General features: G+C 54.2%; 107 protein-coding genes, 6 tRNA genes and 1 other annotated feature (1 of these 114 only partly in view). Of the genes, 27 read left to right on the top strand and 86 right to left on the bottom strand.

Features of this window, described 5'->3' with window-relative positions; translation table 11 throughout:
- The 5 genes from raiA to KUE00_RS20045 form a co-directional block, all read left to right on the top strand.
- A protein-coding gene (gene raiA / locus KUE00_RS20065; protein WP_246761904.1) for a ribosome-associated translation inhibitor RaiA crosses the window boundary here: on the top strand, window positions 1-96 show its 3' end. Its footprint begins 237 nt before the window's first position; 96 of the gene's 333 nt are visible here — the last part of the coding sequence; the start codon falls outside the window, past its left edge; it ends in the stop codon at window positions 94-96.
- A 157-nt stretch (window positions 97-253) separates the two neighbouring features.
- Window positions 254-378: a sequence feature (Phe leader region), on the top strand.
- Window positions 255-302, top strand: a complete 48-nt coding sequence (locus KUE00_RS20060) for a hypothetical protein (RefSeq protein ID WP_200871605.1) — start codon at window positions 255-257, stop codon at window positions 300-302. It overlaps the preceding feature by 48 nt.
- A gap of 21 nt (window positions 379-399) precedes the next feature.
- The gene (gene pheA, locus KUE00_RS20055; protein WP_246761903.1) at window positions 400-1,560 is read left to right on the top strand and encodes a bifunctional chorismate mutase/prephenate dehydratase; all 1,161 of its coding nucleotides are present in this window, start codon (window positions 400-402) and stop codon (window positions 1,558-1,560) included.
- Window positions 1,561-1,667: 107 nt separating this feature from the next.
- On the top strand, window positions 1,668-2,714 hold the full coding sequence (locus KUE00_RS20050; RefSeq protein ID WP_246761900.1) for an ABC transporter substrate-binding protein: 1,047 nt from the start codon (window positions 1,668-1,670) through the stop codon (window positions 2,712-2,714).
- A complete protein-coding gene (locus KUE00_RS20045) occupies window positions 2,603-3,454 on the top strand; it encodes a substrate-binding domain-containing protein (protein ID WP_343215897.1) in 852 nt (283 codons plus the stop codon). The genes KUE00_RS20050 and KUE00_RS20045 overlap by 112 nt, the downstream gene beginning before the upstream one ends.
- 344 nt (window positions 3,455-3,798) lie before the next feature.
- Here KUE00_RS20045 and tyrA read toward each other — a convergent pair whose 3' ends face one another.
- The 3 genes from tyrA to KUE00_RS20030 form a co-directional block, all read right to left on the bottom strand.
- Window positions 3,799-4,917 carry a bifunctional chorismate mutase/prephenate dehydrogenase gene (gene tyrA, locus KUE00_RS20040; protein ID WP_246761897.1) on the bottom strand — a complete coding sequence of 373 codons (1,119 nt, stop codon included), beginning with the start codon at window positions 4,915-4,917 and terminating at the stop codon, window positions 3,799-3,801.
- A gap of 2 nt (window positions 4,918-4,919) precedes the next feature.
- Entirely contained in the window at window positions 4,920-5,999 is a 1,080-nt protein-coding gene (locus KUE00_RS20035) for a 3-deoxy-7-phosphoheptulonate synthase (RefSeq protein ID WP_246761895.1), read from the bottom strand.
- Between the two features lie 486 nt (window positions 6,000-6,485).
- Window positions 6,486-8,075: an OFA family MFS transporter gene (locus KUE00_RS20030; RefSeq protein ID WP_246761894.1), complete on the bottom strand. Its 1,590-nt coding sequence runs from the start codon at window positions 8,073-8,075 to the stop codon at window positions 6,486-6,488.
- Between the two features lie 275 nt (window positions 8,076-8,350).
- Here KUE00_RS20030 and KUE00_RS20025 point away from each other — a divergent pair, with 275 nt between their 5' ends.
- Window positions 8,351-8,875 carry a GNAT family N-acetyltransferase gene (locus tag KUE00_RS20025; RefSeq protein ID WP_246761892.1) on the top strand — a complete coding sequence of 175 codons (525 nt, stop codon included), beginning with the start codon at window positions 8,351-8,353 and terminating at the stop codon, window positions 8,873-8,875.
- Window positions 8,875-9,570, top strand: coding sequence for a CTP synthase C-terminal region-related (seleno)protein (locus KUE00_RS20020; RefSeq protein ID WP_246761890.1), 696 nt, complete (start codon window positions 8,875-8,877; stop codon window positions 9,568-9,570). Before KUE00_RS20025 ends, KUE00_RS20020 begins: the two co-directional genes overlap by 1 nt.
- Window positions 9,571-9,748: 178 nt before the next feature.
- Here KUE00_RS20020 and KUE00_RS20015 read toward each other — a convergent pair whose 3' ends face one another.
- The 6 genes from KUE00_RS20015 to ffh all read right to left on the bottom strand — a co-directional run bounded on the left by KUE00_RS20015 (window position 9,749) and on the right by ffh (window position 14,729).
- Window positions 9,749-11,047, bottom strand: a complete 1,299-nt coding sequence (locus KUE00_RS20015) for a methyl-accepting chemotaxis protein (RefSeq protein WP_246761888.1) — start codon at window positions 11,045-11,047, stop codon at window positions 9,749-9,751.
- 154 nt (window positions 11,048-11,201) lie between these two features.
- The gene (rplS, locus tag KUE00_RS20010) at window positions 11,202-11,564 is read right to left on the bottom strand and encodes a 50S ribosomal protein L19 (protein WP_024965502.1); all 363 of its coding nucleotides are present in this window, start codon (window positions 11,562-11,564) and stop codon (window positions 11,202-11,204) included.
- A gap of 45 nt (window positions 11,565-11,609) precedes the next feature.
- Window positions 11,610-12,380: a tRNA (guanosine(37)-N1)-methyltransferase TrmD gene (gene trmD, locus KUE00_RS20005; protein WP_246761870.1), complete on the bottom strand. Its 771-nt coding sequence runs from the start codon at window positions 12,378-12,380 to the stop codon at window positions 11,610-11,612.
- A gap of 35 nt (window positions 12,381-12,415) precedes the next feature.
- Window positions 12,416-12,964 carry a ribosome maturation factor RimM gene (rimM, locus tag KUE00_RS20000; protein ID WP_246761868.1) on the bottom strand — a complete coding sequence of 183 codons (549 nt, stop codon included), beginning with the start codon at window positions 12,962-12,964 and terminating at the stop codon, window positions 12,416-12,418.
- Between the two features lie 18 nt (window positions 12,965-12,982).
- On the bottom strand, window positions 12,983-13,231 hold the full coding sequence (gene rpsP / locus KUE00_RS19995; RefSeq protein WP_105593983.1) for a 30S ribosomal protein S16: 249 nt from the start codon (window positions 13,229-13,231) through the stop codon (window positions 12,983-12,985).
- Between the two features lie 136 nt (window positions 13,232-13,367).
- Window positions 13,368-14,729 carry a signal recognition particle protein gene (gene ffh, locus KUE00_RS19990; RefSeq protein ID WP_246761867.1) on the bottom strand — a complete coding sequence of 454 codons (1,362 nt, stop codon included), beginning with the start codon at window positions 14,727-14,729 and terminating at the stop codon, window positions 13,368-13,370.
- A 158-nt stretch (window positions 14,730-14,887) separates the two neighbouring features.
- On the opposite strand from ffh, the gene KUE00_RS19985 reads away from it, so the two are divergent.
- Both KUE00_RS19985 and KUE00_RS19980 read left to right on the top strand, forming a co-directional pair.
- Window positions 14,888-15,679: a cytochrome C assembly family protein gene (locus KUE00_RS19985; protein ID WP_246761865.1), complete on the top strand. Its 792-nt coding sequence runs from the start codon at window positions 14,888-14,890 to the stop codon at window positions 15,677-15,679.
- 25 nt (window positions 15,680-15,704) lie between these two features.
- Window positions 15,705-16,991 carry an HlyC/CorC family transporter gene (locus KUE00_RS19980; RefSeq protein WP_246761864.1) on the top strand — a complete coding sequence of 429 codons (1,287 nt, stop codon included), beginning with the start codon at window positions 15,705-15,707 and terminating at the stop codon, window positions 16,989-16,991.
- A 34-nt stretch (window positions 16,992-17,025) separates the two neighbouring features.
- On the opposite strand, the gene luxS is transcribed toward KUE00_RS19980, so the two are convergent.
- From luxS to KUE00_RS19875, 21 genes are all read right to left on the bottom strand, one after another.
- Window positions 17,026-17,541: an S-ribosylhomocysteine lyase gene (luxS, locus tag KUE00_RS19975; RefSeq protein WP_246761862.1), complete on the bottom strand. Its 516-nt coding sequence runs from the start codon at window positions 17,539-17,541 to the stop codon at window positions 17,026-17,028.
- A 152-nt stretch (window positions 17,542-17,693) separates the two neighbouring features.
- Window positions 17,694-19,295 carry a glutamate--cysteine ligase gene (gene gshA, locus KUE00_RS19970; RefSeq protein WP_246761921.1) on the bottom strand — a complete coding sequence of 534 codons (1,602 nt, stop codon included), beginning with the start codon at window positions 19,293-19,295 and terminating at the stop codon, window positions 17,694-17,696.
- A gap of 31 nt (window positions 19,296-19,326) precedes the next feature.
- Window positions 19,327-19,752: a YqaA family protein gene (locus KUE00_RS19965; protein ID WP_246761861.1), complete on the bottom strand. Its 426-nt coding sequence runs from the start codon at window positions 19,750-19,752 to the stop codon at window positions 19,327-19,329.
- A complete protein-coding gene (gene yqaB, locus KUE00_RS19960) occupies window positions 19,749-20,315 on the bottom strand; it encodes a fructose-1-phosphate/6-phosphogluconate phosphatase (protein ID WP_246761859.1) in 567 nt (188 codons plus the stop codon). The genes KUE00_RS19965 and yqaB overlap by 4 nt, the downstream gene beginning before the upstream one ends.
- 319 nt (window positions 20,316-20,634) lie before the next feature.
- Window positions 20,635-20,711: transfer RNA gene (locus KUE00_RS19955), tRNA-Arg, on the bottom strand.
- 298 nt (window positions 20,712-21,009) lie between these two features.
- Window positions 21,010-21,086: transfer RNA gene (locus KUE00_RS19950), tRNA-Arg, on the bottom strand.
- A gap of 227 nt (window positions 21,087-21,313) precedes the next feature.
- A tRNA-Arg gene (locus KUE00_RS19945) sits at window positions 21,314-21,390 on the bottom strand.
- A gap of 241 nt (window positions 21,391-21,631) precedes the next feature.
- Window positions 21,632-21,708, bottom strand: a tRNA-Arg gene (locus KUE00_RS19940).
- A gap of 3 nt (window positions 21,709-21,711) precedes the next feature.
- Window positions 21,712-21,804, bottom strand: a tRNA-Ser gene (locus tag KUE00_RS19935).
- A gap of 306 nt (window positions 21,805-22,110) precedes the next feature.
- Entirely contained in the window at window positions 22,111-22,296 is a 186-nt protein-coding gene (csrA, locus tag KUE00_RS19930; RefSeq protein ID WP_004155916.1) for a carbon storage regulator CsrA, read from the bottom strand.
- Window positions 22,297-22,543: 247 nt separating this feature from the next.
- Window positions 22,544-25,171: an alanine--tRNA ligase gene (alaS, locus tag KUE00_RS19925; RefSeq protein ID WP_246761857.1), complete on the bottom strand. Its 2,628-nt coding sequence runs from the start codon at window positions 25,169-25,171 to the stop codon at window positions 22,544-22,546.
- Between the two features lie 128 nt (window positions 25,172-25,299).
- Window positions 25,300-25,815, bottom strand: coding sequence for a regulatory protein RecX (locus KUE00_RS19920; RefSeq protein WP_246761855.1), 516 nt, complete (start codon window positions 25,813-25,815; stop codon window positions 25,300-25,302).
- A 315-nt stretch (window positions 25,816-26,130) separates the two neighbouring features.
- Window positions 26,131-27,198 carry a recombinase RecA gene (gene recA, locus KUE00_RS19915; protein WP_246761853.1) on the bottom strand — a complete coding sequence of 356 codons (1,068 nt, stop codon included), beginning with the start codon at window positions 27,196-27,198 and terminating at the stop codon, window positions 26,131-26,133.
- 98 nt (window positions 27,199-27,296) lie between these two features.
- Window positions 27,297-27,791, bottom strand: a complete 495-nt coding sequence (pncC, locus tag KUE00_RS19910; RefSeq protein WP_246761852.1) for a nicotinamide-nucleotide amidase — start codon at window positions 27,789-27,791, stop codon at window positions 27,297-27,299.
- A gap of 168 nt (window positions 27,792-27,959) precedes the next feature.
- Window positions 27,960-29,033, bottom strand: coding sequence for a lytic murein transglycosylase B (mltB, locus tag KUE00_RS19905; protein ID WP_246761850.1), 1,074 nt, complete (start codon window positions 29,031-29,033; stop codon window positions 27,960-27,962).
- 227 nt (window positions 29,034-29,260) lie between these two features.
- Window positions 29,261-30,397: an FMN-dependent L-lactate dehydrogenase LldD gene (lldD, locus tag KUE00_RS19900; RefSeq protein WP_246761848.1), complete on the bottom strand. Its 1,137-nt coding sequence runs from the start codon at window positions 30,395-30,397 to the stop codon at window positions 29,261-29,263.
- 164 nt (window positions 30,398-30,561) lie between these two features.
- The gene (narI, locus tag KUE00_RS19895) at window positions 30,562-31,239 is read right to left on the bottom strand and encodes a respiratory nitrate reductase subunit gamma (RefSeq protein ID WP_246761846.1); all 678 of its coding nucleotides are present in this window, start codon (window positions 31,237-31,239) and stop codon (window positions 30,562-30,564) included.
- A complete protein-coding gene (narJ, locus tag KUE00_RS19890; protein WP_246761844.1) occupies window positions 31,236-31,961 on the bottom strand; it encodes a nitrate reductase molybdenum cofactor assembly chaperone in 726 nt (241 codons plus the stop codon). The genes narI and narJ overlap by 4 nt, the downstream gene beginning before the upstream one ends.
- Complete coding sequence (gene narH / locus KUE00_RS19885) at window positions 31,958-33,493, bottom strand: nitrate reductase subunit beta (RefSeq protein ID WP_246761842.1); 1,536 nt, start codon at window positions 33,491-33,493, stop codon at window positions 31,958-31,960. Before narH ends, narJ begins: the two co-directional genes overlap by 4 nt.
- The gene (locus tag KUE00_RS19880) at window positions 33,490-37,251 is read right to left on the bottom strand and encodes a nitrate reductase subunit alpha (protein WP_246761840.1); all 3,762 of its coding nucleotides are present in this window, start codon (window positions 37,249-37,251) and stop codon (window positions 33,490-33,492) included. The genes narH and KUE00_RS19880 overlap by 4 nt, the downstream gene beginning before the upstream one ends.
- 70 nt (window positions 37,252-37,321) lie before the next feature.
- On the bottom strand, window positions 37,322-38,716 hold the full coding sequence (locus tag KUE00_RS19875; RefSeq protein WP_246761839.1) for a NarK family nitrate/nitrite MFS transporter: 1,395 nt from the start codon (window positions 38,714-38,716) through the stop codon (window positions 37,322-37,324).
- Window positions 38,717-38,974: 258 nt separating this feature from the next.
- Here KUE00_RS19875 and narL point away from each other — a divergent pair, with 258 nt between their 5' ends.
- Together narL and gspS are read left to right on the top strand one after the other, a co-directional pair.
- Window positions 38,975-39,670 carry a two-component system response regulator NarL gene (gene narL, locus KUE00_RS19870; protein WP_281434693.1) on the top strand — a complete coding sequence of 232 codons (696 nt, stop codon included), beginning with the start codon at window positions 38,975-38,977 and terminating at the stop codon, window positions 39,668-39,670.
- A gap of 268 nt (window positions 39,671-39,938) precedes the next feature.
- Window positions 39,939-40,313, top strand: coding sequence for a type II secretion system pilot lipoprotein GspS (gene gspS, locus KUE00_RS19865; RefSeq protein WP_246761837.1), 375 nt, complete (start codon window positions 39,939-39,941; stop codon window positions 40,311-40,313).
- A 42-nt stretch (window positions 40,314-40,355) separates the two neighbouring features.
- Here gspS and KUE00_RS19860 read toward each other — a convergent pair whose 3' ends face one another.
- The 12 genes from KUE00_RS19860 to KUE00_RS19805 all read right to left on the bottom strand — a co-directional run bounded on the left by KUE00_RS19860 (window position 40,356) and on the right by KUE00_RS19805 (window position 50,809).
- Window positions 40,356-41,147, bottom strand: a complete 792-nt coding sequence (locus tag KUE00_RS19860; protein WP_246761835.1) for a prepilin peptidase — start codon at window positions 41,145-41,147, stop codon at window positions 40,356-40,358.
- Window positions 41,144-41,542 carry a type II secretion system protein GspM gene (gspM, locus tag KUE00_RS19855; protein WP_246761917.1) on the bottom strand — a complete coding sequence of 133 codons (399 nt, stop codon included), beginning with the start codon at window positions 41,540-41,542 and terminating at the stop codon, window positions 41,144-41,146. The genes KUE00_RS19860 and gspM overlap by 4 nt, the downstream gene beginning before the upstream one ends.
- A gap of 64 nt (window positions 41,543-41,606) precedes the next feature.
- Window positions 41,607-42,758: a type II secretion system protein GspL gene (gspL, locus tag KUE00_RS19850; RefSeq protein ID WP_246761833.1), complete on the bottom strand. Its 1,152-nt coding sequence runs from the start codon at window positions 42,756-42,758 to the stop codon at window positions 41,607-41,609.
- 14 nt (window positions 42,759-42,772) lie between these two features.
- Entirely contained in the window at window positions 42,773-43,756 is a 984-nt protein-coding gene (gene gspK / locus KUE00_RS19845; RefSeq protein ID WP_246761832.1) for a type II secretion system minor pseudopilin GspK, read from the bottom strand.
- Window positions 43,753-44,343 carry a type II secretion system minor pseudopilin GspJ gene (gspJ, locus tag KUE00_RS19840; RefSeq protein ID WP_246761830.1) on the bottom strand — a complete coding sequence of 197 codons (591 nt, stop codon included), beginning with the start codon at window positions 44,341-44,343 and terminating at the stop codon, window positions 43,753-43,755. The genes gspK and gspJ overlap by 4 nt, the downstream gene beginning before the upstream one ends.
- On the bottom strand, window positions 44,340-44,702 hold the full coding sequence (gspI, locus tag KUE00_RS19835; protein WP_246761828.1) for a type II secretion system minor pseudopilin GspI: 363 nt from the start codon (window positions 44,700-44,702) through the stop codon (window positions 44,340-44,342). The genes gspJ and gspI overlap by 4 nt, the downstream gene beginning before the upstream one ends.
- Entirely contained in the window at window positions 44,699-45,244 is a 546-nt protein-coding gene (locus tag KUE00_RS19830) for a prepilin-type N-terminal cleavage/methylation domain-containing protein (RefSeq protein ID WP_246761826.1), read from the bottom strand. The genes gspI and KUE00_RS19830 overlap by 4 nt, the downstream gene beginning before the upstream one ends.
- Entirely contained in the window at window positions 45,237-45,683 is a 447-nt protein-coding gene (gene gspG / locus KUE00_RS19825; RefSeq protein WP_414148196.1) for a type II secretion system major pseudopilin GspG, read from the bottom strand. The genes KUE00_RS19830 and gspG overlap by 8 nt, the downstream gene beginning before the upstream one ends.
- A gap of 2 nt (window positions 45,684-45,685) precedes the next feature.
- Window positions 45,686-46,891 carry a type II secretion system inner membrane protein GspF gene (gspF, locus tag KUE00_RS19820; protein WP_246761825.1) on the bottom strand — a complete coding sequence of 402 codons (1,206 nt, stop codon included), beginning with the start codon at window positions 46,889-46,891 and terminating at the stop codon, window positions 45,686-45,688.
- 2 nt (window positions 46,892-46,893) lie between these two features.
- Complete coding sequence (gene gspE, locus KUE00_RS19815) at window positions 46,894-48,348, bottom strand: type II secretion system ATPase GspE (RefSeq protein WP_246761823.1); 1,455 nt, start codon at window positions 48,346-48,348, stop codon at window positions 46,894-46,896.
- Entirely contained in the window at window positions 48,345-50,300 is a 1,956-nt protein-coding gene (gene gspD / locus KUE00_RS19810) for a type II secretion system secretin GspD (protein ID WP_246761821.1), read from the bottom strand. Before gspD ends, gspE begins: the two co-directional genes overlap by 4 nt.
- Before the next feature lie 32 nt (window positions 50,301-50,332).
- Window positions 50,333-50,809: a type II secretion system protein N gene (locus KUE00_RS19805; protein ID WP_246761819.1), complete on the bottom strand. Its 477-nt coding sequence runs from the start codon at window positions 50,807-50,809 to the stop codon at window positions 50,333-50,335.
- 946 nt (window positions 50,810-51,755) lie between these two features.
- On the opposite strand from KUE00_RS19805, the gene mutS reads away from it, so the two are divergent.
- Window positions 51,756-54,311, top strand: coding sequence for a DNA mismatch repair protein MutS (gene mutS / locus KUE00_RS19800; RefSeq protein WP_246761817.1), 2,556 nt, complete (start codon window positions 51,756-51,758; stop codon window positions 54,309-54,311).
- A gap of 238 nt (window positions 54,312-54,549) precedes the next feature.
- On the top strand, window positions 54,550-55,899 hold the full coding sequence (locus KUE00_RS19795; RefSeq protein ID WP_246761816.1) for a hypothetical protein: 1,350 nt from the start codon (window positions 54,550-54,552) through the stop codon (window positions 55,897-55,899).
- Window positions 55,900-55,966: 67 nt separating this feature from the next.
- Here the strand turns inward: KUE00_RS19795 and rpoS are convergent, their stop codons facing one another.
- From rpoS to cysG, 13 genes are all read right to left on the bottom strand, one after another.
- Window positions 55,967-56,959 (bottom strand): RNA polymerase sigma factor RpoS, encoded by a 993-nt coding sequence (gene rpoS, locus KUE00_RS19790; RefSeq protein WP_125287448.1) that lies wholly within the window; start codon window positions 56,957-56,959, stop codon window positions 55,967-55,969.
- Between the two features lie 52 nt (window positions 56,960-57,011).
- Window positions 57,012-58,076, bottom strand: a complete 1,065-nt coding sequence (nlpD, locus tag KUE00_RS19785; RefSeq protein WP_246761814.1) for a murein hydrolase activator NlpD — start codon at window positions 58,074-58,076, stop codon at window positions 57,012-57,014.
- 151 nt (window positions 58,077-58,227) lie between these two features.
- Window positions 58,228-58,854, bottom strand: a complete 627-nt coding sequence (locus KUE00_RS19780; RefSeq protein ID WP_246761813.1) for a protein-L-isoaspartate(D-aspartate) O-methyltransferase — start codon at window positions 58,852-58,854, stop codon at window positions 58,228-58,230.
- The gene (gene surE / locus KUE00_RS19775) at window positions 58,848-59,609 is read right to left on the bottom strand and encodes a 5'/3'-nucleotidase SurE (RefSeq protein ID WP_246761811.1); all 762 of its coding nucleotides are present in this window, start codon (window positions 59,607-59,609) and stop codon (window positions 58,848-58,850) included. Before surE ends, KUE00_RS19780 begins: the two co-directional genes overlap by 7 nt.
- A gap of 86 nt (window positions 59,610-59,695) precedes the next feature.
- On the bottom strand, window positions 59,696-60,733 hold the full coding sequence (truD, locus tag KUE00_RS19770) for a tRNA pseudouridine(13) synthase TruD (protein WP_246761809.1): 1,038 nt from the start codon (window positions 60,731-60,733) through the stop codon (window positions 59,696-59,698).
- On the bottom strand, window positions 60,730-61,209 hold the full coding sequence (gene ispF, locus KUE00_RS19765) for a 2-C-methyl-D-erythritol 2,4-cyclodiphosphate synthase (protein WP_246761913.1): 480 nt from the start codon (window positions 61,207-61,209) through the stop codon (window positions 60,730-60,732). The genes truD and ispF overlap by 4 nt, the downstream gene beginning before the upstream one ends.
- Window positions 61,209-61,919, bottom strand: coding sequence for a 2-C-methyl-D-erythritol 4-phosphate cytidylyltransferase (gene ispD / locus KUE00_RS19760; RefSeq protein ID WP_246761807.1), 711 nt, complete (start codon window positions 61,917-61,919; stop codon window positions 61,209-61,211). The genes ispF and ispD overlap by 1 nt, the downstream gene beginning before the upstream one ends.
- Window positions 61,920-61,922: 3 nt before the next feature.
- Window positions 61,923-62,228, bottom strand: coding sequence for a cell division protein FtsB (gene ftsB, locus KUE00_RS19755; protein WP_246761806.1), 306 nt, complete (start codon window positions 62,226-62,228; stop codon window positions 61,923-61,925).
- A gap of 203 nt (window positions 62,229-62,431) precedes the next feature.
- A complete protein-coding gene (locus KUE00_RS19750; RefSeq protein ID WP_246761804.1) occupies window positions 62,432-62,749 on the bottom strand; it encodes a DUF3561 family protein in 318 nt (105 codons plus the stop codon).
- Window positions 62,750-62,804: 55 nt separating this feature from the next.
- On the bottom strand, window positions 62,805-63,410 hold the full coding sequence (gene cysC, locus KUE00_RS19745) for an adenylyl-sulfate kinase (protein WP_246761802.1): 606 nt from the start codon (window positions 63,408-63,410) through the stop codon (window positions 62,805-62,807).
- A complete protein-coding gene (cysN, locus tag KUE00_RS19740) occupies window positions 63,410-64,837 on the bottom strand; it encodes a sulfate adenylyltransferase subunit CysN (RefSeq protein WP_246761800.1) in 1,428 nt (475 codons plus the stop codon). Before cysN ends, cysC begins: the two co-directional genes overlap by 1 nt.
- 9 nt (window positions 64,838-64,846) lie before the next feature.
- On the bottom strand, window positions 64,847-65,755 hold the full coding sequence (gene cysD / locus KUE00_RS19735; RefSeq protein ID WP_246761798.1) for a sulfate adenylyltransferase subunit CysD: 909 nt from the start codon (window positions 65,753-65,755) through the stop codon (window positions 64,847-64,849).
- Window positions 65,756-65,764: 9 nt separating this feature from the next.
- Entirely contained in the window at window positions 65,765-67,180 is a 1,416-nt protein-coding gene (gene cysG, locus KUE00_RS19730) for a siroheme synthase CysG (protein WP_246761797.1), read from the bottom strand.
- Between the two features lie 252 nt (window positions 67,181-67,432).
- Here cysG and KUE00_RS19725 point away from each other — a divergent pair, with 252 nt between their 5' ends.
- On the top strand, window positions 67,433-68,440 hold the full coding sequence (locus KUE00_RS19725) for an aminopeptidase (protein ID WP_246761795.1): 1,008 nt from the start codon (window positions 67,433-67,435) through the stop codon (window positions 68,438-68,440).
- A gap of 9 nt (window positions 68,441-68,449) precedes the next feature.
- Entirely contained in the window at window positions 68,450-68,734 is a 285-nt protein-coding gene (locus KUE00_RS19720) for a YciI family protein (RefSeq protein WP_246761793.1), read from the top strand.
- Between the two features lie 86 nt (window positions 68,735-68,820).
- Here KUE00_RS19720 and KUE00_RS19715 read toward each other — a convergent pair whose 3' ends face one another.
- The 4 genes from KUE00_RS19715 to KUE00_RS19700 all read right to left on the bottom strand — a co-directional run bounded on the left by KUE00_RS19715 (window position 68,821) and on the right by KUE00_RS19700 (window position 70,568).
- On the bottom strand, window positions 68,821-69,162 hold the full coding sequence (locus KUE00_RS19715) for a hypothetical protein (RefSeq protein WP_246761792.1): 342 nt from the start codon (window positions 69,160-69,162) through the stop codon (window positions 68,821-68,823).
- Window positions 69,163-69,317: 155 nt separating this feature from the next.
- Window positions 69,318-69,680 (bottom strand): hypothetical protein, encoded by a 363-nt coding sequence (locus KUE00_RS19710; RefSeq protein ID WP_246761790.1) that lies wholly within the window; start codon window positions 69,678-69,680, stop codon window positions 69,318-69,320.
- A gap of 156 nt (window positions 69,681-69,836) precedes the next feature.
- Window positions 69,837-70,112: a hypothetical protein gene (locus KUE00_RS19705; RefSeq protein WP_246761788.1), complete on the bottom strand. Its 276-nt coding sequence runs from the start codon at window positions 70,110-70,112 to the stop codon at window positions 69,837-69,839.
- A 156-nt stretch (window positions 70,113-70,268) separates the two neighbouring features.
- The gene (locus tag KUE00_RS19700) at window positions 70,269-70,568 is read right to left on the bottom strand and encodes a hypothetical protein (protein ID WP_246761786.1); all 300 of its coding nucleotides are present in this window, start codon (window positions 70,566-70,568) and stop codon (window positions 70,269-70,271) included.
- A 619-nt stretch (window positions 70,569-71,187) separates the two neighbouring features.
- Here KUE00_RS19700 and KUE00_RS19695 point away from each other — a divergent pair.
- Entirely contained in the window at window positions 71,188-71,649 is a 462-nt protein-coding gene (locus KUE00_RS19695; protein WP_246761784.1) for a hypothetical protein, read from the top strand.
- A 335-nt stretch (window positions 71,650-71,984) separates the two neighbouring features.
- Here the strand turns inward: KUE00_RS19695 and cysH are convergent, their stop codons facing one another.
- From cysH to cysJ, 3 genes are all read right to left on the bottom strand, one after another.
- Window positions 71,985-72,716 carry a phosphoadenosine phosphosulfate reductase gene (gene cysH, locus KUE00_RS19690; protein WP_246761782.1) on the bottom strand — a complete coding sequence of 244 codons (732 nt, stop codon included), beginning with the start codon at window positions 72,714-72,716 and terminating at the stop codon, window positions 71,985-71,987.
- Window positions 72,717-72,729: 13 nt separating this feature from the next.
- A complete protein-coding gene (gene cysI / locus KUE00_RS19685; RefSeq protein ID WP_246761781.1) occupies window positions 72,730-74,445 on the bottom strand; it encodes an assimilatory sulfite reductase (NADPH) hemoprotein subunit in 1,716 nt (571 codons plus the stop codon).
- 82 nt (window positions 74,446-74,527) lie between these two features.
- Window positions 74,528-76,333, bottom strand: coding sequence for an NADPH-dependent assimilatory sulfite reductase flavoprotein subunit (cysJ, locus tag KUE00_RS19680; protein ID WP_246761779.1), 1,806 nt, complete (start codon window positions 76,331-76,333; stop codon window positions 74,528-74,530).
- 305 nt (window positions 76,334-76,638) lie between these two features.
- Here cysJ and queD point away from each other — a divergent pair, with 305 nt between their 5' ends.
- Window positions 76,639-76,998: a 6-carboxytetrahydropterin synthase QueD gene (gene queD, locus KUE00_RS19675; protein ID WP_246761777.1), complete on the top strand. Its 360-nt coding sequence runs from the start codon at window positions 76,639-76,641 to the stop codon at window positions 76,996-76,998.
- Between the two features lie 83 nt (window positions 76,999-77,081).
- Here the strand turns inward: queD and queE are convergent, their stop codons facing one another.
- Entirely contained in the window at window positions 77,082-77,753 is a 672-nt protein-coding gene (gene queE / locus KUE00_RS19670; protein ID WP_246761775.1) for a 7-carboxy-7-deazaguanine synthase QueE, read from the bottom strand.
- Window positions 77,754-77,760: 7 nt separating this feature from the next.
- Window positions 77,761-77,937 carry a hypothetical protein gene (locus KUE00_RS19665; protein WP_246761773.1) on the bottom strand — a complete coding sequence of 59 codons (177 nt, stop codon included), beginning with the start codon at window positions 77,935-77,937 and terminating at the stop codon, window positions 77,761-77,763.
- A 187-nt stretch (window positions 77,938-78,124) separates the two neighbouring features.
- On the opposite strand from KUE00_RS19665, the gene KUE00_RS19660 reads away from it, so the two are divergent.
- Window positions 78,125-79,834, top strand: coding sequence for a metallophosphoesterase (locus KUE00_RS19660; protein WP_246761771.1), 1,710 nt, complete (start codon window positions 78,125-78,127; stop codon window positions 79,832-79,834).
- A gap of 117 nt (window positions 79,835-79,951) precedes the next feature.
- Here KUE00_RS19660 and eno read toward each other — a convergent pair whose 3' ends face one another.
- From eno to KUE00_RS19645, 3 genes are all read right to left on the bottom strand, one after another.
- Window positions 79,952-81,247: a phosphopyruvate hydratase gene (gene eno / locus KUE00_RS19655; protein WP_246761770.1), complete on the bottom strand. Its 1,296-nt coding sequence runs from the start codon at window positions 81,245-81,247 to the stop codon at window positions 79,952-79,954.
- Window positions 81,248-81,451: 204 nt separating this feature from the next.
- The gene (gene pyrG / locus KUE00_RS19650) at window positions 81,452-83,089 is read right to left on the bottom strand and encodes a glutamine hydrolyzing CTP synthase (RefSeq protein WP_246761769.1); all 1,638 of its coding nucleotides are present in this window, start codon (window positions 83,087-83,089) and stop codon (window positions 81,452-81,454) included.
- 195 nt (window positions 83,090-83,284) lie between these two features.
- The gene (locus KUE00_RS19645) at window positions 83,285-83,941 is read right to left on the bottom strand and encodes a TetR/AcrR family transcriptional regulator (RefSeq protein WP_246761767.1); all 657 of its coding nucleotides are present in this window, start codon (window positions 83,939-83,941) and stop codon (window positions 83,285-83,287) included.
- Window positions 83,942-84,067: 126 nt separating this feature from the next.
- Between KUE00_RS19645 and KUE00_RS19640 the strand changes: the two genes are divergently transcribed.
- Window positions 84,068-84,727: an O-methyltransferase gene (locus KUE00_RS19640; protein ID WP_246761765.1), complete on the top strand. Its 660-nt coding sequence runs from the start codon at window positions 84,068-84,070 to the stop codon at window positions 84,725-84,727.
- 53 nt (window positions 84,728-84,780) lie between these two features.
- Here KUE00_RS19640 and mazG read toward each other — a convergent pair whose 3' ends face one another.
- The 3 genes from mazG to rlmD all read right to left on the bottom strand — a co-directional run bounded on the left by mazG (window position 84,781) and on the right by rlmD (window position 89,326).
- Window positions 84,781-85,563 carry a nucleoside triphosphate pyrophosphohydrolase gene (gene mazG / locus KUE00_RS19635; protein ID WP_246761763.1) on the bottom strand — a complete coding sequence of 261 codons (783 nt, stop codon included), beginning with the start codon at window positions 85,561-85,563 and terminating at the stop codon, window positions 84,781-84,783.
- A 183-nt stretch (window positions 85,564-85,746) separates the two neighbouring features.
- A complete protein-coding gene (gene relA / locus KUE00_RS19630) occupies window positions 85,747-87,975 on the bottom strand; it encodes a GTP diphosphokinase (RefSeq protein ID WP_246761761.1) in 2,229 nt (742 codons plus the stop codon).
- Window positions 87,976-88,009: 34 nt separating this feature from the next.
- The gene (gene rlmD, locus KUE00_RS19625) at window positions 88,010-89,326 is read right to left on the bottom strand and encodes a 23S rRNA (uracil(1939)-C(5))-methyltransferase RlmD (RefSeq protein WP_246761760.1); all 1,317 of its coding nucleotides are present in this window, start codon (window positions 89,324-89,326) and stop codon (window positions 88,010-88,012) included.
- A gap of 90 nt (window positions 89,327-89,416) precedes the next feature.
- On the opposite strand from rlmD, the gene barA reads away from it, so the two are divergent.
- The gene (gene barA, locus KUE00_RS19620; protein ID WP_246761758.1) at window positions 89,417-92,149 is read left to right on the top strand and encodes a two-component sensor histidine kinase BarA; all 2,733 of its coding nucleotides are present in this window, start codon (window positions 89,417-89,419) and stop codon (window positions 92,147-92,149) included.
- A 54-nt stretch (window positions 92,150-92,203) separates the two neighbouring features.
- Here the strand turns inward: barA and KUE00_RS19615 are convergent, their stop codons facing one another.
- The 6 genes from KUE00_RS19615 to KUE00_RS19590 form a co-directional block, all read right to left on the bottom strand.
- The gene (locus KUE00_RS19615) at window positions 92,204-93,349 is read right to left on the bottom strand and encodes a glycerate kinase (protein WP_246761756.1); all 1,146 of its coding nucleotides are present in this window, start codon (window positions 93,347-93,349) and stop codon (window positions 92,204-92,206) included.
- A 65-nt stretch (window positions 93,350-93,414) separates the two neighbouring features.
- Entirely contained in the window at window positions 93,415-94,296 is an 882-nt protein-coding gene (gene garR / locus KUE00_RS19610) for a 2-hydroxy-3-oxopropionate reductase (RefSeq protein WP_246761754.1), read from the bottom strand.
- Between the two features lie 21 nt (window positions 94,297-94,317).
- Window positions 94,318-95,088 carry a 2-dehydro-3-deoxyglucarate aldolase gene (gene garL, locus KUE00_RS19605; protein WP_246761752.1) on the bottom strand — a complete coding sequence of 257 codons (771 nt, stop codon included), beginning with the start codon at window positions 95,086-95,088 and terminating at the stop codon, window positions 94,318-94,320.
- A 19-nt stretch (window positions 95,089-95,107) separates the two neighbouring features.
- Window positions 95,108-96,442 (bottom strand): glucarate dehydratase, encoded by a 1,335-nt coding sequence (gudD, locus tag KUE00_RS19600; protein ID WP_246761750.1) that lies wholly within the window; start codon window positions 96,440-96,442, stop codon window positions 95,108-95,110.
- Window positions 96,443-96,466: 24 nt separating this feature from the next.
- Window positions 96,467-97,804, bottom strand: a complete 1,338-nt coding sequence (locus tag KUE00_RS19595) for an enolase C-terminal domain-like protein (RefSeq protein WP_246761749.1) — start codon at window positions 97,802-97,804, stop codon at window positions 96,467-96,469.
- A 9-nt stretch (window positions 97,805-97,813) separates the two neighbouring features.
- Window positions 97,814-99,157 carry an MFS transporter gene (locus KUE00_RS19590; RefSeq protein ID WP_246761748.1) on the bottom strand — a complete coding sequence of 448 codons (1,344 nt, stop codon included), beginning with the start codon at window positions 99,155-99,157 and terminating at the stop codon, window positions 97,814-97,816.
- A gap of 488 nt (window positions 99,158-99,645) precedes the next feature.
- Between KUE00_RS19590 and garD the strand changes: the two genes are divergently transcribed.
- The gene (gene garD, locus KUE00_RS19585) at window positions 99,646-101,205 is read left to right on the top strand and encodes a galactarate dehydratase (protein ID WP_246761746.1); all 1,560 of its coding nucleotides are present in this window, start codon (window positions 99,646-99,648) and stop codon (window positions 101,203-101,205) included.
- 40 nt (window positions 101,206-101,245) lie between these two features.
- Here the strand turns inward: garD and KUE00_RS19580 are convergent, their stop codons facing one another.
- The 4 genes from KUE00_RS19580 to syd form a co-directional block, all read right to left on the bottom strand.
- Entirely contained in the window at window positions 101,246-101,695 is a 450-nt protein-coding gene (locus tag KUE00_RS19580; protein WP_246761744.1) for a flavodoxin, read from the bottom strand.
- Between the two features lie 17 nt (window positions 101,696-101,712).
- Complete coding sequence (gene truC, locus KUE00_RS19575; protein WP_246761743.1) at window positions 101,713-102,492, bottom strand: tRNA pseudouridine(65) synthase TruC; 780 nt, start codon at window positions 102,490-102,492, stop codon at window positions 101,713-101,715.
- Entirely contained in the window at window positions 102,492-102,818 is a 327-nt protein-coding gene (locus KUE00_RS19570) for a YqcC family protein (protein ID WP_246761741.1), read from the bottom strand. The genes truC and KUE00_RS19570 overlap by 1 nt, the downstream gene beginning before the upstream one ends.
- A 559-nt stretch (window positions 102,819-103,377) precedes the next feature.
- A complete protein-coding gene (gene syd / locus KUE00_RS19565) occupies window positions 103,378-103,932 on the bottom strand; it encodes a SecY-interacting protein (protein ID WP_246761739.1) in 555 nt (184 codons plus the stop codon).
- A gap of 120 nt (window positions 103,933-104,052) precedes the next feature.
- Between syd and queF the strand changes: the two genes are divergently transcribed.
- The 3 genes from queF to xni all read left to right on the top strand — a co-directional run bounded on the left by queF (window position 104,053) and on the right by xni (window position 107,234).
- Window positions 104,053-104,895, top strand: a complete 843-nt coding sequence (queF, locus tag KUE00_RS19560) for an NADPH-dependent 7-cyano-7-deazaguanine reductase QueF (RefSeq protein ID WP_246761738.1) — start codon at window positions 104,053-104,055, stop codon at window positions 104,893-104,895.
- Between the two features lie 180 nt (window positions 104,896-105,075).
- Window positions 105,076-106,440 carry a nucleotide 5'-monophosphate nucleosidase PpnN gene (ppnN, locus tag KUE00_RS19555; RefSeq protein ID WP_246761736.1) on the top strand — a complete coding sequence of 455 codons (1,365 nt, stop codon included), beginning with the start codon at window positions 105,076-105,078 and terminating at the stop codon, window positions 106,438-106,440.
- 41 nt (window positions 106,441-106,481) lie between these two features.
- Window positions 106,482-107,234: a flap endonuclease Xni gene (xni, locus tag KUE00_RS19550; RefSeq protein WP_246761734.1), complete on the top strand. Its 753-nt coding sequence runs from the start codon at window positions 106,482-106,484 to the stop codon at window positions 107,232-107,234.
- A 71-nt stretch (window positions 107,235-107,305) separates the two neighbouring features.
- Here xni and rlmM read toward each other — a convergent pair whose 3' ends face one another.
- The 4 genes from rlmM to KUE00_RS19530 all read right to left on the bottom strand — a co-directional run bounded on the left by rlmM (window position 107,306) and on the right by KUE00_RS19530 (window position 110,327).
- The gene (gene rlmM / locus KUE00_RS19545; protein WP_246761732.1) at window positions 107,306-108,406 is read right to left on the bottom strand and encodes a 23S rRNA (cytidine(2498)-2'-O)-methyltransferase RlmM; all 1,101 of its coding nucleotides are present in this window, start codon (window positions 108,404-108,406) and stop codon (window positions 107,306-107,308) included.
- Window positions 108,399-108,794, bottom strand: coding sequence for a DUF423 domain-containing protein (locus tag KUE00_RS19540; RefSeq protein ID WP_246761730.1), 396 nt, complete (start codon window positions 108,792-108,794; stop codon window positions 108,399-108,401). Before KUE00_RS19540 ends, rlmM begins: the two co-directional genes overlap by 8 nt.
- Before the next feature lie 58 nt (window positions 108,795-108,852).
- Window positions 108,853-109,767 carry a transcriptional regulator GcvA gene (locus KUE00_RS19535; RefSeq protein ID WP_246761729.1) on the bottom strand — a complete coding sequence of 305 codons (915 nt, stop codon included), beginning with the start codon at window positions 109,765-109,767 and terminating at the stop codon, window positions 108,853-108,855.
- A gap of 335 nt (window positions 109,768-110,102) precedes the next feature.
- Window positions 110,103-110,327: a YgdI/YgdR family lipoprotein gene (locus tag KUE00_RS19530; protein WP_246761727.1), complete on the bottom strand. Its 225-nt coding sequence runs from the start codon at window positions 110,325-110,327 to the stop codon at window positions 110,103-110,105.
- Between the two features lie 226 nt (window positions 110,328-110,553).
- Between KUE00_RS19530 and csdA the strand changes: the two genes are divergently transcribed.
- Together csdA and csdE are read left to right on the top strand one after the other, a co-directional pair.
- Complete coding sequence (gene csdA / locus KUE00_RS19525; protein WP_246761726.1) at window positions 110,554-111,759, top strand: cysteine desulfurase CsdA; 1,206 nt, start codon at window positions 110,554-110,556, stop codon at window positions 111,757-111,759.
- A gap of 2 nt (window positions 111,760-111,761) precedes the next feature.
- Window positions 111,762-112,214, top strand: coding sequence for a cysteine desulfurase sulfur acceptor subunit CsdE (csdE, locus tag KUE00_RS19520; RefSeq protein ID WP_281434690.1), 453 nt, complete (start codon window positions 111,762-111,764; stop codon window positions 112,212-112,214).
- Window positions 112,215-112,288: 74 nt separating this feature from the next.
- Here csdE and tcdA read toward each other — a convergent pair whose 3' ends face one another.
- Entirely contained in the window at window positions 112,289-113,089 is an 801-nt protein-coding gene (gene tcdA / locus KUE00_RS19515) for a tRNA cyclic N6-threonylcarbamoyladenosine(37) synthase TcdA (protein WP_246761724.1), read from the bottom strand.
- Window positions 113,090-113,141: 52 nt separating this feature from the next.
- Window positions 113,142-114,284 carry a murein transglycosylase A gene (gene mltA / locus KUE00_RS19510; protein ID WP_246761722.1) on the bottom strand — a complete coding sequence of 381 codons (1,143 nt, stop codon included), beginning with the start codon at window positions 114,282-114,284 and terminating at the stop codon, window positions 113,142-113,144.
- Between the two features lie 204 nt (window positions 114,285-114,488).
- On the opposite strand from mltA, the gene KUE00_RS19505 reads away from it, so the two are divergent.
- Window positions 114,489-114,561 (top strand) — tRNA-Met (locus KUE00_RS19505).

Here is a 114,561-nt window from a genome sequence, read left to right as displayed (position 1 = left end):
AAGCTGGAGCGCCAGCTGAACAAGGTTCAGCACAAGGGTGAAGCGAAGCGCGCCCACGCCAGCGTTAAGGATCTTAGCGTCATCGATGAGGAATAGTTAAAAAGATGAGAACGCGCCTCAGGGCGCGTTTTTTTGTTCTGCCTTCTTCGCCTCTACCAACGGAAAACCCCCTTCTTTAGCCAGAGCTGCATTTCTTATTGACAGTGATAAATTGCTGCGGTTACTTTAACCCTCTGACAATCGTGGATACTCCGATGAAAAAACAGCTGTTCTTCTTCGCCTTCTTTTTTACCTTCCCCTGAACGGGAGGCGATTCGTCGTGTAAGAAAGAACGCGAAGACGAACAACAAGGCCTCCCAAGCGGGAGGCTTTTTTTTTGACCATCTGACAGGTAGCCTTATGAACAACGAAAATCCCCTGCTTAACCTGCGCGAGAAGATCAGCGCCCTGGATGAAGAATTACTGAGCCTGCTTGCCAAACGCCGGGCGCTGGCGGTTGAGGTTGCTACGGCAAAAATGGCCACCCATCGGCCTGTCCGCGACATCGACCGCGAGCGCGATTTACTGGAACACCTGGTTACGCTTGGCAAAGCGCACAAGCTGGATGCGCATTACATTACCCGCCTGTTTCAACTGATTATTGAAGATTCTGTCCTGACGCAGCAGGCGCTACTGCAAAAGCATCTGAACCAGACCAATGCGCAGTCGGCACGCATCGCCTTCCTGGGTCCAAAAGGCTCTTATTCTCATCTTGCTTCCCGTAACTATGCCGCTCGCCACTTCGATAACGTGATTGAATGCGGCTGTCTGAGCTTCCGGGAAATTTTTAATCAGGTGGAAACAGGTCAGGCAGACTACGCCGTGTTGCCGATTGAGAACACCAGCTCCGGTTCAATCAATGAGGTTTACGATCTGCTACAGCAGACCAGTCTTTCACTGGTTGGCGAAATGACGATCCCTATTGACCACTGCGTACTGGTTACCGGCAGTACCGATCTCCAGCAAATCGAGACGGTTTACAGTCATCCGCAGCCTTTCCAGCAGTGCAGTGAGTTTATTCACCGTTATCCGCACTGGAAAATTGAGTATACCGAAAGCACGGCCGCCGCAATGGAACAGGTTGCCGCAATGAAATCGCCGAAAGTGGCAGCGCTGGGCAGTCAGGCCGGTGGAGAGCTGTATGGCTTGCAGGTTTTGGAGCGCAATCTGGCTAATCAACAGCAAAATATCACTCGTTTCGTGATCCTGGCGCGCAAGCCGGTTGACGTCACGCTTCAGGTTCCGGCCAAAACTACGCTGGTGATGGCAACGGGCCAGCAGGCGGGCGCGCTGGTCGAAGCGCTGCTGGTGCTGCGCCGCCATAATCTGGTGATGAGCAAGCTGGAATCTCGTCCGATTAACGGCAATCCATGGGAAGAGATGTTTTATATCGATTTTCAGGGCAATTTGCGTTCGGAAGAAGTTCAGCAGGCGCTGCGAGAGCTGGCTCCGATCACCCGCTCGTTAAAAGTGCTGGGCTGCTATCCTGGCGAAAACGTTCTGCCGGTAGAGCCAAAGTAACGATTAAACCCGCCGCTCTCTGGAGCGGCAAATACCTCGACAGACTTATTTACCTGATACACCTACCGCTATATCATCAAATACATAACGGAATTCAGGTAACTATGATGCGTAAAATTTTTTGCTCCCTCTTGCTGGCGGCGGCAGCTTTGTCGCCCTTCTCTTCTTATGCCGATCGTCAGGTTGTCGATCAGCTGGGCCGCCTGGTCACTATTCCCGATCGGGTCGATCGCGTGGTCGTGCTTCAGCATCAAACGCTGAATCTTCTGGTACAGCTGGATGCCACCGGCACGATGGTAGGTATTCTCAGCAACTGGAAGCAGCAGCTGGGCGACAGCTACCAGCGTCTGGTGCCTGAGCTAACCCGGATACCAACACTGGGCGATTTGACGCACGTTGATATAGAAAAACTGGTTGCGCTACATCCGCAGGTCGTATTTGTTACTAACTACGCACCGCAGGAAATGATCGAGCAGATACAAAGGCTGGGAATAGCCGTTATCGCTATTTCATTGCGTCGCGATGATAAGCAACAGAACCGCCTTAACCCCGAGCTTACTGATGAGGAGCAGGCCTACAATCAGGGCTTAAAAGAAGGCATTCGTCTAATCGGTGAGGTCGTCAACCACCAGCAGCAGGCAGAAGAGCTGGTCAAGGCAACCTTTAGCCAGCGTCAGCAAACTGCCGACCGGTTAAAAACAGTCTCTGCTTCACAGCGTATTCGCGTTTATATGGCTAATCCCGATCTCACCACGTACGGTTCGGGTAAATACACCGGACTGATGATGGCTCACGCGGGCGCGCTGAACGTGGCTGCCGCTACGGTAAAAGGCTATAAACAAGTTTCGATGGAGCAGATCATCGCCTGGGATCCACAGGTGATCTTTGTGCAGGATCGTTATCCGCAGGTGATCGACGAGATCAACCAGCAGCCAGCGTGGCAGGCTATTGATGCGGTTAAGCATCATCGCGTTTATCTGATGCCGGAGTATGCCAAAGCCTGGGGCTATCCGATGCCGGAAGCGCTGGCGCTGGGCGAGCTATGGATGGCGAAAAAGCTTTATCCGCAGAAATTCCGCGATATAGATATGCAGCAAAAGGCGGATGCCTGGTATCAACGCTTTTATCGTACCCACTATGTGGGCAGTCATTGATGACTCTGCGGGTTCTGGCTGCCGGGAGCCTGCGAGCGGTCTGGCCTGATTTAGCCGCAGCTTATCGCGCATCGACGGGAAACACGGTTACCAGCACCTTTGGTCCGGCAGGGCTTTTGCGACAGCGAATTATGCATGGCGAGCACTGCGATCTTTTTCTGTCGGCAAATATAATGCACCCACAGGCTTTGCTGGCGTCAGGCAGGGCAATGGATATCAGCGTCTTTTGCCACAATCAGCTTTGCCTTAGCGTCAGGGAAGAGCTGGCGGCTGCAGACCGCAACTGGCTCGAGCTGCTTTGCGATCCGGCTTTGCGCATAGCGACTTCCACGCCGATAAGCGATCCGTCCGGTGATTATACCTGGCAGCTGTTTGACCTTATTGAGCAATATCGGCCGACTATGGGCGCGGCGCTGAAGCAACGAGCGCTTCAGCTGGTTGGCGGCCCGCAAAGTCTGCCTGTTCCCGCTGGCGAAGTTGCGGCAGGCTGGCTGTTGAACAATAACCGGGCCGATATTTTTATCGGTTATCAGAGCTATGCAGCGCGCATTAATCCGCTGCCAGGCATCACCGTTATGGCTATTCCCGCCCCTTTTAAAATTCGCGCCAGCTACGGCCTGGCAATTTGCCAGCCCGCAGCCAGACCGCTGGCGGAATTTTTATTAAGCGCTCAGGCGCAGGAGATTTTGCAAAAGAAAGGATTTTTACCGCTGGCCGGGAAAGAGGATTGCAGCCCGTAAGGCTGACATGAAGGATGGGTACGAATTTAGCAGATATTGTTTTTAATGGTTCGGGTTACGCCATCCATGGCGTAGATTGCTTTACCGTAACCGGCTTTCGCTTACTGCCAGCTATGCCTGGCGAAGCCTCCCGCTTACTGACAGCCTTTGGTCTGGCCAGGCATTCTGTTTACTGACAGCTTTTCGCCTGACCAGGCATCCTGTTTACCGACAGCTTTTCGCCTGGCCTGGCATCCCGTTTACCGACAGCTTTTCGCCTGGCGAAGCATCCCGCTTACCGATAGCTTTTCGCCTGGCGAAGCATCCCGCTTACCGATAGCTTTTCGCCTGGCGAAGCATCCCGCTTACTGACGGTCGTTGGCCTGACGAAGCAGCGAGCGGCTCTCCAGCATAAAGCGCTGGGCGTAATCACCAAACCAGTGTTCCACGCGACGGAAGCTGTTAATGAACTCCTGCTTGTCGCCCTTTTCCAGCAGCTGGATAGCCTCACCAAAACGCTGGTAATAACGTTTGATCAGCGCCAGGTTGTTTTCTGACGACATAATAATATCCGCATACAGCTGCGGATCCTGCGCAAACAGTCGTCCTACCATTGCCAGTTCCAGCCGGTAAATAGGCGAAGAGAGCGCCAGCAGCTGTTCCAGATCGACGTTTTCTTCTGCCAGATGCAGACCATAGGCAAAAGTGGCAAAGTGACGCAGCGCCTGAATAAAGGTCATATTCTGATCGTGTTCTACCGCGCTGATGCGGTGCAGCCGTGCGCCCCACACCTGAATCTGTTCCAGCAGCCACTGATAGGCTTCCGGCTGGCGACCGTCGCACCAGACCACAACCTGTTTTGCCAGGCTACCGCTGTCCGGGCCAAACATCGGATGCAGTCCTAAAACCGGGCCGCTATGCGCGGCCAGCATCGCCTGTAGCGGGCCATTTTTTATGGAGGCCAAATCCACCAGGATGCAGTCTTCCGGCAAGGGCGGCAGTTCCGCGATGACCTTTTCGGTCAAATGGATTGGCACGCTGATAATCACCATGCCCGCATCCGCCAGCATGTCAGGCGCCTGCGCCCAGTCATCTTTATCCAGCGTTTTGACCTGATAGCCGGAAAGCGTCAGCATTTTTTCAAACAGACGCCCCATTTTACCTTTGCCGCCAACGATAACCACCGGGCGCAGTTCAGGGTTAAGCGTTTTAAAGCCTTTATCATTTTCACTGGCATAAGATTCGCGCATTACGCGACGCAGTACGTCTTCGATTAAATCCGGCGGCACGCCCAGCAGCTCGGCCTCTTTACGGCGTGAGGCCAGCATTGTTGCCTCACGTTCCGGCACGTAAATCGGTAATCCGTAGCGGCTTTTTACCTCACCAACTTCTGCCACCAGGCTAAGCCTTTTCGCCAGTAAATCGAGCAGTGCTTTATCAACTTCATCAATTTGATCGCGTAACGCGGTCAGTTCAGCCACCATAATTAATCCTTTTGCGACAGTCGCGCCGCCAGCACTCCGTCCAGTTCCTGGTGAATCGTTCGCAGCAGGGTTTCCGTTGTTTCCCAGTTAATGCAGGCATCGGTAACGGAAACGCCGTAGCGCATATCGCTTTTAGGCTGCTCGGAAGACTGGTTACCCTCATGCAGATGACTTTCCAGCATCAGGCCAATAACGGAGCGGTTGCCGTCTCTGATCTGCGCTATGGCAGATTCAGCCACGCCGGTCTGGCGACGGAAATCTTTGTTAGAGTTGCCATGGCTGCAATCTATCATCAGTGACGGACGGAGTCCCGCCTGCAGCATCTCTTTTTCACACTGCGCTACATCTTCCGGGCCGTAATTTGGCTTCTTACCGCCGCGCAAAATGACATGACCGTCCGGGTTTCCCTGGGTTTGCAGCAGGCAGACCTGACCGCTTTGGTTGATGCCGACAAAACGATGCGGCATGGCGGCAGCGCGCATAGCGTTAATAGCGGTGCCCAGACTGCCATCCGTGCCGTTTTTAAACCCAACCGGCATGGAAAGACCAGAAGCCATTTCGCGGTGGGTCTGGGATTCGGTAGTGCGTGCGCCGATTGCCGACCAGCTAAACAGATCGCCCAGGTATTGCGGACTGTTCGGATCTAACGCTTCCGTTGCCAGCGGTAATCCCATATCGACCAGTTCCACCAGCAGACGACGGGCAATATGCAGTCCGGCTTCCATATCGAAAGAGTTATCCATGTAAGGGTCGTTGATCAACCCTTTCCAGCCCACGGTGGTACGAGGCTTTTCAAAATAGACGCGCATGACGATATAAAGCCGATCTTGTAAATCTGAAGAGAGCGTTTTCAGAAGATGGGCATACTCCAGCGCGGCTTTTGTGTCGTGAATGGAACACGGCCCACAAACTACCAGCAGACGATGATCTTTCCCGCTGATAATGTCAGAAATCGTCTGTCGGGAAGCGGCAATCTGCGCCTCCTGAGCGGCGGTCAACGGGAATTTGTTTTTCAGCTCCTGCGGCGTAATCAGGATCTGTTCGTCAGCGATATGAACGTTGTTCAGCGCGTCTTTTTGCATGGTCTTCAGCTCTCTTGTAAGTTTTTTCAGCCTGTCGTCGAGGTGCTGATTACTGTATCAGAATCCGTACGAACATCAATCGCACCTTGTACAGATTTATTACCATCATTGTAAAAACACGACACCATTATGGATTAATTTATTTAAAATCATATAATTAAATTAATTAAAAAATGCACCTACATCAATTTAAGTGTAATTATATCTTTACACAATAGATTGCTCTGGCGACGCTTGTGAAAAGCTTTTATAAACAATCTCCTCGGGCAAACGATAGCAGGCCGATTACCTGCTCTTCTTTTCAACCTGGCGTTTTATCAGCCAGTAGCTGAAGCAGCTGATAAGTACGGAAAGCCCCAGCTTTATCTCTTTGTCCCGTGGGCAAGGCTCAAAGAGATTCAGGAACAGCAGGCAAAAAAAGATCAGGACGCTGCTAAGAACAACGGTGAAGATAAATCGTCTGAACACAGATCTGCCCCCCTGCTATCAGGTAAACAGCGCGAGGGTTCGTTTAAGGGTAATGCTAATTCCCCACAGCAGTGGGATCAGCACTACTACCCAGCTAACGACCGTTAGCGGCCAGCTTGAACGGGCCGGATGCCAGCTTAGACAGCTTCCATGAGACGTTTGATAGAGCGAGCCGGCACTTTGCTCTTCTTGTTCACTCATGGCATATTTTTTATCGGCGGGACGAAGTAGCAAATTGCAAAGCAGTCCCAGCAGCAGTAGCCCTGCAAGGATATTGAGCGTTAACTGGTAAAGCTCTGCGCCGTGCAGGCCGGAAGCAAGCTGATGTTCGCGTAAATAGTTAATCAGCACCGGCCCTACAATACCTGCCGCAGACCAGGCGGTCAGCAGCCTGCCGTGGATAGCACCGACCATCCGCGCACCAAAAATATCGGCCAGATAAGCTGGAATGGTGGCAAAGCCTCCGCCATACATGGAAATTACCATGCAAAAGCACATCAGAAAAAGCGGGATGCTGCCGGTACGGGTAATAAAAGGGATCAGCAGATAGAAAATCGCTCCCAGCACGAAAAACAGCGAAAAGGTTAACTTCCTGCCCAGCCGATCGGAAAGCGACGCCCAAAAAAAACGGCCAAGAATATTAAACAGGCTCAGTAAACCGGTAAACCCGGCGGCGAGCATAGCAATATCGACTGCTTTATCTCCGCTAGTCGTGCTTAAGCGTCCGGCCATCACTTCCTGAAAAAGCGGGGATGCCATGCCCAACACGCCGATTCCGGCGGAAACGTTCAGGCAAAGCACCAGCCACAGCAGCCAGAACTGCGGGGTTCTTATTGCCATGTTAACGTGTACCTGCACCCTGTTCTGTTGCTCTGTCGAAGCAGGCTGCCAGTTTTCGGGTTGCCAGCCAATGGGGGGAATACGATAACTAAGCGTGCCAGCGAGCATAAACACAAAATAGATGCCCGCCAGCGCCAGCAGGCTTTGCCAGATACCCGCCTGGCCGTCCGTGCTAAAAAAATGCATCAGCGTGGTGGCAAGTGGCGCACCGATCATCGCTCCGCCGCCGAATCCCATAATCGCCAGGCCAGCGGCCATGCCTTTGCGGTCGGGAAACCAGCGTAGCAATGTGGAAACGGGTGAAATATAGCCCAGCCCCAGACCGATGCCGCCAATGGCACCTGCGCCCAGCCATAATAGCCAGAGCTGATGAGACCATACGCCGAAGCTGGCAATGGTGAGCCCGCCACACCAGCACAGCGTGGCAATAAAGCCGACCTTGCGCGGCCCGGCTTTCTCCAGCCAGGTTCCCCAGATAGCCGCCGAACAGCCAAGAAAAACGAAAAATAACGTATAAATCCAGCCCAGCGAGGAGATCCGCCAGCGACAGCCGCTGGTAAACAGCTGTTGCCACAGGCTACTTTCAGCGCTGCATGATAAAGAAGCAGAAGCGGCTGAAAGCTGCGACATTGGCAACCAGTACACGGAAAAACCGTATGCCATGCCAATGCAAAGATGGATGGCCAGCGCGGCTGGTGGAACGAGCCAGCGGTTAAATCCCGGCGCGGCAACAATGCGGCGCTTTGCAAAAAAATCCATTTTGTCCATTTAATCACTCCTTGTTTTGGTTAAAGTCTTACTCCGTAATAGTGATGAATATGATTTAGTTTCGGATTTTATTGAGCAAATTTCATTCCATCGCCGGTACAGGTTAATGATATTGTGAGTTAACTCGCGAGATTTTTGCGTTTTTCCCGCTCCTGTACGGATAACCGAGCGGCTGAAAAAAGTAGCATCTCATTTTGAAAGTGGGTTTATCAAAGTGAGGGATCTTGCGGACCCTGAGCCTGATGGCGCGCTAATTACCTGACAGGAAGAACGGCATGAAAGTCCTTTTACGCCCTTACCATAACGACGATGCGCCAGCCTTTGCCGAAGCCGTCAACGCGTCTCTGGATACTCTGCACCCCTGGCTGCTCTGGCCGCATAAAGGTTTTACGGTGGAGGAGGCTTGCCGCTGGTTCGCGGCTACCTGTACGCTGCGTGAAACCGGCGAAGCCAACGAGCTGGGTCTTTTTGCCGGGGATGACGGGCGATTATTAGGGGGCGCAGGTCTGCGCTACTCTGACCAGCAGAAAAACCTTTGCTCAATCGGCTACTGGGTTCGCAGCAGCGAACAGCGCAAGGGCGTCGCCAGCCAGGCCGTGCACCATCTGCTTGAGCTAGCCTGGCAAAGTCAGGAAAGAGAGACGGTAGAGATTCTGGCCGTCGCAGAAAATATTGCCAGCCGTCGGGTGGCGGAAAAATGTGGTGGGGAGTTTGTGGGTATCAGGCATGGTCTGATTGTGCTGGCAAGCGGACCGGTTGATACGGCTATTTATCATTTTCATCGTACAGGAAATATTTAATGACTCGTTCTGTTCGTCTGGCCCTTGTTGGCGACTATCGTCCACAGGCCGTTGCGCATCAGGCTATTCCCGGTGCCGTTCGGCTGGCTGCCGACTCCCTTGCCCTTGCCGTTACGGCTGAATGGGTGCCAACTGCATCGATAACCACGCCGGAAATATTTCAGAATTTTGATGCTGTTTGGGTGGTGCCCGGCAGCCCTTATAAAAATGATGCCGGCGCTTTTATGGCTATCACTTACGCACGCGAAAACAACGTGCCTTTCCTGGGTTCCTGTGGTGGTTTTCAGTATGCGGTGATTGAGTATGCCCGTAACGTAATGGGCTGGCATGATGCTGCGCATGCGGAGACAGATAGCGAAGGCCGTGCGGTAATTACGCCATTAAGCTGTTCGTTAGTGGAACAAACGGGCGATATCGTGATTGCAGCAGACTCTGTTATTGCTACCACTTATGGAAAGCTTACGACCCATGAAGGCTATCACTGTAATTTTGGCGTTAATGGTGACTTTGCAAAAGAGCTACGGGACTATCCATTACGCATCAGCGCCCGCGATAGTGAAGGCGACGTGCGCGGCGTAGAGCTTTCGGGGCACAGGTTTTTTGTTGCCACGCTGTTTCAGTCAGAGCGGGCTTCACTACGTAATGAGCTTTCGCCACTGGTAGTGGCTTTACTTACTGCGGCATCCGGCCAGTGAAAGTTTATACTTTTCCCAAAAGCCGCTCTTTAAGAGTGCTCTGGACGCTGGAAGAACTGCGGCTTGATTACATAACATCTTACTAAAAATGTCAGAACTGAATAACAATGCGACCTGAACAGGGTCGCATTCCCAATCCTCAAGCAGGTACCGTACAGCAAAACGGATCGCCGCGCGGCTACTCTTTTAGCGCGGCGTTAACATGGTCAATAGCTTCAACAACCTGAGCGGCGTTGTGCTGAATATCCGTAATTACCTGCCCCGCCTGCTGGATCAGGGTGACGCCCTCTTCCGCCTTCCGCCTGCTGTCGCCAATGTTTTTTAGCGCCTGGTTTGCCAGAGTATGGTTATGCCGTACCACAGTTTCAATTTTCTGCGTCGCATTATTGATATTGGTAGCCAGCATGCGTACCTCATTGGCGACCACGGCAAAGCTACGTCCGTGAGAGCCCGCCCGCGCCGCCTCAATGGCCGCATTCAGCGCTAACAGGTTAGTCTGGTTAGCGATATTGCGGATGGTTTCGACCATTTCGCTAATGTGGTGAGACTGTTTGTTCAGGTCGGTAATACCGCCGGTAACCAGCTCCAGCTCGGTAGCAATGGCGTTCATGACGTCAACGCTGCCTTCAATCACCGTAGCCCCGGTACGCGTATTTTCCTGAGTACCTGTAGCAGCATGCCAGGCGTGCTGGGCGGCCTCACGCTCCTGCTGATTTTTGTTGACCTGCGCCGTTACGTCGCTGGCAAACTTAACAACCTTATAAGGCCGATTATTTTCATCAAAAACCGGGTTGTAGGTTGCCCGCAGCCAGACCGTTTCGCCACGCTTGTTGACACGTTCAAACTGGCCGGAGATAAAGTTCCCCTGCTTAAGGCTGCTCCAGAAAGCGTTGTATTCAGCGCTGTTACGAATTTCAGCAGTACAGAACATACTGTGATGACGACCAACAATTTCAGCAGGGGTATAACCCATAACGCTAAAAAAGTTATCGTTAGCTTTAATTATTTTCCCTTCCGGCGTAAAGGTAATGACCGCCATGGATCTTCCTATGGCCGTCGTTATCGCCCGCTGTTCCAGCGCGTCTTCGACCCGTTCAGTGATATCGGAAGCCAGCTTAACAATTTTCATTACGCGCCCGCGCCGATCCGTTACCGGTATATAGTGCGACTCCAGCCAGACAGGCGTGCCGTCTTTGGTGATGCGCATAAATTTGTCACTAAAGCTTTCACCTCCGCGTAAACGCTGCCAGAAATGAGCATAGGCCGGGGAAGCGAGTAGCTCCGGCGCGCAAAAGATACGGTGATGCTGCCCGACGATCTCGTCCAGACCATATCCCATCACGCTCAGAAAAAGGGGATTGGCGGTCAGGATGGTGCCATCAGGCCTGAATTCGATACAGGCAACGGTCTTTTTTAGCGAACGCAGCGTGTCAGCAGCATGGTCGCCAAACGAGAAAAAATTAAAGCGCGTTTGCATAGCGTAATATCCGATTTTTATTAGAGTTATCTGTTGTATCGGCGCTATTTGTTCAGGCTTTAATCAATTGGTTTTATTAATTCAATCGGTAATAACTTTGTTGCAGGCATAAAAAAGGGCCGGCCTTGCGGCCAGCCCCTTATCAGGTATTAACTTAGGATGCTGCTTTAGCGCCCAGACGTTCTTTGATACGTGCAGACTTACCGGTACGCTCACGCAGGTAGTACAGTTTGGCCTTACGTACGGCACCACGGCGTTTAACAGCAATGCTGTCAATGACAGGTGAGTGAGTCTGGAATACACGCTCAACACCTTCGCCGTTAGAAATTTTACGAACGGTGAATGCAGAATGCAGACCGCGGTTACGAATAGCGATAACCACGCCCTCGAATGCCTGCAGACGCTTCTTGGAGCCTTCAACAACCCATACTTTCACTTCCACGGAATCACCCGGACGGAATGAAGGTACGTCCTGTTTCATCTGCTCTTGTTCGATTTGCTTGATAATGTTGCTCATAATTAAATCTCTTATCCTGGGTAAACTGATATTCAGGCACCGCGGCTACTGCCCGGACTGCCCATCATCGTTATGCTGCTGTCTGAATTCCTTTTGGAACTCCTTCAGCAACTTTGCTTGCTCTTCAGTCAGAGCCAGGTTTTCCAGAAGTTCAGGTCTTCTTAGCCAGGTACGGCCCAGCGACTGTTTCAGACGCCAGCGGCGAATTTCAGCATGGTTGCCCGACAGCAGAACTGGCGGAACCTCCATCCCTTCTAACACTTCAGGTCGGGTATAGTGCGGACAGTCCAGCAAACCATCGGAAAACGAATCTTCCTCGGCCGACGCCTGCTTGCCCAGTACGCCAGGAATAAACCGGGCGACCGAATCAATCAGCGTCATTGCCGGCAGTTCCCCACCGCTGAGAACGTAATCTCCAATCGACCATTCTTCGTCGATCTCGGTTTTGATTACGCGCTCATCAATCCCTTCATAGCGACCACACACGAGAATTAACTTCTCGCTGGTCGCCAGCTCGCAAACCCCATCCTGATCGAGTTTGCGACCCTGAGGTGAAAGATAAATCACCTTAGCGCCTTCTCCTGCCGCCGCTTTTGCTGCGTGGATGGCATCCCGTAAGGGTTGTACCATCATTAGCATTCCCGGTCCGCCGCCGTAAGGACGATCGTCCACGGTACGGTGCCGGTCATGAGTGAAGTCACGAGGACTCCAGCTCTGAATGCTGAGCAGGCCATTTTTTACTGCCCGGCCAGTTACTCCGTATTCGGTAATTGCGCTGAACATCTCAGGGAACAGGCTGATTATGCCAATCCACATCGACCGCGCCGGAGTGTTACCGTTTTGTCCGGAGCTCAAAAACCAGGATCCCAATCTACTTCGATGGTGCCGGTAGTGAGATCGACATTCTTGATAACCTGTCCATCAAGGAACGGAATCAGCCGCTCCTTCGCACCAAATGCATCCTTCAGGTTTGCCTTAACGACGAGTACGTCGTTCGAACCGGTTTCCATCATATCGATGACTTTTCCCAGTTCGTATCCTTCAGTGGTGACCACCTGGCAACCCATAAGGTCTTTCCAGTAATAGTCGCCGCTTTCCAGAGCCGGCAGCTGCTCCGCGTCTACCACAATTTCGCAATTGGTAAGTAGCGTGGCCGCATCACGATCTTCAATGCCTTTGACCTTGATGATCATGTCCTGATTGTGGCGCTTCCAGCCTTCCAGCTCGATAAGCCGCCATTGACCTGCCTGCTTAATAAACCAGGGCTGATAGTCAAAAATGCTTTCAGCATCTTCGGTGGAGGAAAACACTTTGAGCCAACCACGAATACCATAGGCCGATCCCATTTTCCCTAAGACTAACGGGTTAGCGGGGGGCTGGGCGGTGAGTTGCTTGCTCATGTTGACCACCGTGACAGATTAAGCTGCTTTCTTAGCTTCTTTGACCAGCGCACCAACGCGATCAGAGAGAGTAGCGCCCTGGCCAACCCAGTGCTCAATGCGGTCCAGATCCAGACGCAGTGCTTCAGCCTGACCAGAAGCGATCGGGTTGAAGAAACCAACGCGCTCGATGAAGCGACCGTTGCGAGCATTACGGCTGTCGGTGACGACTACCTGATAGAACGGACGCTTTTTAGCGCCGTGACGTGCCAAACGAATTGTTACCATAACATCCTCTTTAGTTAATAAAACAACCGGGCCCCATTGAGGGAACGGGGCCCGGGTGCAATATAAAAAGCCCGAAAATTTTACTCATTTTGGCGCAAAAAGCAATCTAATTCGCCTGAGCGTTTTTCCGGCTGGCTTAACGGCCCGGGAAGCCCGGCGGCATCATACCTTTCATGCCGCGCATCATCTTCGCCATACCGCCCTTCTTCATCTTTTTCATCATACGCTGCATATCGTCAAACTGCTTTAACAAACGGTTGACGTCCTGCACCTGCATGCCGGAACCCTGCGCAATACGGCGCTTGCGGGAACCTTTAATAATCTCTGGCTTTTCGCGCTCTTTGCGCGTCATGGAGTTGATCATCGCCTCCATGCGCACCAGCACTTTATCGTCCATCTGCGACTTAACGTTATCCGGCAGCTGGCCCATGCCCGGCAGCTTGCCCATCAGGCTGGCCATGCCGCCCATGTTGCGCATCTGCTTGAGCTGTTCCAGGAAGTCGTTGAGATCGAAACCGTCGCCTTTTTTCAGCTTGCTGGCGAGTTTTTCCGCCTGCGCGCGATCGACTTTGCTTTCGATATCTTCGATCAGCGACAGCACGTCGCCCATGCCCAGAATACGGGAAGCGATACGGTCCGGATAGAACGGTTCCAGCGCCTCGGTTTTTTCGCCGACGCCCATAAACTTGATAGGTTTGCCGGTAATATGGCGGATGGAAAGTGCAGCACCGCCGCGAGCATCACCGTCCACTTTAGTCAGGATCACACCGGTCAGCGGCAGCGCTTCGTTGAAAGCTTTTGCCGTGTTCGCCGCATCCTGGCCGGTCATGGCATCAACCACAAACAGCGTTTCTACCGGGTTGATGGCGGCATGGACAAGTTTGATTTCGTCCATCATCGCTTCGTCAACGTGCAGACGGCCTGCGGTATCCACCAGCAGCACGTCATAGAACTTCAGCTTTGCCTGCTGCAGCGCGTTTTTAACGATATCGACCGGCTTCTGGCTGAGGTCGGACGGGCAGAAATCAACGCCAACCTGTTCCGCCAGCGTTTCCAGCTGTTTGATTGCCGCAGGACGATAGACGTCGGCAGAGACGACCAGCACTTTCTTTTTGTGCTTTTCGCGCAGGAATTTACCCAGCTTGCCCACGCTGGTAGTTTTACCCGCACCCTGCAGGCCCGCCATCAGCACGACGGCCGGTGGCTGAGCAGCCAGATTGAGCGTGTTGTTTTCGGCGCCCATGGCGGCGACCAGCTCATTCTGAACAATTTTCACAAACTCCTGACCAGGCGTCAGGCTTTTGTTAACGTCGTGCCCTACGGCGCGCTCTTTTACGCGGCTAATGAAGTCGCGCACTACCGGCAGCGCAACGTCCGCCTCAAGCAGCGCCATGCGCACTTCGCGCAGAGTGTCCTTAATGTTGTCTTCTGTCAGCCGTCCACGGCCGCTGATATTGCGCAGGGTCTGCGACAATCTGTCGGTTAAATTATCAAACATCGTCTCTCGCTCAACGTAATGAGAGGTCGCCAGGCGACACAATGGCGCGGATTATAACATGAAGCCGCTGCGATCTCAGCCATCTGAGTTGAGATCGTTTGGAGCCAGCGCCCGCTAACGCTATACTGCTTTTTTTCATAGCCTTGCCGGTACCATCTATGTCCGTTTTTGCGATTCTGGCGCTGCTCGCCTACTCTTTCAGCCTTGCACTGATTATTCCCAGCCTGCTGCGTAAACAGAGCGCCTGGCGACGCATGGCCGTTATCTCAGCCACTGGCGCCCTGATCTGTCACGGCGTGGCGCTGGAGCAGCGCATTTTTGCGGCAGGCAGCGGTCAGAATCTTAGCCTGCTGAACGTCGGCTCGCTGGTCAGCCTGTTGATTTGCGCCATTATGACCATCGTGGCTTCGCGCAATCGCGGCTGGATACTGCTGCCCATCGTTTACAGTTTTGCGCTGATTAACCTGGCTTTTGCTACCTTTGTACCAAACGCCTTTATTACGCATCTGGAAACAACGCCCGGCATGATGGTGCATATTGGCCTGGCGCTTTTTGCCTATGCAACCTTGATGATTGCAGCGCTCTACGCCTTGCAGCTGGCGTGGATTGACTGGTTGTTGAAAAACAAAAAGCTGGCTTTCAGCAATGATATTCCGCCGCTGATGACCATTGAGCGCAAGATGTTTCACATCACCCAGGTTGGCGTGGTGCTGCTCACGCTGGTGCTCTGCACCGGACTATTTTATATGCACGATCTGTTTAGTCGCGAAAATGTGGACAAAGCCGTATTGTCGATTCTCGCCTGGTTTGTTTATATCGTTTTGCTCTGGGGTCACTACCATGAAGGCTGGCGCGGACGTCGCGTTGCCTGGTTCAACTTTGGCGGCGCGTTTCTGCTGACGATGGCCTATTTCGGCAGCCGTATGCTGCAACATTTTTTGACCTCCTGATCGTCCACTACAAGGAACTCCCTCGTTGGAACAAGTTTCAACCACCACGCTGATTATTATTCTGTTTGTCATGGTGCTGGTGTCGGCATGGTTTGCCGGCTCCGAAACCGGCATGATGACGCTCAACCGCTACAAGCTTCGCCACCAGGCTAAAAACGGCAATCGCGCCGCTCGCCGCGTGGAGAAGCTGCTGCGCCGCCCGGACCGCCTGCTGAGCCTGGTTCTGATTGGCAATAACCTGGTTAATATCCTGGCTTCCGCGCTGGCAACCATCGTCGGCATGCGTTTACATGGTGATGAAGGCGTCGCTATCGCCACCGGTATCCTGACCTTCGTCGTGCTGGTATTTGCAGAAGTCCTGCCAAAAACCGTGGCGGCGCTCTATCCCGAAAAAGTGGCTTTTCCCAGCAGCCTGCTACTGGGCCCGCTGCAAATTGTGATGTTGCCGCTGGTATGGTTGCTGAATACCATTACCCGCATTTTAATGCGTATGTTTGGGATGAAAACCGATAGCTCCATCAATTCCGCGCTGAGCAAGGAAGAGCTGCGAACTATCGTTTATGAATCCCGTACGCTGATGTCGCATCGCAACCAGGATATGCTGCTGTCGGTGCTGGATCTGGAGAAGGTCAACGTTGACGACATCATGGTGCCGCGTAATGAAGTGGTCGGCATCAATATCAATGACGACTGGAAATCTATTGTCCGCCAGCTGACCCACTCACCGCACGGCCGCATTGTGCTTTATCGTGATTCGCTGGATGACACCATCAGCATGCTGCGCGTGCGTGAAGCTTACCGGCTGATGACCGAGAAAAAAGAGTTCACCAAAGAAGTGATGCTGCGCGCGGCTGACGAGATCTATTACGTGCCACAGGGTACGCCGCTTAACGTCCAGCTAGTCAAATTTCAGCGCAACAAGAAGAAAGTTGGCCTGGTAGTGGATGAGTATGGCGATATCAAAGGGCTGATTACTATCGAAGACATTCTGGAAGAGATTGTGGGCGACTTTACGACCTCAATGTCCCCTACGCTGGCTGAAGAAGTTATGCCGCAGAATGACGGCTCGGTATTGATTGAAGGCAGCGCTAACGTACGTGAGCTAAATAAGGCTTTCAACTGGCATTTGCCAGAAGAAGAAGCGCGCACGGTTAACGGGATGATTCTGGAAGTGCTGGAAGATATACCGCTGCCAAACACGACGGTGCATATCGGCCACTATGCGATAGACATTCTGGACGTGCAGGAAAATATGATTAAGCAGGTTCGTGTTACGCCGCAGAAAACGCTGAAGGAATCGGTAGGATCGTAAAATTTATCCCCTGCCAGGCAGGGGATAACAGCAACTAGATATGCAGTTCTTTTAACTTCTCTTTTGGCAGCGCCAGCTCGTCGTTATGGTTAACGCCGATATCGTGCTCAACGATGTGCCGCGCGATGTCCTGCGCTTCATCTAACGAGTGCATTTCATAGGTGCCGCACTGGTACTCGTTAAGCTCAGGAATGGTGCGTTGATCGCTTACCTTCAACACGTCCTGCATCGCTTCCTTCCAGGCTTTCGCTACGCGTTGCTCATCCGGCGTGCCGATCAGGCTCATATAAAAACCGGTACGGCAGCCCATTGGCGAGATGTCGATAATTTCCACACCTTCACCGTTCAGGTGGTTACGCATAAAGCCAGCAAAGAGATGTTCCAGCGTGTGGATCCCACGTTCAGGCATCACTTCTTTGTTTGGGCGGCAAAAACGCAGATCGAAAACGGTGATGGTATCGCCATGAGGCGTTTTCATGGTTTTTGCAACGCGAACCGCAGGAGCCGCCATGATGGTGTGGTCGACGGTAAAGCTATCCAGCAATGGCATATTGTTACCTCTGATAAATTTATTTTTGCAGTGATGAAACTTTCTCTGTCGTCCCGTGGTCTGAATCTATGAAAGACGCGCATTTTGTTATCATCATCCCTGACAACAGAGATGTTAATTTGGCCACATTGATGTGGCCTTTTTCTTTTGCGCTAGCTTCTGCTTTGCAGAAAGTCTTCGAAGCTAAGCGTATCACTTTCTTCAATTTCCTGCTGGCTAACGTTTGAACGGATAGCTTCCTGCTCAAACTGCGTCTCGGTCAGTACCTCCAGCTGTTCGTTCGCCAGCTGTGCGTGATACTGTTCCGCCAGCGCCAGTCCGGTACCGGTCAGGCCGTTTTCTTTTAACGCGGTCAGGAAGCGTGCCGAGAAGGTCAGGTTCGGATCGTCAAACGAAGCGGCCAGCCTGTCGCATACTTCCTGATAGTGATGATTGCCCTGCTGGCGATCCAGCGTCTGCGCCACACGCTGCAAATCTTTAAACAGCGTTTTGCCCACTTCCGCCAGCGGATACTCCGCCTCACCGCAGCCCATTCCCAGCATCAGCCCCGGCTTGCGGCCTTCCAGGATCACCCGGTTCCAGTTGCCGCGCGTACACAGCAGTTCGTCGCTGCTCATTTCTGGCGCGTCAGCGAGCGTACACCAGATCAGGAACAAATCGAGGAAACGCACCTGGTTTTCATCTACGCCAACTGGCGAAAACGGATTGATATCCAGCGAGCGAACTTCAATATATTCAATGCCGCCACGCAGCAGCGCATCGGAAGGATTTTCGCCAGAACGCGTTACGCGTTTAGGACGAATCGGCGCGTAGAGCTCATTTTCAATTTGCAGCACGTTGGTATTAAGCTGCAGCCAGTCGCCCTGCTCGTCCTTGATGCCCATACGAGCATACTCTTCCGAAGGCGTTTTAATCGCCGCCTTCAGCGCTTTGACGTAGTCAGGAAGGTTGTTGAAAGTAATGCCCAGACCACTTTGCGACTTATTAGTATAGCCAAGATCGCTCAGACGCAGAGACGTGGCGTAAGGCAGATAAAGCAGGCCGTTCTCCGTCTTTTCAAACGGCAGCTTTGTCTCTTTTCCCTGCAGGAAAGAGCTGCAAACCGCCGGAGAAGCGCCAAACAGGTAGGGAATAACCCAGCCAAAACGGTAATAGTTGCGGATCAGGCGCAGATAGCCTTCCGAAATCGCCTCTTTGCCGCTTTTTTCATCTTTAACGTCTGCCCAGGCCTGCCAGAAAGAGAGCGGCAGCGAAAAATTATAGTGGACGCCGGAAATAACCTGCATCAGCGCGCCGTAGCGATTTTTCAGGCCCTGGCGATAAAGCGTTTTCATTTTGCCGATATTTGAGCTGCCGTACTGCGCCAGTTCAATATTATTACTGTCGTCAATCAGACACGGCATGCTCATTGGCCACATCCGCTCTTCGCCGAGATCGCGCGAGGTGTGGCGGTGAATATCGCGTAAAAAAGCCAGCAGATGATCGATATCTTTATCGACTGGCGTGATAAATTCGAGCAGCGTTTCGGCAAAGTCGGTAGTGATCCACTTGTGGGTCAGCGCTGAGCCAAGCGATTTGGGATGCCCGCTGGTCGCCAGATGACCATCAGGTTTTACGCGCAGCGTTTCGCGTTCAATACCGCGACCAATACCTTTCATTGCCTCAGGGTGAGCTTCCAGCCAGGAAAGCGCCTGTGATACGTCCGGGATCAAATTGACCTCCCGCTTGGGGAAAAATTTATTATTGTTCAGCATAATGTTAATCATGGCAGCGACCCTTTGCGAATCACTGCCACCATTCCATGCCCTGTAATGTTGCGAAAGCCAGCACGCCATAGCGTAGCGTCTTGCCCACGGCGAGCCAGAGCGCAACCGGGAGCCAGGCGAAGCGCAGCCAACCTGCGAGAACGCAAAGCAGATCGCCGATAACCGGCAACCAGCTAAGAAGTAGCGCAGCTGGACCCCATCGGTGCAGCCACGCCGTTGCTGTGTTATGCCATCGGCCCTGTTTTTTTAGCGGCAGACAACGTCCGATAATAACATTGGTTAATCCGCCCAGCGTGTTACCAAGAGCGGCGATACTCGTTACGCCAGCAGCGGAGACTTTCCCCGACAACAGCAGCGTAACCAGCAGTACTTCTGAATTCCCCGGCAGTAGCGTGGCGCTCAAAAAGCTGCTGGCAAACATTGAACCGTAGAGCCAGTCGCTCACAGCAGCCTGACGTCGACAAAAGCCATACCCGCCGCCGTTGCCGCCTGAATGCCGAAATCGGCATCTTCAAACACCACGCAGCGTTCAGGCGCAACGCCGATCAATTCGGCACAGCGGAGAAAAGTTTCCGGCTCCGGCTTGTGCCGCGTTACGTCATCGGCACCCACCACTGCAGTAAAGTAGTGGCGGATGCCCAGATGCTGTAGCAGCGCTTCGGCCATGTCGTGCTCGCTGCCGGTGCCAACCGCCATAGGGCGGCGACCATGATAAAACTTTACGACATCTATCAGCGGTAGAGGCTGTACGGTATCAAAGAGTATCTCTTTCAGCGCTGCGGTTTTTTCTGCGGCCAGCTTATGGGGATCAAGGCTGCTCTGATGACGATGGATAATCGCCTCCGCTATGCGCCACGTTGGCGATCCGTTCAGACCGACCAGCGCCTGTTCGTCAAAGCTCATGTCATAACGTGACAGCACGTTACGCCAGGCTTGTCGGTGCGTCGGCTCCGTGTCCAGCAGCGTGCCGTCCATATCGAATATCAAGCCGTCATAACTATCGTACACGCGAGCCTCCGTCCCTGAATTAACGAACGTTTACTTTAGCGTAAAGCACCGTACTTGTCGCTGTCGGCATGGATCCGCAAATGCCTTGAAACATATAGGGTTTTTTATTATCAGATTATATCCTTGTCAAAGAATGAGCGGAAATGGGGTAAAAAAGCACAAAAAATCAGCGAAATAACGCGATGGCTGTGGAGTGAGTACCGGCATGTTTAACGAGGAATTAAGAAGGCTGGAGTAATAAAGACGGCGGAAAAAACAGGGTTAATTCGATTTTAATGCTTCAGGGGGCGAGAACAGCTACGGGGATATCTTCAGAAGATGGTGCATCCGGGAGGATTCGAACCTCCGACCGCTCGGTTCGTAGCCGAGTACTCTATCCAGCTGAGCTACGGATGCATTGGGATATGCTTTAAAACTACTTCAAATGCTGCATTCGGAAGGATTATCCGGCTTGCGCCTTACCCTTGCGGGCCGTTGCTAAAGCAACGTTATCATCCCTGGTGCTGGCGGTTACTGCTAACGACATGCCAGTACAGGATTGCTGCAACATTATCTTGAAATGGTGCATCCGGGAGGATTATTCGGCTTGCGCCTCACCCTTCGGGCCATCGCTAAAGCGATGTTATCTTCCCTCTACATGCTGCAAGCTTCTGCAATATGTCAGTTCAGACATAGCTACCATATCTACAAATAATGGTGCATCCGGGAGGATTCGAACCTCCGACCGCTCGGTTCGTAGCCGAGTACTCTATCCAGCTGAGCTACGGATGCATCGGAAAAACATTGGGGGAGATAACGCGACAAACCTGAGGAGATACGGAAGAAACTGACAGATGCTTTACGGCTCTTTCATTTCTCAGATAATGGTGCATCCGGGAGGATTATTCGGCTTGCGCCTCACCCTTCGGGCCATCGCTAAAGCGATGTTATCTTCCCTCTACATGCTGCAAACTTCTGCAATATGTCAGTTCAGACGTAGCTACCATATCTACAGATAATGGTGCATCCGGGAGGATTCGAACCTCCGACCGCTCGGTTCGTAGCCGAGTACTCTATCCAGCTGAGCTACGGATGCATATCAAAATCTGGTATAACGCAGGGGTGCTAACGACTCACCTTGATACAGGCTGCTAACGCTGTATCGGTACTACCCAAACAAACTGGAAACCAGCCTGTTAAATAATGCTGCATCCGGGACGATTATTCGGCTTGCGCCTTACCCTTGCGGGTCGTTGCTAAAGCAACGTTATCATCCCTTGCGCTGGCGATTACTGCTAACGACATGCCAGTACAGGGTTTGCAACATCATCTTAAAGTGGTGCATCCGGGAGGATTCGAACCTCCGACCGCTCGGTTCGTAGCCGAGTACTCTATCCAGCTGAGCTACGGATGCAAATGGCGGTGAGGCGGGGATTCGAACCCCGGATGCAGCTTTTGACCGCATACTCCCTTAGCAGGGGAGCGCCTTCAGCCTCTCGGCCACCTCACCATACGCGCTCTTATCGAGCTGTGCTTCTGAACTTGTTTCTGCTCATCGGCACTGCGTGGCGCACATATTACTTTCTGGGCCTTATAAGTCAAACATATTTTTTCACCGATGCGTTTGATTGCGCATTTACCCGCCAATATGGGTATTTGAAAAGCAAAAAGAGTGATTTATCAGCAACAATTGGCCTTTTCACAGAGAAAAAATGGAGGCAGGCCAGAAGGGAAACAGAGAAAGAAAACAGGGGAAATGGGGAAAAGCAGGCGAAAACCGGTAGCGCCTCGCCACTCTGGCGAGGCGCTGGATCCGTTAGTAACTCGTTTGCTGAGTTTTTTCGGCCTGAATGCGCTGATAGATCTCTTCGCGATGAACCGAAACTTCTTTAGGGGCATTCACACCAATGCGAACCTGGTTCCCTTTCACTCCCAGCACCGTTACAGTCACCTCATCACCGATCATGAGGGTTTCACCAACTCGACGAGTTAGAATAAGCATTCTTTGCTCCTTGAAAGATTAAAAGAGTCGGGTTCACTGGCGCCCGGCATTATCCATCATATAACGCTAAATGTAGACTATGACAAATACACGACAAGTGCACCATCGCAATAATACATTCTGCTGATACTTAGTTTAGCCGAAATACACACCAGCAACCTGACTTTGTGTTTTTTGCGTTTGCACCTGACAGAAAAACGCCGTGGAGCCGTGCCCACCGCGCTTTCCGGGATGCCTTTTTATAGTGTTACAGTTTTGCTGCCACCCAGCTTTCCACACCGGCCAGAGCCCCTGGTAGTGCTCCGGCATCGGTGCCGCCGGCCTGAGCCATATCTGGCCGGCCGCCGCCCTTACCGCCAACCTGAAGGGCTAACTCGCCCACCAGCTCGCCAGCTTTCACGCGGTCAGTGACATCTTTGGTTACGCCAGCAATCAACGAGACCTTTCCTTCAGCAACCGTCGCCAGCACGATTACGGCTGACTTCAGCTGATTTTTTAAATCGTCTACCATAGTGCGCAGCATTTTTGGTTCAACGTTACTCAGTTCGCTAACCAACAGCTTAACGCCTTTTACGTCAATAGCTTTGCTGCTCAGCGAAGCGCTTTCCTGCGCCGCCTGCTGATCTTTTAGCTGCTGTAGCTCTTTTTCCAGCGCCCTGACGTTGTCCATCAGGCCACGCACTTTCTCATTCAGGTTGCTGCTGTTAGCTTTAACCAGCTGCGCGATATCGTGCAGCTGCTCGCTTTGCGCGTACATCTGCTTCAGCGCACCCTCGCCCGTCACCGCCTCAATACGACGGATGCCTGCTGCGGTACCTGATTCTGAAGTGATACGGAACAGGCCAATATCGCCCGTGCGGCTGGCATGCGTACCGCCGCAAAGCTCGGTAGAGAAATCACCCATGGTCAGCACGCGTACGCGATCGTCATATTTTTCGCCAAAGAGCGCCATGGCACCCAGCGCTTTCGCGGCTTCCAGCTCCATCACGTTGGTATCGACCGGCAGATTGCGGCGGATCTGGGCGTTAACGATTTCTTCTACCTGACGAATTTCCTGCGGCTTCATCGCTTCGGAATGCGAGAAGTCAAAACGCAGATATTTATCATTAACCAGAGATCCTTTCTGCGCCACGTGATGGCCCAGTACCTGACGCAGCGCGGCATGCAGCAAATGCGTGGCGGAGTGGTTCAGCCTGATGCGGTCGCGGCGCGCTTCGTCAACGTGTGCCGCCAGACGATCGCCAATACGCAGCTGTCCGGAAGCAAGTTTGCCGACATGACCAATCGCCTGCGCATACTTTTGCGTATCGGTAACGGTGAAGGCCGCATTATCGTTACGTAACTCACCCGTGTCGCCAACCTGACCACCCGATTCGCCATAGAACGGTGTTTCATCCAGGACGATGACGCCTTCCTGACCGGCACTGATTTCATCGGCTGGCTGGCCGTCGACAAAAATTGCCGTCACGGCAGCGGTCAGCGCCAGCTGGTCATAGCCTTTGAAGGTTGACGCCTCTTCAATGCGGATCACGTTATTGTAATCCGCGCCAAAGCCGCTGGCTTCACGAGCGCGCTGGCGCTGCTGCTCCATCGCTTTTTCAAAACCGGCTTCATCAATCTTCAGGTTGCGTTCGCGGCAGACGTCCGCCGTTAAGTCGACCGGGAAGCCGAAGGTGTCGTACAGTCGGAAAACGGTTTCGCCATCCAGCGTGTCGCCCTGCAGTTTTGCCAGCTCTTCATCCAGCAGCGCCAGACCGCGCTCCAGCGTTTTGGCGAACTGCTCTTCTTCGGTTTTCAGGATCTGTTCAACCTGCGCCTGCTGCTTCGCCAGCTCATCGCCTGCTGCACCCATCACTTCAATCAACGGTGCAACCAGCTTCCAGAAGAAAGTGCCCTGCGCGCCCAGCATATTGCCGTGACGGATAGCACGACGAATAATGCGGCGCAGCACGTAACCACGGTTTTCGTTGGACGGGATCACGCCATCGCAAACGAGGAAAGCACAGGAACGAATATGGTCAGCAATAACGCGCAGTGATTTGCTGGTGAGATCGCTAGCGCCGGTCACTTCCGCTACGGACTTGATCAGTTTCTGGAACAGATCGATTTCGTAGTTAGAGTTGACGTGTTGCAGCACGGCGGAGATACGCTCCAGTCCCATACCGGTATCGACAGAAGGTTTTGGCAGCGGCAGCATTGTACCGTCAGACTGACGATTGAACTGCATGAACACGATGTTCCAGATCTCAATAAAGCGATCGCCGTCCTCTTCCGGACTTCCCGGTGGGCCACCCCAGATATGGTCGCCGTGATCGAAGAAAATCTCGCTGCACGGGCCGCAAGGGCCGGTATCGCCCATCTGCCAGAAGTTATCGGAAGCGTAAGCGCCACCTTTGTTGTCGCCGATACGAATAATACGCTCGCGCGGCACGCCAATTTCGTCTGCCCAGATGTTGAAAGCTTCATCATCGGTTTCATAGACGGTGACCCACAGCTTCTCTTTCGGCAGGGCAAACCATTCGGCGCTGGTCAACAGTTCCCAGGCAAAGCCAATCGCTTCACGCTTGAAATAGTCACCAAAGCTGAAGTTGCCCAGCATTTCGAAAAAGGTATGGTGGCGAGCGGTATAGCCAACGTTTTCCAGGTCATTATGTTTACCGCCTGCGCGCACGCAGCGCTGTGAGGTGGTAGCGCGCGAGTAGTTGCGCTTATCCTGGCCCAGGAAAACATCTTTGAACTGGTTCATACCGGCGTTGGTAAACAGCAACGTCGGGTCATTAGTCGGGACGAGGGAGCTACTGGCTACAACCTGGTGTCCCTTGCTATGGAAAAAGTCGAGAAACGCCTGGCGAATCTCCGCAGTGCTCTTGCTCATAATTGTCCTGGAATCACGCTAACGAAGGTGTCGTGGGTTTAACTGCGCCGTTCAGGCCAGCAACACACGAACAAAAAGTGGTGAATAAGATAAATTTTCTTCGGTACGAAGTAAAATCCCATCGGCGCTCAATCGCCAAAATTTGAAAAAATGCTGCGGATATCCTCTGAAAAGAAGCCTTTAGTCATCAAATAACGCTGCACTTTCGCTTTTTCTTTCCAGTCGGTGGGCAGCGGCAGGCCGAACTTGCGCTCCGCCGCGTCGAAAGCCATTTGCTGCCAGTCAATTTCAGTGGCCGCCAGCGTTTCATCAATCAGCGGCTTAGCCACGCCTTTTTGCCCCAGCTCCATGCGGATACGCTGCGGGCCGTAGCCTTTGCGGCTGCGGCTGGCGACGAAGCGCTCGGCAAAGCGGGCATCGTCAAGGTAGTTGCTTTCGTAGCACCAGGCTACCACACGGTCAATCTGCTCTGGCGTGACGGGTTCTGGCTGCTGGGCCTGATTTTTGGCATACATCGCCGCGCGTTCGGCGGAAAGCGACAATTTGCGACGAAACTCGGCTTCGCTGTGATCGCGCATGGCCAGGATGCGCATCGCTCTGTCCAGCAGGCGAGTAAACTGGCTTCGTTCGGTGGCGTCAGACATCTTGCTCCGGTTTTCATTAGTCAAATCAGGATAAGGGTAGCGAGGAACAGCGAAAGAAACAAAGATGATTGAGATGAAAGTACCTGAACAGCAGATTCAGGACGCTGTTTCTGGCTGCGGGTGAAGAAGCTTGTCAGCCAGCGGCGAAAAACCGATAGCTACTTTTAAACAGTTAATTGCTTTCCCTGAAGACGCTGATAGCCGTTGTCAAAAAACCTGCGGCCACCGCCGACGTGACTCAGGCGGGAAAACAAAAAGGAGCGGCCTGAGCCACTCCTTATGATGGTTAACAACGTGCCGGTACGGCTGGCGAACTTAGAAGTTCTCGTTCGTTTCGCTTGCTTCGTCCGCGTCGTCTTTGTCCGCAACAAAGTCAGGCGTGCTGTCCGGGTTGTTCATCAGCGTAGCGCGCAGTTTGGTTTCGATCTCTGTCGCCACAGCCGGGTTCTCTTTCAGGAAGTTGCCGGCATTTGCCTTACCCTGACCGATTTTGTCACCGTTGTAGCTGTACCATGCGCCGGCTTTCTCAATCAGCTTGTGCTTAACGCCCAGGTCAACCAGCTCGCCGTAGATGTTGATACCTTCGCCGTACATAATCTGGAATTCCGCCTGCTTAAACGGCGCAGCGATTTTGTTTTTCACTACCTTCACGCGGGTTTCGCTACCTACTACTTCGTCACCCTCTTTGATCGCGCCGATACGACGGATATCCAGACGGACGGAAGCGTAGAACTTCAGCGCGTTACCACCGGTAGTGGTTTCCGGGTTACCAAACATCACGCCGATTTTCATACGGATCTGGTTAATGAAGATCAGCAGCGTGTTGGAGTTCTTCAGGTTACCGGCCAGCTTACGCATTGCCTGGCTCATCATACGTGCCGCGAGGCCCATGTGAGAGTCACCGATTTCGCCTTCGATTTCCGCTTTTGGCGTCAGCGCCGCGACGGAGTCGACGATGATCACATCCACAGCACCGGAGCGTGCCAGCGCGTCACAGATTTCCAGCGCCTGCTCACCGGTATCCGGCTGAGAACAGAGCAGGTTATCGATATCCACGCCCAGTTTTTTGGCGTAGACGGGATCGAGCGCATGCTCGGCATCGATAAAGGCGCAGGTTTTGCCCTTGCGCTGTGCAGCAGCGATAACCTGCAGCGTCAGCGTGGTTTTACCGGAAGATTCCGGCCCGTAAATTTCGACGATACGGCCCATTGGCAGACCGCCCGCGCCAAGCGCGATATCCAGCGAAAGCGAACCGGTAGAGATGGTTTCCACATCCATAGTGCGGTCTTCACCCAGGCGCATGATGGAGCCTTTACCAAATTGTTTCTCAATCTGGCCCAGCGCTGCTGCCAGTGCTTTTTGCTTGTTTTCGTCAATAGCCATTTCCACTCCTAATCACGCGGGGGTAAAGCACGCTTGCGCGGCTTCGTGTCACAATCAATATGGGAACAATTATACTGTATAGTCATACAGTATCAAGCTTAATTTTTCAGAAAATGGTCACGCAGTAGCAACAGCGCATGAGCCGTGGCCTGGCGGCGTACGGAGGCGCGGTCGCCAGCGAAAATTTTGCGCTGCGCCAGCGAGTTAGCCTCAGCCGCCGCCAGGCCAAACCAGACCGTGCCAACAGGTTTTTCCGCCGTTCCGCCATCAGGCCCGGCAATGCCGCTGACGGCCACGGCATACTGTGCGCCAGCCTGTTTAAGCGCGCCTTCTGCCATTTCCCGCACTACCTGTTCGCTCACTGCGCCAAAGCTTTCCAGCGAAGCCTGACTGACACCGACCAGCGCCTGTTTGGCGTCATTGCTGTAGGTAACAAAGCCCCGCTCAAACCACTGTGAGCTACCGGCAGTATCGGTTAACACCTTAGCGATCCAGCCGCCGGTACAGGATTCAGCCGTCGTCACCGTGGCGTGTAAACGCTGCAAACGTTGGCCGACTTCAAGGCTCAACTGGCTTAGCTCATCATCCGTCATCAGAATTCCCTGCCCTCTCTTCAATGAAAAGAAAGATTAGCACTTTTTAGCCCGGGCAGAAGGAAGAATGGCAAGGTTTGCGAGGCGTCTTCCTGAATAACGCGTTGAAAAGCAAATGACAAACAGGAGGTTATGAAGAAGCGCGCCCGGATGGCGCGCTAGTGAGCGTTACAGGCTTCGGCGAGCGTCCCGCACGGCTTCACCCAGCTGCCACACGGCCATCGCATAGTGGTTGCTGTGGTTATAGCGGGTGATGGCATAGAAGTTTGGTAGCCCATACCAGTATTGATAGTAGGTCCCCATATCGAAGCGCAGCAGGCTAACCTGCTGTTCCTGCAGCGGCACCTGTGGCGACAGGCCAGCCTCGGCAAGCTGCGACAGCGTATAGCGAGTTTTAAAGCCGTTTTCCAGTAAAGGAGCCTGGCCGTTAGCCGGAACGGCAACGGTTTCGCCTTTTACCCAACCGTGCGCCTGGAAGTAATGCGCGACGCTGCCGATGGCATCAACCGGATCCCATAAGTTGATATGGCCATCGCCGTTGAAATCCACCGCATACTGTTTAAACGATGACGGCATAAACTGACCGTAGCCCATCGCTCCGGCAAAAGAGCCACGTAAATCGAGCGGATCGTCATTCTCTTCTTTTGCCATCAGCAGGAAGGTTTCCAGCTCGCTGCTGAAATAGTCGGCGCGGCGCGGATAGGCAAAGGAGAGCGTTGCCAGCGCATCGATAATACGGGTTTTACCCATCACGCGTCCCCAGCGGGTTTCAACGCCGATGATGCCAACGATAATTTCCGGCGGGACGCCGTAAACCTGCCAGGCGCGATTGAGCGCATCCTGATACTGGTTCCAGAACTGCACGCCATTCTGCACGTTATCCGGCACGATAAATTTTTTGCGGTAGCGGATCCACGCGCCGTTTGGCCCGGAAGGCGGCTGATAAGAGGGGGCCTGGCGATCCATCAACCGCAACACCCAGTCGAGGCGCTTTGCCTGCGCCAGCACGTTGTGCAGCTGCTGCCGGTCAAAGTTGTGCTCGCGCACCATTTTATCGATAAACGCTTCTGCTGACGGACTGTTAGCGAAATCGCCGTCCAGCGGAGCCACATTATGCGCAGGATCTAACAGAAAACGGTTGCCGCCCTGAAAAGGGTTGCCGTGCGGCTCGGGCTGCGGTGCTTTGCTGCTACAGGCGGAAAGCAGTACCAGCGCGGGTAAAAGTGTGGCCAGACAACGCATTGGATATCCATATGAAACGAAAAGTAGAACTTATGTTAGAGCATAGATCGCGATGATGAAAACAGATGTTACGTAAACCAGTTTCTTTTCTGCCGGGCCGTTTTGCTGCCGTTATAAAGCCGACAATATTCGGCAGGTAAAAAGCCATTTTATGCATGGCTAAAGCTGGCGGTATTAACGTTATGATTTGTCGGCGAAGCAGCTTAAACGCCCGCCGACAGCCAGCCCTACAACGCGACCAGTGAATCCCGGTTAATCTCAGCTATCGATTTTGCGCCGGTTAACGTCATCGCCACGCGCATCTCCTTTTCCATCAGCGATAGCAGATTTTCCACGCCCGCCTCGCCCGCCGCCGCCAGCGCATAAATAAAGGCCCTGCCCAGCAGCACGCTGTCTGCGCCCAGCGCAATCATCCGCACCACGTCCAGACCGGTACGAATACCTGAATCCGCCAGGATTTTGATATCGCCTTTCACCGCATCGGCAATAGCAGGCAACGCGCGTGCCGTCGACAGTACGCCATCAAGCTGTCTACCACCGTGGTTGGATATCACAATCCCGTCGGCACCAAAGCTGACCGCGTCTTTCGCATCCTGCGGATCCAGAATGCCTTTAATGATCATCGGCCCTTGCCAGAACTCCCGGATCCACTCCAGATCTTTCCACGAGATCGACGGATCGAAATTTGCGCCCAGCCAGCCAATATAGTCTTCCAGCGTGGTGGGATGACCGCGATAAGCAGAGACGTTCCCCAAATCGTGTGGTTTGCCGTTCAGGCCGACATCCCATGCCCAATGCGGATGCATCATTGCCTGAATAATGCGTCGCGCTGCGGCGTTCGGGCCGCTCATACCGGAGTGTGCATCACGATAGCGCGCGCCGGGAACCGGCATATCTACGGTAAACACCAGCGTGGTGACGCCCGCCGCTCTGGCGCGTTCCAGCGCGTTACGCATAAAGCCACGATCTTTCAGCACGTAAAGCTGGAACCACATTGGGCGCTGGATAGCTGGCGCAACCTCTTCAATCGGGCAGACGGAAACCGTAGAAAGCGTAAAAGGGATGCCCTTTTTTTCCGCTGCGCGAGCCGCCTGTACTTCACCGCGTCTGGCATACATACCGGTCAGCCCTACCGGTGCAAGAATGACCGGCATCGCCAACTTTTCATCAAACAGCGTGGTTTCCAGACTCAGCTCGGACATGTTGTTCAGCACACGCTGGCGCAGTGCGATGTCGGCCAGATCGGCGGTATTGCGCTTTAGCGTGTGCTCGCTATAGGCCCCGCCATCGATATAGTGGAATAAAAAAGGCGGCAGCCTGCGCTGCGCTGCCTTGCGATAGTCCGTTGATGCAGAAATGATCATCAGCTCTCCTGCCCTGTTAAAACGCTGGCTCCATAATGAGCAAAAAAAGAGCCGCGACGGCGGCTCGTAATAACAGGCAGTGTAGTAGAGGAGAAAAGCGGATACGCTGAGCAACGTCTCAACATAACGTTAACAACTTGCGTATCGCCCTTTTTGCAAAAAAATCAACGCCGATTACGTACCAGCTGATAGCGACGGGTCAGATATTCCAGCGGCACGCTCCAGATATGCACCAGGCGGCAGAATGGAAACAGAAGAAACAGCGTCATGCCCAGCACCATATGGATGCGGTAGATCAGCGCAACGCCTGCCAGATGCTGAGATGCGCCGCCGTGGAAGGTTACTATGGCCTGCGCCCAGCCTACCAGCTTCATCATTTCGCTGCCGTCCATATGCTGTGCGGAGAAAAGAATGGTCAGCAGACCCAGCGCAGCCTGCGCCACCAGCAGCGTCAGAATCAAAATATCGCCCGTGCTGCTGGTTGCCCTGACGCGTGGATTAAGCAGGCGGCGCTTCAGCAGCAGCCCGCCGCCCACCAGCGTCATTAAACCGCAAAGGCCACCGGCAACCATTGCCAGCTTCTGCTTGGCGGCAATCGGCAAAAAGGACTCGTACATCCAGTGCGGCGTCAGCAGGCCAACAAAATGGCCGAAAAAAATCCCGATAATGCCGATATGAAACAGATTAGAGGCAAGCCGCATGCCTTTTTTATCCAGCATCTGGCTGGAGCCGGCGCGCCAGCTGTACTGGCCATAGTCATAGCGTAGCCAGCTGCCGATTAAAAAGACGCTGCCCGCCAGGTATGGATAAATATCGAAAAAGAAACCCGTCAAAAAATTCATGATGAATGTCCCGTGGATGTTGTTATCGCCGCCACGTCCAGATACTGCGGCGTCACCGCGTCGGCAAAACGCCGTTGATGCGCTGCCTGCTGTGCCGAAGCGCAGCCCTGCTCGCCGAGAAACTTGATCTGCTCTTCTTCCCACACGGCATCCAGCGCCGCAGGCGTATCGTCGCGGGCTTCTTTGCCTACCCGGGGTTTAAGGTCTTCCGCCGCCAGTCCGGATTCGGCCAGCGCCAGCAGCAGGTCAAACAGCTCACCGTAGCGGCTCTGGCGCTGATGCAGCCTGGCGGCCAGCAAGGCCAGAATCGGCGCGATATCCGCAAGGCCGGATCGCGCGCGCGCAGCGTCCAGGCTGGCAAGATATTCCAGATAGAGCGGCAGAAAATCGGGCAGCTCTTTTGCCGTTAGCTCCAGCCCGTCGGCCCGATATTGATCCAGCAGATCGACCATCGCCTGGCCACGATCTCGCGATTCACCATGAACGTGCTCAAACAGCAGCAGCGAGGTAGCACGACCGCGATCGAACAGTTCGCAGTAGTCGGCCTGCCTGTCCAGCAGCGGGCTGGCGCACAGCGTGGTGATGAACTGAGACAGACGCGTCCGTTGTGCAGTAGTCAACTCGCTGGCTTTTTCCAGCGCCGTAATCAGCTCGGCCTGATGCGTAAACAGCGCTTCGTCCGGATAGTCCAGCAGCCGGGCAAGTATATTTAAAGCGATCATTGCGGCTTCTCCGACTTGTTGCCGATATCAATAGCGTCAATACGGCGGCTGTTAAACAGGTTAAATGTGCCATCGCTGCCCCGGCAGCCATCGCCAAAGCTGAAACCGCAGCCTTTGCTTTCAGGAAAAGCCTCGCGCGCAAGCTCACGATGGCTGGAAGGCACGACAAAGCGATCTTCATAATTAGCGATAGCCAGATAGCGGTACATCTCCTGCGCCTGCGCTTCGCTCAGGCCAACCTCTTCCAGCGCGCGGGTATCCTTCTCGTTATCAACGGTTTCCGCACGCTTGTAGTGACGCATCGCCAGCATCCTTTTCAGCGCCAGTAACACCGGCTCGGTATCGCCAGCGGTCAGCAGATTCGCCAGGTACTGCACGGGGATGCGCAGGCTTTCTACATCCGGCAATATGCCGTTGTGCGCCAGCTTGCCCGCATCCGCCGCGCTTTGAATCGGCGACAGCGGTGGCACATACCAGACCATCGGCAGCGTACGGTATTCCGGGTGCAGCGGTAGCGCCAGCTTCCACTCCATCGCCATTTTGTAGACCGGCGAACGCTGCGCGGCGTCGATTACGCTTTGCGGAATGCCTTCTTTTAACGCTTCGGCGATAACCTGCGGATCGTCAGGGTCAAGGAAGATCTCCCTCTGGCTCTGGTAGAGATCCTGCTCGTGTTCGGTTGAGGCCGCCTGGGCGATGCGATCCGCGTCATACAGCAGCACGCCAAGATAGCGAATGCGACCCACGCAGGTTTCCGAGCAGACCGTCGGCTGGCCCGCTTCGATGCGCGGATAGCAGAAAATACATTTCTCCGACTTACCGCTTTTCCAGTTGAAGTAAATTTTTTTATAAGGGCAGCCGGTCAGGCACATGCGCCAGCCGCGGCACTTGTCCTGGTCGATCAGCACAATGCCGTCTTCGCCACGTTTGTAGATCGCGCCGCTTGGGCAGGTGGCGACGCAGGCGGGATTGAGGCAGTGTTCGCACAGCCGCGGCAGATAGGCCATAAAAGTGTGCTCAAACTGGCCGTACATCTCTTTCTGCATCCGATCGAAATTTTTATCCTGCGAACGCTTAGAAAATTCGCCGCCCAGAATCTCTTCCCAGTTCGGGCCATTCTCGATTTTCTGCATGCGCTGGCCGGTGATCAGCGAGCGTGGCCGCGCGACTGGCTGATGTTTGCCGGCGGGCGCGTTATGCAGATGCTGATAGTCGTAGTCGAACGGCTCGTAGTAATCATCCAGCCCCGGCACGTCAGGGTTGGCGAAGATTTTCGACAGCAGTCCAACGCGATTACCCATGCGCGGCACCAGCCTGCCGTTGATTTTACGGATCCAGCCGCCCCGCCATTTTCCTTGATCTTCCCAGGCGTGCGGATAGCCGACGCCCGGTTTGCTTTCGACATTGTTAAACCAGGCGTATTCCATGCCTTCACGGCTGGTCCAGACGTTTTTACAGGTTACGGAACAGGTATGGCAGCCGATACATTTATCCAGATTCAGCACCATGCCGACCTGCGAGCGAATTTTCATGGTTTGATCTCCTGCTGGCTGCCCTGGCGGCTGTCGTTGCCTTCATCGTCTAACCAGTTGACGTTATTCATTTTGCGCACCACCACGAACTCATCGCGGTTGGAGCCTACGGTGCCGTAATAGTTGAAACCGTAGGAGAGCTGCGCATAGCCGCCGATCATGTGGGTTGGTTTAGGGCAGGCGCGGGTAACGGAGTTATGAATGCCGCCGCGCTGGCCGGTGATTTCCGAACCGGGAATATTTACGATGCGTTCCTGCGCGTGATACATCATGGTCATCCCGGCGGGAATACGCTGGCTAACGACCGCGCGAGCGGTCAGCGAGCCGTTGGCGTTAAAGGCTTCTATCCAGTCGTTATCCGCAATACCCAGCTCGCGGGCGTCCTCTTCGCTCATCCAGACGATGGGTCCGCCGCGCGACAGCGTCAGCATCAGCAAATTGTCGCTATAGGTAGAGTGAATGCCCCACTTCTGGTGCGGCGTCAGGAAATTCAGCGCTTTCTCCGGATTACCGTTCGGCTTCTGGTTGAGCAAAGGCTTAGCCGCGCGGGTATCAATCGGCGGACGATAAACCAGCAGGCTTTCGCCAAAGGCGCGCATCCACTCGTGATCCTGATAAAGCTGCTGGCGTCCGCTGAGCGTACGCCACGGGATTAGCTCGTGAACATTGGTGTAGCAGGCGTTATAGGAGACGTGCTCGTCTTCCAGTCCTGACCAGGTTGGGCTGGAGATGATTTTGCGCGGCTGCGCCTGGATATCCCGAAAACGGATCTTTTCATCTTCTTTGTTTAACGCCAGATGGCTATGGTCGCGTCCGGTGATTTCGCTCAGCGCCTGCCAGGCTTTTACCGCTACCTGACCGTTGGTTTCCGGCGCCAGCGACAGGATCACTTCGGCGGCATCAATGGCGCTGTCGATGTTAGGACGGCCCGCCGCTGGCCCTTCGGCCTTGACGTAGTTCAGCTCTTTAAGGAAATCGACCTCTTTTTGCGTGTTCCAGCTGATGCCTTTGCCGCCGTTGCCCAGCTTGTCCAGCAGTGGGCCAAGCGAGGTAAAGCGCTCCCAGGTGGCCGGATAGTCACGCTCGACTGCGATAAGATGCGGCGCGGTTTTGCCCGGAATCAGATCGCATTCGCCCTTTTTCCACTCTGCGACGTCAAAAGCCTGCGCCAGCTCTGCCGGAGAGTCGTGCTGTACCGGCAGCGTGACCACGTCGGTTTCCACGCCCAGGTGGCCGGGGCAAAGTTCCGAAAAGGCTTTGGCGATGCCTTTATAGATTTCCCAGTCGCTTTTGGCTTCCCAGGCCGGATCGACCGCCGCCGACAGCGGATGAATAAACGGATGCATATCCGAGGTATTCATATCGTCCTTTTCGTACCAGGTAGCGGTCGGCAGCACGATATCGGAATAGAGACAGGTGCTCGACAGGCGGAAATCCAGCGTGACGACCAGATCCAGCTTGCCTTCACCGCCCTGCTCCTGCCATTCCACTTCTTCCGGCCTTACGCCGCCCTGCGCGCCTAAATCTTTGCCCTGAATACCGTGTTCCGTACCCAGTAAATATTTGAGCATGTACTCATGGCCTTTGCCGGATGAGCCAAGCAGGTTTGAGCGCCAGACAAACATATTACGCGGGAAGTTCTGCGGATTGTCCGGCTGTTCAGCGGCAAAGCGCAGCGTTCCTTCTTTCAGGCTCTGTACGGTAAAATCCACCGGCGAAAGGCCAGCGGCTTTAGCCTGTGCGGCAATGTTCAGCGGGTTGCTGTTTAGCTGTGGGGCGGAAGGTAACCAGCCCATCCGCTCGGAACGTACGTTAAAATCGATCAGGCTGCCGCCGTAGCGCTTTTTATCCGCCAGCGGAGAAAGCAGTTCACTGGTCTGCACGGTTTCATAGCGCCACTGGCTGGAGTGGTTATAAAAGAACGAGGTGCTGTTCATATGGCGCGGCGGACGCTGCCAGTCAAGGGCAAACGCCAGCGGCGTCCAGCCGGTTTGCGGCCGCAGTTTTTCCTGACCGACGTAGTGCGCCCAGCCGCCGCCGCTCTGCCCGACGCAGCCGCAGAAGACCAGCATATTAATTAATCCACGGTAGTTCATATCCATGTGATACCAGTGGTTCATCCCAGCCCCGACGATAATCATCGAGCGGCCGCGCGTTTTCTCCGCGTTTTCGGCAAATTCACGGGCAAGGCGAATAATGTTTTGCCGGGAGACGCCGGTAATCTGTTCGGCCCAGGCAGGGCTGTAGGCTTTGACTTCATCATAGCTGCGGGCGCAGTTGTCATCTTCCAGGCCGCGATCCAGCCCGTAATTGGCCAGCGTCAGATCGTAAACGCTGGTGACCAGCGCTTCGCTACCGTCCGCCAGCTGCAATCTTTTTACCGGTAGCTTGTGCAGCAGGATTTCGTCCAGCGTCACGCTGTTGAAGTTTTCACTCTCCGTGCCGCCAAAGTAGGGAAAGCCGACGTCGACTACCGCATCATGGCTGTGCAACAGGCTAAGCTGTAGCGTCACTTCCTGCTGCGTTCCGCCTTCGCGCTGCTCCAGATTCCATTTGCCTTTTTCGCCCCAGCGATAGCCGATAGATCCTTGTGGTGCCACCAGCTCGCCGCTGGTCTGGTCGATAGCGATGGTTTTCCACTGCGGATTATTTTCCTGGCCAAGGTTATCAATCAGATCGCTGGCGCGCAGCTGACGGCCAGCGGCGTAATAACCCCCTTCGCGCGGCTCCAGCAGTACCAGCATTGGCATATCGGTGTAGCTGCGGACATAGTCGCGGAAGTAGCCTACCTCGCGGTCAAGGTGAAACTCTTGCAGGATGACGTGACCCAGCGCGAGCGCCAGCGCGCTATCGGTACCCTGTTTGGGATTGAGCCACTGGTCGCATAGCTTGGCGACTTCGGCATAATCTGGCGTGATGGCGACAGTTTTGGTGCCTTTATAGCGTACTTCGGTAAAGAAATGCGCATCCGGCGTGCGCGTCTGCGGCACGTTAGAGCCCCAGGCGATAATGTAAGAGGAGTTATACCAGTCGGCCGACTCCGGCACGTCGGTCTGTTCGCCCCAGGTCATTGGCGAAGCGGGCGGCAGATCGCAATACCAGTCGTAGAAGCTCAGGCAGACGCCGCCAATCAGTGACAGATAGCGCGCGCCAGCGGCATAGGAAACCATCGACATCGCCGGGATCGGCGAAAAGCCAACGATGCGATCGGGGCCGAAGGTTTTTGCCGTATAAATATTGGCGGCGGCAATCAGCTCGTTAACCTCCTGCCAGCTGGAGCGAACAAAACCGCCGCGGCCGCGCGCGATCTTATAGCTTTTCGCTTTTTCAGGATCGCTAACGATCGATCCCCAGGCCGCCACGGGATCCTGATGGGCCACTTTCGCCTCGCGCCACAGCTGCAACAGCTTTTTGCGCATTAGCGGATATTTCAGGCGGTTGGCGCTGTAAAGGTACCAGGAATAGCTGGCACCACGCGGACAGCCGCGCGGTTCATGGTTGGGTAAATCCGGACGCGTGCGCGGATAGTCGGTCTGCTGCGTTTCCCAGGTTACCAGACCGTTTTTGACGTAAATTTTCCAGCTACAGGAGCCGGTACAGTTTACGCCATGGGTCGAGCGCACGATTTTGTCGTGCTGCCAGCGGCTACGGTAGCCCTCTTCCCAGTCGCGATTGGTGTTGAGTGTCTGACCGTGCTGGCCAGAAAAAGGCTCCGCTAACTGTTTAAAGTAGCGAAACCGATCGAGAAATTTGCTCATCCGGAAAACTCCTGAAGGCTTTAGGGTGACATTGCTTAAGCGGCGCAGGGACGTAGCCTGCGCGCGTTTATCAGAATCGGTTTTTGCGGCCGTATACCAGCCAGGTTACGCCGATGCATACCAGATAAAAGGCGAGGAAAATTTTCATCGCGCCCGTTGGCGTGCCCAGCATGGACAGAGAAAGCCCAAAGGTCTGCGGGATAAAAAATCCGCCCAGTGCGCCAATTGCAGAAATAAAACCCAGTGCGGCAGACGTTTCGGTAACGGCTTCACGCTGTGCATCTTCTGCGCTTTTACCTGCTGCGGCGCTTTTTTCCAGCGTCAGTTTGCGGAAGATGACGGCAATCATCTGGTAGGTTGAACCGCTACCCAGCCCCGCCGTTAAAAACAGCCCCATAAAGACGCCGAAGAAGGCCACAAACGAGCCGGCCCTGCTGGCATCGGGCAGCGTCAGAAACAGCAGCGCGGCGAAAATAGCCATCAGCACAAAGTTGATTAGCGTGACCCGCACGCCGCCAAAACGATCGGAAATCATTCCGCCTGCGGAACGTGCCAGCGCGCCCAGCAGCGGGCCGAGAAAGGCAAACTGTAAGATGCTGACATCGGGAAACTGCGTTTTTGCCAGCATGGCAAATCCCGCCGAAAAGCCGATAAAGGAGCCGAAGGTCGCCAGATAGAGCAGTGCCATAATCCACAGATGGCCGCGCTTCAGTACCGGTAGCTGTTCGCTCAGCGAGGATTTCGCCGCCGCCAGATCGTTCATGCCAAACCACGCTGCCAGCGTGGCGACAGCCAGAAACGGCACCCAGATCCAGGCCGCATTTTCCAGCCAGATAGTCTCACCGCTGGCCAGCGTCTGCGCTTCACCGCCAAACAGGCTAAAAATGCCGAAGGAAACCGCCAGCGGCGCGACAAACTGCATCACGCTGACGCCCAGGTTGCCCAGACCGCCGTTAATACCCAGCGCGCCGCCCTGCTGTGCTTTGGGGAAAAAGAAGCTGATGTTGCCCATGCTGGAGGCAAAGTTTGCTCCGGCAAAGCCACACAGCAGCGCAATAAGCGTGAAAGTGGTAAAGGAGGTGCTGGTATCCTGAACGGCAAAGCCCAGCCATACGCAGGGAACCAGTAGAATGCCGGTGCTAAAGGCCGTCCAGCGCCGTCCGCCAAAAAGTGGGATAACAAAGGAGTAAGGAATACGCAGCAGCGCGCCGGAAACCGACGGCAGCGCCGTCAGCAAAAAGAGCTGATCGGTAGTAAAAGTAAAGCCGACCTTATTTAAATTTACCGTTACCGCGCTGAACAGCATCCAGACGCAAAACGCCAGCAACAGGCAGAAAACGGAAATCCACAGGTTACGGCTGGCGATACGTTTTCCATGCTGCTGCCAGAACTCGCTGTTCTCCGGCTGCCACGTCTGGATTACCGCGCTGTTTTGCCTGGGTTGAAGTGGGACAAGCTGCGACATAATATTCTCCGGGTTAATCGTGCGCATTCTGCGTAACGCGTCTCCGGGCCAGGTTGACTTAAATCAACGAGGATGCAGGTCATTTCCACCCGACGGGCCTGTTTCAGCCCGGTATGAGTAGCCTGGGAATCCTGTAAATACTTTTATTTTTCAAGTAATTAATATTTAGATTATCGTCCTGCTTACCGGCTCCTTCGCGCGGCAAAAATAAAGAGTTACTCCCTTAGTGGTATAGGGTTAGCATGGCTAATCGGTAAAATGCGGTGTCATTGGGTAATTTGTCGCCGCCGCCTGTTCAGGAAAACCAGAGTGAAAGAAGAGAAAGCCACCATCCTGCTGATTGACGATCATCCCATGCTGCGCAATGGCGTTAAGCAGCTGATTGAGCTGGACGAACGTTTACAGGTAGTAGGCGAAGCCAGCGACGGCGCGCAGGGCGTCATGCTGGCAGAACAGCACGATCCGGACCTTATCCTGCTGGATTTAAATATGCCCGGCATGAACGGGCTGGATACGCTGTTACAGCTGCGCACCGTCGATCTCTCCGGCCGCATTGTGGTTTTTAGCGTTTCTAATCACGAAGACGATGTCGTCAATGCGCTGAAGCGAGGGGCCGACGGTTATCTGCTAAAAGATATGGAACCGGAAGCGTTGCTAAAAGCGCTACATCAGGCCGCCGCCGGACAGATGGTGCTGAGTGAAAAATTGACCAATGTGTTGGTAACCAGCCTGCGCGAAGCACGCCCGGCTGAAGCGCGAGATATTGAGCAGCTGACTCGTCGTGAGCGCGATATCCTGAAGCTGATTACGCTGGGTATGACCAATAAAGCCATTGCCCGCAAGCTCTCCATTACGGAAAGCACGGTCAAGGTCCATGTAAAACACCTGTTGAAAAAGATGAAATTAAAATCGCGGGTAGAGGCGGCGGTCTGGGCTTTGCAGAATGGTTATTAATATCGTTTTCATTCATTGCTATTTCGGAGCGAATGATAAAAGAATAGCACGGCGGATTGATAAATATTTTTCTGGCACGCAACATAAAAACAATCATTATTTAATATCAGCTTATTTAACTTTCCTTGAGTATTCCTGGTTGCATTTTATGTCGTTCACCCGCTATTGAAAATAATAAGGAAAGCGCTATTATTCCCTGCCGAATAAATATCTTATTTTAAATAAATCGATAATTTTTTATTAGCGACGTAACGCCAATGGGAACTACATGAAAAAAAATTCTTTTATCCACCGGGTTATTATTGCCTTCTCACTTACTTTTATTATGACAGGCTGTCACCATTCCCGCGTCAATGCTCCAATAGCCACCGAGCAGGTTGAACAGCTTGCCTCGCTGATTGCAGGCGGCAGCTATTTGCGGCAACAATGTGCACAAACAACCTTACCGGATGAACAAGCCCTGACGGCAAGAGCGCTTGGGCTGGCAGAAAAAAGAGGCTGGAATACCCGTGCCGCAGAGTATAAGTCGCTCAATCTCATCAGTATGAAAAAACAACAGCTGATCGATGAAGATCCCCGGTTAACCGAGGAAAAATGCCGGAAGCTGGCAGATTCGCTGCTGCCGTTTATTAGCGGTCAATAACCAGCCTGACTATATGACCGGTACGAATAGCCGTACCGGCGCTCAGAACGGGGAAAAGTAAAAAGCCAGCCCCGCCGCCGCCAGAAAAGGCCCAAAGGGGATTTCACGCGTTAGCTTTTTATTACTCACCAGCCGGGCAAACACTGCCGCGATAAGACCAAGGCTGGCAGCCAGCAATAAAATCCCTGGCAGCATCGCCCAGCCAAACCAGGCACCCAGCGCGGCCAGCAGCTTAAAATCACCGTAGCCCAGCCCTTCGCGCCCGGTTATCCCATAAAACAGCCAGTACAGCAGCCAGAGCGCCACATAGCCTGCAACAGCACCGTAAACCGCATCAGCAAGGGTCGGAAAAGACGCTGGTGCCAGCGCATGAAACAGCAGCCCTACCCATAAAAAAGGGAGCGTCAGCATATCGGGCAACATTTTTGTTCTGAGATCAATCAGGGTTAACGGCAGCAGAAAACCACAGAACAGCAGCGAAAAAAAAGCCTCGGTGAGATCCTGTTTTAAATATGACAGCAGCAGAGCCAATAACGTAAAAAATAGCTCTACCAGCAAATAGCGGATGCTTATTTTTTTGCTGCACCAGCCGCATCTCCCTTTTAAAAGCAACCAGCTTAGTAGCGGAAGAGTGTGATACCAGTTCAGCGTCTGGCAACAGGCAGGACAATGCGAGCGCGGTAAGAAAAGGTTATAGCGCAGGTTATTTTCCTGCGCAATCATCAGGGGAACGCGGTAAATAACCACATTGATAAAGCTCCCCGCAACAGCGCCCGTTAAAGCGAAGAAAAGATGCAGTAGCCATTGCGGTTGAGCGTGCCACCAGAGACTCATTGCTCTCTTTCCCTCAGGATAACTTCAGCCGTTTCATTTTTAAGGCTGAAGCTAAATTTATCGACCAGGATCTGCTGCTGCGTCTCCAGCTGATTAAGCCACGTTACCACTGAATAAAGATCTGGCGTGGTTATAAACAGAATAAAACGGCGATCGGGCCGCTCCTGCCATTCATTGATGCTGATATTATCGGGAAGCGTATTCTGTACACGCTCTGTCAGGGTGTTATCCGCTTTTACTTTTTCCGCCTGGCCTGCTGCTGCCAGTTCTCGTTCGTGCTGTTGTAGCCAGATTAACTGCCGCTGCGCTACCGTCAGCCGCTTCTGAGCCTGTAGCCGATAAGCGTTTAAGTTATCAAGGACAAGCACCTTTCCTCCCGCCAGCAAAATTATCATAGCCAGTACCGCTATTAAGATTTTTTCACGCCGGTTGCGGCAACGCCATGCGCCCACTATTTTATTAACCTTCATCATTTACTCGTCGAATTATCAGCCGGACTCGCTTTCTTTTCTGTGGCTCCGCTTGCACCAGCAATCCTTCAACGGCATACCCACTGGCCAGCCCGGGCAGGTCAGGTTGCGTATCGGCAAGGGTAAAAGTCAGGGTTTGCTGTTCGCTGTCCCACGTCAGGGCTTCGGTTTGCCCCTGATGGATTTGCGCCAGCAGCGGATAGCTTTTTTCCAGCATGGCGTGTAGACCATAAGACGACGCTGCCGAGGAACGGCTCAGCTTCTGCTCCAGCCATGCTCGTAACGGCACGCGTTCAGGCAAGGAAGAAAAGTGGCTTCCTGCCTGCTGGCGGGCCTGGTTTTCCAGCTGACTGGCCTGCCGCATAGCAGAGTAAGCTTCAAAAAAAGGCAGTCCTGCCAGTAGCAGTGCCGATACAGCGGAACCGATAATCAGTGCTTTAAAGCCTGCCAGGCGCGTCAGCGCGGGCCTGGGCTGAAACTCGCTGGTTAAAAAAGAGTGTTCGGGTAAGAGAGGGGTGTCAAAAAGTACCGAAGCCGTGCAAACAGGGGCTGCTTCCCAGCCTGCAATAGCAGGAACCGGCGCGCTGAAACAGCGGACCGGCGCTGTGTTCTGCGTCTTATCCCATAACAAAGCCAGGTACGTTTCGCTGGCACAAAGGCCTTTTGTCGGGCCATACCTTACCAGCCACTCCTCGCCCAGCTTTATCGCGGCATGACAGGGAAGCGCCAGCACGTCCGGGTAGACGGCATCAGGCGTTATACCAGCCTGACGCAGACGCTCCAGCCACCGGGCAAAAAGCTGTTTCTCCACCGCCGCGACACTGTACTGGCCGTTATCGCGGCCAAGAATAACGCCATGCAGGGATTCAGCCTCGCTCAGCAGTTCGCTTTCAATTTGCCAGATTAACGTCTGTAACGAAGGTTTTTTCAGATTCGCCGCGGCTATATCGCAAAACAATAGCCGGCTGGAGGGCATCAGGAAAATAACTTTGTTTTCTCTGAATAGTCTTTTTGGCAAAACGATATCATCCAGACTGCCTGCAAAATAGTCTCCCTGAGGCGAACGGTAGAACCATAAAAAAGCAGCATCATGCTGGTGGCCTGCACGAATAATAATAATGCCCTGGGATGCTTTTATCATTTAAACCCGCCCGCTTATTCACTTATACCGTATTGACGTTTGATAACCGTAAAGCCACTGTCCGAGCGCTTTATCCAGCTGCGTAAGGGCCAGGCTGACGTATCGCGCTGCTCTATTTTCAACTCGAAATAGTCGCTGTTGAATGACAGGTGTTCCTTTATTCTGTTCAGCGCAGTTACACTATCTTCAGGCAGGCCGGCATTTTTTAACGCCTCCAGCGAATGCCAACCTTTTTGCGGACGCGCAGCGAGCCAGCGGTCTAACTCTTGCTGGGTTAAAGCCGTTCCCAGCAGCGCGGAAACAAAAGGAAGGTCTTTCTTTGTTAATCCATTGACGCTAATTTTTAGCCGGGTATCCGGTAATACGCACAGCATGCCGGAGAGAGCACGCCATTGCTTTGGGCTGATGACTCGCGCCTGACGCAGCTCGGTAATGTCAGCCATCATCCTCCCGGTTTTTCGGCTGTTGTCCTGAATATAATCAACAATGGCCTTTGCCTCCTCTTCTTTGCTGCCGGTATTTTGCAGCAGGCGTATAAAGACCTGCTCTGCATAATTCTTTGCTGTCGCGTTATCGTTTTCCTGCATCGTGCTGGCTGGCTGATCAAAGCTACTGTCTGCAACCTCATCAGCATCCACGGAATTATGTTCTTGCTGCGGCGCAGTTTTTTTACCCTCATCAAACATGGCGTTGAGATTAAAGCAGGTCTGGAGGTCGCGAAAATTAATATTAAAAATGTGTCCGTCCAGTTTCAGGAATGACATTTTCCCTGTATTTTTCGGCCGCAACACGGATGCCGATAACGCCTCTGAATAGTGATGAATAATTACCGACTCCGCGCCCAACACTGCCCACTTATCCTGCATGCGAGAATGTAAATTGCCGCTACGGCTGAAGGCCTGTAGCCAGTATTGTTGAGTAGCGGTGACCAGCGCGGCCATAATCGCAATCATCATCAGCACCATAATCAACGCCATTCCGTGCTGCCTGCTTTTCATTCGCTCTCCGTGAGTAAAATCAGATGTTTTAACGTCCCGGAACGTAGCTTCAGGGTAATTTCAATGGCTTCAGGTAAGGCCGTGGTGGAGAGCCAGCGATTCAGCCAGACTTTTTTGGCAAAAAAACGTATCTGAAACGCGCTTACGTCTGCAAGGATGCGCTTTTCTTGCATATCAGCCGTCTCATCCTGAAAAGGCGCGCTGGCGCGTAATAAATTACCGTCCACCGTTCGCCATCTGACCCACTCCAGCGAAGCGCGGGAAAGTTGGCCGCCGGGATTAAATTTACCTGTCCGTAAAAGCGTTACGCTGCTGTTTTCCTGCGTTTGCTGGAGATAGCGTATTTCCGGATGCAGGTCGTTATCATGCTGCGCATTGATTGGGCGAGCGACCGCATGGGAAAAATCCCGTTCCAGCAGGAAAATAGCTCTTTGCAGAGCACTGAAGTTGGCACTTTTTATTTTTATTTGCTCGCCAGTACGTAATGTTCCCTGGAGCAGCATTACCCCCGATAAGCTAACCAGAGAAAAAATCATTAGCGCCACCATCATTTCAAGCAGGGTAAATCCTCGCTGCATGCTTCTCATTTTTTTACCAGCCAGGTTTTTAAAGAATAAAGGTTGTCCTCATGCCTTTCGTCAGCAGAAACATCAATTTGCAGCAGGTATACGTTTTTATAACTCGTTGCCTGTATCCGCCACCATCTGTAAAAGCTCTTCTCCCCCACCTGAAACTTTTCAGGTTGGCTCGTTCCTTCCGGCAGCGTTTTGCTTAATTTAATATTAATGGCCAGATCCTCCGCCCCCCATGCCGCCAGCTGTTTTTGCTGTAGCCGCTCAAGATTTCTGACTTTTTCCGCGCCGCTATTAAGTAACGTTATCCCTGCCAGCGCTAAAATCGCCATTGCAAACAGAACTTCTAATAGCGTCATTCCTTTGCATTTCATAGAGCGTTCTCTGCAAAAGGAATAAAAGCCATACTGCCGTTATGAATAGTTATCCTTCCTGTTAATTTTCCTTTAGCATAAATACCCAGCGTAAAATCAATGATTTCACCGTCAGGAAAAAAAATTAGCTGCGGCGGCTGCGTATTGTTTTCCATCGCCTGAAGCTCGAAGGATTTATTCTCAATCCTGAGCGATAAACGCATGTGCTGCGGCAAAGAGAACATCGGATATTTTTTCATTAGCCTGGCCTGATGCCAGTAATAGCCGGGCCAGCTTTTACTGGCTTCTCCATGAAGAGCCTGGCGATTTAATACCTTAAGTTGCAGGCCATTGGTAAACACAGCAAGCGCGTAGATTTTATTTTCCAGCTCCGCGCGCTCGGCTACCTGGCGAATGGACCAGGCAAGCCTCTCGCCTTGCTGCCGCGAATTGTCGGCCGGTGCCCGACTGACCACCAGCGTCGCCAGCCCCGCAAGGATCACCATCACCAGCATTATTTCTAATAAGGTAAAACCCTTTATGCCAGCGGCACCGTTATTCATCCAGCGTCCAGTTATTAATACTCTCTTTCCCTTCCACACCCTGAGGGCCAAACGAGTAAATATCTACCGCGCCGCGATCGCCAGGGCTTTTTAACTGATACGGATTGCCCCAGGGATCTTTCGGTAGGCGGCGAATATAGCCGTCATGACGATAATTGCGTGGCACCGGAGCAATAACCGGTTTTTTAACCAGCGCATTTAAACCCTGCTCCGTCGTGGGATAGACGTTATTATCAAGCTTGTACATCTCCAGTGCATTTTCGAGCGTCACAATATCGCTGATCGCTTTTTGCCTGTCCGCCTTATCTTTATTCCCCATCAGGCTGGGCAGCATCAGGCTGGCTAACACGCCTAAAATAACCACAACGATCATCACTTCAAGCAGCGTAAAGCCGCGCTCATGCTTTCTTTTTATTTCCATCATTTTTCCTGTTTCCATGTTTATCCTGCAAGGCTATTCATTTGCATAATAGGTTGCAAAATGGCCAGCACGATAAAAAAGACCATGCCTGCCATAACGATAATTAATAAGGGTGTAAACAGACTGACCATAGTGGTGATTTGATTCATAAACGTTTCCTGCTGAATATCAGCGGCGCGGCCAAGCATATTATCCAGCTCTCCGCTACGTTCTCCTGAAGCAATCATATGGCGCATCATGGGTGAAAAAAGACCGCTCTTTGTTAACGCGTGCGACAGCTCGGCGCCTTCGCGGACTCGCTCCTGTGCGCGAATCAGCTCCTGACGTGCATGGCTGTTGTTAACAACTAAAGCACTTATCTGCATGGCTTCCAGTAAAGGCACCGCGCTGGCGCTGAGTATGCTTAACGTTTTGGCGTAGTGGGCTATATTCAGGTTAAGCGATACTTTCCCGCACGCGGGTAAGGTTAAAAAGAAGCGGTCAAACTGCCGCCGATAGCGCGGTTTTTTTAACAGATATCTGACGAGCAGCGTAAAGAGAACAATCATCATCAACATCGCTATTCCCCACGTTGCTAACCCTTCGCTTATCGCCAGCAAAATACGCGTGGTAACGGGAAGCTCCGCTTTTAAGTAGATAAACTGCTCGACAACTTTGGGAACGACCGAGGTTAATAATATGACGATGACGGCAATGGCGATCAGCGTCAGCAGTAGCGGATAGAGCAAAGCCTGCAAAAGCTTACTCTTGATTTTCTGGCTTTGTTCGGTGTGGTCAGCCAGACGCGTCAGAACCAGCGCTAATTTTCCCGATGACTCGCCTGCCGCCACCACGGCGCGATAGAGCCTGCTGAAGGTTTTTTTATAGCCGCCTAATGCTTCAGAAAAAGCGCGCCCTTCCAGTACCTGCTGGCGTAGCTGCTGGACAACCTTTTGCTGCGCCGTTTTTTCGCACTGTTGCGCTATCGTCTGCAAAGCATCTTCCAGCGGTAACGCTGCACTCAGTAATGTGGCCAGCTGCCGGGTAAAAATCACCAGATCGTTACCGCGCATAGGGTGTTTGCCAGGGAAAAACGGCAGAGCGGAAGCTTCATCCGACTGTTTTATCGCCGTGACCTGCAGGTTTTTCTCCAGCAGGCTCTGGCAAGCGAGCCGTCGGGAAGGTGCATCAATCCAGCCGCGCTGCTTCTTTCCCTGGCGATCAACCGCACTGTAACGAAATCTCATCTTCAATCCTGCCTTGTAACCCTGACCACTTCTTCAAGCGAAGTATGACCAGCCAGCACCTTTTGCCAGCCGTCGTGGCGAATCGAAGTGGTATTGCGGCGCACGATCTGTTCCAGCTCCGTTTCAGTTTGCAGCCGGGTTATCGCCTGGCGAAGCGGCGTATCGACCAGAATCAGCTCATGGATACCTGTTCTGCCACGGTAGCCGCTGTGGTTACAGGCTTCACAACCGGTCGGCTGGTAAATTTGCTGCTTATCTCCTTGTAGTTCGAAACCGAAGCTACGCGCCTGGGCAGGCGTTAGGGTGATCGGCCTGCGGCAGGCCACGCATAATGTTCTGACCAGACGCTGTGCCAGCACGCCAGTCAGCGAACTGGCCAGCAGAAAAGGCTCGACGTCCATGTCGCGCAGGCGTCCGATAGCGCCAATTGCGCTATTAGTGTGTAAAGTAGAGAGCACCAGATGCCCGGTAAGCGAAGCCTGCACGGCTATCTGCGCCGTTTCCGTATCGCGGATTTCGCCAATCATCACCACGTCCGGATCCTGACGTAAAATCGCCCTTAAACCTGCGGCGAAGGTCATTTTTACCTTGGTATTGACCTGAGTTTGCCCTATTCCTTCCAGCTCATACTCAATCGGATCCTCAACCGTCATGATATTCCGCTCCTGGCTATTAATTTGGCTGAGAGCGGCATACAGCGTGGTGCTTTTGCCGGACCCTGTCGGCCCGGTAACCAAAATGATGCCGTGAGGATGACGTAGTAATTCCGCCATGCTTTCGCGCTGCGCCTCGGCCATTCCTAACCGCGCAAGATCCAGCTGCACGGCATTTTTATCCAGAAGACGCATAACTAACCGCTCGCCGTAGCGCGACGGGAGTGTCGAAAGACGCACGTCAATGGCACGCCCCCCGATACGTAGTGCAATACGCCCATCCTGCGGCAGACGTTTCTCCGCAATATCCAGCCGGGCCATGACTTTGATTCTGGAAATCAGCACGGCGGCCAGCTGACGAGGCGGCGACAGTACGGGACGCAGCACGCCGTCTACGCGAAAACGGATCAGCAGATTGTGCTGGTAAGGCTCAACATGGATATCCGACGCGCCCTCTTTTATCGCTTCTGCCAGCATGGCGTTAATAAAGCGAATAATGGGCGCATCATCATCACAGTCGAGCAGATCTTCATCCTGAGGTAGCGCTTCAGCCAGTTCAAAAAGGTTGGCCTCGTTGCCGAGCGTTTCGATCATTTGTCGCGCCTGGGAAGCATCCTGCTGATAGGCTTCGATAACGTACTGCGTAAAAGCCTCGGCCGATAGCGGCTGCATGGTGCAGCCTGACGTCACGCGTAGCGCCTCTCGTATAGCCTGCAGGCTGGCATCTGGCCGAAAATAGAGGCAGTCGTTTTTAGTGAACACGCCCGCTTTTTGTACCCAGGTAAAGGAAAACATCTCGCTCATCGCGGTTGCCCGGCATAGAAAGCATTTATCTGGTCAAGGACGTTATTTAATCCACCGTGCTCGCCTGATAAATTAAGCTCGCGGTCGACGGAGCTTTTCATATCGGCCCGGGCGATATCTTTCATCTTGTACCGATCGAATTTCCCACGGGATTGTTGACTAACGCGCGTGAAATCTTCCTCCTGGCGAATAATCGTCGGGCGGATAAAAAGCATCAGGTTTCGTTTCGTTACCTTGTGGGTTGTCGTACCGAACAGATATTTCAACAGAGGAATACGTCCCAGTAGAGGCACGTTGCTTTCAGTATTGCTGTTGCTGGTATCCAGCAGGCCGCCTACTACTACGGTTTTTCCTGTTCCGATCAGAACGGCATTTTTTACTACGCGCGTATCGAACGTCGGGCCAAGCTCGCTATTGACGCCGGTTTCAGAGACGCTGGAGACCTCCTGTTCGATATTCATCATCACAGCATCGCCCTGGTTGATTTGCGGCGTAACTTTTAACTTAATACCGACGCTTTTCCGTTCTACCGAGTTATAAACATTGTCGCCCGAAGTGGTTTGCGAACCGGTTAATACCGGCACTTCCTGACCGACGGTAAATTCCGCTTCAACATTGTCCAGCGTAACGATGCTCGGTGTTGCCAGGATATTATTTTTACTGTTGGTCTTTAGCGCGTTAAGTAAGCCGGACCAGTTGCCGCTATAAAAACCGGTTGCCAGTCCTGTTGCGCCTGAAAGCGCGTTAACCATGCCTTTTTCCGGCAGTGTCGTAACGGAACCGCCCGCAGAAGGGAAATTAGTGCCGCCCGCACGATTGTTCATCCACTGGATGCCAAAGTTTAATCCTTCTGCATCAGAGACTTCGGCAATGATTGCTTCAACTAAAACCTGCGCACGCCGGATATCGAGCCTGGCGATAACTTTTTCTATATCGCGTAATACAGGCTGCGGCGCGCTTATAATCAATGCGTTAGTTTGAGCATCGGCTTTAATCGTGGTGCCGTTGTTTGAAATCGTATTAATTTCCAGCGCGGCACTCTCACTGGGCGTGTTTGATTTTTCATTAATCACGCCGGTAAGCACCTTTAGCAGATTCTCTGCCTTCGCATATTTAAGATAAATAACGCGGGTGTTTCCTGCCTCAACGCTGCCCCGGTTCTGATCCAGCCTTTTTAAGGTGGCAACCATGCGTTTAGTCGCCTGTTTATCACCGGTAACCAATACGGAATTGGTTCTTTCATCCGCGACAACCGTGACGTAAACACGATCGCCTGCGCCCCCGTCGGTTTTGCCCTGTAATGAAGCCGACATACGCGCAACCTCACTCGCCGAGGCATTCTCAAGATGAAGCGTTTCCACGGCAAAACTTGCATCTTCATCAAGACGCTTAACGATAGAAACCAGCTGATTGATAACAGATGCACGTCCGGTCATCAGTACCGTGTTGGACGGGTTGTAGTGAATAATACTGCCTTCTGCGGCATTGTGAAGCTGGCGTAACAGCGGCGCCAGCTCTCTGCCTGATACGTGATGTAAAGAGACCATGCGGGCAATAACTTCATCTCCAACCGGCACCTTTCCGTCCAGCACCAGCGGCACGCCGGCTGCCCTGGCATTTTGCTCAGGAATTACTTTGATAACGTTTTCTGCTGTGGAGACAGCAGAAAAACCATAAACGTTCAGCACGCTCAGGAAGAATTGATAGTACTGTTCACTATCCATCTCCTCATAACTTTTTACGCTTATCGTGCCCTGCACCGAAGGTTCGATAATGATAGTTTTGTTGAGATTTTTACTGACGGTGTTAATAAACTCGCGAATATCCGCATTTTGAAAGCTTGCTGAAAATCCCTCAGCGACTGCCTGACCCGGCACGACTAAAACCAGTATTAATGCCCAGCCTGCAGCCGGAAAAAAACCAGAAAATCTTTTTAAAGCATTACAGAACATTCGGAATACCTTCTTTGATAAACAGGCACAACCTACCGCCACTCATCTTTATTAATTTGTAAAGATTCATAATAGCCATTGTTATCAATAATCACCTTGTCAGAGAAAATCCTGATTATTTTCTGGTTGTTGTTTTCTAAATGGTCAAAACACGTATAGCTTCGCTGGATACCGTTCATCTCAATAATAGCGATCGATTTTTGACAATCGCTACCGGCCAGCGTACCCGTTAGCTTTATCGCGTTTTCTGCCAGAGGCGCATTCATTAAAACACCATCCGGCAGCGGATCGGGTCCGACCGCCCATTCATCAGACAATACATTTTTTTTGTTTTTGAACAAGGGTAAGTCGGTTAACGCAAGCTGGCTTGATGCTTCATCTTTTTTAAACGGAATGACGCCAGATGTTATCTTCTTGTCAGGGCTTTTATTATACAAAGTAACACCTGTCGCAGATAAGACTAACAGCGTAATCATCATCATAAAAAGATTAAGGCCGCGTTTACTCACCAAACATCCTTTAATTATAATTCATTAACAGGCATGCGATAAAAAGAAGCTCGTTGCGCCTATTTTTTTCACAAAATTAATAAAAACTGGTTTTCTTCTCGTAAATCTTTTTCAAATACTATAACTGTATCGCCACCGGGTGTTCCGGCATTGTGGGCTATCGTTATATCATCGCCTGTGCTGACAGTCGAATTAATTTTCACCTCTGCTGCATCGGTTATTATGGATGAGTAATTACCTCCCTCATCTTATATCCCGAACTTATCCCCCTTCCAGACGAATAATGATGCGGCACTTACCGTTGTAAATCGCCTGCAGCAGCGTTATCGTGATGCCGTTTTTATCACGCTAATGCTGGACAGGTAACTTTAACAATCGCTAATTTACAAAAAATAAAATCGCATTAAATTAATTTAATAGCCTTAATTAATAATAAATTAAAAAACCGTTAAACCGGCTCATTCGCGTGCCGTGCGTGCGGTCTGTTTATTAAAGGATTCAGGGCCATTATCCCTATCGCCTGCGGTACCACAATGTCTGTTTCACGTAGCGCAATGAAGCATGACGGGATATCCTCGGTTGGCTGCGATCCTGTCGAGTACACGAACGACTCACCGGGCTGGCAGATTCAGGCCCGTGTCGATCGATAACAGCGTTCCCGCCATCATCCGATCTCGTTGTTTCGAGCACGCTCGAAGAAAGGGCCTGTCACGCTGGTTTTCCTGCCATAAAGACTCCGTTATCATATTCGCTACGTACTCGTGAAAGGAAGTGTGGGTTGTGGCACGCAAAGCTGCTTTTTTCCCCTCTACATGTTTGGCAAGCGACACTTTTGCCTGCAGGAAAATGTAGGATTTCATGAGATCCAGCGAGACAACGTGAGAAAAATGATAACCATAACATCACTTAACTCTCTACTATTTATGATAATGGACATCTCAACACTATGAGTACATTAGAAAATATCGGTTCGCACACCCCAATGATGCAGCAGTACCTGCGTCTGAAAGCCGAGCACCCGGAAATCCTGCTGTTCTATCGGATGGGCGATTTTTATGAGCTCTTCTATGACGATGCCAAACGCGCTTCTCAGCTGCTGGAAATTTCGTTAACTAAACGCGGCGCCTCCGCTGGCGAGCCGATTCCTATGGCTGGCGTGCCTTACCATGCGGTAGAGAACTATCTTGCTAAGCTGGTGCAGCTTGGCGAATCGGTGGCCATCTGCGAGCAAATTGGCGATCCGGCGCTGAGTAAAGGCCCGGTAGAACGCAAAGTTGTGCGTATCGTGACGCCAGGTACCATCAGCGACGAAGCGTTATTGCAGGAGCGCCAGGACAATCTGCTGGCCGCTATCTGGCAGGGACCACGCGGTTTTGGTTACGCCACGCTGGATATCAGCTCGGGCCGCTTCCGGCTGGCCGAACCGACCGACCTGGAAACGATGGCAGCGGAACTCCAGCGCACCAATCCGGCCGAGCTGCTTTATCCGGAAGATTTTGCCGCTATGCAGCTGATTGAGAACCGTCGCGGCCTGCGCCGCCGTCCACAGTGGGAGTATGAAGTGGATACCGCCCGACAGCAGCTTACGCTGCAGTTCGGCACGCGCGACCTGAACGGTTTTGGCGTTGAACAGGCGCAGTTTGCGCTACGTGCAGCAGGCTGCCTGCTGCAGTATGTTAAAGATACCCAGCGCACCTCGCTGCCACATATCCGCTCGCTGACGATGGAGCGCCAGCAGGACGGCATCATTATGGATGCCGCAACGCGCCGCAATCTGGAAATTACGCAGAATCTGGCAGGCGGTATCGACAATACGCTGGCGTCGGTGCTGGACAGAACCGTGACGCCAATGGGCAGCCGCATGCTGAAGCGCTGGCTGCATATGCCAATCCGCGATACGAAAACGCTGACCGATCGCCAGCAAAGTATCGGCGCGCTGCAGGATTTCTCTGCCGAGGTGGCACCACTGTTGCGCCAGGTGGGCGATCTTGAGCGTATTCTGGCACGCCTGGCGCTGCGCACCGCTCGTCCGCGCGACCTGGCCAGAATGCGTCACGCTTTTCAGCAGCTTCCTGAACTGGATGCGCTGTTAGTCGACAGCGATATCCCGCATCTGCAAACGCTGCGTAAGCAGATGGGCCAGTTTGACGAGCTGCGCGAGCTGCTGGAGAAAGCCATTATCGAAACGCCGCCGGTGCTGGTACGCGACGGCGGCGTGATTGCGCCTGGCTATCACGAAGAGCTGGACGAATGGCGCGCGCTGGCCGATGGCGCGACGGACTATCTGGACAGGCTGGAAATCCGCGAGCGCGAGAAGCTGGGGCTGGATACGCTGAAGGTCGGCTTCAACGCCGTCCACGGCTACTATATCCAGGTCAGCCGTGGGCAGAGCCATCTGGTGCCGATCAACTACGTGCGCCGCCAGACGCTGAAAAATGCCGAACGCTATATCATCCCCGAACTGAAAGAGTATGAAGACAAGGTTCTCACCTCCAAAGGTAAGGCGCTGGCGCTGGAAAAAGCGCTGTATGAACAGCTGTTCGATTTACTGCTGCCGCATCTGGAAGCGTTGCAGATTAGCGCCGCCGCGCTGGCTGAACTGGACGTGCTGGCAAACCTGGCAGAGCGCGCCTGGACCCTGAACTTCAACCGTCCGACGTTTACCGATAAGCCCGGCATTAAGCTGGTCGGCGGCCGTCATCCGGTGGTCGAGCAGGTCTTGAAAGAGCCGTTTATTGCTAACCCGCTGACGCTGTCGCCACAGCGGCGCATGCTGGTGATCACCGGTCCCAATATGGGCGGTAAAAGTACCTATATGCGCCAGGCCGCGCTGATTGCGCTGATGGCCTATATCGGTAGCTATGTACCGGCGGAAGAAGCGGTGCTTGGCCCTGTCGATCGCATCTTTACCCGCGTCGGCGCGGCGGACGATCTGGCTTCTGGTCGCTCCACCTTTATGGTTGAGATGACCGAAACCGCCAATATCCTGCACAACGCCACGGAATACAGCCTGGTGCTGATGGATGAAATTGGTCGCGGCACCTCCACCTACGACGGTCTGTCGCTGGCCTGGGCCTGCGCAGAAAATCTGGCAAACCGCATTAAAGCCATGACGCTGTTCGCCACCCACTATTTTGAGCTGACCACGCTGGAAGAGAAAATGGAGGGCGTGGCCAACGTGCATCTGGACGCGGTTGAGCATGGCGATACCATCGCCTTTATGCACAGCGTGCAGGATGGCGCGGCAAGTAAAAGCTATGGTCTGGCGGTAGCGGCGCTGGCGGGCGTGCCAAAAGAGGTGATCAAACGCGCACGGCAGAAGCTTAAGGAGCTGGAAACCCTGTCAGGCAACGCGGCGTCCGGCAGCGCCGACGGTCCCCAGCTACCGCTGCTGGTTGAGGAGACGTCACCCGCTGTCGAAGCGCTGGAGGCGCTCGATCCCGATTCTCTTTCACCACGCCAGGCGCTGGAGTGGATTTATCGCCTGAAGTCGCTGGTGTAAGCCCTTCTGTTTTGCTAAGGCAGGATAACGGGATAAAAGTGCCGGGCGCTGCGACAGGGATGTCGTGCGCCAGTTTGTCCTTTGCGGAATGGCAACGCGCTGGTTCTTCTCCTGTCTCGCCTGTTTATGGAACCATCCTCACTTCGCTCCCACGTAATGACAGTGATAAAGCGTTAAGGCCCGGCTAACGCCGCGCCGTTTTGTCCGTGTCATTTCATCTAATCCAGTGGAGCGTGTCATGAACATGAGAGTCAATCCCAGTGGGATAAACAGCGAGGCGATGAACGTGGGCCAGTTCTCCGCACGCTTTAGCAAGACGCAAAACGGCGGTGGCGCTGCCGGTTCGGAAAAGTCCAGCCTGCTACAGTATGGCGGCGCTGACGGCAAAACCAGCCAGAAAACCTCAACCGCCTCGTTAGGTTCGGATTACAAGACGCTGATCGACTCGCTGGTCAAACAGGGCCAGCAGGAGCTGAAAAGCCTGAAGGAGCAGCTTGCACAGCAGCAATCTTCCGCCAGCAGCCAGGCTTCCGGCAACGGGACTTCCGCTAGCGGGACGTCCGGCAGCAGTACGCAAAACGTGATGTCACAGCTACAGATGCTGCTCGACAGCATCAGCAAATTGCTCAAGCAAAGTCAGGAAGGCCAGCAGACTTCCGGCAGTAGCTCTACCGATTCTCAGCTCAGCAGCGCATTGTCACAGTTGAAAGAGCTGCTTTCTTCCGCCGGCGTTACTGCCGCAAGCGGCACGACAGCAGCAGGCACCACCACGGGGGCGGATGGCACTACGGCAACGGATGGCGGCACCAGCGCCCAGCCGATGCCGACCAGCGAAAAGGACACCAGCGTACCGCCTTCCAGCAGCACGTTGTTTAAGAATATGGATGGCGACAACCGTTCCGCCGATCAGATTATTAACGACAACCCCGTGCTGAAAAATCTCGGCAACCAGAAAGACATTAAGCAGGATGAGCTGAAAAAGCAGTTTGGTGACTGGACGTCGAATAATCCCGACGAGAAAAGCCGGGCGCTGGCCGCCAAAAACATGTCTTACTTTTTAAACAACGTGAAGGCGCTGGATAACCGCGAAGGTGGCGATCGCGGCAAAATTTCCACTAACGGCAAAATTGAAGGGCTGACCAAAGACGGCGATGCACGTCACGGCACCGAAGCCGCTATCGTGAAAGACGTGGCGGAACAGGGGCTGGATAAGGCTTTCCCCAAAGACGGCAGGTTAACCACCACCAAAGATGAGATGGTGAACCTTAACGGCACCAACAAGAGCGGCTTTCAGGGGATCTGCCTGAAGCTGGGCAAGGCGCTGGCCTTTATTCCTGGGCTGAGCAACGTCCTGACCGGTATGGGGCGCGCGGAAAGTACTAATCCGTGGGATGTGATCAAAGGCGGGATTGTCGGCGGCGTGAAGACGGCTTTTGACGCGCTGAAAGGCGTGGCGCAAGGCTTGCTGACTGGCAAAGTGAGTCCGGTGCAGATGCTGATGAGCGCTTATAAAGGCGCGGTCATGGATACCTATGCGATGCAGGACGTTAAATCCGATGCCAAAGATAAGGTAAAAGATATTGTCTGATTAACGGGCAATAAAAAAGCGGTGGTTTTCACCACCGCTTTTCGCAGTCACTTTTTAAGCGCCCGTTTTATTCGCGAAACAAGGCTTCAATGTTCAGTCCCTGAGCCTGCAGAATTTCCCGCAGACGACGAAGACCTTCAACCTGAATCTGGCGAACACGTTCACGGGTCAGACCAATTTCGCGACCCACATCTTCCAACGTTGCCGCTTCGTAGCCTAACAGGCCGAAACGACGCGCCAGCACTTCACGCTGTTTGGCGTTCAGTTCGAACAGCCATTTGACGATGCTCTGCTTCATGTCATCGTCCTGGGTGGTATCTTCCGGACCGTTGTCTTTTTCGTCGGCCAGGATATCCAGCAGCGCTTTTTCAGAATCTCCGCCTAACGGCGTGTCAACTGACGTGATGCGTTCGTTGAGGCGCAGCATACGGCTGACGTCATCAACGGGTTTATCAAGCTGTTCAGCAATTTCTTCCGCGCTTGGTTCATGATCCAGCTTGTGGGCCAGTTCACGTGCCGTACGCAGATAGACGTTCAGCTCTTTAACAATATGAATTGGCAGACGGATCGTACGGGTTTGGTTCATGATTGCCCGTTCGATGGTCTGACGAATCCACCAGGTAGCGTAAGTAGAGAAACGGAACCCTCTTTCAGGGTCAAATTTCTCTACCGCGCGGATCAAACCGAGGTTACCTTCCTCAATCAGGTCAAGCAAAGCCAGACCACGATTGCTGTAACGACGGGCAATCTTCACTACCAGACGTAAGTTACTTTCGATCATGCGGCGACGAGAAGGAATGTCACCACGCAGAGCACGACGAGCAAAGAAAACCTCTTCCTCAGCCGTAAGGAGCGGAGAATAACCAATCTCTCCCAGGTAGAGCTGCGTCGCATCCAATACACGTTGTGTGGCGCCCTGCGACAACAGCTCTTCTTCAGCTATGTCGTTATCAGCAGGTTCATTTCCGACAAGAGCTTTCTCATCAAAAATCTCAGCTCCGTTTTCGTCGAATTCCGCGTCTTCATGTAACTCATTAACTTTCAGCGTATTCTGGCTCATAAGCGGCTCCTACCCGTGATCCCAGGGCAGAACACCAGAGGGTTCTGCCGGTTTATCGCTGCGGTAAATAACGCAACGGGTTTACGGATTTCCCCTTGTAACGAATTTCAAAATGCAATCTAACCGAGCTGGTGCCGGTACTACCCATGGTCGCAATCTTCTGACCCGCTTTGACTTCCTGCTGCTCGCGGACCAGCATCGTATCGTTATGGGCATATGCACTCAGGTAGTCATCATTATGTTTGATGATAATCAAGTTGCCATAACCGCGTAGCGCATTCCCGGCATACACAACGCGCCCTGAAGCGGTTGATACAACGGGCTGTCCTCGCGATCCCGCGATATCGATACCTTTATTGCCACCTTCGGAAGCAGAGAAGTTATCGATAATCTTCCCGTCGGTCGGCCAACGCCAGCTTCCTACCGGAGTAGAGCTGTTCGTTGTACTGCTGACGGTCGGAGCACTTACCGGCGCTGTCGTCATTGCGACATTATTTGTACCGGCTGAAGGTAACATTTTGCCTTCACTTGGTTTACCTGAATCCTCAGAATACGTAATAACTGGCTGACGCGCAACCGTTACCCCTTTCATTTGTGCACTGGTCGGCTGAGCTGGCACGCCGCCGGCCGTGGCATCTGCTGCGGTAATCGCGTTGCCGCCAGTCAGGGTGCTACCGGAGCCGTTACTAACCTGCAACTGCTGGCCCACGTTGAGACTGTAAGGTGCAGGGATGTTATTTCTGTCCGCTAAATCGCGGAAATCATTGCCGGTAATCCACGCAATATAGAACAGCGTGTCGCCGCGTTTAACGGTATAGGTGTGTCCGCCGTAGCTACCTTTCGGAATATTCCCATACGAGCGGTTATAGACGATATGGCCATTTTGCGTAACAACGTTTTCATTTTGGTTGCCGGAGACCATGGTGCCGCCGGAACGTGAAACAATCGGCGGTGGCTGGCTAATCAGACCGCCGCCGCCGTTGTCGGCCGCGCTGTTGCTGCCAACCGAGCTGACAGGTGCTGGTGCATTATTGCTGGAACAGCCAGCTAACCAAAAGCCAACAAATGAAATCGCCGCAAGACGGCGCAATTTTATTACCGGGCTTCCCGTGCTCATGTATATCCCCCGTTACGGCAAATCTGTGACAGCTGTAATCACCTGCATTTGCAGGCGTAAATTCTGAAGCCATAGGATAGTAGCAATATCGCCCGTCACGTGCCATTAACGGATGAGCCTATTAACAGATGTGTACAATTGCCCGGCTAACTCAGGCCAGTTCGCCCTGCACAAGCGGAACAAAGCGCACCGGCTCAATCGTTTCGACCAGAAATTCGCCGTTTTTACGGGTAATGCGCTTTAGCTCCTGCTGCTCATCGCCTACCGGTAATACCAGCACTCCGCCCTCTTCCAGCTGGTTCATTAATTCCAGCGGGATTTCCGGTGGCGCGGCGGTCACGATAATGGCGTCAAAAGGGCCGCGTGCTGGCCACCCCAGCCAGCCATCGCCGTGGCGCGTTGAAACGTTATGCAGATCGAGCTGTTTTAAACGCCGCTTGGCCTGCCACTGCAGGCCTTTGATCCGTTCGACGGAGTAAACGTGTTCGACAAGATGGGCGAGGATCGCCGTTTGATAGCCGGAACCGGTGCCGATTTCCAGCACGCGGGAGTCAGGCTTTAATGCCAGTAGCGAAGTCATTCTCGCCACGATATAGGGCTGGGAGATGGTCTGGCCGGAGCCGATGGGCAGCGCCATGTTATCCCAGGCTTTATGTTCAAAGGCTTCATCAACGAAGCGCTCGCGCGGCACGGCCTCCATCGCTTTTAACAGCGCTTCGTCAGTAATGCCCTGCTGACGCAGCTGCGCTAACAGGGTTTCTATGCGGCGAGTCACCATTCGCTTGCAACCTCAGCACTGGCTAACCATGAAGCAACGACCTCCTGCGCGCCATGGGCAGTCAGGTCAACATGGAGCGCGGTAACCGATACGTAGCCTTCATCGACGGCAGCAAAATCCGTATCCGGGCCGGCATCGAGCTTTTCGCCAGGCGGGCCGATCCAGTACAGCGTATGGCCGCGTGGATCCTGCTGCGGAATGACCTGATCGCTGGGATGGCGACTACCGCAGCGGGTAACGCGGATGCCTTTGATCTCGCTTAACGGTAAGTCCGGCACGTTGATATTCAGGATACGGCCGGTGCGCAGCGGTTCACGCTGTAGCGCACGCAGAATAGAACAGGTTACCGCTGCCGCGGTATCGTAATGCTGATGGCCGTCAAGAGAGACGGCTATCGCGGGCAGGCCCAGATGACGGCCTTCCATCGCCGCCGCCACGGTGCCGGAATAGATGACGTCATCGCCCAGGTTTGGCCCGGCGTTAATGCCGGAGACCACGATATCAGGTTTGGGACGCATCAGCGCATTGACGCCCAGATAGACGCAGTCGGTCGGCGTCCCCATCTGGACGGCGATATCGCCGTTGGGATAGCTGAAGGTGCGCAGCGGCGTTTCCAGCGTCAGCGAGTTAGACGCGCCGCTGCGGTTGCGATCGGGCGCGACTACCTGCACCTCGGCAAACTCACGCAGCGCGGCGGCCAGCGTTTGAATGCCCGGCGCATGAATACCGTCGTCATTACTCAGCAAAATTCGCATCTGATAACCTCTTGATTCTAATCTGCGAGCTATCATATCACTCCCGGAAGCATCCTGCCGCCGCTGCGCATTTTTTCGTGACGGCTCTACTCGCCCACCTCTGCTTCACCGTGCGGCTGGTTAAGCAGTTCACGCACCAGGCTGGTGGCAAAGCTGCCCGCCGGTAGCCAGAAAGCCAGCTCGACGGTAACGTCATCCCACCAGTTCCAGCGCAGATCGCGCGGCACGACCAGCAGCGCGCGGCGCGCCGCCTCGACTTTTTCACGTTCCAGCAGCGCAATCAGTGCAGCCTCATGCGCCAGGCTTTGCTGTTCAAAAGCCAGGGCTTCGCCTTTGCTGCCCCAGTCGCCGCTGCCCGGCAACGGTGCCGTTATGCGCAGCTCATTATTGTTCGTGCGCGCCTGAAGCGTCGTCAGCTCGGCTTCCTCTGCCACAAACCAGCTGCCGCGACCGGTAAGCTGTAGCGCATCGCCAGGCATCACTTTGGTGAGCGATCCCTGTTTCGTCAGCCTGTCGCTGGCTACCTGATTAAACAACGCGCTGCGGGCGGCGGAAAGCAAAAAGCTGCGTTTGTTACGTTCGCGTACGCGAATTTCATCTGCTGCCCAGCGCTTCGCCATCGTCAGATTGTTGTTGTCGTGCCCGAAACGCTGCTCGCCAAAATAGTTGGGAAAGCCGCTTTCAGCGATCTGCTGCAAACGTTTCTCCACGTCAGCTCTGTCAGAAACCTGGCGTAAAATCAGCGTAAACGCGTTGCCTTGCAGCGCGCCGGTACGCAGCTTGCGGCGATGGCGCGCGCTTTCCAGCACTTCACAACCTTCCAGTTGCAGGCTGTTGAAGTCTGGCGTTTCTTTACCGGGGATGCGCAGGCAGAACCACTGTTCGGTCACCGCATGACGGTCTTTCATCCCGGCAAAGCTGACGTCGCGCGGATGAATACCGGCAAACTTCGCCAGTGCTTCCGCGACAAAACGAGTGTTACAGCCGTTTTTGCGAATGCGAACCAGCACCTGCTCGCCGTCGCCGTCTGGCCGATAGCCGAGATCTTCCACTACCAGGAAATCTTCCGGGTTCGCCTTTACCACACCGCTGGCAGCGGGTTGACCATAAAGCCAGGCGGTCACGCGCTTGCCTTAGTCAGCAACGCAACGGCTTCACAGGCAATGCCTTCACCACGGCCGGTAAAGCCCAGCTTTTCGGTGGTGGTGGCTTTGACGTTGACGCAATCCATGTGGATGCCCAGATCTTCTGCGATATTAATGCGCATCTGCGGTACGTGCGGCAGCATTTTTGGTGCCTGAGCGATAATGGTGACGTCAACGTTGCCCACGGCGTAGCCTTTTTTCGCAATCTGCCGCCAGGCTTCGCGCAGCAGCTCGCGGCTGTCGGCACCTTTATAAGCGGCGTCAGTGTCCGGGAACAGCTTGCCGATATCGCCCAGCGCCGCCGCGCCCAGCAGCGCGTCGGTCAGCGCATGCAGCGCCACGTCGCCGTCGGAATGCGCCAGCAGTCCTTTTTCATAAGGAATTCGCACGCCGCCGATAATTAACGGGCCTTCGCCGCCAAACGCGTGAACATCAAAACCGTGGCCGATACGCATCATGCGCTCTCCTTATTGTGTAATTGAGTCAGATAAAAAGCGGCCAGCGCCAGATCTTCCGGCCGCGTTACCTTAATGTTGTCGCTACGGCCCATCACCAGCTGCGGATGATAACCGCAGTACTCCAGCGCCGAGGCCTCATCGGTAATGGTAGCGCCTTCCTGCAGGGCTCGCGCCAGGCTGTCATGCAGCAGCGCAAGCGGAAACAGCTGCGGCGTCAGCGCATGCCACAAAGCTTCACGCTCTACCGTGTGCGCAATGGCCGGATCGTCCGGTTTTGCACGCTTCATGGTATCGCGCACCGGCGCGGCCAGGATCCCGCCGACAGAACTGGTTTCGGTAATGGCCAGCAGGCGAGTAAGGTCGTCAAGATGTAAACAAGGACGTGCGGCATCGTGTACCAGCACCCAGTGCGCCGTGGAGGCAGCTTTAAGTCCGGCCAGCACCGAATCGGCGCGCTCTTTGCCGCCGACCACCCACTGTACGCGGGGATCGCTGGCTATCGGCAGCGTAAAGAAATAAGGATCGTCCGGACTGATAGCAACGATAATCCGTTTCACCGCGGGATGCGCAAGCAGGCCAGCGATGGAGTGTTCCAGAATCGTCCTGCCACTGATGGTGAGGTATTGCTTGGGACAGACCGCCTGCATACGGCTGCCGATACCGGCAGCCGGTACTACGGCAATCACGTCAGAACCTGCGCTAGTCATGTTTTATCGTTGTTGATTGGCCTGCGCGTTTTTACTGCGATCCGGCACAAGGCGATAGAAGGTCTCACCGGGCCTGATCATGCCCAGCTCATTGCGTGCGCGCTCCTCGATAGCTTCGGAGCCGCCGTTTAGGTCGTCGATTTCCGCAAACAGTCGATCGTTGCGCGCTTTTAATTTGGCGTTACTGCTTTGCTGCACCGCGACGTCATCGTTAACGCGCGTATAATCATGTAGGCCGTTCTTGCCCAGCCAGAGCGAATATTGCAGCCAGCCGAGTAGCACAAGTAACAGCAGCGTAAGTTTTCCCATCTCCGCCCCCTGAAAAACGGCTCAATCATCCCATAACTTCTCTTCCGACTCCACTCCGCCCGCGAAATAGCGATCGTTTGGCGAATCGGTAAGCGTTCCCTGCCTGTAAAATGGCTTTTGCAGGCAAACTTCTGTTACCACCAGGTGCATTCAGAAATCAGATTTTGCCGCCTTCAGGGCAAACCTTTCGGCAACGGCGTGGCTCACCAGCCGCTCAAAAGCGTAAACAGCAGCCAAAAGAGGCCGATGACCACCACCACGGTGAGCAGCAGCGTCCAGATCAGATGACCGCGCAGCAGTACGCTGGCGACGATACCGACCAGCACCGAAACCGGCAGCAGCGCCAGGAAGAAAGGCCAGGTATAGAGGAAGAAGAACAAGGTGTTAGAGCCGTAGAGCATGAAAGGGATCGCGAGCGCGAACCAGTAGCAGGCAAAGCCTGCTACTCCACCGGGAAAAGACCAGGAAGGTTCTTCCTGGTTGTCATCTTTGCGGGCCAGCATTGGCGTAACGTTATGCATAAGTATCCTGTTGACGCGTAATACGGCCGCTCTGAGGCGTTTTGCCGTGGCTATCTCAGGCTTTGATGATATCGTGCTGGCGTAGCAGATCTAACACTTGAAGGCGCAAATTTGTTACCAATTGTTCGCCATCCAGATGAATTTCCGGCCGTTCTGGCGCCTCATAAACGGCATCGATTCCGGTGAAATTACGCAGTTCGCCCGCGCGTGCTTTTTTATAAAGTCCCTTGGGATCGCGCGCTTCGCAAATGGCCAGCGGCGTATCGACAAAAACTTCAATAAAGCGCCCTTCCCCTACCATATCGCGCACCATCTGGCGTTCTGCACGGTGCGGCGAGATAAAGGCGCTCAGCACGATTAAGCCGGCATCGACCATTAGCTTTGCCACTTCGCCTACGCGGCGAATGTTCTCTTTACGATCGCTCTCGCTAAAGCCCAAATCGCGGCAAAGGCCGTGGCGCACGTTGTCGCCGTCCAGCAAATAGGTACTGACGCCAAGCTGATGCAGCGCCTGTTCCAGTGCACCGGCAACGGTAGACTTACCAGAGCCGGAAAGCCCGGTAAACCACAGTACCGCGCCCTGATGACCGTGCAGCTGTTCGCGCTCCGCACGCGTTACCGCGTGCGAATGCCAGACGACGTTTTCGTCATGAGCGGCCATTATTGACCGCCTGACAGATCGCGTGCGCCCCAGTGTGGGAAATGACGACGTACCAGCGCGTTAAACTCCAGCTCAAAGGCGCTGAATTCGCCGCTTGCCTGTATCGCATCTTCTTTCGCTTCGCGGATCATCCCTGCACCGACCGTGACGTTACTGAGCCGATCGATAAAGATCATGCCGCCGGTCACCGGGTTCTGCTGATAGTTATCCAGCACCATCGGCTCATCAAAGGTCAGATCCACCAGGCCGATGCCGTTCAGCGGCAGGCTTTCCACTTCGCGACGGTCCAGACTGTTAATTTCAACCTGATACTGAATGCCTTCAACACGCGCGCGGGTTTTCTTACCGGCGATTTTAATGTCGAAGCTTTGACCCGGCACCAGCGGCTGCTCGGCCATCCAGACCACGTCTACGCTGGCCGACTGCACGGGTTTCAGCTCGGCGCTGGCGTCCACCAGCAGATCGCCACGGCTGATATCAATCTCATCTTTCAGTACCAGCGTGATCGCTTCGCCAGCCTGCGCTTCTTCAAGATCGCCATCAAAAGTCACAATGCGGGCAACGGAAGATTCTACGCCGGATGGCAGCACTTTCACGCGCTGGCCGACCTTCACAAAACCTGATGCCAGCGTACCGGCGTAGCCACGGAAGTCCAGGTTAGGACGGTTCACGTACTGTACCGGGAAGCGCATCGGCTGCTGCTCGACAATGCGTTTTACCTCAACGGTTTCCAGCACGTCCAGCAGCGTTGGGCCGCTATACCAGCTCATCGCCTGGCTGGGCGCGGCAACGTTTTCCCCTTCCAGCGCCGACAGTGGCACAAAGCGGATATCCAGATCGTTCGGCAGCTGTGCGGCAAAATCCAGATAGTCCTGTTTGATCTGCTCAAAGGTCGCTTCGCTGTACTCGACCAAATCCATCTTGTTAACGGCAACAATCAGGTGCTTGATACCTAACAGCGTAGAGATAAAGCTGTGGCGACGCGTCTGGTCCAGCACGCCTTTACGCGCGTCGATCAGCAGAATAGCCAGGTCGCAAGTTGATGCGCCGGTAGCCATATTACGCGTGTACTGCTCGTGTCCCGGCGTATCGGCGATAATAAACTTACGCTTTTCGGTTGAGAAATAGCGGTAGGCCACGTCGATAGTGATGCCCTGCTCGCGCTCGGCCTGCAGGCCATCCACCAGCAGCGCCAGATCCAGCTTTTCGCCCTGGGTGCCGTGACGCTTGCTGTCGTTATGCAGCGAAGAGAGCTGATCTTCATAAATCTGGCGCGTATCGTGCAGCAGACGACCAATCAGCGTGCTCTTGCCATCGTCGACGCTGCCGCAGGTCAGAAAACGCAGCAGGCTTTTATGCTGCTGAGCGTGTAGCCAGGCTTCCACGCCGCCCTGGTCGGCAATTTGTTGTGCAATGACGTTGTTCATCTCGGCTCCTTAGAAATAACCCTGGCGTTTCTTCAGCTCCATTGAGCCGGACTGATCGCGGTCAATGACGCGCCCCTGACGTTCGCTGGTGGTCGATACCAGCATCTCTTCGATGATTTCCGGCAGCGTTTGCGCTTCGGATTCCACCGCGCCGGTCAGCGGCCAGCAGCCTAACGTACGGAAACGCACCATGCGCTGCTCGATGGTTTCGCCTGGCTGCAAATCGATACGGTCATCGTCGATCATCATCAGCATGCCGTCGCGCTCAAGAACCGGACGAGGTGCGGCCAGGTACAGCGGAACGATTTCGATATTTTCTAAAAAGATGTACTGCCAGATATCCAGCTCGGTCCAGTTGGACAGCGGGAACACGCGAATGCTTTCGCCTTTATTGATCTGGCCGTTGTAGTTGTGCCACAGCTCAGGGCGCTGGTTTTTTGGATCCCAGCGGTGAAAGCGGTCGCGGAAAGAGTAAATACGCTCTTTCGCACGGGACTTTTCTTCATCACGGCGAGCACCGCCGAACGCGGCATCAAAACCGTACTTGTTCAGCGCCTGCTTTAACCCTTCGGTTTTCATGATGTCGGTATGCTTGGCGCTACCGTGCACAAAGGGATTAATGCCCATTGCCACGCCTTCCGGGTTTTTATGCACCAGCAGTTCGGCACCGATTGCTTTCACCGTGCGGTCGCGGAACTCGTACATTTCGCGAAACTTCCAGCCGGTGTCCACATGCAGCAGCGGGAAAGGTAGCGTGCCCGGATAGAAGGCCTTACGCGCCAGATGCAGCATTACCGAAGAATCTTTCCCGATAGAGTACATCATCACCGGGTTGCTAAATTCTGCCGCCACTTCACGGATGATATGGATACTTTCCGCTTCCAGTTGACGCAGGTGGGTGAGTCGTTTTTGATCCATAACTTTTCCTCAAGCCAAATTCACAACGGCGGAATCACGTCCGTCCCGCTGTGCTGAATGTTGAAACCACGCCAGCTGCTGATGCAGATTAACCACTTCCCCAATCACTAACAGGGCTGGCGTTGGCGCACGTTGTGCGAGTCCTTCTAATTCCTGTAGCGTGCCGATCAGTACCTGCTGGTCCTGACGCGTGCCGCGGCCAATCACCGCTACAGGCGTCTGCGCATCGCGGCCGTGGGCGATAAGCTGCGCTGAGATTTCAGCAGCTTTTACCGTGCCCATGTAGATAGCCAGCGTCTGGCGCGCACGGGCCAGCGAAGGCCAGTCCATCTCTTCGCCATCGGCGCGGCAGTGTCCGGTAATAAACAGCACGCTCTGCGCATGGTCGCGGTGCGTCAGCGGAATACCGGCGTAGGCCGTTGCGCCTGCCGCTGCGGTCACGCCCGGCACGACCTGGAAAGGAATCCCCGCTTCCACGGCGGCCTGTAGCTCTTCGCCGCCACGGCCGAAAATAAAGGGATCGCCGCCCTTCAGGCGCACCACGCGCTTGCCCTTTTTGGCCAGCTCAACCAGCATGCGGTTGGTTTCTTCCTGCGGCACGCTGTGCGCGCTGGCGCGTTTACCCACGCAAATGCGATCGGCGTCGCGACGCACCAGATCGAGAATTTCATCGCTGACCAGATGATCGTAAAGCACCACGTCCGCCTGCTGCATCACCTGAAGGCCGCGCAGGGTCAGAAGCCCGGCATCGCCGGGGCCTGCGCCTACCAGGATGATCTCACCCTGACCTGCTTCCGGATTGTCCAGCTGGCTGGCAAGCGTACGTTCCGCTCCTTCCAGATTGCCGGAAGCGACCTGGCTGGCAAACAGACCGCTGAAGGCCGTTTCCCAAAAGCGTCTGCGCTGCGACATTTTGCCCAGCCGCTGTTTAACTCTGTCACGCCAGCTACCGGCAATAGCGGCCATCTGGCCCAGATTTTGCGGCAGCAAAGCCTCTATCTTTTCACGCAGCAGACGGGCCAGTACGGGCGCGGTGCCGCTGGATGAGATAGCGACCACTAAGGGCGAACGATCGACAATCGAGGGAAAAATAAAGGAGCATTTAGGCTGATCGTCAACCACGTTAGCCAACAGCCTGCGCTCGCTGGCATCGTCAAAAACGCGGCTGTTGAGCTCGCTGTCGTCGGTGGCGGCAATCACCAGATAAACCAGGTCGAGCTGCGTGCTGTGATACTCGCTGGCGATCCACTCTACTTCGCCGTTCTGCTTCAGCGACAGCAGCTCTTCGCACAGCTCACGGGCAGCAATCTGCACGCGCGCGCCTGCACGACGCAGCAGTTCAATTTTACGCGCGGCAACATCGCCGCCGCCGACCACCAGCACCGGTTTATTTCGGATGTCTGCAAAAAGGGGAAGATAATCCACGTCAGCCTTGCTAAATAACAAAAAGTTAACGCGACTATAGGGCGGCGAAGGAGCCTTATGAAATTACTAATTGGAATGAGTAGTTCCCGAATGGAATAACGTGACGGCAAAGCTTCGCACAAAATGTGCTTAACAGATGGATTTTAGCGGCTTTAAGAGAGATTGTAATTGTGCGTTGCGGGTCACACTTTCATACTTAAGCCGCAAAATATTTTCGCCGTTTCGTCACAGGATGACGACTAAGGACATAACATGTTTTCCCGACTCCGCCTGGGCATGCTGAGCGCGTTGCTTGCCTGCGGTGCATTTTTCCCTCTTCATGCGGCGACCAAAGATGGTCAGTTCGCCGAGCAGCAGTTGCGTCACATTGCGACCTATTTTCCAGGCCGGATGGCCGGAAGCCCTGCCGAGATGCTCAACGCCGACTATTTACAGCAGCAGTTCCAGCAGTGGGGCTATGCGAGCAATAAACGAGATTTTACTACACGCTATCAGTATAAATCACAGGATGGCCACGTTAGCGAGCACAACGTTACGGCTACGTCGGTTATTGCCGCCCGGGCTGGCGACGTCCCGCAACAAATAGTGATTCTGGCGCAGGCTGACACTTATCTGCCGCAAAGCGACAGCGATCGACAAAAAAACCTTGGCGGCCTGACCTTACAGGGCGCAGACGATGACGCTTCGGGCCTGGCGGTCATGCTGGAGCTGGCAGAACAGCTGAAGTCGGTGCCGCTGCATTACGGGCTGCGTTTTGTGGCGCTGAGCGGCGAATCGCTGCACGGCGAAGAAGATTATCTGGCGCGCATGACGCCGGAAGAGAAAAAGCACACCTTGCTGGTCATTAAGCTCAATGGCCTGCTGACCGGCGATAAACTCTTTTTTAACAGCGGCGCCAATACGCCGGAACCGGTGGCGCGTCAGACCCGCGATCGCGCGCTGGCGATTGCCCGGGCCGCAAATATTACTGCCGCCACGCTGGGCAAGATAGTGAAAAAAGAGCCTGCGGTAGACGTCTTCGATAAGGCCGGTATTCCGCTGTTGAGCGTCCGGGCCGCAAACTGGGGGAAAAACGGCCAGCGCTTACGTACCACTAACGCCCATTTCCCGGAAGGTAGCTGCCAGCGACGTGCCGACTGCGATAACCTTGCTTATCTGGATCGCTGGCTGCCGGGTCGCATTACGCATCGTACGCACGACAGCGTAAAAATCCTGCGGCCTTTGATTCGCGAATTAGCCAACCCTCAACCCGAGCCGTAAGGAGCGCCCGTGTATATTGTGAGTCTGACCTACAACCGTCCGATGGAAGAAGTAGAAGCCGCGCTGGCTGCGCATATCGCGTGGCTGGACGACTACTTTGCCGATGGCACTTTTATTGCCGCAGGCCGTAAAGATCCGCGAACCGGTGGCGTCATCCTGATAAAAGATATCCCTCAGGCGCGCCTGGAGGAAATTCTGGCAGAGGATGCTTTCCAGAAAGTAGCCGATTATGAAGTTACAAAGGTTAACGTAACGCGCGGCTCAGCGGACTTTTCTGCACTGGTTGGTATGTGAAATTCAGGCCAGTTGGGAAGAAACTACAAAGCCTTTTTCCTGTCTGGCCCCCTTCTCAGCCCTGCAACAGCACACTCGTCACAGGCTTACTGGCTTTGCTTACTGTCATTAATCGCCTTCTGTACCGCCTGCTCAAGCTGGACTGCCGTAAGCGTAATACTGATGCTGTCCAGCTTGGCCGCTATACGGTTAAAATCGTCACGGCTGGTCGAGCGTAATGACGATATCTCATCACGTACCCGGGTAAACTGGTTCTGTGCCTGTGCAAACTGGTCCTGTACCCGTGAAAACTGGTCCTGAACCTGGGTAAACTGATCCTGTACCTGAGTATATGCGGCCCACATCATCGCTCCGCTGGTAAGCAACACGCTGCCTGATATTTTCAGGGCATTTTTGAAGGTCAGGGGACTATCAGGTTGAATCGTCATAACGCGATCCTCTAATCAAATGATTTCCTTTTCAGCGATATAATGAAGGGTTTCCTTTTCAACGTTATACCGCATGTCGCCATCAACACTTTCCGTGGCAGGCCGTTTTCTTCTGGCTAATCCTGACCTTCCCAATTCTGCAACAGCGCACACGTTTACTGGCCTTGCTTACGGTCGTCAATAGCCTTCTGCACGGCCTGCTCAACCTGAACTGCCGTAAGCGTAATACTCATGCTGTCCAGCTTGGCTGCTATACGGTTAAAATCGTCACGGCTGGTCGAGCGCAGTGACGATATCTCATCACGTACTCGGGTAAACTGGTTCTGTGCCTGTGCAAACTGGTTTTGCACCTGTGCAAACTGGTTCTGTACCTGTGCAAACTGGTCCTGTACCTGGGTAAACTGATCCTGTACCTGAGTATATGCGGCCCACATCATCGCTCCGGTGGTAAGCAGTACGCTGCCTGATATTTTCAGAGCATTTTTGAAGGTCAGGGGGCTATCAGGTTGAATTGTCATAATGCGATCCTCTAATCAAATGATTTCCTTTTCAGCGATATAATGAAGGGGTTTCCTTTTCAACGTTATATCGCGTGTCGCCATCAATATTTTCCGTGGCAGGCCGTTTTCTCCTGGCTAATCCTGACCTTCCTAATTCTGCAACGGCGCACAGGCTTACTGGCTTTGCTTACTGTCGTTAATCGCTTTTTGTACCGCCTGCTCAACCTGAACGGCCGTAAGCGTAATACTTATGCTGTCCAGCTTGGCCGCTATACGGTTAAAACCTTCCTGATTCGAGCGCAGTTTCGATATCTCATCACGTACCTGCACAAACTGATTCTGTACCTGGGTATATGCGGCCCACATCATCGCCCCGGTAATAAGCAGTACGCTGCCTGAGATTTTCAGGGCATTTTTGAAAGTCAGGGGACTATCAGGTTGAATTGTCATAACGCGATCCTCTAATCAAATGATTTCCTTTTCAGCGATATAATGAAGTAATTTCCTTTTCAACGTTATATCGCGTGTCGCTATCAATATTTTCCGTGGCAGGCCGTTTTCTTCTGGCTAATCCTGACTTTCCCAATTCTGCAACAGCGCACAGGCTTACTGGCTTTGCTTACGGTCGTTAATGGCCTTCTGCACCGCCTGCTCAACCTGAACGGCCGTAAGCGTAATACTCATGCTGTCCAGCTTGGCCGCTATACGGTTAAAATCGTTACGGCTGGTCGAGCGCAGTGACGATATCTCATCACGCACCTGGGTAAACTGGCTCTGTACCTGTGCAAACTGGTCCTGTACCTGAGTATATGCGGCCCACATCATCGCTCCGCTGGTAAGCAACACGCTGCCTGATATTTTCAGGGCATTTTTTACGGTCAGGGGGCTATCAGGTTGAATTGTCATAACGCGATCCTCTAATTAAATGACTTCCTTTTCAGCAACATACCGAGTGTCGCTATCAACATTTTCCATAGTACCATTAAACCGAGCACAAGGTTAAACTTTACCCTACCTGGCTGGAAAATAAGCATCGACTGCACTTATAACCTTCCTTTAGCTCTAAAGTAATCGTACACCTTAGAGGCCTTGAAAAACTTTTGCTCTCTACAGGTTACACAGGCCACCGGAAACGCTCATAACCCCTCCATTCCCGGCCCGGACCGGTAAATAAGAACACAGGGAAGTGATACCCCGTGATCGGTAGAATTTTACACTGAGCTGAAAAAGTCCCTTTATATTATTGATTTCATCATCCTTTAAAAGAGATTAATTATTTCACTGCGAGCCTCCTCGCAAATAATTAACTTCTCATTTCACAGTTGCTCATTATTTATTGAGCGGCATTCCATATTTAAAAACCACTTATTTATTTAAAGGAAAAAGGGAAGCTTCGTATTGACCACAAAGAGAAAAAGAATAGAGTAGGCAGGCGTCGGATAAAAACGGCGGAATTAAATAGCGAGACTCGGCAGTGTTGAAGCACTGACGAGCCTCTGACCACAATGTTATGAGGACTAACACTATGGCTGTGAAACAGTTTACCCAGACTCGCCCCGAATTTACAAATTTTTCATCACTTCCTGCGGGAATGGACTTTATTGACATGGCGGAATATAACGAGCGACTCGTTTCCGCCTTAATGGAGACGGATAATGACATGGAACGCCTTGCGCTTTTTAAAAAGCTTACCGCCAGCTTTGAGAAATTACGGTCAATTTATCAGGAGCCGGTTCCCGATAACCGTATTATGCAATTAACAACAGGTGACGTTACTACGCTCCGTAATACGCCTTTTATTACGGAGCCTGAAACCCTTACCGACTATTGCCAGGCTTTAACGCAGGTATTAATGAGCGGCTCCGTTAATGGGGAAACGCAACGGGAACTGCTCTGCCTGCTGTTCGAGCTGGTGAACTTTCAGGTCGATGACCTGAAAGCGCCGCGCTATATAGAAACCTATGGAGGCCTGGTACAGGTCCGGTAAGGTTGTGGGAACTCAATGCAGCAATTTCATTGCTAATGCGCTGCTACGATCCTGTAGCAGCTTTTACAGCGACATAATTGCTAACCAGCAGCAAGGGCTGGTTGGATAAAAGAACCGTCTGGCGCATGGACGCGCCAGGCGAGCCTGGAGGGATGTATTCACGGCGTGTCCGCGTTCCGACCTGCCCTTGCAGCCTGACCCCGATCCCGCAGCGACATTACACAGCAACTCAGCCGCTTATGCCGCCTGCCACCAATCTCACAGCGACCTTCCACAGCGGCTCAATCGCTAATGATTTGCACTGCTCTCACAGCGACCTTCCGCAACGCTTACCGCTACTCGTGCAGCCCGCACTCGCGCTTCAGACCGAAGAAGCGCGTTTCCTCTTCCGCCATGCCCGGCTCCCACTTCTTCGTGGTATGCGTATCCCCTACCGACAGATAACCCTGCTCCCACAGCGGATGGTAACCCAGGCCATGCTCCTGCAAATACTGATAAACCTGGCGGTTGTCCCAGTCGATAATCGGCAGCACCTTAAATACGCCGCGCTGGATAGCCAGCACCGGCAGATTAGCGCGGCTGCTGGACTGATCGCGACGCAGGCCGGCGAACCACGTCTGCGCATTCAGCGTTTTCAGCGCCCGGTTCATCGGCTCGACTTTGTTAATGTCGTTATAGCGCTCAATGCCTTCCACGCCCTGCTCCCACAGCTTACCGTAGCGCGCTTCCTGCCACGCCGCGCTCTGCTCTGCCCGAAAAACCTGCAGATTCAGCCCCAGCTTGTCGGTCAGTTCATCAATAAACCGATAGGTCTCCGGAAACAGATAACCGGTATCGGTCAGAATAACCGGAATACCCGGCTTCACCTGAGAAACCAGATGCAGGCTTACCGCCGCCTGAATGCCAAAGCTGGAGGAGAGCACAGCTTCACCCGGCAGGTTTTCCAGCGCCCAAACCACGCGATCCTGCGCCGACAGTTTTTCAAGCTGGGTATTGATTTCCGCCAGCGCCATTACGCGCTCAACTTTAGGTAATTCGTTCAGTGCCGAGAGATCGAGTACAGCCATTGCACGCCTCCGCTTATGCCCAGAAATCACGAGCCGGATCGAGAACCGGTGCCACTATGCCAGCACGGATAGTGAAATCGCCAAAGCCTTCTTCCGCTTCGCGTTCTTTTGACCAGCGATCCAACAGATGATCAAGGGTAGTTAAAATTTCATCTTCGGTAATGTTCTCACGATACATACGCGGAATGCGCGTGCCGATACGGTTACCGCCAAGATGCAGGTTATAGCGGCCCGGGGCCTTGCCTACCAGCCCTACCTCGGCCAGCAGCGCGCGGCCACAGCCGTTAGGACAGCCCGTCACGCGCAGCACGATGTGCTCATCGCCAACGCCGTGCGCGGTCATCAACTCTTCCACACGGGTAACAAATGACGGCAGGAAACGTTCCGCCTCGGCCATCGCCAGCGGACAGGTAGGAAACGCCACGCATGCCATTGAGTTCTCACGCTGTGCGGTAACGCTTTCCATCAGACCGTGTTCACGAGCCAGCGCTTCAATTGCCGGTTTGTCCGTTTCCGGCACGCCCGCCACAATCAGGTTCTGGTTAGCGGTCAGGCGGAAGTCGCCCTTATGCACTTTGGCAATCTCCGCCAGCCCGGTTTTCAGCGGACGGCCAGGATAATCCAGCAGGCGACCGTTTTCGATAAACAGCGTCAGGTGCCAGTTATTATCAATGCCTTTCACCCAGCCAAAACGATCGCCACGAGTGGTAAATTCATAAGGACGGATCGGCTCAAAGGTCAGGCCAGCGCGACGCTCCACTTCCTCTTTAAAAGTTTCCACGCCCACGCGCTCCAGCGTGTATTTGGTTTTGGCATTTTTACGATCGGTACGATTACCCCAGTCGCGCTGCGTGGTTACTACCGCTTCCGCCACGTCGAGAATTTTTTCGACCGGCAGATAGCCAAACTCGCTGGCGGTACGCGCGTAGGTTGCTTTGTTGCCGTGATCGATAGAAAGGCCGCCGCCCACCAGCAGGTTAAAGCCGACCAGCCTGCCGTTTTCTGCAATAGCGATAAAGTTCAGATCGTTAGCGTGCAGATCGACATCGTTATGCGGCGGCACCACCACGGTCGTTTTAAACTTACGCGGCAGATAGGTTTCGCCCAGGATCGGCTCTTTATCGGTGGTAGCGACCTTTTCCTGATCCAGCCAGATCTCTGCGTAAGCACGCGTTTGCGGCAGCAGATGTTCGGACAGTTTTTTCGCCCACTCGTACGCTTCCTGGTGCAGTTCAGACTCTATCGGGTTAGAGGTGCACAGCACGTTGCGGTTCACGTCGTTAGCCGTTGCCAGCGCGTCCAGACCAACTTCGCTCAGCATCTGGTGTGCAGGCTTAACGTTGCCTTTCAGAATACCGTGGAACTGGAAAGTCTGGCGGTTGGTCAGACGGATGCTGCCGTAAATAGTATTATTTTCGGCAAACTTATCGATGGCCAGCCACTGCGTTGGCGTGATGATGCCGCCTGGCAGACGGCAGCGCAACATCATAGCGTGACGCGGCTCCAGCTTCTGCTCGGCACGTTCGGCACGGATATCGCGATCGTCCTGCTGGTACATGCCGTGAAAGCGGATCAGCAAAAAGTTGTCGCCGGTAAAACCGCCGGTCAGGCCATTTTGCAGATCTTCGCTAATGGTGCCGCGCAGATAGTTACTCTCTTTCTTCAGGCGTTCGGCGTCGGTCAGTTTACCTTCTACCACCAGCGGGCCGGGATGCTTTTCATTGCTCATAAGGCTGTCTCTTTAAAATTTGTTAATGCTGCAGGCGGTTCAGTTTCCACCTGCAAGGCTGAGCTGTCTGGCCGGACGCCGGTTAGTAAACGTCGCGCTGATAACGGCGCTCAATGCGCAGCTCGCTTAAGAATTCGTCGGCGGTCTCTGTATCCATGCCGCCGTGTTCCGCTACTACTTCCAGTAAAGCCTGTTCAACATCTTTTGCCATACGGTTAGCATCGCCGCACACGTAGATATGCGCACCTTCTTCAATCCAGCGCCAGACTTCTGCGCCCTTCGCGCGGATCTTGTCCTGAACATAAACTTTCTGCTGCTGATCGCGGGACCACGCCAGGTCGATATTGGTCAGCAGGCCATCTTTCACATAACGCTGCCATTCCACCTGATAAAGGAAGTCTTCCGTGAAGTGCGGATTGCCAAAGAAAAGCCAATTTTTACCTTCTGCGCCGTCGTTGTCGCGCTGCTGCATAAAGGCGCGGAACGGCGCAATGCCGGTGCCTGGCCCAATCATAATGACCGGCGTTTCCGGGTTAGCTGGCAGACGGAAATTATCGTTATGTTCGATAAATACGCGGATTTCGCCGTCTTCTTCCAGGCGATCGGCCAGGAAGCTGGAAGCGCCGCCCGCACGGGCACGACCATCAATTTCGTAACGCACCGCGCCCACGGTGATATGCACTTCGCTTTCGCTCTCCGCCTGGGATGACGCAATAGAATAGAGGCGCGGCGTTAGCGGGCGCAGCAGTTCGATCAGCTGTTCAGCACGCAGCTCGGTCGGTGCCCGGCGTACCATGTCTACAATCGGCGTTGACTGCGCGTACTGTTGCAGACGGCTCTTGTCGCTGACCAGCTCCAGCAGCTTTTCGTCGCGGCTGAGCTTGCCGTACTGTTCAACAATCTGCGTGGTGTTGACCGTCAGCTCAAAATGTTTTTGCAGCGCTTCGGCCAGCGGCAGTTCGCTACCGTTAACCTGCACGCTTTCATCGCCTTTCAGCCACAGAAGCGCGACCAGTTCCTGCACCAGCGCCGGATCGTTTTCATACCAGATGCCAAGCGCGTCGCCTGGCTGATAGCGCAGGCCGGAATCCCCCAGATCGATTTCGATGTGGCGCACGTCTTTATCCGAGTTACGTCCGGTGATTTTCTGGTTAACGGCCAGGCTGGCGGTCAGCGGATCTTCTTTAGTGTAAGGACTGCTGAAAACTTCGTTGACCGTGCCGGTCGCATTTGCCGCAGCCGCAGCAGGCGTTTCGGTCGGTACCCGCGCTTTCAGCACATCGACAATTTTTTTACGCCACTGCTCGGCTTCTGCCGCGTATTCCACGTCGGCGTCCACGCGATCCAGCAAACGCTCGCCGCCCAGCTCGCCCAGCTTGCCGTCAAAATCTTTTCCGGCCTGGCTGAAAAATTCGTACGAGGTGTCGCCAAGACCGAAGACCGCAAAAGCGGTGTTGTCCATCTTCGGCGCTTTTTTCGACATCAGGAACTTGTGCAGCGCCACGGCTTCTTCCGGCGGCTCGCCTTCGCCCTGGGTAGAGGTAATCACCACCAGCAGCTTTTCCTGTGCGATCTGCTTAAATTTATAATCGCCCGCGTTGACCAGGTTTACGTTCAGCTTCGCCGCCAGCAAATCGTCACGCAGCTGTTCAGCAACGCGACGCGCGTTACCGGTTTGCGAAGCGGAAAGCAGCGTGATGGTTGGCACATCCACCGGTGCAGGTGCGCTGGCAACGGTCGTGTTCGGTGCCTGGTTAACCATGCCCCAGAAATAGCCAGAGAGCCAGGCTAGCTGTGTGGTAGAGAAATCGCCGGTTGCCGCCTGAAGGCGGGAGAGCTGTTCCGGATTAAGCGGAAGCAGAGAAGCTGGAGGTGCCTGAGTCGTCATTGCGTTGAAAGTTCCAGTATCGGTGGTCAGGGCCGTAAAGACAGCAAGATTACGCTAGGGTAACGACTGGCATAATAACCCTTAAATAAGGGTTGGTAATATAAAATAACCAAAATGACTAAACGGTTTTACAAGTAAGCTATAGCGGCGAAACAGGTTAGCGAAATCACTATTTATCAGCCAGTTACGTACGTAACCTTTTCTCTACGATCGAGATTGTCTTTATTACCGGCGAAACGGGTGCGAAAAAAGGCGTTTTCGGGTAGACTTCGCCCGTTTTTTTGAGAAATTACTGAGATTGTCACATGGCTACCACCCTGTTTAAAGATTTCCAATTCGAGGCGGCTCACCACTTGCCTAACGTGCCGGAAGGCCACAAATGCGGCCGTCTGCACGGGCACTCTTTCCTGGTGCGGCTCGAAATTACCGGCGAAGTAGATGCGCATACCGGCTGGATCATGGATTTCGCCGAGCTGAAGGCCGCCTTCAGGCCGCTCTACGATCGTCTGGATCACTATTACCTGAACGATATCGAAGGCCTGGAGAATCCTACCAGTGAAGTGCTGGCAAAATGGATTTGGGATCGGATGAAGCCGCAGCTGCCTCTGCTCAGTGCCGTAATGATTAAAGAGACCTGCACGGCGGGCTGCGTTTATAAAGGTTAAGCGGACGGTTTACGCCGTTAATTAACCTTCAGGATAAAATGACAGGGATTAATGAAGAGGCGGCCGCAGGGCCGCCTTTTTTATCAGGCGATATTTAAATATTTATGCGTCTGCATGGATAAACGCCAGTTGCGGGCGATACAGGTTTCAATGCACAGCTTTGTCGCATCTTCTTTCTGGCTGATGGGCTGCAACGCAATGATACGCGGCTTGCTGTCGTTCAGCGTCGCCAGCAGCGCGTCCAGCGCTTCTACATCACGCAGTCGGGCCACCGGATGCTTCACCTCATCTGCGCGTACCAGCGCCTGATTCAGCACGTCATAGCCGCCGCGCATATTTACCTTTGGTGAAACCGTCACCCAGGTTTTCTCACTGCACTTAACCTGATGAGTGCCGCTGGTTTCAATCTGGCAGCTAAAGCCGTTTTCTTCCAGCGCCTGCGTCAGCGGCGTAAGGTCGTGGATGCAAGGCTCGCCGCCGGTGATCACCACGTGTCGCGCCGTCCAGCTATGATTTTTAATCACGTTCAGCAGCGCATCGGCATCCGCCGCGCCCCAGGCATCGGTTTCTACCGTCTTCAGCAGGATATCGCCCAGCGAAGTTTCCCGATCGGCCAGCTTATCCCAGGTGTGTTTGGTATCACACCAGCTGCAGCCCACCGGGCATCCCTGCAGGCGGATAAAAATTGCCGGAACGCCGGTGTAAAACCCTTCGCCCTGCAACGTCTGGAACATTTCATTAATCGGGTACTGCATCACGCTCTCAACTGACTGTGAAAATAGGGGCGCAAAGTATGACAGATAGCGGCTTTTTAACCAACTCGCATTGTGCGGTCGGTGACAATTCTTCTCTTCCTTGCTGCTTGTGCCAGCCGCCTGCTTCCCTCTTAACAGCCAGATTAAGAGTCAATAAGCCAATAATAAAATCGGTAATTTCCATAAAAGCGTCAGTTAAGGCGATATAATTTTTAATAAATAATTATTATGGGAAAATATAAACGGTTATTCAGAACGCCAGACAGCTATATATAACTACAACTCTGGCTCTCCCCATAGCAACAACTTTATAACAACCACGGCCCTACAGTGCTTTAAAGATTTTAAATTTTTAACCAGGAAAAAGCCCTATGAAATTAAAAAATAAAAAATTACTATGCAGCTCTGTACTGTTGCTATCCGCCTCGCTACAGTTTGCCCACGCACAGATAACGACCAGCAATAGTATTTCCGCTTCTCTGATTGATAATTCTTCGATCTTTATACCAGGCGCAACCCAGCCCCAGCCCTCGAAAGGAGACTTTAATTTTATCGTTATGGCCGATCCGCAATCCTTTCGTCTGATGCACGGCGGCGACCCTAATAGCGAAAACGCAAATGGTGCAGAATGGAGAGCGATACATACCAACCTTATCAAGGCTATTAATACCATGAATGCCTCTTTTGGCATTATCAATGGCGATATGACCGAGTTTGGCAGGGCTAACTCCTGGAAAGCCTCACTAAAGATGTTTAATCAGCTAAAATTCCCTTACTATTTCGGCCTGGGCAATCATGACTACCAGAATAATGCACATGATTGTTGGGATGCGACCTATATGACTATCGACGGCTGCGCTATTCGTTCGGTAGACACCATGCTTAGCTATATCAATTTATATAAAAATAAGCTGGATAACTTTTCAGTAGACTGGAATGACAACAGAGGCAGCTTATCCTATTCCTGGGATTATAAAGGGGTGCACTTTGTGCAGCTGCACAACCATCCTAATTATCAGGTGAAATTGCGTAATACCTGGTCTCAGGTAAAGTATGACATTATGCCATCTCTGACCTGGCTCGCGGAAGATCTCAGGCTCGCGCGCCTGCGCGGCGTCGACAATATCATTTTAAATCTGCATGAATACAGGGATGATTTTACCAGCTCTGCAAACAGTTATGCTCGACGCCAGTTTAACGCCATTATGAACACCTATAAACCGCTGGCTGTTTTTGCCGGGCACAACCATCAACTTTTAAGAAACAGGCATTACAACGACAGTTTTTATGGGGACACTACCGTCTACCGTACAGGCGCGACGTTTGACGGGAAATTTCACGCCGCGACATATCATGCAGACGGCACTTTAACAGTAACCGAAATGAGCGGAAAAACAGGAAAGCCTGTTGCCCTGGCAAAATATCAGGAAGTAAAAGTCACGCCAAATCCGATTTGTAAACTTTCCGGGCAAAGCGGAAAAGCGGGTGACATTTATTCAACAACTTTTCTTCCTGCCACCCACCACTGGAACCTGCGGCAAATTTTAAGAAGCGGTAATAATGTCGATGTCAGTAAGTCAGGAACATCCTATATGCGGGCATGGAATGAAGGTAACCCTTATCAAATATGGAAGTTTGAAAAAGCTTACGGGGATAGCTGGCCGGAATTTAACTCCTGGTATACGTTAAAGCAGCTGGGCACGGGGAAAGTTCTGGACAGCAATGCAGCCGGTAAGGTTTACACCAATTACGCTACGCCAGGTAATGCTTATCAGCAATGGTGGCCAATTAAAACAGAGCGTGGTGAATTAATGCTTCTTAACCGCGCCACTAAACGCTTCCTGGATGGTAACGGCACCAGTCTGTATACAAATGCAGGTTATGAAGCGTTTAATCAGTACAAAGTCTGGCAGGTCAGCCACGGCTGGAATCGCAAAACACCTGATGAAATCCGCTATTTTAAAGCTAATCAAAACGGATCGTGGAAGCAGCCGTTTCCTTCAGGTACCCAGAGTAATACATGGTGGAGTTATGCAGGCAAGCATGACTTTCTGTCGCCTTCACCTTGTATAGGATGGTAATGCGCTAAAAGTAAAAAACCCCCATTACGGGGGTTTTAAACCGTGGCCAGCGTGCAGGCTCAGAAAGCCCCCGCTGGTCAGCGGTCTGCGAGCTTCCCTTGCGGGAAGCTCTTTTTATTACTGACCTTTAACTTCTTTCAGGCCATTGAACGGCGCGCGGCTGCCCAGTGACTCTTCGATACGGATCAGCTGGTTGTACTTGGCAACGCGGTCAGAACGGCTCATAGAACCTGTTTTGATCTGGCCTGCCGCCGTACCTACCGCCAGGTCGGCGATGGTCGCGTCTTCGGTTTCGCCTGAACGGTGAGAGATAACCGCCGTATAGCCAGCGTCTTTCGCCATTTTGATTGCAGCCAGGGTTTCAGTCAGAGAACCGATCTGGTTGAACTTGATCAGAATGGAGTTAGCGATGCCTTTATCGATACCTTCTTTCAGGATTTTGGTGTTGGTCACGAACAGGTCGTCGCCCACCAGCTGGATTTTGTCGCCCAGCACTTTGGTCTGGTAAGCAAAACCGCTCCAGTCGGACTCGTCCAGACCATCTTCGATAGAGACGATCGGGTACTGTTTGGTCAGATCTTCCAGGAAGTGGGTGAACTCTTCGGAAGTGAAGGCTTTGTTGCCTTCGCCAGCCAGCACATATTTGCCGTCTTTGTAGAATTCAGATGCCGCGCAGTCCATCGCCAGCGTGATGTCTTTGCCCAGCTCGTAGCCCGCCGCTTTTACCGCTTCCGCGATAACTGCCAGCGCTTCGGCGTTAGAACCCAGGTTTGGCGCGTAGCCGCCTTCGTCGCCTACAGCGGTGCTCATGCCTTTAGACTTCAGCACTTTCGCCAGGTTGTGGAAAACTTCAGAACCCATACGAACCGCTTCTTTCAGCGTTTTTGCGCCAACAGGCTGGATCATGAATTCCTGGATGTCGACGTTGTTGTCGGCGTGCTCACCACCGTTGATGATGTTCATCATTGGCAGCGGCATAGAGAATTTGCCTGGGGTACCGTTCAGTTCGGCGATGTGCTCGTACAGCGGCATGCCTTTAGCGGCAGCGGCAGCTTTAGCCGCAGCCAGAGAAACGGCCAGAATGGCGTTAGCGCCAAATTTGGATTTGTTTTCGGTGCCGTCAAGATCGATCATGATCTTGTCGATGTTTGCCTGGTCTTTGGCATCTTTGCCGGTTACCGCGTCCGCAATTGGGCCGTTAACAGCCGCAACCGCTTTGGTTACGCCTTTACCCAGGAAACGAGATTTGTCACCGTCACGCAGTTCCAGTGCTTCACGGGAACCGGTAGAAGCGCCTGATGGGGCTGCTGCCATACCGACAAAACCGCCTTCCAGATGCACTTCTGCTTCAACGGTCGGGTTGCCACGAGAGTCGATGATTTCGCGACCGATGACTTTAACGATTTTGGACATTAGTTTTTCCTCAGTACAAGTTAACTTAAAACTCAGACAAACAACGCGCGAAAATACTTCTTATCTTTCGAGCTGTAGCCGTGTTGGCTGCCTTCCTCACCCCGGTCACGTACTAAGGTAAGCTCCCGGGGATTCACTTGATGGCCGCCTTGCTTCAGCTCAGAGTCTGGCAAGTATAAATTCGCGCGCTGCCATGAAAACTACTTATTTCGCCAAACGCTTCTGATGCTCGCTGGCCGCTTTAACGAAGCCGGCAAACAGTGGATGGCCGTCACGCGGCGTTGAGGTGAATTCCGGATGGAACTGACAGGCCACAAACCACGGATGGTTCGGGATCTCAACGATTTCAACCAGCTGATCGTCGCCAGAACGACCGGCAACGCGTAATCCCGCCGCTTCGATCTGCTTTAACAGCATGTTGTTGACTTCGTAGCGGTGACGATGGCGCTCCACGATAGTATCAGAGCCGTACAGCTGGCGTACCAGGCTATCCGGCGTCAGCTGACACTGCTGGCTACCCAAGCGCATGGTGCCGCCCAGATCGCTCTTCTCTGTACGCACTTCAACATTGCCTTCTTCGTCGCGCCATTCGGTGATCAGCGCAACAACCGGGTATTTACAGTCTGGCACAAATTCCGTTGAATTCGCGTCCGTCATGCCGGCCACGTTGCGCGCGAACTCCATCAGCGCAACCTGCATACCCAGGCAGATGCCAAGGTAAGGAATGTTGTTTTCACGGGCGTAGCGAGCGGTCATCAGCTTGCCTTCCACGCCGCGATAGCCAAAGCCACCCGGGATCAGGATAGCATCCAGATCTTTCAGAATTTCGACGCCGCGGCTTTCAACATCCTGTGAATCGATCAGCTTGATGTTAACCGTTACGCGGTTTTTCAGGCCGCCGTGCTTCAGCGCTTCAATCACGGATTTATACGCATCCGGCAGCTCGACATATTTGCCGACCATACCGATGGTCACTTCGCCGCCCGGATTAGCTTCTTCGTAAATTACCTGTTCCCATTCGGCCAGGTTCGCTTCCGGCGCGTTCAGGTTGAAGCGCTTGCAGATATAGTCATCCAGGCCCTGCGATTTCAGCATGCCGGGAATTTTGTAGATTGAATCGACATCTTTCAGCGAGATAACCGCTTTTTCCGGCACGTTACAGAACAGCGCGATTTTCGCCCGCTCATTGGCAGGAACCGCGCGGTCGGAACGGCAGATCAGCACGTCCGGCTGGATACCGATGGAGAGCAGTTCTTTAACGGAGTGCTGCGTTGGCTTGGTTTTCACCTCACCTGCCGCCGCCATATAAGGCACCAGCGTCAGGTGCATATACATGGTGTGCTCACGGCCAACGTCAACCGCCATCTGGCGAATGGCTTCGAGGAACGGCAGCGATTCGATATCGCCGACGGTACCGCCAATTTCCACCAGCACCACATCATGGCCTTCGCCACCTTCGATGATGCGCTCTTTGATAGCGTTGGTGATGTGTGGGATCACCTGAATGGTCGCGCCCAGATAGTCGCCGCGACGCTCTTTGCGCAGCACTTCTGAGTAGATACGGCCAGTGGTGAAGTTGTTACGGCGGCTCATTTTGGTACGGATGAAGCGCTCATAGTGACCCAAATCCAGATCGGTTTCCGCGCCGTCATCGGTGACGAACACTTCGCCGTGCTGCGTTGGGCTCATAGTACCCGGATCCACGTTGATATACGGGTCCAGCTTCATGATGGTCACGTTAAGACCACGTGCTTCGAGAATGGCGGCCAGGGAGGCTGCGGCAATGCCTTTACCCAGAGAGGATACGACCCCGCCGGTCACAAAAATATAGTTCGTTGTCATGCTGAACCTGAGAAAGTAGGTTTAAAGACGATGGAATAACCAGGACGGGAAAACAGTATACGGGAATCCCCTGCAAGCCACAATTAATCGTTTCTGGATATCTGCCAGCCATCGTGTTGACCGCCCCGAGAGTACCCGATTCCGCGAGCGTGAAAATTGACTCGGATCACACTTTTGTTGAATCGAGTCAGCCAGTTATTCCTGAAGAGGAGGCTTTATCAGTGCCGAATACATCGCGATATGCAGACGCTTTTTAATCTCCTGCGTATTTTGTGCCCGTTCCGCAGCACCGTGTGGCCTGCGGCGTGGTAACAATGCGCCAAACACGATGTCCATCAGCATCCCTGCATAAAGTATTGAATTCTCAATAAAAACACGGCCAGCCTCGTGCTCTTTCGCCAGCCATTCCGCCAGCTTTTCGCGTGATTTCAGCACTTCATTTTCGTAAAGGTAGTCCGATAACGCGGGCATCAGTACCGATTCCCGAATAATTAAATTAAGAATAATTTCCCGCTGGCGCGCCTCTTCTTCGCCGTTATCCAGCCGGAAAATGCGATAAAGCGTCGCCATAACCGGCAAAGCTTCCTCCTGCGGCCTGGGGAGATCGAGGATCAGATGGCGATGCGCATGCACGACTGCCGCAAAAAGCTCGGTTTTATCACGGAAAACCTCATAGATAGCGCGTTTTGATACTTTGGCCCGGGCAGCGATGGCCGCCGTGGTCGCCGGAATAAAACCGACTTCGATAAAAATTTCACAGGCGGCCTGCAGGATACGTTGCTGACGCGCTTCTGGCGTAATGCTCACTGGCCTGCCCCGCTTCGCTACGGCTTTTTCTTCTGCGCTGTCCATTTTGCCCCCAAAGAAAATTGACAAATCGTTCTCGTTTACAATACTGGTACTTGAAAGTACCTTTATTGGGTTATGCTTAACAGCATAGCAGATTTACCCTTTTCATTAATTTTCAGGGAGAACAGCATGCCTGAACATCTTAACGCACCAGCCGTGGCTCAAAGTCCGATTACCGATCCGCGTATTTGCGCTGTTATCGATCGCCTTCAGGCCACGCGCGCCAGGCCGCCCGCAGGCTCGATGAACAAAGAGGCCGGTTTTAATGCGGAAGACTTTGCCGATTACGGTTTCTCTATTCATCCCGAGCAGGGCGATCTGATCTATCTACTGTGCCGGGGAATGAAAGCGACCCGCGTAGTGGATTTTGCCACTTCTGTCGGCATGTCCGCGCTCTATTTTGCTGCGGCGATGCGCGACAACGGCGGCGGCCAGGTTATTGGTTCTGAGCTGGTCGCGTCCAAAGCGGCGGTTGCGCAAAAGAATCTTACCGAGGCGGGGCTGGCGGAATTTGTTGATATCCGGGTTGGCGACGCCCGTGAAACGTTAAAAGACGCAGGCGGGCCGATAGACTTCGCCCTGATTGACGGCTGGCCGCTGGCGGAAGGCCCGACGCTGGCGCGGCAGGTTATTGAACTGATTGCGCCGCAGTTACGGGTTGGGGGTTATGTGCTGAACGATAATGCCGAGCCGGACTTCCTGGACTACATCCGCGACCCGCAAAACGGCTTTATCTCCGTCACGCTACCGATTAAGCGCGGTACGGAGCTGGCGTTGAAAATCCGCTAAGCGGCCGGTTCAGGATAGCGGCGGGTGACGTTAGCCGTTATCCTGGCGGTAAGCTACTCGCCGGCTTTAACCTGCTGCCAGGCCGCTTCCATCTGTTCCAGCGTGGCATCCGGCATCTGTAAGCCCTGCGACGCGATAATCTCTTCAACCTGACGGAAGCGGCGTTCAAACTTGTCATTGGCTTTTTGCAGCGCCGTTTCCGCCTTGCTGCCCAGATGACGCGACAGGTTGACGGTGGCAAACAGCAGATCGCCAATTTCCTCTTCCAGCTTTTGCTGGTCGATCACCGCCTGCTGCGCTTCATGCATCACTTCGTCGATTTCTTCATAGACCTTGTCCAGCACCGGCCCCAGCGTGTGCCAGTCAAAGCCGACGTTGCTGCAACGCTTCTGGATTTTATGCGCGCGCATCAGCGCGGGCAGCGCACGAGGAATATCGTCCAGCGCCGAATGCTGTGCTTTTTCCGCGCGCTCCTGAATTTTGATCTGCTCCCAGTTTGCCAGCACTTCCTGACTGTTGCTGACCTGCGCATCGCCAAAAATGTGGGGATGGCGACGCTCCAGCTTGTCGCAAATAGTCTGGCAAACGGCGTTAAAATCAAACCGCCCTTCTTCCTGTGCCATTTGCGCATAGAACACTACCTGAAACAGCAAATCACCCAGCTCGCCCTGAAGATCGTCAAAATCTTCGCGGCTGATGGCGTCCAGCACTTCGTAGGTTTCCTCAAGCGTGTAGGGTGCGATGCTGGCAAAGGTTTGTTCGCGATCCCACGGACAGCCTTTTTGCGGATCGCGCAGGGTTTTCATGATGCCCAGCAGGCGATCGAGTGAGGTCATAACAGCGTCCATATCAGTGTGGTGAAAATAATCGGATAACTTTACGACATGACCGAGAAAAATGCATGCCGACAATATGTAGGGTACTGGCGCAGGCAGTTTGCGTTCTGCCAGCGCGCCATCCCCGTATAGCTACTCAGGTATGGCGAGCACGGCCAGAACGCAAAGTAGCGCTCTGAAAGGTTAATGCAATCTCTTCGCGTCGATGATATCGGGGATCTGGTTTAGCCTTGCCAGCACGCGGCCAAGCACCTGCTGATTGTAGATTTCGATATCCATATCGATCGTCGCCAGCTGCTTTCTGGTGTCGCTCCTGCTGGCGACGCCCAGCACGTTAACCTTTTCATTGGCAAGGATGGTGGTGATATCGCGCAGCAGTCCGCTACGATCGTTGGCGGTAACGCGCACCACCAGCGAATAGCCGCTGGAATAACTTTCGCCCCAGACGGCATCGACAATACGTTCCGGCGCATGCGCAATCAGTTCGGTCAACTGGTCGCAGTCGGCACGATGGATAGAGATACCGCGTCCCTGCGTGATAAAACCGATGATATCGTCGCCGGGGATCGGCTGACAGCAGCGCGCAATGTGGTGCATCAGATTGCCAACGCCTTCGACCACCACGCGGCCGCTCTCTTTGCTGCGCGGCGCGGAAGATTTTTGCTTCAGCTGGCGCAGCGCTTCCAGATCTTCCTCTTCCGCGCTTGGTTTATGCAGCTTCGACTGCAGGAAGTTGCTCATCTGGTTCAGCCGGATATCACCGCCGCCGATAGCCGCCAGCAGCTCATCCAGCGAATTGACGTTATAGCGCGGCAGCAGCAGCTTTTCGGCCTCTTTCAGGCTAATGTCCAGGTGATCCAGCTCGTTATCGAGGATCTGCTTGCCGGCAGCGATATTCTTGTCGCGATCCTGCTTGCGGAACCAGGCGTGGATCTTCGAGCGGCCACGGCTGGTGGTGACATAGCCAAGGTTTGGGTTCAGCCAGTCGCGGCTGGGGTTCGGCTGCTTTTGGGTGATGATGTCAATCTGATCGCCCATCTGCAGCTGATAGGTGAAGGGCACAATGCGGCCGCCGATTTTAGCGCCGATGCAGCGGTGGCCGATATCGCTGTGAATATGGTAGGCAAAATCCAGCGGCGTGGAACCCGCAGGCAAATCCACTACGTCCCCTTTTGGGGTAAAGACATAGACGCGATCGTCAAAGACCTGGCTGCGTACCTCATCCAGCATTTCGCCAGAGTCCGCCATCTCTTCCTGCCACGCGATCAGCTTACGCAGCCACGCGATGCGTTCTTCATGGCCCGATGCGCCGCGCGCGCTGCCGGTGTTGCCGCCCTCTTTATATTTCCAGTGCGCGGCCACGCCCAGCTCGGCATCTTCATGCATCTGGCGGGTACGGATCTGGATCTCGACGGTTTTGCCTTGCGGCCCCAGCACCACGGTATGAATCGACTGATAGCCGTTAGGCTTGGGGTTAGCGACATAGTCGTCAAACTCGCTGGGCAGATGGCGGTAAAGCGTGTGCACGATACCTAACGCACCGTAGCAGTCCTGCAGGCGCTCGGCGACGATACGCACGGCCCTGACGTCAAATAGCTCGTCAAACGCCAGCGCCTTTTTCTGCATTTTGCGCCAGATGCTGTAGATGTGTTTCGGGCGGCCGTAGACCTCTGCCTTGACGCCTTCCTTAACGATTTCCGTGCGCAGCGACTGCACAAAAGTATCGATATACTGCTCGCGATCGATACGGCGTTCATGCAGCAGTTTGGCAATGCGCTTGTACTCATCAGGATGCAGATAGCGGAAGCAGAAATCTTCCAGCTCCCATTTAAGCTGGCCGATGCCCAGGCGGTTCGCCAGCGGCGCATAGATGTTGGTACACTCTTTGGCGGCCAGCACGCGCTCGTCTTCCGGCGCGTCCTTCACCTCCCTGAGATGCGCGATACGCTCGGCCAGCTTGATGACCACGCAGCGGAAATCTTCCACCATCGCCAGCAGCATGCGCCTGACGTTATCGACCTGTTCCGACGCCATTGAGTCATTATGGGTCGCCTTCAGCTGGCGGATGGCGTCCATATCGCGCACGCCGTGCACCAGCGAAACGATAGCTTTGCCAAATTTTTCTTCCAGCACCGCTTCGGATACGACGTTAGCGTCGGCCAGCGGGAAAATCAGCGCGGCGCGCAGACTTTCGTTATCCATACTGAGCATGGAGAGGATTTCCACCATCTCCACGCCGCGCCAGAGCAACAGCGCGGCGTCAGGATGATGGCGAGTAGCCTCTTCGCAATAGCGCCAGGTCTCGGCTAGTCGTTCACATGACTGCGGATTAGCGATCCCCAAACTGGTGATCCACTGGTCGAGCGCAAACTCGCCAGCCGTATTCAAATGTGCACTTCTTACCGCAACCATATCCTCTCCAGGCTTCACTCTCCCTTACGGGAAGCTATTGTCGGCTAAATAACACCATCGATTCTACGTGCCCGGTATGTGGAAACATATCAAGCAGGGTAATCTTTTCCGCACGGTAACCGGCGGCCAGCAGGAGCTGGCTGTCACGGGCAAGTGTAGTCGGATTACAGGAAACATAGACCACGCTTTCCGGCGCAAGTTTAACAATGTGAGGGATGACCTCCGCTGCGCCAGCGCGGGCCGGATCCAGTAAAACCTTGTTAAATCCCTGCGCTGCCCACGGCTGCCCCGCCACGTCTTCTGCCAGGTTGTGCTGCCAGAATGCGATGTTATTCAGATTATTCAGAGACGCATTATACGCGCCCTTTGCCACTAATGCTGCAACCCCCTCCACACCGGTGACATTTTCCACCTTTTTTCCTGAAGGAAGCGTAAAGTTTCCCATCCCGCAAAAGAGATCCAGCAGCCTGTCCTGCGGCTGTAAATCCAGCCACTCCAGCGCCAGCGCCACCATTTGCAGATTCAGCTCGCCGTTGACCTGGATAAAGTCGCGCGGGCTAAACGTCAGGGTTAAATCATCAATTTTATAAAACGGCATTTCGCCGTTAACCTGCTCCAGCGTCTCGCTGTCCGGTGCCAGAAACAGCGCGACCCGATGGCTATGCGAAAACTGTTCCAGTTTGTTTTTATCCGCCGCGCTTAGCGGATCAAGATGACGCAAAACCAGCAGCGGGCCATTATCGGCAAGTACCAGTTCCACATGTCCTAAACGCCGCACGGCCTGTAAGCTGTTTAGCAAATGGTGCAGCGGCGGCAGCAGTGCATCAAGTTCGGGCCTCAAAACGGGGCATTGCGTAATAGCGACCAGCTCGCTGGAGTTAGCCTGGCGGAATCCCATCTGCAACGTCTGGCTGCGCAGATGATAGTTAAGGCCAAGACGAGCGCGACGCCGATAGCCGTAAGCGCTGCCCGCGATGACCGAATCGACCTCTGCCGTGATACCGGCCTGCTGGCTAAGCAGACGCGAAAGCGCTTTAGCCTTGCTGCGCTGCTGGAGCGCGGGCGAAGCGTGCTGCTGCTGGCAGCCGCCGCAGCGGCCAAAGTAAGGGCAGACAGGCGTCACTCTTTCCGGGCTGGCGTTGATAATCCGTTTTGCTTTCGCGCGCGCCCAGCTGCGTTTCTCTTCGACGATTTCCACTTCGGCCTGCTCGCCGGGCAACGCGCCGCTGATAAACAGCGCTTTGCCGTTATGATGAGCGACGCCCTGGCCTGCGCCATCCAGGTCAGTAACTGTCACGGTCATGATCTGGCGGGTCGTCACGCGCCGTTTTGCAGAGTAGAATTGCGCCATTATTTGTCTCGAAAGTGGTTAAACCCGCGTAGCCTACACCAGCGATCGGATTAATTCGACTGATGCCGCGCGGCGCGGTACAGGATAATTATGACCAAATACAGCCTGCGGGCACGAATGATGATCTTGATTCTGGCGCCCACGCTGATGATCGGGCTGCTGTTAAGCACCTTTTTTATCGTGCATCGCTACAATGAGCTACAGCGCCAGCTGGTCGACGCGGGCGTCAATATCATCGAGCCGCTGGCCGTCGCCAGCGAATATGGCATGACCTTTCGCCACAAAGAGTCCGTGCGCCAGCTGGTTAGCCTGCTGCATCGTCGCCATTCCGATATCGTTCGGGCTATCACCGTTTTTGACACGCAGAACGAGCTGTTCGTCACCTCTAACTATCACGCCAACGTCGACAGACTGCGCACCGCCCAGAAAGCGAAACTGCCCGCCACCTTTAGCTATGAGCGCCAGGGCAATCTGGTGATCCTGCGCACGCCAATCTTGTCTGAAAGCTCCTGGCCGGATGAATCGTCCGATGAAGATGCCAGGCCAGAAGGCAATCCGCTCGGCTATGTGGCCATCGAACTGGATCTACAGTCGGTCAGGTTGCAGCAATATAAAGAAATTTTTGTTTCCACGCTGCTGCTGCTGCTCTGCCTCTGTCTCGCCATGCTGTTCGCCTACCGCTTAATGCGCGATGTGACCGGCCCGATTCGGGACATGGTGAATACCGTTGACCGCATCCGTCGCGGCCAGCTCGACAGTCGGGTCACGGGCCACATGCTGGGCGAGCTGGATATGCTGAAAAACGGCATCAATTCGATGGCGATGTCGCTGACCGCCTACCACGAAGAGATGCAGCAAAACATTGACCAGGCGACGTCCGATCTGCGCGAAACGCTGGAGCAGATGGAGATCCAGAACGTTGAACTGGATCTGGCGCGCAAACGCGCTCAGGAAGCGGCCAGGATCAAGTCAGAGTTTCTGGCTAACATGTCCCACGAGCTGCGCACGCCGCTGAACGGCGTTATCGGCTTTACCCGTCAGACGCTGAAAACGCCGCTGAATATTACCCAGCGCGACTACCTGCATACTATTGAACGCTCGGCGAATAACCTGCTGAGTATCATCAATGACGTGCTGGATTTTTCCAAGCTGGAAGCGGGCAGGCTGGTGCTGGAGACCATTCCCTTTCCGCTACGCGCGACGCTGGATGAAGTGGTGGTCTTGCTGGCACAGTCTGCCCATGAAAAAGGGCTGGAGCTGACGTTAAGTATCCAGCACGACGTGCCGGATAACACCATAGGCGACCCGATGCGGCTACAGCAAATTGTGGTCAACCTGCTGGGTAACGCGATTAAATTTACCGAGCGCGGCCATATTGATATTCGCATCGAAAAGCGCTCGCTGAGCAACAACCGTGTCGATCTTGAAGTACAGATCCATGATACCGGCATCGGTATTTCTGAAAAACAGCAGTCGCAGCTTTTCCAGGCTTTTCGTCAGGCCGACGCCAGCATTTCCCGCCGCCACGGCGGCACCGGGCTTGGGCTGGTGATCACCCGCAAGCTGGTTAATGAAATGGGCGGCGAAATCTCTTTTCACAGCCGCCTGAATCAGGGTTCTACCTTCTGGTTTCATATCAACCTGGCGCTAAATCCTAACGCGATTCAGGACCTGCGCGCCGTTGAGTGTTTACGCGGCAAAAAGCTGGCTTATATTGAAGCCAACCTGGCGGCGGCTCAGGCCACGCTCGATCTGCTGGCGGCCACCGCCATGACCGTGACCTATGCCGCCACGCTGCCGGAGCTGCCGGACGAGCATTTCGATACGCTGCTGATTGGCCTGCCGGTGACCCGCGAGGCGAACCGTCAGCTTCCCTGGCAGGCGCTGTCCGTACTTAAGCGTGCCGACTCCGTCATTATGGCGCTGCCGTGCCAGCTGCAGACCTATGCGGAAGAGCTGAAAACGCGCGGCGTTAGCGCCTGTCTGACCAAGCCCATCTCGCTGGCGCGGCTGCTGCCCGTGCTGCTTGAACAGCATGCGCGCGGCGTGGAATATGTCCCTGGCAGGCAGAAACTGCCGCTGACGGTGATGGCCGTGGATGATAACCCGGCGAACCTGAAGCTGATCGGCGCTTTGCTGGATGAGCAGGTAGAGCGCGTTATTTTGTGTGACAGCGCCGTAACGGCTATCCAGCAGGCGAAGACGCAGCCGCTTGATGTCATTCTGATGGATATTCAGATGCCGGAAATTGATGGTATCCGCGCCAGCGAGCTGATTCGAGAGCTACCGGCGCACGCTTCAACGCCCGTCGTCGCCGTTACCGCTCATGCGCTGGATGGCGAACGGCAGCACATGATCAGCGCCGGTATGAACGACTATCTGGCTAAGCCCATAGATGAAGCGAAACTGGCGCAGCTGCTGGCACGCTATGCGCCGCACCCTGCTCCGCTGCCCGCAGTAAAGACGCTGTCGGTATCGCTGGACTGGGATCTGGCGCTGCGCCAGGCGGCGAATAAGCCCGATCTGGCGCGTGATTTGCTGCAAATGCTGGTGGATTTTTTGCCGGACGTGCAGCAGCAGGTAGAACGCTATATGGCCGAAAATAACGTTAAGGCCCTGCGCGATATCATTCACAAGCTTCACGGCAGCGCCAGCTACAGCGGCGTGCCCAGAATGAAGCAGCTGTGCCAGCAGCTGGAGCAAAGCTTGCGTAAGGGCCAGACGCCGGGTGATATCGAACCAGAGCTGTTTGAGCTGCTCGATGAAATGCAAAACGTGGCGCGGCTGGCACAGGAAAAGCTGTCGGCTACGGAAAACCTGTAGCTTCCTTGTCCGCTGCCGATCGTCATCCGCAAGCAGGCGAAAACCAGCGGGCTTTTATTTTACAAAGCCCTGCCCAATCGCCAGCGTGGCGGCGATATTGCGTGCGGTCATACGCACGTTGTCTGCCGCGCTGGCCAGTGCGTCATCAAGCGTACACACGCTGTAAATCACGCTGAAGACGGCATCCAGCCCGTGCTGATGCACCACCGCCACATCTTTGGTCAGGCTGCCGGCAATGCCGATAACCGGCTTGTTGTAGCGTTTTGCTACTTTTGCCACGCCAATCGGCACTTTGCCGTGGATCGTCTGGCTATCGATGCGTCCTTCGCCGGTGATCACCAGCGTGGCGTCTTTGACCAGTTCGTCCAGCCCCAGCGCTTCCGTAACGATTTCGATGCCGCGCCGCAGCTCTGCCTGGCAAAAAGCGTGCAGTGCCGCACCCATCCCGCCTGCCGCACCGCCGCCGGGAATGGTCAATACATCGATATCCAGATCGCGTCTGATGATTTCCGCATAGTGCGCCAGCGCGCGATCCAGCTGGTTAACTAACTCTGGCGTGGCACCCTTTTGCGGGCCGAACACGGCGGATGCGCCTTGTTCCCCCAACAGCGGATTGGTCACGTCGCAGGCCACTTCAAAACGGCAGTTTTTAAGACGGGGATCGAGCTCGCCGAGTTCAATCTTGCTCAGTTCCGCCAGCTTCTCGCCGCCAAAACCGATCTGTCTGCCCTCTTTGTCCAGCAGCTTTGCGCCCAGCGCCTGAACCATCCCCGCACCGCCGTCGTTAGTCGCGCTGCCGCCGATGCCGATAATAAAATGCTCGACGCCTTTATCCAGCGCGCTGCGAATAAGCTCGCCGGTACCGTAAGAGGTGGTAATCAGCGGGTTACGCTGTGCAACGGGAACCAGCTCCAGACCGCTGGCCGCCGCCATTTCGATATAGGCGCAGCTGTCGTCACCGGAAAGGCCATAAAACGCCTCAACCTCTTTGCCCAGCGGGCCTGTGACGTTCAGGCGTACCATTTTACCTTTTGTCGCGGCGACCATCGCCTCGACGGTGCCTTCTCCGCCGTCGGCAACGGGCAGCCGGACATATTCAGCCTCCGGAAAAATTTCGCTGAATCCCTGCTCGATTTGCATAGCAACCTGCTGAGCCGACAGGCTTTCTTTATATGAATCCGGTGCGATTACTATTTTCATACGTTAGTCCGTGCGCGATTCCAGAGATTCAGGTTCCGGCTTAAAGAGCCAGCCGGACCTCGGCACTATTTGATTTCTACTTTCGCCAGCTTCTCATAATAACAGGCCAGCGCGCTGTGATCGGCCGTGCCCAGGCCGTCAGCCCGCAGCGCCTGCATCATCTCCATCACCGTGGCAGTCAGCGGTAGCTGGGCGCCTACGTCGTGAGAAGTATCCAGCGCGTTAGCCAGATCTTTGATATGCAGGTCGATGCGGAAGCCGGGCTTGAAGTTACGACCGAGCACCATCGGCGCTTTAGCATCCAGCACCGTGCTGCCGGCAAGGCCACCGCGAATGGCCTGGAAGACCAGTTCAGGATCGACACCGGCCTTGGTTGCCAGCGTCAGCGCTTCCGACATGGCGGCGATATTCAGCGCCACAATCACCTGATTTGCCAGCTTGGTCACGTTGCCGGCACCGATATCACCAGTATGTACCACGGAGCCCGCCATCGCCTTCATGATGTCGTAGCATTGATCAAACAGCTCTTTATCGCCGCCGACCATGACAGAGAGCGTGCCGTCGATAGCTTTAGGCTCGCCACCGCTCACTGGCGCATCCAGCAGCGCCACGCCTTTCTTCGCCAGCGCCTCGTGGATTTCACGGCTTGCCAGCGGCGCGATGGAGCTCATATCAATCACGATGGTGCCCGCTTTGGCGCCTTCAATCACGCCGCCTTCGCCCAGCAGCGCTTCTTTCACGTGCGGCGAATTAGGCAGCATGGTAATGATTACATCGCTCTGCTCCGCTATCGCTTTGGCTGAATCCGCTGAGGTGGCACCCAGGGCAACCACTTCCGCCACGTTTTCAGCATTGTGATCGCGCACCACCAGCGTGTAGCCAGCCTTGATAAGATTTTTGCTCATGGGCTTGCCCATGATACCCAGACCTATAAATCCGATTTTCATCTTTGTCTCCTGAACAGTGGGTTATTTTTTAAAGCGATCGCACAGCGCCTGCGTGGCGCCGCGGAAGACGCCCAGATCGCTGCCTACCGCAACAAAACCCGCGCCCCATTCCAGATAGCGGCGGGCATCGGCTTCTACCGGGGCCAGAATGCCGCTCGGCTTACCGGCCGCTTTCGCGCGTTCAAAGATATATTTAATGACCTTTAGCACTTCCGGATGCGCTGGCTGCCCCAGATAGCCCAGCGCGGCAGAGAGGTCGCCAGGCCCGACAAAAATACCGTCCACGCCTTCAACGGCAGCGATAGCGTCAATATTATCCACCCCCTGCTGCGTCTCGATTTGTACCAGCACGGTGATGTTGTCGTTGATGATGTTGTTGTACTGCGGCACGGTGCCGTACATGTTACTGCGGTGCGAAACCGACACGCCGCGAATGCCCATCGGCGGATAGCGAGTCGACGCTACCGCGCGTACCGCTTCCTCTTCCGTTTCCACAAACGGGATCAGAAAATTGGAAAAACCGATATCGAGCAGACGTTTGATAATCACCGGCTCGTTGGTCGGCGGACGCACCACCGGCGCGCTAACGCTGCCCTTCAGCGCCATCAGCTGCGGGATAAAAGTGGTGATGTCGTTGGGCGCATGCTCGCCGTCCAGCACCAGCCAGTCAAAGCCCGCCAGCCCAAGCACTTCCGTCGTCAACGGGTTCGCCAGCGCACACCAGCTGCCGATTAAGGTTTCGCCTGCCAGCAGGCGCTGGCGGAAGCTGTTGGGAGTATTTACATAGCTCATCGGTTTCTCCTGAAAGGGTTTAACGCACCAGGCAAGGGCGTTTATTATCAAACGTCCAGTCCGGCACCAGGAACTGCATGGCCTGCGCGTCGTTGCGCGCGCCCAGACCGTGTTTTTGGTAAAGCTCGTGCGCTTTCATTACGCGATCCATATCCAGCTCGACGCCCAGCCCCGGTTTTTGCGGAACCTGAACCTGACCGCCTTTAATCTGTAAAGGCTGCTGCGTCAGCTGCTGATTGCCTTCCTGCCAGATCCAGTGGGTATCGATAGCGGTGATTTTGCCAGGCGCGGCGGCGGCTACGTGGGTGAACATCGCCAGCGAAATATCGAAATGGTTGTTAGAGTGAGAACCCCAGGTGAGGCCAAAGTCGTGACACATCTGCGCCACGCGCACGGAACCCTGCATCGTCCAGAAGTGCGGATCGGCCAGCGGGATATCGACCGATTGCAAAGAAAGAGTATGGCCCATCTGCCGCCAGTCGGTGGCGATCATATTGGTTGCGGTCGGCATCCCCGTGGCGCGACGGAACTCCGCCATCACTTCCCGTCCTGAGTAGCCCTGCTCTGCGCCGCAGGGATCTTCCGCGTAGGCCAGCACGTCTTTTAGCTGTTTGCCAAGCTCAATCGCTTCATTCAACGACCAGGCGCCGTTGGGATCGAGCGTAATTCTGGCCTCCGGAAAGCGCTTCGCCAGCGCGGTCACTGCTTCCGCCTCTTCGCTGCCCGCCAGCACGCCGCCCTTCAGTTTAAAGTCGTTGAAGCCATATTTTTCATAGGCCGCTTCAGCCAGGCGCACCACGGCTTCCGGCGTCAGCGCTTCTTCATGCCGCAGGCGATACCAGTCGCAGCTGTCGTCCGGCTGGCTTTGATAAGGCAGCGAGGTTTTGCGGCGGTCGCCGACATAGAAGAGATAGCCCAGCATTTCGACCCGGTCGCGCTGCTGTCCGTCGCCAAGCAGCGAAGCGACGTTAACGTCCAGATGCTGACCAAGCAGATCCAGCAGCGCGGCTTCGATTCCCGTTACCACGTGGATAGTGGTGCGCAGATCGAAAGTCTGATTGCCGCGACCGCCAGCATCCCGATCGGCAAAGGTATTGCGTACGTGGCTCAGTAAATTTTTATATTCGCCGATGCCGTGTCCCACCAGCAGCGCGGCCGCCTCTTCCAGCGTTTTCCGAATTTTTTCGCCACCGGGAATTTCACCCACGCCCGTATGCCCGGCATTATCTTTAATGATAACAATGTTGCGGGTGAAAAATGGCGCGTGCGCGCCGCTGAGGTTCAGCAACATGCTGTCATGCCCGGCAACCGGGATCGTCTGCATTTCGGTTATCAGTGGAGTAGCCTGACTCATAACGTCTTCCTTCTGAGGTAAGATTCAGCGCCCAAAAGCCGGGCGCTTGCGATCGAATGTCCAGTCGGGAACCAGATACTGCATGGCCGCGGCATCATTGCGCGCGCCCGCCGGCAGCGTTTTGTAAAGCGCATGGGCTTTTTCGAGCTGCGCCCAGTCCAGCTCAACGCCTAAACCTGGCGCATCCGGTACGGCAATTTTGCCATTGCGGATTTGCAGCGGATTTTTCGTCAGGCGCTGATCGCCTTCCTGCCAGATCCAGTGCGTATCAATAGCCGTGGGCTTGCCCGGCGCGGCAGCCCCCACGTGCGTAAACATCGCCAGCGAAATATCAAAATGATTATTAGAGTGACAGCCCCAGGTAAGTCCCCAGTCGTCGCAGAGCTGGGCAACGCGTACCGCGCCGCTTAACGTCCAGAAGTGAGGATCGGCCAGAGGAATATCGACGGCGTTGAGCATGACGGCATGGTTCATTTCGCGCCAGTTGGTGGCGATCATATTGGTCGCCACGGGCAAACCGGTGGCGCGGCGGAACTCTGCCATCACTTCTCGTCCTGAATAGCCCTGTTCCGCGCCGCAGGGATCTTCCGCATAGGTCAAAATGCCCTGCATGTCTTTGCAAAGTGCGATGGCCTCGTCCAGCAGCCACGCCCCGTTGGGATCGACAGTGATGCGCGCGTCGGGAAAGCGTTTTTTCATCGCTTTCACCGCCTCGATTTCCTGTTCGCCCGGCAAGACGCCGCCTTTTAGCTTGAAATCTTTAAAGCCATATTTATCCTGCGCGGCCTCGGCCAGCTGCACGACGGCCGCACTGTCCATCGCCTGTTGGTGACGCAGGCGATACCAGTCATGCGTGGCGTTTTCGCCGGTAAGATAAGGCAAATCGGTTTTCTCGCGATCGCCGATATAGAACAGATAGCCAAGTACCGTCACCTCATCCCGCTGCTTGCCAGGCCCCAACAGTTCCGCCACCGGCACGTTCAGGCACTGTCCCAGCAGGTCCAGCAGCGCGGCCTCCAGCGCGGCTACCGCGTTGACGCGCAGTTCGAAAGTCCAGGCGCCTTTGCCAAAGGTATCGAAATCGGCGGTTTGATTGCCTTTATGCACTTCCTGCACCAGACGATTCATCCGGGCAACCTCACGGCCCTTCACCTGCGGAACGGCATCCAGTAACGTCTGGTAGATGGTTTCACCGCCCGGCGCTTCACCCACGCCGGTGTGTCCGGCGCTGTCGGTGAGCACAACGATATTGCGGGTAAAGTAAGCGCCGTGCGCGCCACCGATATTCAGCAGCATGCTGTCATGGCCCGCTACCGGAATGACCTTCATTTCTGTGATAACCGGGCTGCTTTGCGTCGTCATAACTCGTCCTTACAAAGGTTTCAGCTCAATACGCTTGATATCGCGCACCAGCACCAGATAGCTCATCACCGCCACGAAGGCATGAATGCAAACGTAGATTAGCGCGCCGTTATAAGAGCCGGTGGTCGCGATGATATAGCCGATAACGACAGGGGTAACGATGCCGGAAATATTGCCGAACATGTTGAACAAGCCGCCGCTAAGCCCGCTGATCTCTTTTGGCGCGGTATCCGCCATTACTGCCCAGCCAAGCGCGCCAATTCCCTTGCCGAAGAACGCCAGCGCCATAAAGAACACTACCACCCATTCGGTATCGACGTAGTTACAGACCACCATCGTGATAGAGAGCAGCATGCCGAGGACGATTGGCGTTTTACGGGCAATATTTAAAGAGCCGGTTTTACGCATCAGCCAGTCAGAAATAATGCCGCCCAGCACGCCGCCCAGAAAACCGCAAATGGCGGGGATAGAGGCGACCATGCCGGCCTTCAGGATGGACATACCGCGCGCCTGCACCAGGTAAACCGGGAACCAGGTAATAAAGAAGTAGGTTAAAGCGTTGATGCAGTACTGCCCCAGATAAATGCCGATCATCATTTTTGAGGTGATTAACTGTTTGATCTGGCTTTTTTTCTCTGCCCAGCTGACCTTACGCTCCGCCTTTTTGGCGTCCATATTGATCAGCGCGCCGCCCTGCTCCATATATTCCAGCTCGGCTTTGTTCACGCCGGGATGATCGTTGGGATCGTGGATCACCTTCAGCCAGATAAAGCTGAGGATGATGCCCAGCCCGCCCATAAACCAGAACACGTGCGCCCAGCCCACTGCCGAGGTCAGCCAGCCCATAATCGGCGCGAAGATCACCGTGGCAAAATATTGCGCCGAGTTAAAAATGGCGACGGCGGTGCCGCGCTCCTGGGCAGGAAACCAGGCGGCGACGATACGGCTGTTACCGGGAAAAGAGGGCGCTTCCGCCAGGCCAACCATAAAGCGGAGCATAAACAGCGTGACGATGATGCTGAAACCGCTCAGCAGATCGACAAAGCCCTGCAGCAGGGTAAACAGCGACCACAGGAAGATGCTCCAGAAGTAGACGCGTTTGGAACCGAAGCGGTCCAGCAGCCAGCCGCCGGGGATTTGCCCAATCACATAAGCCCATGAGAAGGCGGAAAAGATATAGCCCAGACCGACCGGATCCAGCCCGATGTCTTTCGACATGGCCGATCCCGCAATAGCGATAGTCGCACGGTCACCGTAGTTAAACGAAGTGACGATAAACAACATCACCACTATCCAGTAGCGAGCATTAGTTCTTTTTTGCACGGTGCTCGCCGCACTGCTGATTGAATCCATGATGCACTCCTGAAAGATAGCGTCAGGCAAACTCACTCTGGACTGCATACACATCGCGTTGGGTATCAGAATGAAGTCAGGTTAAACACAGCGATTAAAGGGCAGAATAATCTCAGCGCTAATAACTTGTTCTGTTTCGCTAAAAAGTATAAGAAGGGTAAAAAGAGAAAGCATCGTAGGAACGCACCATTAAACCGGGTGTTTTGGCCTGATGTTATGGCTTTTGCACAATCCCCTGCGGGCTGGCTCACGGAACATTAGCAATGTGCGGCAGCGGTCACACCCGGCCTGGCCGTTTGTGAGCCTTCTCACTGGCTGCTGTAAATTTGCCAGAAAACAGGCGGGATGTTACGGCGCGATGTCGGACATCTGCATAATGTTTTCGCGCACGACGCCCTCTATACTGTCCGGCAGCAGAATAATTTTCACTCACTACACGCTTTGGCTTTTGGTTAAAACTTTCTATTTATGTCGGGGCTTGTCGAGCAATGAATACATCCAAAAACGATCCGCCGCTTTATATAAAGGTGCATGAGAACGATAACGTCGCCATCGTCGTTAACAATAATGGGCTAACGGCCGGTACTGCATTTTCATGCGGACTAACGCTAAAAGAACATATTCCACAAGGGCATAAGGTTGCCTTAACCGATATAGCCAAAGGCGGCAATATTATTCGCTACGGCGAAATTATTGGCTATGCCGTGCGCGATATTCAGCGCGGCGGCTGGATTGACGAGTCGCTGGTGGTTTTACCGGAGGCACCCGAGCTGGCAAGCCTGCCGCTGGCCAGTAATGTTCCACCTGCCCTGCCCGCGCTGGAAGGCTACACGTTTGAAGGTTATCGCAACGCCGATGGCAGTGTAGGAACGCGTAACCTGCTGGGCATTACCACCAGCGTTCACTGCGTGGCTGGCGTCGTGGATTACGTAGTGCAAATCATTGAGCGCGACCTGCTGCCCAACTATCCCAACGTTGATGGCGTGGTAGCGCTGAACCATCTTTACGGCTGCGGCGTGGCGATTAACGCGCCGGCGGCCGTAGTGCCTATACGCACCATCCATAACCTGTCGCTTAACGCCAACTTTGGCGGCGAAGTGATGATTGTCAGCCTGGGCTGTGAAAAGCTCCAGCCCGAGCGGCTGCTGGAAGGCACGCCCGACGTGCAAACTATTTCACTTGGCGAAGAAGACGTGGTGCGCCTGCAGGATGAGAAACACGTCGGCTTTCAATCGATGGTTGAAGATATTTTGCAGGTGGCCGAGCGCCATTTACGGCGGCTTAATCAACGCCAGCGGGAAACGGTACCGGCTGCCGAGCTGATAGTCGGCATGCAGTGCGGCGGCAGCGACGCATTTTCCGGCGTTACCGCGAATCCCGCCGTAGGCTTTGCTTCCGATTTGCTGGTTCGCTGTGGCGCAACGGTGATGTTTTCGGAAGTCACCGAAGTGCGCGATGCGGTGCATTTGCTGACGCCGCGCGTGGTCGATGAAGAGGTCGGCAGGCGGTTGCTGGAAGAGATGGCCTGGTATGATGATTATCTGAATATGGGCAAGACCGATCGCAGCGCCAATCCTTCGCCCGGCAATAAAAAAGGCGGGCTGGCAAACGTGGTTGAGAAAGCGCTGGGCTCCATCGCTAAATCTGGCCGTAGCGCTATTGTGGAGGTGCTTTCGCCAGGCCAGCGCCCCACCAGACGCGGCCTGATTTACGCCGCCACCCCAGCCAGCGATTTTGTCTGCGGCACGCAGCAGATGGCTTCGGGCATTACTTTGCAGGTGTTTACCACCGGACGCGGCACGCCTTACGGGCTGGCGGCTATTCCAGTGATTAAAATGGCGACGCGCACCGCGCTGGCCGACCGGTGGCACGACCTGATGGATATTAACGCGGGCACCATCGCCACGGGGGAAGAAACCATTGAGCAGGTTGGCTGGCGGCTGTTTGAGCTGATTCTGGATATTGCCAGCGGACGCAAGCAGACGTGGTCTGACCGCTGGGGAATTCGGAACGCGCTGGCGGTGTTTAACCCTGCGCCGGTGACCTGATGCGGGATCGGGCCCTGCCGTTAAGCGCAGGCCCGTTCGCTTAATTAAGCTGTTTCATCCAGGCTTCGACCCAGGGCGAGGAAACCTCTTCCGGCTCCGGGTTTTCGTTGGCGTCAATCATCAGCATCTCACCAACCCGCGTGGCAGCATGTTCCTGCAGCAGCGCATCAAACTTCTTCCCTGCGCCGCAGAAATCATCGTAGTTGCTGTCGCCCAGCGCGATAATGCCGTAGCGCAGCGTCGGCTGGTGGCCCAGCTTGTCGTGAATATCATGGAACAGCGGAGCAATGCTGTCTGGCAGGTCGCCTTGCGCAGTCGTGGAGGTGATCACCAGCGCCACGCCATCGGCATAAGACTGCCAGTCTGCCAGCGTCGGATCTTCAAAAATCTTCACCTGGTGGCCACCATCAATCAGCAAAGGTTCCGCCTCTTCCGCCACCAGCAGGGCGTTACCGTAAACGGTGCCTACAAAAATGCCTATCTGAGCCATGCTCTTTTCCTTACTGCTTATTCTGTCACGCTATCCTGAAGGGAAGAGGCGGCAAACTCAACCCGGGGAAGATCGGGAAGAGCATCTTGCCAGCCAAAAGTCGTCATCATTTCCTGCCAGACGCTATCCAGCCCGGCACGTAATACCAGCGGCTCACCCGTTACCGGATGATCCAGCCGCAGCTCGCTGGCGTGCAGCATGAGCCGCTTCATGCCGAAATGCTGCGCCGCGCTGCGGTTCTGGCGCAGATCGCCGTGGGCGCTGTCGCCAATGATAGGATGACGTAAATGGGTCATGTGCCGCCTGAGCTGGTGCTTACGGCCCGTCTGCGGCTTTAGCTCCATCAAGGTGTAACGCGAAGTATCGTAGCGGCTGACCGGCACCGGTAGCTCCGCCTTCGCCAGCGCGCGCCAGTGGGTTACCGCAGGCTGTGGCGCTTTTTCAGGATTGCTGAACTTGTCTGCGATTTTATCCAGCTCTTCGGTCAAGGCATAATCCAGCGTCTCTTCGCCTTCCAGCCAGCCTCTGACCACCGCATGATAGGTTTTTTGCATCTGATGCTGTTCAAACTGTCCGCAGAGCAGGCGCGCAACCTCGCTGGACAGGCCCATCAGAAGCACACCGGAAGTGGGTCGGTCAAGGCGATGAACGGTAAAGACGTGTTGACCAATCTGATCGCGCACGGTTTGCATAACAAAAACGCTTTCGTGCCTGTCCAGCCAGCTACGATGGACCAGCCAGCCTGCGGGTTTATTCACCGCAACCAGCCACTCATCCTGATAAAGAATTTCCAGCATTAATTATCGTGCTCAAAAAATTGATCAAGCTGATTCAAAACGTGCAGCAGCTTTGCCCGGCCAGGCATTGCGCCTTCCAGCGCTACCTCATAATACGGAGCAATCGCCAGCTTCACCGGCAGGTCGGCCTGCGCGTCGAGTAACGCCGTCATGCGCGGCAGGAAAACCCACTGCAGCCACTGCACCGGCATCATGGTATCAACACAAAAAGGTTCTTTACTTTCAAAGGCTTCTGCATTTGGCGCGCAGGCTTGCCACAGGCCGCCGTCGTGCAGCGCCTGTTCGATAGCCTGCAGGCGGTCACGGATCTCAAGTTCCCGGCTCATCAGTGCTCTCCTGGTAAAATTAATGGGCCGCAAGCATAGCACTACCGCCGTCGACAGGATAAGTATGGACGAAAAAAAGGAGCACTGTAAAAACAGTGCTCCTGGTTCGTTTGCAGCTATCCGGCTACATAAGTGCTCCCTGCTCGTCCCTGATAACTTTGTCCTGACGTTTCCCTACACATTCACCGTCACTGGCGATGTCCCTGAGCATCCTGGCCTGCTGTCTGTACCGACAGCTCCCTGTCTCCGTCCTGGAGGTGTCCCTGTTCTCAATCCTGAGATATCTGACGTTCTTCTGAAGTAAAGCCTTCAGCCTCTGTGCTGACTTGTTCCCTAAGTCACATCATCCCTTGCGACGAACTTAAGTTTGCCTTATTGCCGAAGACAAACAATAGAGCGTAAAAAACTTTTTTGCGCCGAAGCCGGTTTTTCGCCAAACTCATGCTAACAACTTTTTGATTTAATTCTCTTTTAATGCGTTTTGCTGACAATGTTCTTAAGATTTAAAAGCGATCTCTTACACTCAATGTAAGAGATGTCTCACATTGTAAACGCCTTTTTACCTTAATGGCTCACTAACAGGCAGAGAAATAAGGAATTGTTCAAGCGTCGCAGCCAGTACCGTACGCTTCTTTGTTCCCAACGTTTCCAGAATGACCTCGCCGCTCAGGTTACAAACGGAAATGACTTCCAGCTCGGAAGGCGTCGTGGCAATAAAGAGCGTAGGCGAATGTTTAAGGCGCTGCTTCATCACCAGATGACCAATTAAATTTTCCTGCATCCGCACAAAATCTTCTTCACTCCAGATTTGCAGCAGCGTACAGGGCTGGTCATTCACCAGCGTGGTCATATCGCCCGCAAACTGGGTAGTGTACCAGGCAACGACCGAAGGCTGGATACGCAGCCCAAGCGCACGCTCTACGTTTTCCAGATTTTTTGCCAGGGTAAAAGGCTGCGGTAACCAGTAAACCTCATTTTCTACGGTTTGCTGTACGCAGGGCGAGGCTAAACCATACAGATCGCTACTGGCCGGAGGATGGCCATATTTACGGCTCCAGCTCTCGCAATAGTTGCGGGTAAAATCGGCCAGCGCACGGGAAGTTTCGTCATTCATTATTTTTTCACTCTCGGATGCCTGGGTTACACTAAGGCTATCTGTTTTCGATGATGTCGTCCGGTCACGCCAGGACGATTCAGGCCACATCCTGCACAGGCAGGCAATAAAGGTAATGCAATGTCTTCAGACACACATCAGGCGCTAAGCGGCCTGACGTTGGGAAAACCCACAGAATACCACGACCAGTACCAGCCCTCTTTACTGCAGGCCGTACCAAGAAGCATGAACCGCGAACCTCTTGGCCTTTTTCCTGACAGTTTACCTTTTCACGGGGCCGATATCTGGACGCTGTATGAATTATCATGGCTCAACGCCAAAGGCTTGCCGCAGGTAGCGGTTGGCGAAGTTAGCCTGGATGCCCGCAGCGTTAACCTTATCGAATCGAAAAGCTTTAAGCTCTACCTTAACAGCTTTAATCAGACCCGTTTTGCCGACTGGGGTGAAGTCCGCGCGACGCTGGAACGCGATCTCAGCGCCTGCGCGCAGGGCGACGTTAGCGTGGCGCTTTTCCGCCTGAGTGAAATTGAAGGGCAGCCAATCGGTCATTTCAACGGTTACTGCATCGACGAGCAGGACATTGCGATCGACAGCTACACTTTCAGCACGGATTACCTGCAGCAGGCAACGCAGTCGGAAATCGTGGAAGAGCAGCTGGTCAGCCATTTGTTGAAATCAAACTGCCTGATTACCAACCAGCCGGACTGGGGCTCGGTGCAAATTAGCTACCGTGGCCCGCGTATTCAGCGTGAAGCGCTGCTGCGCTATCTGGTTTCCTTCCGCCATCATAATGAGTTTCACGAACAGTGCGTTGAGCGGATTTTTAACGATATTCTGCGCTTCTGCCAGCCGGAGAGCCTGAGCGTTTATGCACGGTATACCCGTCGCGGCGGCCTGGATATCAATCCCTGGCGCAGCAATGGTGAATTCAAACCCAGCCTGTCGCGCCTGGTTCGTCAGTAGGAATTTGCGTAACGTTACGCATAATCGCGTTATAAAGTTGTCTGCTGTTTGAGAAGAAGGGTAATCTGAATTGGGCACTGGCTGCCCAGGGAAATTTTTTCTTCGTCATGGTTGTTCGATCGTTTGAGCACAAGTTTGACAGAGAGTGACCACCGCCCGGATGGGTGCAAAGGAGTTAACTTGATCACACATATCAGCCCCTTAGGCTCCATGGATCTGCTGTCTCAGCTGGAAGTCGATATGCTGAAGCGTACCGCCAGCAGCGACCTTTACCAACTCTTTCGTAACTGCTCCCTTGCCGTTCTGAACTCAGGTAGCCAGACCGACAGCAGCCACGAACTGCTGTCACGCTTTGAAAGCTTCGATATCAACGTGCTGCGCCGCGAGCGCGGCGTCAAGCTGGAGCTGATCAATCCGCCAGAAGAAGCCTTCGTCGACGGGCGAATTATTCGTTCGCTACAGGCGAACCTGTTTGCCGTATTGCGCGACATCCTGTTTGTTAACGGTCAGTTTGACGGCGCGGAACGTTTTCAGCAGCAGGACGTGGATGACTCCGTGCGCATCACCAACCTGGTTTTTTCTATCCTGCGTAATGCCAGAGCGCTGCACGTTGGCGAACTGCCCAATACCGTGGTTTGCTGGGGCGGGCACTCTATTAACGCCGTCGAGTATCAGTACTGCCGAAACGTCGGTTCGCAGCTGGGCCTGCGTGAGCTGAATATCTGTACCGGCTGCGGGCCAGGCGTAATGGAAGCGCCGATGAAAGGCGCGGCCGTCGGTCATGCGCAACAGCGGTATAAAGAGAGCCGCTTTATAGGGCTGACCGAGCCTTCTATTATTGCCGCCGAACCGCCGAACCCGCTGGTTAACGAGCTGATTATCATGCCGGACATTGAAAAACGTCTGGAAGCTTTCGTCCGTATCGCCCACGGCATCATTATCTTTCCTGGCGGCGTGGGGACAGCAGAAGAGCTGCTTTATCTGCTGGGTATCCTGATGAATCCGCACAACCACGATCAGGTGCTGCCGCTGATTTTGACCGGTCCGAAAGAAAGCGCCGACTATTTCCGCGTGCTGGACGAGTTTATCGTCAGCACGCTGGGAGAAGCCGCACGTCAGCACTACACCATTATTATCGACGACGCGCCGGAGGTGGCTCGCTTAATGAAAAAAGCGATGCCGCAGGTGAAAGAGCACCGCCGTGAAACGGGCGACGCCTACAGCTTTAACTGGTCGATACGGATTGCGCCGGATCTGCAGGTGCCGTTTATGCCTACGCATGAAAATATGGCGAATCTTAACCTGCATCCTGGCCAGCCGGCCGAACAGCTGGCCGCCGCGCTGCGCCGGGCGTTTTCCGGCATTGTAGCGGGTAACGTTAAGGAGCCGGGCATTAAAGCCATCAAGGAAAAAGGCCCTTACAAGATCCATGGCGATGCCGGGATCATGCGCCGCATGGACGATTTGTTACAGGGATTTGTTGCCCAGCACCGTATGAAGCTGCCGGGAACGGCCTACATCCCCTGCTACGAAATCATTAAATAACCGCCAGCAGAGCGGCAGCCGTGCCGCTCTTTTAAGCACCTATGACTATTCATCTACTGATTATTGATGCGCTGAACCTTATTCGCCGCATCCACGCGGTACAGGATTCTCCCTGTCAGGATACCTGCCTGCACGCGTTACAGCAGCTGATCCTGCACAGCAAACCAACCCATGCCGTAGCGGTATTTGACGATGATGAACGCCACGAAGGCTGGCGTCATCGAATTTTGCCTGACTATAAGGCCGGTCGTTCACCCATGCCGGAGACGTTAAAAGCAGAGATGCCGCTGCTGCGCACCGCGTTCGAATCAGCAGGCGTGGCTTGCTGGCACGCCCAGGGAGAAGAGGCTGACGATCTTGCCGCCACGCTGGCCGCTAAGGTAGCTGGCAGCGGCCATCAGGCCACCATCGTTTCCACCGATAAAGGTTACTGTCAGCTGCTGGCACCCCGTATCCAGATCCGCGACTACTTTCAAAAACGCTGGCTGGACCTGCCGTTTATCGAAAAAGAGTTTGGCGTGACGCCTGCGCAGCTGACCGACTACTGGGGGCTGGCCGGCATTGGCAGCAGTAAAATTCCTGGCGTGGCGGGCATTGGCGCAAAAAGCGCGGCGGAACTGCTGAAAACCTTCGGCTCACTGGCGGCAATCTATCAAAATTTGCCGGACGTACCGGATAAGTGGCGTAAAAAGCTGGAGCAGCAGCAGGAGATGGCGCTTATCTGCCGCGAAGTTGCCACGCTGAAAACGGATCTGCATCTGGCGGGCAATCTTAAGGATCTACGGCTACCCTAAGACGCCCGGCCAGCGGTTTTATCGCCTGCATTACGTTCACCACCGGCTAAAGCTTAGCCGGTGGCTGTTGCCTAGCGTTCGTCGCGGCGGCCCGGCGTAGCGCCCCAGACGCGGCGAATATGTACCGTAACCTCTTCACGATCGTGATAGAGCTGGCGCGCCTGGATCTGCGCGTTGATCCCGTTGGCCTTTAGCTTTTCATCAATCATCGCCAGATTCTGCGAGACCTCTTCATAACGCTTTTTCATCGGCAGCTTAAGGTTGAAAATCGTTTCGCGGCACCAGCCGTTAACCAGCCAGTCGGCCATCAGGTTGGCTACGCGCACCGGTTTTTCAACCATATCGCAGACCAGCCAGTAAATGTTGCTGCGCGTGGGACGGTATTTAAAGCCGTCTTCCCGATGGTGGAAAACCTGTCCGGTATCCATCAGGCTCGGTGCCATCGGGCCGTTATCAATGGCGTGAACCATCATGCTGCGCTTGACCAGCTGATAGGTCCAGCCGCCAGGACAGGCGCCCAAATCTACCGCATACAGGCCGCTGCCCAGACGTTCATCCCATTCGTCGGCGGGAATAAAGACGTGAAACGCCTCTTCCAGCTTCAGCGTCGAGCGGCTTGGCGCATCGGCGGGGAACTTCAGGCGCGGAATGCCCATAAAGAAAGGCGAGTTGTTTTGCGGCAGAGAGTAGCCCACGTAGCAGTAGCCAGGCGCGATAAAAAAGACGTGTACCACCGGGCGCTTATTGCTTTCATAGTTCAACAACACACCCGCCGCACGCAGGCTGGCACGCAGCGGTACGGTAAACTTACGGCAGAACTTTAGCAGCTCTTTGCTTTCGTTAGTGTCTGGCACTTCGACCCGCAGCTCGCCGCCCTTCTCGACCACGCCGGTAAGCATACCGGTTACCGGCGTTACGCGATCTTCCTGCGGCAGATCGCGCAGCAGTTCACCCACCACAATCATCTGGCGAGAGAAAATCAGTTCGCTAAACGGCAGCTCGCGTACCAGCTTCTCCGCCTCTTCAGGCTGATAGCATTCAAACAGGACGTAGCCGGAATCTTCTTTAACGCGCGCAAAGCCGAACACTTCGCGTGCCGCCGCTTTGGCCGTAATTTCTGCCGCACACTCTTTTTCAAAACCCTGACGACAATAGAGTAAAACTTTATTCATGGCGTTCTGCCCTTTTTTTCAGACGCAGCGCGCCAATCAACATCAAAACCCAACCGATCAGGAAGCAAAAGCCGCCCACCGGCGTAACGTAAACCCATAGCTTAAGATGGGACAGCGCCAGGCAATAAAGGCTGCCGCTGAACAACACCGTTCCCAGCGCCAGCAGCGCGCTGCTCCAGTAAAACCAGATATTGGCGCGACGCAGCATGGCCGCCGCCAGTCCCAGGATAGCCAGCGTATGAAAACCCTGGTACTCCAGCCCCGTTTTCAGCCAGGCCATCTCGCCCGCGCCAAGCGTTTTGCTGAGAACATGAGCGCCAAACGCGCCCAGCATGACAAAAATAAACCCGCTGATCGCCGTAAAAATCAGCATCGCACGACTCGACATGACATCATCCTCTGAGTAGGTATGCGCCGCCGCCCTGGCCACGCATGATAAATGGGTATCAGCTCTCGTAGCGAAAGCGGAATTTTTCCTGTTCGCTGGCTGCTTTCGCCAGGATCCACTGGCGAAAGGCGGCTATTTTACCCAGTTCTGCCTGACTGTCATGACAAACCAGATAAAAAGCGTTTTTACTTACCAGCACGTCGTTGAAGGGACAGGCCAGCCTGCCCGCTTCTATCTCCGTTTGCGCCATCACGTTATTCGCCAGCGCCACGCCCTGACCGTGAATAGCCGCCTGCAACACCATCGCGCTATGGCTAAAAATAGGGCCATGCTGCACGTTGATATTCACGCCTAGCTGGCGCGTGTAGGACTGCCAGTCACGACGGGACGCGTCGTGCAGCAGCGTAAAGCGTGCCAGATCGGCCGGGGTTTTTAACGGATTATCGCCGGTAAGCAGCAGCGGTGAACAGACGGGCAACAGATATTCTGCATAGAGTTTTTCTACACGCAGCCCCGGCCAGTTGCCGCGACCGTAGAAAATAGCCACGTCCACGTCATCAGCCAGCTTCTCTTCTTCACGGTCTACCGCCTGAATGCGCACGTCGATCCCCGGATAAGCTGAGTTAAAGCTGGACAGCCGCGGCACCAGCCATTGAATAGCAAAACTGGGCAGCAGGCTGACGGTCAGCGCGCCCTTGGCGCTGCGCGCCTGAAGCTTGCGCGTGGCATCGTTCAGCGCGGTAAAAATCTCTTTGATATCCAGATAGTAGCTTTGCCCTTCTTCAGTCAGCAGCAAAGACCGGTTACGCCGCCGAAACAGCTTAAGCCCAAGGAAATCCTCTAACGATTTTATCTGATGACTGACTGCGGCCTGAGTAACAAAAAGCTCTTCAGCAGCCCGCGTAAAGCTGAGATGACGTGCGGCCGCGTCAAAAACGCGCAGCGCATTTAAAGGGGGAAGACGTTTCGACATGATTACCGACGGCTTAATAGTGGCAGCGGACATAAGGCCACTGACGTAGCTTTACGTATTAGTTTTTGTTATCCGAGCCATTATAATTTGTCCGTTGAGGATGCACCAGCAAATACCTATAGTTGCCGCACTTCCTGAGCCGGAACGAAAAGCAGTTTAAAATTGATGCGGTTGCGCTGATTTTAGAGGGCTTTTGGCTTGTGGTCGTGATGTTGTGTTTGCAATTGATCTGCTTTTTGCAGGTCGGGTAGCCTGACTACTATTTTAGATTTACCCTGTCTGTCCATAGAGATTTAGTAGCACCGCTTAACGCGGTGCTTTTTTTTGCCTGTTACTTACTGGCCCATTTCAACCATTTCTTTTACGTCAGAACGGTTGATCTGCTGTTTGTTGCCGTTAGCATCTTTGTAACTGATCATACCGGTATCGTTGTCCACAACAGGTTTGCCGTCGGCAACGATGGTGCGGCCATCATTGGTGTGCATCACATAATTGCTTGAGCAGGCAGCCAGGGTAAACGTCATGGCGCAGGCGGCCATAATAGCAGCAAATTTTTTCATCTTTATATCTCCTTGCAGATAGTAATGCGATAAACCACCCGAAGAGTGCGTCCTTACGACAGAAAGCGAGTAAATTACCTGTCTTAAGGATGACTATTTGCGGGTAATAGTTTAAACCTTGCATAAATCAGAATAACCTGCTTTTCAGACATTGCCAGAAAAAGGCCGATAATTCAGTTGGCTCAGGCTAAAACAGCACCAATTCCCCATCCGCGTCGAGGAGAGTATGAGCGCATTTTCCCCTGCCCGGTTCCGCCAGCAGTTCCCCGCCCTGGCCGAAACCGGCGTTTATCTTGATAGCGCCGCGACCACGCTGAAGCCGGCCGTCGTCATTGAGGCAACCAGCCAGTTTTACAGCCTCGGTGCCGGAACCGTGCATCGCAGCCAGTTTGCGGCCGCGCGTGAGCTGACCGATCGCTACGAAAGCGCCAGAGGCCAGGTTGCCAGACTGCTGAACGCTGCCGCACCAGAAACTATCGTCTGGACCAAAGGCACCACGGAAGCCATCAACCTTGTCGCTCAGGGCTACTTTCGACCGCGCCTGCAGCCCGGCGATGAGATCATCGTCAGCGAAGCCGAGCATCATGCCAATCTTGTGCCGTGGCTGATGGTGGCCGAGCAGACCGGCGCGCGGGTAGTGAAATGGCCCATTGGCAAAGGGCTGCTACCGGATGTGCTGGTGCTGGAAACCTTGCTTAGCGCAAAGACCAAAGTTTTAGCGCTTGGTCAGATGTCCAACGTTACCGGCGGCTGTCCGGATTTAAGCAAAGCGGTTGAGCTGGCCCACCGGGCTGGCGCAAAAGTGATGATCGATGGCGCACAGGGCGTGGTTCATGCGCCGCCTGACGTAACGGCGCTGGATATCGATTTTTACGCTTTTTCCGCGCATAAGCTCTATGGACCGATGGGCACGGGCGTGCTGTACGGCAAACCGGCGCTGCTGGCAGAGATGCAGCCCTGGCAAGGCGGTGGCAAGATGTTGACATCGGTAAGCTTTGAGGGCTTTACCCCACAGGCGGTGCCGTGGCGTTTCGAGGCTGGCACGCCAAACGTCGCGGGCGTTATCGGCCTGAGCGCGGCGCTGAGCTGGCTGGAAAAGCTGGATATCGCCAGAGCGGAAAGCTGGAGCTGCGGGCTGGCCGACGTGGCGGAAGAGCGACTGGCGACGCTGCCGGGTTTTCGCAGCCTGCGCGCCAGCGGTTCCAGCCTGCTTGCCTTTGATATTGCAGGCGTTCACCACAGCGATATCGTTACGCTGCTGGCAGAAAGCGGTATTTCGCTGCGTGCCGGACAGCACTGCGCCCAGCCTTTATTACAGGCGCTTGGCGTTAACGGCACTTTGCGCGCCTCGTTTGCGCCTTATAATACGCTCAACGATGTTGAAGCGCTGGTGAACGCAATGTCCAGCGCCCTGGAAATTCTGGCAGATTAATAATGACGACTTTACTGGCTCCACACCCGTTTGGCACTCTGATTACCGCTGACGGCCTGAAACAGCAATTTTCTGCGTTTACCCAATGGGAAGAGCGCTACCGACAGCTGATTTTACTGGGCAAACAGTTGCCTGCACTGCCGGACGCGTTAAAAACGGCGGAAATCGAACTGAGCGGCTGTGAAAACCGCGTCTGGCTGGGAAATCAGCAAATGCCTGACGGCAGCCTGCACTTTTATGGCGACAGCGAAGGCCGTATCGTGCGAGGGCTGCTCGCGGTGCTGCTGCTGAGCGTTGAAGGGAAATCAGCGGATGAGATTTTGCGGCACGATCCGCTGGCGCTGTTTGCCGAGCTTGGCCTGCGCGATCAGCTTAGCGCTTCGCGCAGCGCCGGACTGACGGCGCTGGCGCAGGCGGTAGTCAAAGCCGCTACCCGCGCTAAAGAGAAGTCGTGACCGGACCAGCTTAACCACAGAAAAAAACGCGTCGTGGGGCTAAGGCACCCGACGCGGCAGAGGTAAGCGGCTGCTCAGGCACGCGCCGCTTTCGCCATCATTTTCTTTAACACGTGGGAAACAGCGACAAAACCAAAGGTGGCGGTAACCATAGTCGCTGCGCCAAAACCAGAGGCGCAGTCCATACGCTTCGGCCCTTCCGCCGTGCTGCGCGAGGCGCATACCGAGCCGTCCGGCTGCGGATACATCAGCGCTTCGGTGGAAAATACGCAGTCGATACCAAGCTTGCCCTTGCTGTTTTTGACGATTTTAAAATCGCTTTTCAGCCGCTCGCGCAGCTTAGCCGCCAGCGGATCCTGAATCGTTTTTGCCAGATCGGCGACCTGGATCTGCGTAGGGTCGATTTGACCACCCGCCCCGCCCGTCGTTACCAGCGGAATTTTATTGCGGCGGCACCAGGCCAGCAGCGCTGCTTTCGGCCGTACGCTGTCGATGGCGTCAATCACGTAGTCAAAGCCCGCGCTCATCAGCTCGGCCGTGTTTTCTGCCGTGATAAAATCATCCACGCAGGTTACTTTGCATTCTGGATTGATAGCCAGAATACGTTCAGCCATCACCTCTGTTTTCGCCTGCCCAACGGTGCCCTTCAGCGCATGGATCTGGCGATTGGTGTTGGTAACGCAGACATCGTCCATATCGATCAGCGTAATGGCGCCGATACCGGTTCGCGCCAGCGCTTCGGCCGCCCACGATCCCACGCCGCCGATACCGACCACGCAGATATGCGCATCAGCGAACAGCTGTAGCGCAGGCTGACCATATAAACGTGCCGTACCGCCAAAGCGTTGCAGCCAGGCGTCGGAAAGAGCCGTCATGATTTACCTCAGAATAGAAAACGGGCCGGCTTTTCCGGCCCGCTGGCAATAATTATCGGCTGACCAGCGTCGAACCGGTGGTGCCATTTTGTGCCATAGAGAACGGAGAAGCGCCTGCGCCAGGTGCCGCTTTCAGCACCCAGACGCGGCCATAGTGATTATACCAGCCGGCCAGATGACCAGCTTGCTCACCGATGCCCTGATAAATATCAAAATGCTGTCCTTTGATCGCGCCGCCCACGTCAAGCGCCACCATCATGCGCATCTCATACTTGCCGCTAAATTTACCTTTATTATCCAGCAAAGGCACTTCTGCCAGCAATACGGTACCCGGCGGGATCAGCGAACGGTCTGCGGCGACGGAAGCTTTAGCGATCAGCGGCACCGCGCTTGCGCCACGCACGGGCGCAAACTCTTCTGGCTTAAAGAAGACAAAGGAAGGATTCTGCTCAAGCAGCTCGCGCACTTCCGCCGGGCTGTGCTCTTCGCCCCACTGGCGAATCGCCTGCATCGACATATCTTCACGCTTCACTTCACCGCGATCGATCAACACTTTACCGATGCTGCGGTAGGCATGCCCGTTTTTACCGCCGTAGCCAAAGAACATCAGCGGTCGGCCATCACCATAATCAACGTAGCCGCTGCCCTGTACATCCATAATAAAGTTGTCCATCAGCGAATTGCTGTAGCCAACGATATAGCGCTCATCCAGCGCGCCGCTGTAGATTTCCGCGCGGCTTGGCAGACGGCGCTTGCCGTGCGCGGGCATACGGTATAAAGGATACTGAAATTCGCCCTGGCGCGTATAGCGAGCATGGATTACCGGCGTGTAGTAACCGGTAAACTGCACGTTACCGTAGTTATCTGTGCCTTCCATCTGATACGCATCGACGCCAAACTGGCGAAGCTGCCTTGTATCGCCACCCGCCATCAGCCAGCTTTTTATCGCGTTATAGGTGCTGGTCTGGCGTGAAAACATCGCTGGTGACGCATCCTGAATTTCCGCTACCTGGTCGGCAAAGTCTCTGCCGTTCACCGGTCGTCCTTTTGCATTGGGCTGATTAACCAGGCCCAGCGGCTGCTCCAGCTTGCCGTCTTTATACTGCTGACCGCGATCGGTCGGTTTAGAGGAACATCCAGCAAGCAGCGCTATCAGCGCGCCAGTAACAACATATTTGGCCCAACTTCCTTTCATTGCTTTGTTACCTCTGTGTAAATTGCAGGCCGAAGATAGCAAAGCGCCCTTAAGATTAAAACGGGCGGAAGGTAAAGAAGCCGTAGAAGCGGATAACAATGCGCCAGATGGTTGAGAAAGTAAGCAACAAACCGCTTTTTGGTCACGAAATTGCAAAAAGGGGTTGCAACATAATCGTCGGAGAGTATAGTGCGCATCCACGGACGCGGGATGGAGCAGCCTGGTAGCTCGTCGGGCTCATAACCCGAAGGTCGTCGGTTCAAATCCGGCTCCCGCA

Source organism: Erwinia phyllosphaerae (assembly GCF_019132875.1).
In the GTDB taxonomy this organism is placed as follows: Bacteria; Pseudomonadota; Gammaproteobacteria; order Enterobacterales; family Enterobacteriaceae; genus Erwinia; species Erwinia phyllosphaerae.
This window is presented reverse-complemented; position numbering and strand designations above follow the sequence as displayed.

Coding starts and splice junctions, on each gene's coding strand:
- KUE00_RS19665 (WP_246761773.1), bottom strand. CDS start 77,937: ATGGAAATTACCGATTTTATTATTGGCTTATTGACTCTTAATCTGGCT.
- KUE00_RS19645 (WP_246761767.1), bottom strand. CDS start 83,941: ATGGACAGCGCAGAAGAAAAAGCCGTAGCGAAGCGGGGCAGGCCAGTG.
- csdE (WP_281434690.1), top strand. CDS start 111,762: ATGACGACTTTACTGGCTCCACACCCGTTTGGCACTCTGATTACCGCT.
- KUE00_RS20035 (WP_246761895.1), bottom strand. CDS start 5,999: ATGCAAAAAGACGCGCTGAACAACGTTCATATCGCTGACGAACAGATC.
- tcdA (WP_246761724.1), bottom strand. CDS start 113,089: ATGACGGCTCTTTCCGACGCCTGGCTGCAACGCTTTGGCGGTACGGCA.
- KUE00_RS19780 (WP_246761813.1), bottom strand. CDS start 58,854: ATGGTGACTCGCCGCATAGAAACCCTGTTAGCGCAGCTGCGTCAGCAG.
- KUE00_RS19695 (WP_246761784.1), top strand. CDS start 71,188: ATGGCTGTGAAACAGTTTACCCAGACTCGCCCCGAATTTACAAATTTT.
- cysC (WP_246761802.1), bottom strand. CDS start 63,410: ATGGCCGCTCATGACGAAAACGTCGTCTGGCATTCGCACGCGGTAACG.
- queD (WP_246761777.1), top strand. CDS start 76,639: ATGGCTACCACCCTGTTTAAAGATTTCCAATTCGAGGCGGCTCACCAC.
- KUE00_RS19830 (WP_246761826.1), bottom strand. CDS start 45,244: ATGAATAACGGTGCCGCTGGCATAAAGGGTTTTACCTTATTAGAAATA.
- relA (WP_246761761.1), bottom strand. CDS start 87,975: ATGGTTGCGGTAAGAAGTGCACATTTGAATACGGCTGGCGAGTTTGCG.
- ftsB (WP_246761806.1), bottom strand. CDS start 62,228: ATGGGAAAACTTACGCTGCTGTTACTTGTGCTACTCGGCTGGCTGCAA.
- KUE00_RS19725 (WP_246761795.1), top strand. CDS start 67,433: ATGTTTTCCCGACTCCGCCTGGGCATGCTGAGCGCGTTGCTTGCCTGC.
- gspF (WP_246761825.1), bottom strand. CDS start 46,891: ATGAGATTTCGTTACAGTGCGGTTGATCGCCAGGGAAAGAAGCAGCGC.
- cysD (WP_246761798.1), bottom strand. CDS start 65,755: ATGGATCAAAAACGACTCACCCACCTGCGTCAACTGGAAGCGGAAAGT.
- KUE00_RS20050 (WP_246761900.1), top strand. CDS start 1,668: ATGCGTAAAATTTTTTGCTCCCTCTTGCTGGCGGCGGCAGCTTTGTCG.
- eno (WP_246761770.1), bottom strand. CDS start 81,247: ATGTCCAAAATCGTTAAAGTCATCGGTCGCGAAATCATCGACTCTCGT.
- KUE00_RS19660 (WP_246761771.1), top strand. CDS start 78,125: ATGAAATTAAAAAATAAAAAATTACTATGCAGCTCTGTACTGTTGCTA.
- barA (WP_246761758.1), top strand. CDS start 89,417: ATGACCAAATACAGCCTGCGGGCACGAATGATGATCTTGATTCTGGCG.
- KUE00_RS19920 (WP_246761855.1), bottom strand. CDS start 25,815: ATGTCTGACGCCACCGAACGAAGCCAGTTTACTCGCCTGCTGGACAGA.
- tyrA (WP_246761897.1), bottom strand. CDS start 4,917: ATGGTGGCTGAACTGACCGCGTTACGCGATCAAATTGATGAAGTTGAT.
- gspM (WP_246761917.1), bottom strand. CDS start 41,542: ATGATAATTTTGCTGGCGGGAGGAAAGGTGCTTGTCCTTGATAACTTA.
- cysN (WP_246761800.1), bottom strand. CDS start 64,837: ATGAACAACGTCATTGCACAACAAATTGCCGACCAGGGCGGCGTGGAA.
- csdA (WP_246761726.1), top strand. CDS start 110,554: ATGAGCGCATTTTCCCCTGCCCGGTTCCGCCAGCAGTTCCCCGCCCTG.
- alaS (WP_246761857.1), bottom strand. CDS start 25,171: ATGAGCAAGAGCACTGCGGAGATTCGCCAGGCGTTTCTCGACTTTTTC.
- rlmD (WP_246761760.1), bottom strand. CDS start 89,326: ATGGCGCAATTCTACTCTGCAAAACGGCGCGTGACGACCCGCCAGATC.
- KUE00_RS20025 (WP_246761892.1), top strand. CDS start 8,351: ATGAAAGTCCTTTTACGCCCTTACCATAACGACGATGCGCCAGCCTTT.
- KUE00_RS19880 (WP_246761840.1), bottom strand. CDS start 37,251: ATGAGCAAATTTCTCGATCGGTTTCGCTACTTTAAACAGTTAGCGGAG.
- KUE00_RS20030 (WP_246761894.1), bottom strand. CDS start 8,075: ATGGACAAAATGGATTTTTTTGCAAAGCGCCGCATTGTTGCCGCGCCG.
- gspG (WP_414148196.1), bottom strand. CDS start 45,683: ATGGAAACAGGAAAAATGATGGAAATAAAAAGAAAGCATGAGCGCGGC.
- gspE (WP_246761823.1), bottom strand. CDS start 48,348: ATGAGCGAGATGTTTTCCTTTACCTGGGTACAAAAAGCGGGCGTGTTC.
- KUE00_RS19570 (WP_246761741.1), bottom strand. CDS start 102,818: ATGAGCCGGGAACTTGAGATCCGTGACCGCCTGCAGGCTATCGAACAG.
- rlmM (WP_246761732.1), bottom strand. CDS start 108,406: ATGAATAAAGTTTTACTCTATTGTCGTCAGGGTTTTGAAAAAGAGTGT.
- mltB (WP_246761850.1), bottom strand. CDS start 29,033: ATGCGTTGTCTGGCCACACTTTTACCCGCGCTGGTACTGCTTTCCGCC.
- gudD (WP_246761750.1), bottom strand. CDS start 96,442: ATGAGTCAGGCTACTCCACTGATAACCGAAATGCAGACGATCCCGGTT.
- queF (WP_246761738.1), top strand. CDS start 104,053: ATGTCTTCAGACACACATCAGGCGCTAAGCGGCCTGACGTTGGGAAAA.
- mazG (WP_246761763.1), bottom strand. CDS start 85,563: ATGACCTCACTCGATCGCCTGCTGGGCATCATGAAAACCCTGCGCGAT.
- narJ (WP_246761844.1), bottom strand. CDS start 31,961: ATGATCGCTTTAAATATACTTGCCCGGCTGCTGGACTATCCGGACGAA.
- gspS (WP_246761837.1), top strand. CDS start 39,939: ATGAAAAAAAATTCTTTTATCCACCGGGTTATTATTGCCTTCTCACTT.
- KUE00_RS19795 (WP_246761816.1), top strand. CDS start 54,550: ATGAACATGAGAGTCAATCCCAGTGGGATAAACAGCGAGGCGATGAAC.
- KUE00_RS19640 (WP_246761765.1), top strand. CDS start 84,068: ATGCCTGAACATCTTAACGCACCAGCCGTGGCTCAAAGTCCGATTACC.
- rpsP (WP_105593983.1), bottom strand. CDS start 13,231: ATGGTAACAATTCGTTTGGCACGTCACGGCGCTAAAAAGCGTCCGTTC.
- KUE00_RS19595 (WP_246761749.1), bottom strand. CDS start 97,804: ATGACGACGCAAAGCAGCCCGGTTATCACAGAAATGAAGGTCATTCCG.
- pncC (WP_246761852.1), bottom strand. CDS start 27,791: ATGACGGATGATGAGCTAAGCCAGTTGAGCCTTGAAGTCGGCCAACGT.
- gspL (WP_246761833.1), bottom strand. CDS start 42,758: ATGATAAAAGCATCCCAGGGCATTATTATTATTCGTGCAGGCCACCAG.
- ffh (WP_246761867.1), bottom strand. CDS start 14,729: ATGTTTGATAATTTAACCGACAGATTGTCGCAGACCCTGCGCAATATC.
- KUE00_RS19705 (WP_246761788.1), bottom strand. CDS start 70,112: ATGACAATTCAACCTGATAGTCCCCTGACTTTCAAAAATGCCCTGAAA.
- KUE00_RS20015 (WP_246761888.1), bottom strand. CDS start 11,047: ATGCAAACGCGCTTTAATTTTTTCTCGTTTGGCGACCATGCTGCTGAC.
- KUE00_RS19590 (WP_246761748.1), bottom strand. CDS start 99,157: ATGGATTCAATCAGCAGTGCGGCGAGCACCGTGCAAAAAAGAACTAAT.
- gshA (WP_246761921.1), bottom strand. CDS start 19,295: ATGCTGAACAATAATAAATTTTTCCCCAAGCGGGAGGTCAATTTGATC.
- syd (WP_246761739.1), bottom strand. CDS start 103,932: ATGAATGACGAAACTTCCCGTGCGCTGGCCGATTTTACCCGCAACTAT.
- KUE00_RS19530 (WP_246761727.1), bottom strand. CDS start 110,327: ATGAAAAAATTTGCTGCTATTATGGCCGCCTGCGCCATGACGTTTACC.
- rplS (WP_024965502.1), bottom strand. CDS start 11,564: ATGAGCAACATTATCAAGCAAATCGAACAAGAGCAGATGAAACAGGAC.
- KUE00_RS19750 (WP_246761804.1), bottom strand. CDS start 62,749: ATGCATAACGTTACGCCAATGCTGGCCCGCAAAGATGACAACCAGGAA.
- ispD (WP_246761807.1), bottom strand. CDS start 61,919: ATGACTAGCGCAGGTTCTGACGTGATTGCCGTAGTACCGGCTGCCGGT.
- mltA (WP_246761722.1), bottom strand. CDS start 114,284: ATGAAAGGAAGTTGGGCCAAATATGTTGTTACTGGCGCGCTGATAGCG.
- ispF (WP_246761913.1), bottom strand. CDS start 61,209: ATGCGTATCGGCCACGGTTTTGATGTTCACGCGTTTGGCGGCGAAGGC.
- rpoS (WP_125287448.1), bottom strand. CDS start 56,959: ATGAGCCAGAATACGCTGAAAGTTAATGAGTTACATGAAGACGCGGAA.
- narH (WP_246761842.1), bottom strand. CDS start 33,493: ATGAAAATTCGCTCGCAGGTCGGCATGGTGCTGAATCTGGATAAATGT.
- gspK (WP_246761832.1), bottom strand. CDS start 43,756: ATGAAAAGCAGGCAGCACGGAATGGCGTTGATTATGGTGCTGATGATG.
- garR (WP_246761754.1), bottom strand. CDS start 94,296: ATGAAAATCGGATTTATAGGTCTGGGTATCATGGGCAAGCCCATGAGC.
- narI (WP_246761846.1), bottom strand. CDS start 31,239: ATGAATTTTTTGACGGGTTTCTTTTTCGATATTTATCCATACCTGGCG.
- truC (WP_246761743.1), bottom strand. CDS start 102,492: ATGCTGGAAATTCTTTATCAGGATGAGTGGCTGGTTGCGGTGAATAAA.
- recA (WP_246761853.1), bottom strand. CDS start 27,198: ATGGCTATTGACGAAAACAAGCAAAAAGCACTGGCAGCAGCGCTGGGC.
- gspD (WP_246761821.1), bottom strand. CDS start 50,300: ATGTTCTGTAATGCTTTAAAAAGATTTTCTGGTTTTTTTCCGGCTGCA.
- KUE00_RS19700 (WP_246761786.1), bottom strand. CDS start 70,568: ATGACAATTCAACCTGATAGCCCCCTGACCGTAAAAAATGCCCTGAAA.
- gspJ (WP_246761830.1), bottom strand. CDS start 44,343: ATGAGAAGCATGCAGCGAGGATTTACCCTGCTTGAAATGATGGTGGCG.
- pyrG (WP_246761769.1), bottom strand. CDS start 83,089: ATGACAACGAACTATATTTTTGTGACCGGCGGGGTCGTATCCTCTCTG.
- nlpD (WP_246761814.1), bottom strand. CDS start 58,076: ATGAGCACGGGAAGCCCGGTAATAAAATTGCGCCGTCTTGCGGCGATT.
- garD (WP_246761746.1), top strand. CDS start 99,646: ATGAATACATCCAAAAACGATCCGCCGCTTTATATAAAGGTGCATGAG.
- KUE00_RS20045 (WP_343215897.1), top strand. CDS start 2,603: ATGGATGGCGAAAAAGCTTTATCCGCAGAAATTCCGCGATATAGATAT.
- KUE00_RS19615 (WP_246761756.1), bottom strand. CDS start 93,349: ATGAAAATAGTAATCGCACCGGATTCATATAAAGAAAGCCTGTCGGCT.
- KUE00_RS19860 (WP_246761835.1), bottom strand. CDS start 41,147: ATGAGTCTCTGGTGGCACGCTCAACCGCAATGGCTACTGCATCTTTTC.
- cysH (WP_246761782.1), bottom strand. CDS start 72,716: ATGGCTGTACTCGATCTCTCGGCACTGAACGAATTACCTAAAGTTGAG.
- mutS (WP_246761817.1), top strand. CDS start 51,756: ATGAGTACATTAGAAAATATCGGTTCGCACACCCCAATGATGCAGCAG.
- KUE00_RS19535 (WP_246761729.1), bottom strand. CDS start 109,767: ATGTCGAAACGTCTTCCCCCTTTAAATGCGCTGCGCGTTTTTGACGCG.
- cysJ (WP_246761779.1), bottom strand. CDS start 76,333: ATGACGACTCAGGCACCTCCAGCTTCTCTGCTTCCGCTTAATCCGGAA.
- surE (WP_246761811.1), bottom strand. CDS start 59,609: ATGCGAATTTTGCTGAGTAATGACGACGGTATTCATGCGCCGGGCATT.
- csrA (WP_004155916.1), bottom strand. CDS start 22,296: ATGCTTATTCTAACTCGTCGAGTTGGTGAAACCCTCATGATCGGTGAT.
- KUE00_RS19540 (WP_246761730.1), bottom strand. CDS start 108,794: ATGTCGAGTCGTGCGATGCTGATTTTTACGGCGATCAGCGGGTTTATT.
- KUE00_RS19580 (WP_246761744.1), bottom strand. CDS start 101,695: ATGGCTCAGATAGGCATTTTTGTAGGCACCGTTTACGGTAACGCCCTG.
- KUE00_RS19875 (WP_246761839.1), bottom strand. CDS start 38,716: ATGTCGCAGCTTGTCCCACTTCAACCCAGGCAAAACAGCGCGGTAATC.
- KUE00_RS19710 (WP_246761790.1), bottom strand. CDS start 69,680: ATGACAATTCAACCTGATAGCCCCCTGACCTTCAAAAATGCTCTGAAA.
- trmD (WP_246761870.1), bottom strand. CDS start 12,380: ATGTGGATTGGCATAATCAGCCTGTTCCCTGAGATGTTCAGCGCAATT.
- pheA (WP_246761903.1), top strand. CDS start 400: ATGAACAACGAAAATCCCCTGCTTAACCTGCGCGAGAAGATCAGCGCC.
- KUE00_RS20020 (WP_246761890.1), top strand. CDS start 8,875: ATGACTCGTTCTGTTCGTCTGGCCCTTGTTGGCGACTATCGTCCACAG.
- lldD (WP_246761848.1), bottom strand. CDS start 30,397: ATGATCATTTCTGCATCAACGGACTATCGCAAGGCAGCGCAGCGCAGG.
- queE (WP_246761775.1), bottom strand. CDS start 77,753: ATGCAGTACCCGATTAATGAAATGTTCCAGACGTTGCAGGGCGAAGGG.
- garL (WP_246761752.1), bottom strand. CDS start 95,088: ATGAGCTATGTAAATACTCCCAACAGCTTCCGCCAGCGCCTGCTGGCA.
- narL (WP_281434693.1), top strand. CDS start 38,975: ATGCGGTGTCATTGGGTAATTTGTCGCCGCCGCCTGTTCAGGAAAACC.
- gspI (WP_246761828.1), bottom strand. CDS start 44,702: ATGAAATGCAAAGGAATGACGCTATTAGAAGTTCTGTTTGCAATGGCG.
- cysI (WP_246761781.1), bottom strand. CDS start 74,445: ATGAGCAATGAAAAGCATCCCGGCCCGCTGGTGGTAGAAGGTAAACTG.
- xni (WP_246761734.1), top strand. CDS start 106,482: ATGACTATTCATCTACTGATTATTGATGCGCTGAACCTTATTCGCCGC.
- rimM (WP_246761868.1), bottom strand. CDS start 12,964: ATGAGCAAGCAACTCACCGCCCAGCCCCCCGCTAACCCGTTAGTCTTA.
- KUE00_RS19985 (WP_246761865.1), top strand. CDS start 14,888: ATGTCCGTTTTTGCGATTCTGGCGCTGCTCGCCTACTCTTTCAGCCTT.
- luxS (WP_246761862.1), bottom strand. CDS start 17,541: ATGCCATTGCTGGATAGCTTTACCGTCGACCACACCATCATGGCGGCT.
- KUE00_RS19715 (WP_246761792.1), bottom strand. CDS start 69,162: ATGACGATTCAACCTGATAGTCCCCTGACCTTCAAAAATGCCCTGAAA.